Raw genomic sequence first — 108,883 nt, 5'->3', positions numbered from 1 at the left:
TGCTGGCTCTGGCGACGGCGCCGCTCACGGCCGGCTGGCCGCCGATACCGGCCGAGACGGGCGCGCGGCTGGCCGCCTGCGGGCTGGCCGCCTTCATGGCGGGGTTCCTGGTCGTCGCGGGCAAGGTGGCCGACCTCCGGGGAACCTCCGCGGTCCACGGGCAGTAACCATTCCGACGACCCCCGGGAGGACGAGACATGAACCGCACGATCGCGATCATCGCCGTGCTGCTGTGCACCGCCTGCGGCGCGGCGACGGCGCAGAAGGCCGATCCTCCGTCGCCGCTCCTGAGCCCGGACCAGCTCAAGGACGGCCGCACCTGGACGGTGGCGGGCACCTCGCACGGGACCTGGCGCGACCTGGACGCGGATCTGGTGCCCTGCGGGAACCGCGACATCGCGCCGGTGGCGGCCCCGGTCCAGTGGCGGTCCTTCACCGCGGCGGACGGGGCCATGGTGACGCAGGTCGTGGTGGAGGACGTGGACGCCATGGACGCGTTCAAGCGCTTCTACGCGGAATGCGGCGCGGTCGGCAGTGTCGACTCGATGGCCGGCCCCAAGAACGTCGCGCGCCACGACGGCGAGTTGGAGGTGGCGGCGATGTCGAAGGACAGGTTCGTCGTCCTCGGCGGCGTCCTCGGCGGCACCGTCTCCGACGAGCAGCTCCGGTCGTTCGCGGAGACCGCGCGCCTCCATCTGGACGGCCTGTCGTCGTAGCAGACGCGGGTTCAGGACACGGTGGCGCCGACGGCCTCGAAGACCAGGACGGTGGAACTGTCCGGGGTGTCGACCTGGAAGGCGTAACAGCCGGGCGCCTTCAACCGGACGTAGCTGGGACGGTCGCGCCAGTCCCCGGCCACCGGGTCGGGCGGGATGACGATCTCGTTCTTGAGCGGCTCTCCCTGCGTGCCGTCGAACGCGACGGGACTGTCGCCGTCCAGCCGCCGTCCCTTGATGACGACGGGGTCGCGCAGGCCGGGCGCGGCGAACCAGAGCACCTTCGCGCCGCCCCAGCCGCTGTCCGCGAACAGCGTGCCGGGCTCGGCCGCCGTGTACTCCAGCACGGGCCCCATGACCGGCCGGGCCGGGCCCTCCCCGAGCGTGTCGCCGCCGCGCGCTGTCGGCCGCGTCACGGCACGGGTGACCGGGCAGTCACCCCCCGGGGCGACGGAGGGCAGGGCCGCCGGCGTAGGGGCCTGGCCGGAGGCACAGCCGGCGAGGGCCGAGGTGGCCACCATGGCGGCCACCACGGCGGCCACCACGGCCTTCATCGGCGCCGGCTTGCTCATGCCATCAGCACCCGGACGAACGCCACGGACACAGCGGCGAGCGACAGCACCCGCGCCGCCTGGAAGATCACACTTCGTCCCCGGATCGCGAAGTCGCTGATCTCCGCCGCGTTACGGCCGATCGGCGCCACCAGGTACGGGACCGCCCGCGCGCTCACGAACGCCAGGACCGTCACGAGAGCGAGGAACACGTCCCCGAGCACCATCGGAATGGCCAGGGCGACATGAAACACCCCGTACGGGGCGTCGGTCAGGAACCCGAAGCCGAGAGCCCTTCCCCACCGCGTCACCGCGTCGGCGTTGTTCATGTTGACGAACTCGGTCGGGACCAGCCACCGGAAAGACATCCTCCGGTGGAAGCCGCCCACCCATTCGCTGAACGTGAAGGCGCCGAGAACGACGGCCAATGCCACATTCCGCGTGCCGTGATCCAGCGGCAGCAGCCACGACAGGGCGGAAAGAGAAACGACCACGACGGCTAGCATTCCGGAACCGATGGCCAATCCGCCGACGAATCGGGGAATGGTGTTACGTGGCGACGCGTACAGCGTGCCGGCCGCGTTCATTCCTCAAGCGGTGGCGAAGGAGAGAATTCCGGCGACACCGGCGAGAAGAATCGTGAAATACGTCATGGGCGCCTTTCCGCGGACCGGGCCTGATCAGTAGTGGGTCGTCGACTTGCAGCCGCAGACATAAGTGCCGTTACAGGCGATGGGGCCGTAGATGTTGGAGATGCAGTCCCGGCACCTGTGCCGGTTCGGGCTGGTGCCGGTGTACCACCAGCCGGTGCTGTACGGGCAGACGTTGCAGCCGCGGTCGTAGCTGGGCGTACAGGTGACCTTGCCGCTGGGGCAGGAGGAGCTCGCGCCGCACCCCGAGCAGTACCGGCCGTACGGCGGGTAGCAGGTGCCGTGGGCGAAGGCGGGGCGCGCGTTCACCCCCATGACGATGCTGGCCACGGCCGCCGCCACGGCTCCCGACTTGCCGAGGAACTTGCGCCGGCCGATCCGTCTGGTGGCCTTCCCGGCCCCCAGCTGGAACTTCTCGTCACGCGACGTTTTCACTTACCGTCTCCTTGTCGAAGTCGACCCCCTGGACCGGGGCGAGCATGTCGATGAGTCGTCCGCGGCTGTTGAGCAGCCCCTTCGAGACGATGAGCCCGCGCTGGTCGACGACGAACGCGAAGGGGCTGACCTCGACGTCGAACGTCGTGGCCAGGTCCTCCGTCGCCACGACGACGGGCCCCTTGATCCCGCGCTCGCCCGCGTAGCTGACGACGTCCGCGAGGTCCGAGCCGAACAGGAAGTTGACGACTCGCAGGTCGTAGTGGTCTTCGAGGTATCGGATGTCCGGGTAGATCTCCGCGCACTCGTGGCAGGTGGTGGACCCGAAGAAGACGAGCTGGGCTCGCCGTTGGTCGTGGACGTTCACCGTGGCGCCGGTACGCGCGTCGATCAGGTCGAGTGCCGGCAGCTTCCTGCCGATGGAGATGCCGCTGTCGTCGGCGCCTCTGGCGCTGCCCATGACCATCAGCCCGAGCTGCCGGAACAGCACCGCGGTGAGGATCAGGTTCACGGCGGTCACGATCAGGCAGACCGCGACGATCACTATGCCCAGGGTCGACATGTCTCGCTGGTTCCTCTCACGCGTCGCCGTCGGCGGGTCTCAGGTCGGGAAAGCCCTGGAACCATGGCCGATAGCGGTCGGCCCGCAGCCGGTACGTCCGCAGGACGGGCCGGTAGACGGGCATGATCACCATTGTGTGGAAGAGCACGATCGCCACCGCGCCGAAGACGAAGACCCGCGCCGCCAGGCCGGGGGAGGCCGCGGCGGTGTAGGCCACGCCGCCCGCGTACGCGGCGAGAGCCAGGTTGGCGAAACCGAGGGGGAATCCGAGCCGCCCCGACCGGGACCGGCCCCAGCATCCGCAGTCGGCCCGGCCGCGCCGTGCCCGCAGCCACAGGACGGCGAGGCCCATCACCGCGTACAGACCGGAGATCGCGTACAGGGCGGCGGGCGTGCCCGACAGGACGAAGGCGAGGCAGGCCAGCGCCTGTACGACGGTCAGCGTGTGGTCGACGGGCGCGGACAGGATGCCGCGGGGGCGTTCACCCCACACCCAGTCCCAGCTCTTGGCGAGGGTGGAGGCGACCAGCGGGGCGCACGCCAGCACGGCGAGCAGATAAGAGGTCATCGGGCCCCGCGTCAGAGGACGACGAGGGTCGTGGTGACCTGCGTGGTGAGCAGTTCGTCGGCCGCCGGTTGCGCCGCGACGACCTCGGCGACCCGGCGGAGCGTGGTGAGATCGTCGATGTGGCCGACGACCGGCGCCTCGGGCTGGATGCCGGCGACGTCGGTGAGGAAGACGGCGAGCTGCGGGTCGGCCGGCAACTCCCCGTCGGGTCCGGTGCACAGGACCACGTCGCCGGCCCGGTAGGAGGCCCCGGGGCTCGCGTAGCGGTCCACCTCGGGGGGCGCCGCCGAGTTCTGCGCGCGGGTGACGGTCTTGGTCTTCTGCGGCGTCTCTGCGTGCCAGGTCTTGAGCACGTCCGCCAGGGCCGGCGCGGCGACCTGTATCTGGAGGAGTAATTCGGGGGCGTATCTGGTGACGACGGTGGTCACGGGCTCCGCGGTGTCCGCGTTCAGCCGGGTGGTCAATTCCGTGAGCTTTCGCGCACGGCGGACCCGGAGGGTTCCGATCGGTTGGCCTTGTTGCACTGTGTTCATACGACTCCGCTCGGCTTTTCGCTAATCGGATATGCCATGGTGCGGCACAGGAATTAATCGATAGGTGAAGTCGAGGGCCCCACGGGCTCGGCGAGCCGAGGTACTGATCAACAGTTAAACATAGGAGGCGTCGCCGAACAATGGATCTTCTGTGAGTTGTGCCGCCCTCGCGGTCAGGAGGCTCGCGTCGCGCTCTGACACGACCCTTCACCCCTCTACCGAACAGAGATCAACTCGGCTACGCTCACCTCAGCCCGGCGACCCGGCCTGACGAGCGCCAGCACAGACGCACACCGGCACGTCGCCCACCGCCCCCACTGTGGATGAACCCGAAAGGTTTCTTTGTCATGACTGTTTCCCGTGTCTTGGTCCGTGCCGCCATGGTGACCGCGCTCGGCGCGGTCTTCGCGGCCCCGGCCCTGCCTGCCAGCGCGGCCAGCCCTGAGAGCGTCTGCGGGTCCGGCTACCGGATCATCGACCGGATGACGGATTCGCCCTGGGGCACGTACTACCTGCTCTACAACGGCAGCAACGGTCACAACTGCGTCGTCGCGATGAAGGACAGGGGAGCGGGCAGCTCGACGTTCACCGAGGCGCGCATCCAGGTGGCGGGGTCGTCCACCATCCACCGTGACAGCGGCCAGTACAAGAGCTACGCCGGGCCGGTGCGGGTGTACGCCAACAACAAGTGTGTGCAGTGGGGTGGCAGGTTCTCCGACTACACCGGCCAGACCTTCCAGACGCTGAGCGGCTGGGAGCACTGCAGCTGAGTCCGGATCCCGCCGAGGGGTCTCACTCTCCCGGCCCGCGCGGAGCCGTGGGCCGGGCCGGGTGGACCGTCGGCAGCCCGGCCTCCACCCAGGCGTCGAAGCCGCCGATGACATCGGTGGCGTTGTACAACCCGAGCTCCCGCAGCGCCGCCGCGGCCAGCGAGGATGAATACCCCTCGGCGCAGATCACGATCCACTCGATGTGGGGGGAGTCCGCCTCGGGGATGCGGGACCCGCAGGTGGGATCGAGCCGCCACTCCAGGTGATTGCGTTCGACCACGACGGCTCCGGCGATCTCGCCCGCGGCCCTGCGCTGATGCTCGGGCCGGGTGTCGACGATCCTCGCGCCACGGCCCGCGGCGGCCCACGCCTCCACGGGCCGCAGGCGCGGGAGTCCCGTGCGAGCCTTGGCCAGCAGCCGGTCGACCTCAGCCGCGCGCGCGGAACACTCGCCGGTCATTGTCGACACGCTGGGTGATTCCCCGGACATCGAGACACTCCAAGACAGGCAGGGCGACGCGCCGGCTGGTGGCCAGGGCGACCCGCGCGTCGCTGACGGTGAAAGGTGAGGGAAGTCCTGCGAGCGCGCCGGCGGCCTTGTCCAGCGCGTCGGGCAGGAGCACGACGTTCTTGCCGATCGACATCACCGCGCCCGTACGGAGCGCGGCCGCGAGCGCCTTGCCCGTGAGGCCGAGTTCGTCCAGGCGTTCGGCGGTGGGCGCGTCGAAGGGGCGTTCGGCGAGGTCGGCGGCCAGCTCCGAGACCGCCCTGGCGATGGCGGGAGGCAGCGATCGGCCGGCGGGCAGGATCCGCCCGCCCTCGATCACCAGCGGCGGTGCGACCAGTGCCTCGGCCAGCCGCCGATCGGGCAGCCCGAGCAGTTGGGCAGCGGCGTCCACGGTGATCCCCGGATCGAGCGGGGGCCGTCGTGAGACGTGGCCGGCCAGACGGCGCGACAGCGACGACCAGTATCCGGGGTCGGCGTACCAGTCGCCCGTCACCGGCGCCGTGCCGGGAGGGCAGCCCATCGCCCTGAGCTCGCTTCCCGTCAGCAGGCCGTGCCAGCGCAGCAGGGCCGCGGAGTCCGGCAGGGACACCTCGTCGAGCGCCGCCGCCCTGGCCGCCGCGGCACCCCGGCGCCGTAACGGGGCGGGACGGACGTCCAGCACGCGCAGCCCGGCGACGATCTCCCGCCTGCCGGGGTCGCGGAGCAGGCCCCGGTCTCCCGTCCTGAGGGGCAGGGGGCGGCTGAGGGTGACCCTGGCGGTGTCCGCGCCCAGCGGGCGGATCCTGACGGGAACGGCCGCCGATCCCAGGTGGAGAATCGCCGTCCCCCCGGGAGGACTCGCGGCGGGACTCAGCCGTACGTCGATGACGTGGGCCGGCATCCAGGCTTTCGGCGTCACCAGCGCCATGCCGCGAGACAGGTCGTCGCGCTCGGCGCCCCGGAGGTTGACGGCGACGCGGGCGGTCGCGGAGACCTGGTCCGCCTTCTCGCCGAGTGTCTGGAGCCCCCGGATCCTGACCCGGTTACCGTCCGCCTCCAGTTCGTCGCCGACGCGGAGCGTCCCTCCGGTCAGCGTTCCCGTGACGACGGTCCCGGCCCCCGTGATGGTGAACACCCGGTCGATCCACAACCGGACGGCAGCTTCGGCGTCCGGTTCGGCAAGCGTGGCGGCGAGCCGGGCCAGGGCGGCCTCCAGTTCGTCGAGCCCCTGCCGGGTCCGGCCGCTGGCGACCACGACGTCGATCCCCGCCAGGCCGGTCTCCCGGAGGTGGCCGTGCACCTGCTTCAGGGCGGGCTCGGGGTCCGCGAGGTCGGCCCGGGTGACGACCGCGAGGCCGTGCCGTACGCCCAGGGCGTCGAGCGCGGCCAGGTGCTCGGCCGACTGGGCCTGCCAGCCCTGGTCGGCGGCCACGACGATCATCGCCGCCGGGCACGGCCCCACGCCGGCCAGCATGTTGGTGACGAACCGCTCGTGCCCGGGGACGTCGACGAACGCGATCCGCTCACCCGACCCCAGCGTCGTCCAGGCGAACCCGAGGTCGATCGTCATGCCGCGGCGGCGCTCCTCGGCCCAGCGGTCGGGCTCCATGCCGGTCAGCGCCCGGACCAGCGTCGACTTGCCGTGGTCCACGTGACCGGCGGTCGCGATCACGTGCACACGCGCTCCACGGCGGCCGTCGGCCCGGGTCTGCGTCGATCCACTCGCAAACGATTCCCCGATTCGGCTGATCAGCGGAGGCGGACGGGAATCGAACCCGCCGCGCCGAGATGCTCGGCGCCACTGGTTTTGAAGACCAGGAGGGTCACCAGACTCCCAAACGCCTCCGAAAGAGATCATAGACCTGTGAACGGCACCGAATAGCCGCGATACGGCGCCGGCAGCGCCGTCACCGGCGGGGCTCAAGCCCGTTCAGCGGCGGACGACCACGGTGTGCCCGGTGTGCGCGACGAGCTCACCGATCACCGGGGCGCCGGGGATCTCCCCGGCGACGAGCAGGCCCCCGGAGGTCTGAGCGTCGGCGAGGAGCAGCAAGGTCTCCTCCGGGACGTCGCCGCGGTCGAGGTGGGGAGCCACCCAGTCGAGATTGCGCCGGGAGCCCCCCGGGACGAACCCTTCCTGTACGGCCCGCGCCGCGCCGTCCAGCATCGGAACGGCCGAGGCGTTGATCACGGCGGTGACACCGGAGGCGCGGGCGAGTTTGTGCAGGTGGCCCAGCAGGCCGAAACCGGTGACGTCGGTGGCGCACCGTATCCCGGCGGCCAGGGCTTCGCGTGAGGCGTCCGCGTTGAGCCGCGTCATGGTCTCCACGGCATGCGGGAACATCTCACCGGTGCTCTTGTGCCGATTGTTGAGCACTCCCAGGCCGAGCGGCTTGGTCAGGGACAGCGGCAGGCCGGGGCGGCCGGTGTCGTTCCGGAGCAGCCGGCCGGGGTCGGCGATGCCGGTGACGGCCAGCCCGTACTTGGGTTCGGCGTCGATGACGCTGTGCCCGCCGGCCAGATGACATCCGGCCCGCGAGGCCACCTCCGCGCCGCCCCGCAGCACCTCGGAGGCCAGCTCGTACGGCAAGCGGTCGGGAGGCCAGCACAGCAGGTTGAGCGCGACCACAGGACGCCCGCCCATGGCGTAGACGTCGGAGAGGGCGTTGGCCGCGGCGATCCGGCCCCAGTCGTAGGGGTCGTCGACCACCGGGGTGAAGAAGTCGGCCGTGCTGATGATCACGGTTCCGTCCTGTGTGCGGACCACGGCGGCGTCGTCGCCGGATTCCAGCCCCACCAGGAGCTCAGCTTCGGAAGTTCGCGGGAAAGGCATCTCCGACCCGCCCAGGAGCAGTTCCAGGTCTTCCGCGGGGATCTTGCAGGCGCAGCCGCCGCCCTGGGCATACTGTGTGAGCCTTTTCATGATCATACTTTAGGGCGGCGAAGGGCCTGTCATGGTCGATCCCCCTTCCCCGCCGGGGCTCCGCGACGGCCGGTGACCCTCTATGCCGCCGAAGGCCCATGATCATATGATGCGTGATCAGCCCCGGACGAGACCTGGAGAACCCTTGCTCCTCACGCTGATCGGACGTCCTTAGCGTGGCAGACCATCGTCGGACCATCCCGCGCACGGACACGTTGCTCGCCGACCCCCGGCTGGCCGAGGCGCGGCGGCGGCTCGGCCACGCGCAGGTCAAGGCCGCGATCGTCGCGGCGCAGCGGCGTGCCAGAGAGGGAGACCTCCCACCGAAGGAAGTGCTGACCGCCGTGCTGGCGGCGCTGCCCGCCTCCGCTTCCGGCCTCCGCCCGGTGATCAACGCCACCGGCGTGCTGCTCCACACCAATCTGGGCCGCGCTCCGCTCTCGGCCGCCGCCCGCCAGGCAGTGGAGCTGGCCGCCGGGGTCACCGACGTCGAGCTCGACCTCGACACGGGTGGCCGTGGCCGCCGGGGACGTACCGCGCTGGCCGCGCTGGCCGCCGCGGTGCCCTCCGCCGAGGCGGTTCACGTGGTGAACAACAACGCCGCCGCGCTCGCGCTGGCGGCCACCGCGCTGGCGGCGGGAGGCGAGATCGTGATCAGCCGCGGCGAGCTCATCGAGATCGGTGACGGTTTCCGGCTGCCCGACCTGCTCGTCTCCACGGGGGCGCGGCTGCGGGAGGTCGGCATGACCAATCGCACCGCCATCGCCGACTACGCCGACGCGATCGGGCCGCGGACAGGCATGGTGTTGAAGGTGCACCCTTCCAACTACCGGATCGAGGGGTTCACGGATGACGTCTCGGTGGCGCGTTTGTCGGCGCTGTGCCGTGAGCGTGACGTCCCTCTCGTCGGCGATGCCGGGTCGGGACTGCTGAGTCCCGAGCCGCTGCTGCCCCGCGAGCCCGACGTCACGAGCTGGTTGAACGACGGTGCGGACCTCGTCACCACCAGCGGGGACAAACTACTCGGCGGCCCTCAATGCGGACTGCTGTTCGGCCGCGCCGACCTCGTGGACCGGCTGCGTCGCCATCCCCTCGCACGTGCGCTTCGGGTGGACAAGGTCACGTTGGCGGCTCTGGAGGCCACCGTCGCCGGCCCGCGCACCCCGACCTGGGAGAGCCTGCACGCCGATCAGGAGACGCTGAGGTCCCGCGCCGAGAGCCTGGCGGCGCGGATGCGTGACAAGGGGATCGACGCCGAGGCCGTCGGCAGCCGGAGCGTGGTCGGCGGCGGCGGGGCGCCCGGGGTGTCCCTGCCGAGCGCCGCCGTGGCGCTGGACAGGCGGATGGCCGCCGCGCTACGCCGGGCGGAGCCGCCCGTCCTCGCCCGCGTGGAGAACGACCGATGCCTGCTCGACCTGCGTTCGGTGCCGGCCGAGCACGACGACACGCTGCTGGCCGGTGTCCTCGCCGTACAGACGCGGGAGTGAGCGGCCGCCGCGCTGCGCCCGGCAGGCGGATGAGGTCAGCCGCCGACCACCTCGGCGGCCGCGGCTACGAGATCGTCGGCGACGGAGCAGACAGGATCGGCGCCCCAGGACTGCTCCGTGGCCCGCCCGTCGCCGGTGCGAACCAGGATCGGCCGAACGCCGGCGGCCTGCGCGGCCGCGATGTCCGATGACCGGTCGCCGATCAGACAGCTCCTGGACAGGTCGAGGTTCAGCTCGGCCGCCGCGCGTCTGATCATGGCCGGGCTGGGCTTCGGCGCGTCACCCAGGTTGTACCGATCGGAGATCGCGTGCTCCCCGGCCAGCGGACTGCTGTAGATCGCATCCACGCTGACGCCCTCGTCGGCCAGCAGCTCGGACATGCGATCGTGCACCTCGTCCAGGGTTCCCGGCTCCGCGTAGCCGAGGCCGACGCAGGATTGGTTCGTCACGACCACCAGGGCGTAACCGTGATCACGCAGGAGCCGGAGCGCGGGTGCCGCGGCCGGCAGCAGTTGCATCGCCTCCGGACCGTGCCGGTAGGTCGGAAGCGTGTTGATGCAACCGTCCCGATCCAGGAACACCGCCTTGCGGGCGGGGGCGTCACCTGCGAGATCGACCTGTGTGTGCCGGACCGCCTCGCCCCGACCGCCGTCGAGCGCGATGTCGAAGATCCGGTACGGGTGGGGGTGCTCGACGAGTGCCGGCGTGACACTGAAGGTGGTGGGCCCGATCGTGGTCGGCCCGGCCCCCGGGTGGTAGTGCCCGGACAGGGACAGCACGACCCGGCCGGAGTCGCTGGTCCGCCGCTGGAGCTCTTCACCTTCCGCGTAGGTGTGCGGGTAGTCCTCGTCCAGCCGTGGCGTGATGACGAAGTGCTGGAGATGGACCTGCGGACGTGTGCCCGGGTCGAGTAACGACGAGTCGAACCGCTCCCGTTCGGTCAGCGTGCGACGAGGCACATTGCCGGTCGACTCGCGATCCCAGAAGCTGACGAGGCGTAGCCCGCCGACGTCACGGACGAAGGGGCCGGCTCCCAGTTCCTCGGCGTGGACGCGATAGCTGTCGTGGTTGCCGGGAACGGCGATCCACTCGAGGCCGCAATCGTCCAGCATCCGTCGCACGAGGCGATAGTCCGCTCGTACCCGTTGCCAGACCAGCGCGTCCCGGGCGGCGTCACGCTCGGGATCGAACAGGTATCCCGGCACGTCCACCACGTCACCGGTGATCACGATCAGCTCGGCGCCACGACGGCGGGCGTCGTCGAGCGCGGCTGCCAGCAGCTCGGGAGCCGTACGACTCCGCCGGACCGGCAGCGTGGGATGTCCAGGGATATGGCTTCGGAGATGTATGTCGGTGATGTGGGCGATGCGCATCGAGGCTGCTTCTCCTGTCGTGCCGGCGCGTGACTCGAACAGCCTGCGTCTGTCGCGACGCGGCTGGTGCTGTGAGGTCTTGTCTGTCCGGCGGGATCAGCCGGCCGGCTGGGCCGTTGACTTCCGGATCTTGAGCTCGACCGGGAGCTCTCGATGGGGTCGCTCGATCTCGTCCCCGTTCAGGGCGCCGATCAGCATCGTCGCCGCCTGCCGTCCGATCTCGAACCGATCGACCGCGACTGTCGTCAGCGCCGGGCCGAGCAGGTGCGACGTCGGCAGATCGTCATGACCGACGACGCTGAGGTCGTGCGGGATCCGGAGCCCGGCTTCGATCGCGGCATCGTAGACGTAGTGCGCCAGCAGGTCGCTGTCGGTGAAGACGGCGGTCGGACGATCATCTCTGGCGAGTGCGCGCACCACTCGCTCGACCGTTTCGTCGGCGGTGCTGCCGGAGATGACCCGAGACGGAAGCCCCGCGGTCCTCATCATCCGACGGAACAGGGACACCCGTTCCGATGCCGACGACAGTCCCGGATTGGTGAGCAGACCGATCCGGCGATGCCCGAGTCCGAGAAGATGGTCAACGGCCGACCGGACCGCCTGGGACGCGTTGCCGCTGATGCTCATCACCGCCGACGACCTGGCGCTGCGTGCCGAGTTGACCAGCACCATGGGACGGTCGGATTCGCCCTGCCAGGTCGCCAGCACGGCCTCGCCGTCGATCGGCGCGATCGCCAGCCCGTCGAGCTGCCGGTTCGTCATGGCCCTGATCATGCTGATCTCGCGTGACCGGTCGAGGTCCGAGGTGCCGACCAGGACCTGATAGCCGCGCTCCTCGGCCGCACCGCTGAAGCCGTCGATCAGGCGCAGATAGCCGGGGTTGCTCAGGTTGCGGCTGATCAGTCCGAGCATGTTGGAGCGCTCGACCCGGAGCGCGCGCGCGGCGAAGTTCGGCCGGTAGCCCTGCTCCTCGGCGACCGCTCGCACGCGCTCCCGAAGCTCGTCACTCACCCCGGGGCGCCCGTTGAGGGCCATGCTGACCGCGGTCGGGCTGATGCCGATGATCGCCGCCAGCCCCTTGAGGGTCGGACCGCTGGACATCCTGGGCATCAGGCGCCCCGGCTCGCCATCGGCTCGCCCTCGTCGGCGTTGGAGTCTCCCGCGTTGGGTCCCAGCACGGCTTCTATTGTGCCACTGCGCTCGATGATCGGCAGCGTCGGCGAGCTGAGCGAGTTGCCGCTGACGACCGTCGCCGCGATCTTCCCGCCGATCGCGGCGTCCAGGTGGACCGCAGGCCCGCTGGTGCAGCTCACCACGTTGCCGGTGATCGCGACGCCGGTCACCCGCCGGTCACCGCCGGTCCTGATCCGGATCCCGGCGGCGGTACCGGTGAAGGCGTTCGCGGTGATCGAAACGGTGCTGGTGTTGGTCAGGTTGACCGCCCAGCACGACAGGTCGGTGGCGGTGTTGTTCGCGATCACGACCGAACTGTGCTGGAGACCCGGATGCCCCGTGTGACAGCCGACGAAGGTCGGATAGCCGGAGCAGAAGTTGTCGATCACACGGACGTGACTGCTGTGGGTGTCGTCCTCGGCGCCCCAGGCCGTCAGCCCCGGGGCGGCCAGATCGAGGCTCACCGCCTCCGTCTGGTAGGCGTGCGGCCGGCGAGCGATGCCGGTGACGAAGCGACAGCCGGAGATCGTCACGTTGCAGGTCGAGTTCGTCTCGATGGCGTGCCACTCGGGCATGTTCCGGATCTCCAGATCGCGAACCTGGACGTCCCTCGCGTGGTTGAACACCATGCCGAAGGACGGCAGGGGATTGTCGAAGCCGTTCACATCCCAGATGCCGCCCTCGACCACGATGTTCCCGGGCCCGTCATGAGCGCCGACGGTCCGGCCGGAGCCGTACGGGCCGTTGGTCAGCATCGTCTCGATCGGTCCGGTCCGCACGAGGCGCGTCGCGGGTGTGAGCGTCAGACGAGTGCCGGCGTGCACCCGCAACGGCGCCTCGCGGAGCTGCCACTCCCCGGGGCCGACGATCACCCGCCCACCTGCGGACCTGGCCATCTCGTCCAGTGCCTGCTGCAACACGCGCTCGTCCTGCGCCCCGCTCCGCCGAACGACCTCGACCACGGCTCGATCTGTCACGTACGCCTCCGTCTTGCCGAAACTGTTATTTACGGCTCGTCCGGCCGGTGTTAACGTGCCAACTGTAACGTTGAAGTACGTGGTGGTCGAGACAGAGGATGATGCCGTGACGTCCATTCAGGGGAGGGACAGGATGGACCGTGCGGCCGTCGTCGCTCATCCCGGCGCGACGCCCCCGATCCGTCCGAACCCGCGGTCGTCCCCGCCCTCCGGACGGATGCGACGACTTGCGCGGGCCCTGCGACGGCACAAGGTGATCTACCTGCTGCTGTTGCCGGGAATGCTCTACTTCCTGGCCTTTCACTACCTTCCGTTGGCCGGCGTCTCGATCGCCTTCATGGACTACTCGCCGTTCCTGGGGCTGAGCGGCTCGACGTGGTCCGGGCTGGACAACTTCGCCAAGCTGTTCGGCGATCCGGAGTTCGTCAGCACCGTCCGCAACACCCTGATCATTTCGTTCCTGCAGATCGCGTTCGCCTTCCCCGCGCCGATCGTGCTGGCGCTGCTGCTCAACTCGCTGCTCAGCGAGCGGATCAAGCGCATGGTGCAGACCGTCGTGTACCTGCCGCACTTCCTGTCCTGGGTGATCGTGATCGCCGTCTGGCAACAGGTTCTGGGCGGTGCGGGCGCCTTGGCCGATCTGTTCCAGCAACTGGGGCTCGGCAGCGTCAACGTGATGGCGAACGCCGACACGTTCAAGATCCTGCTGACCTCACAGGTGATCTGGAAGGACGTGGGGTGGGGGACGATCATCTTCTTCGCCGCCATCGCCTCGATCCCCCCTCAGTTGTACGAGTCGGCCGCCGTGGACGGGGCGGGATCCCTGCGCCGCACCTGGCACATCACCCTTCCGGGGATCCTGCCGGTGATGGTGCTGCTGCTCATCCTCAAACTGGGCGACGTTCTGTCCGTCGGGTTCGAGCAGATCCTGTTGCAACAGCCCTCCGTCGGAGCCGAAGCGGCGCAGGTGCTGGACACGTTCGTCTACTACCGCGGGGTGCTCGGCGGCGACTGGGGCATCGGCGCGGCCGCCGGCCTGCTCAAAGGCGCCATCGGCACCCTGATGATCGTCGCCGCGAATCGGATCGCGCGGCGCGCCGGCAGCGAAGGACTGTTCTGATGACGTCATCCACTCGGCCGGCCTGGGTCGAACCGCCGAACCGTTTCGTGACGACGATCAAGGGGATCCTGATCGGCCTGATCCTGCTGGTCATGATCTACCCGTTGGCCTACGTGATCCTGAACTCGTTCGCCGGCCCGGACGCCACGACGACGGCCGGCCTGATCCCGAGCGAGTGGAGCTTCTCGTCCTACAGCACGATCTTCGAGGGTGGGATCGTACTGCGGTCGCTGATCGTCTCCACTCTGATCACGCTGGTCGGCACGGCGCTGTCGCTGGCCGTCACCGCGACCCTCGCCTACGGGCTCACCAAGACCCGGCAGGTCCCGGGGGTCCGGGCGGCCCTCTACCTGGTCCTGCTGACGATGATCTTCAGCGCCGGCATCATCCCGAACTACCTGGTGGTGAAGGCGTTCGGACTGCTCGACTCCTACTGGGCGCTGATCATCCCCGTGCTGGCGTCGGCCTTCAACGTCGTGGTCATGCGCAACTTCTTCATGCAGTTGCCGCGGGAGCTCTTCGAGGCCGCGCGGATGGACGGCGCGGGGGAGTTGAGCATCTTCATCAAGATCGTGCTGCCGCTGTCCAAGGCGGTGCTGGCCGTGATCGGCCTGTTCTACGCCGTGTCCTACTGGAACTCGTTCTTCAACGCGATGCTCTACCTCAACGACTCCTCGAAGTGGCCGATTCAGCTCGTGCTGAACTCGTACGTCCTCCAGGGGGCGTCGATGAGCTCGATGAACAACACCGAGATGTACAACCTGCCCTCCAGCCAGTCCGTGCAGATGGCGGTTGTCGTGATGGCCACGGTCCCGATCCTGATCGTCTACCCGTTCCTGCAGAAGTACTTCACCAAGGGTGTGCTGACCGGCGCCGTCAAGGGCTGACCACCCGCAGCGCTGCTGTCACCTGCCGCCAGTTCGTGCCCCTGACCGACTTGTTGGGAGTTCAGCATGTCCGCACAGTTCAAGTTCCCGCGCGCCGGAGGTGGCGTCCCCATGATGAGCCGGCGGGCCGCGCTCGGCCTCGGGCTGGGCGCCGTCGCCGGGGCCGCCCTGACCGGCTGCGCGTCCGGTGGCGCCGCACCGTCCGGCGCGAAGAAGGCAGCGGTGCCGCCACCGAAGTACGTCGCGCCGCCGGTCTATCCGGGGGCCATCGTCCCGGACGTGCCCGGTGTCCCGACGGCCTATCCGTCGATGCCGGAGAAGCTGACCAGGACCGTCGCCGAGATACCCGGCCGAGGCGGCACCGTCCGGCATTTCCACCTGACCTGGGGGCCGCCGGCGACCCCGCTCGACGGCAACCGGTGGTGGCAGGGGCTCAACGAACGTCTCGGCGTCGACTTCAAGGTGACGGAGGCGTCGGCCGGCAACTACGACGCGAAGTTCGCCACCATGCTGGCCGGCGGCGACCTGCCCGAGGTGGTCCAGCTCGCGGGCGGCCGGTACGGCGAGATCTTCTCCGCGGGCTGCCTGAAAGCCATCAAACAGGGCGCGTTCGCCGACCTGAGCGAGATCCTGTCCGGCGACAAGGTGCTGGAGTACGCCAACCTGGCCAACGTCCGTACCGAGCAGTGGCGGGCCTGCACCATCAACGGCGGGTTGTGGGGCGTCCCGATCGACGTACCCGTTGAGCTGCTCGAGTTCCGGTATCGAAAGGACTGGGCGGAGAAGCTCGGCTTCCCCAAGCCGCCTGCCGACGCCGACGAGACGGCTGAGCTCCTGGTCGCGATGACGAAGGGGGCGCCGGAGGGGGCCAAGAAGACCTGGGGACTGACGGCGTTTCCGGGGATGGCCCTTGACCTGGCCTACGGCATGTTCGGCGTGCCCAACAACTGGGCGTACGAAGGCGGCACGCTCACCCATGCCTTCGAGACCCCGCAGTTCGAGGCGGCGATCGCCTGGCTGGTCAAGCTGTGGAAGAACGGCGGGATGCATCCCGACGCGCTGGCGCTGGGCAGCCAGACCGACCGTTACCGGGCCTTCGTCGTACAAGGCCAGGTCGGCATGGCGGTGGACTCGGCGGCGAACTTCTACCGTCCGAACTCCCAGTTCGGCAAGGTGGTCGCCAAGCTGGACGGCGCCTTCGCCGCGTTCGTCCCGCCCGGTCACGACGGGGCGGCCAAGGCGGTCTTCCGCAGGACGGCCGGGGCCTTCGGCATCAACGCGATCTCGGCCAAGGCCGCCCAGGACAAGGATCGGCTGGCCGAGATCCTGCGGCTGTTCAACTGGCGGCGCGGCCCCGTGGGCAGTGAGGAGTGGTACTACCAGGGCTGGGGAGCCGACGGCGACTACTTCACCCGTGGGGCCGACGGGGAGCCGGTCCCGGTCGAGGGCACCAACCTCGACGCGGACAAGGGAGCCATCGCCTACGGGCTGACACCGCAGAGCTGGATCTTCCCGGCCGCCGAGGACTGCGTGGAGATCAACTCCCAGATGGTCCGCCAGTCCGTCGCCAGCCCGGTCGAAGGGCTTCAGTCGGAGACCCAGAGCGCGCGCGGCGCCCAGCTCGATCAGCTCTTCACCACCTACATCAACCAGATCGTGGTCGGCTCCAGGCCGCTGAGCGACATCGAGAAGTACCGCCAGGCCTGGCGCGGCCAGGGAGGCGACCAGATCCGCAGGGAGTTCCAGGAGCAGCTGAAGCGGAGCTGACCACCGCCATTTCTCAACCTCAGAAGGGGAACGACATGCCAGTGAGTCGACGGGCCGCGCTCGCGGCCGGTGTACTGGGCGGAGCCACGGTGTTGACGACCGGCGGCGCCTCGGCGGCGCAGGCCGCACCGAGCGGGCGCGACCCGAACCCGGCGGTAGCGGGCGAGTCCGACAGCGTGCGCAAGCTGCGCCGGCTGCTCAACCTCGCCGCCCGCGGCGACCGGAGCCTGGAACGCGACGCCGGTGGGCGTTGTGTCGTGATCGCCCCGGCGGGCGTCCACGTGCTGAAACGGCCCCTGGTGATCGGCGGGAACACCACGCTGCGGGCGGACGGCGCCACCTTCACCTCCGACGTGGCGGTCAAGCCGCAGACGTACCACAAGGACAAGAACCAGCACTCCCCGGAGCCTACCTACCCGGATTCGTTCGTCAGCGTCGGGGTGGTGAACTCCCGCGAGGCAACGTTACTGATCAACGACGTGCCCGACGACTGCACCGGCCACCAGGCGGCCGGCAACATCCGGCTGGAGGGCGGCATCTGGGACCCGACGGCGCACTTCGTACGGAACGCGGCCGGTGATGATCGCGCCCGGGCGACGGCCGCGCCGCCGATGAACGCGATCACCTTCGAACACACCCACCACGTCGAGCTGTCCGGAGTCACCGTACGCAACGTCAAATGGTGGCACGGGGTCGAGCTGAACGCCGTCCGCACGGCGACCGTCAGCGAATGCCGGTTCGAAGGCTGGGTCGAGGCGCCGACGGCCGGGCTGTGGCACGGCGAGGCGATCCAGCTCGACCTGGCCTTCGCCGGCATCACCTGGGGCGGGGTCGCCGACAACACCCCGACCACCGACATCCGGATCATCGACAACTACTGCGGACCGTCGCGGGACCATCCGGGCTGGGGCAAGCTCACCGGCTCGCACACCGGCGCTGCCGGCGCGGTGCACAGCGATGTGTGGATCGAACGCAACCTGATCGAGCACGCGAAGTGGGACGCGATCGGCCCGATGAACACCTCCCGGGTCGTCATCCGCGAGAACACGATCAGGGCGTGCTGGGGCGGCGTCTACGTGAAGTCGATCAACCCGAATCCGAACGAGACGGTCGACATCATGGGCAACGACGTCACGCTGGTCGACGGGTCGACCCGTCCCGCGATCGGGGTGAATGCCACCAACGCCCAGCTCCCGGTCAGCGATGTCGCGGTCTACGCGAACACAGTCCGGGGTGGCGGGTTCGGCTACAGCTCGAACGTCACCTTCAGACGGGAGCCACAACGGTAACGCCGAGGCGGGCCTGCTCGCCTATCCGGGCGAGCAGGAGAGCCGCCGCACCGTTCCGGCCCGCCATGGCCTCCAGGGTTCCCGCTCGTCCTTGAACCGCCGATGGCTGGTTAACGTCCGTGGTCGATCGATCATCTCTTTACAGCCAGGCCTGCTCCAGCCGGCGGACCGGGAGCGCGCCGGCGACCGCGTCGAGATCGGGGTCGTCGTCCTCTGCCGCGTACTCACGCCAGCTCTCGTCCAGCATCAGCTCGCCGCCGGGCAGGCGCTGGAACAGGATGACCTCGCCGTTGAAGGCGAAGAAGCCGGGCACGTCAGGGTGCGTGGTCAGGAACGCCAGAGACGTGGCGATCATGTCCGGGAAGTCGCGCCGGGCGCCGCCACCCTTGAGCTGGAACGTCACTCCTACGGTCAGCCGCTCGCCCACCAGGCTCTCGTTGATGTCGTAGAACACGTCGTCTTCGGCACTGTCCTGGATGTCGCGCTCGTCGAGGTCGTCCTCCCAGAAGATCAGTCCCGTCCGCCGCGTCCCGAGCGCCGCGGTGACGAATTCCATGGGCGCGGTGACTCCGACACTGGCCGGGAGATGGAGCGTGTAGATGGTCGACACCAGCGGGCCTCTCACTGCGGCGAATCAGGACGCGGTCACCCCCATCCTGCCCTCAGCAGGGTCACTGGATGAAGCGGAAGGACTTGAAGACGAAGGTGATGTTGCTGCCCGGCGGCACCGGGTTGGCGAGCAGCGCGCAGCTGAGGTCCGTGTAGAGGACCGCGGTGGCGTCGGTCAGGTTGTTGGCGCTGGTGCCCACGGTGGAGACCAGGTGACAGGGGCCGAGGGTGGGGTTGTGGATCTGCTGGCTGCCGCCGATCAGGTCGGTGTAGTAGAACGTGCCCGACGCGTTCGAAGCCGCGAGGGCCGGGGCCGCCATGGTCGAGGCCGCGCCGGTCACGGCCAGGGCGAGGGACAGCGCGGCCAGAGGACGGGAGAGGTTTCTCATGAGTGTGCGCCTTTCCGATCGGAATGCACATGCACGCACCGCTAGGGATGACGGGGGGCGATCCTCCATGAAGCGGGGAATTCGCCGCCCACCTGGCCACTGTTTGTTATCGTGCTGCTACTTGTAGTGAAAACTCCTCATGTTGCGCTGAACGCCCAGGAGTACCCGGCGGCACCCGCACGGCCGGGACGCCGGTCGGCTTGCAGGGCCGCCGTACTGTGGAGGGGTGACCATCGTGCCTGCTCATCAGAGGTCCGCGGCTCTGGCGCCCTTCGTGGCGACACTGAGCGCGTACGAGCTCGGCCCGGGTCCGGTCGGCGTTCATCGCGGGCTGCCCTCGTCCACGGTGTCGATCACGATCCCGGAGGCGGACTCGATGGAGATCGCGTGGCTCGGGCGGCCCGGCGCGCCGAAACGGTTCCGGGCCGTCGTCGCCGGGCTTCACCTGGACGCGGCCGAGTTGAGGCAGGAGGGCGGCACGCGCGGCGTGTGGTTGACGCTCAGCCCGCTGGGTGCCGGCGCGCTGCTGGGGGTCCCGGCGTCGGCGCTGTCCGGGCAGGTCGCCGATCTCGCCGACGTGGCCCCGGCGATGGCGGACCTGCCGGAGCGGCTGGCGGCCTGCCGGTCCTGGCCGCAACGGCGAGCTCTCGTCGAAGACGCCCTGGTCGCCGGCCGGGCCCGGCACGAGAAGAACATCGGAGGCCAGGAACTGCGGGCCACGCTGGCGGCACTGTCCCGGGCCGATCGGGTGCAGGAGGCGGCTCGGCTTCTCGGCTGCTCCCGGCGTCACCTGAGCGGTACGGTCCGCACCGCGTTGGGGGTGACGCCGAAGGAGTACCAGCGGCTCCTTCGGTTCGAGGCCGCCCGCGGCGGGCTCGTGGCCGCCGCCCGCGCGGGGACGGGCAGTCTGGCGGCAGTGGCCGCGGCGTCGGGATTCGCCGACCAGGCGCACCTCACCCGGGAATGGCGGGCCATGGCCGGGTGTACGCCTACCGAGTGGCTACGTGCCGAAGGACCGGCTGCTTGGGGGCGATCAGCCGGCGACAGGCCACCGGCGTCCGGCTGACGGCGCAAGCGTTCCCATATCTTCAAGACCCCTGCCGCCGTCGGGCCGGACGATGGGGCCATGACGCCTGAAATTCATCTTCGCCCCCGTCTCATCGTGCCCGACCCGGACCGTGCGTCGGCGTTCTACCAGGTCGCCCTCGGCGCCGAGAGGGTGTTCAGCGCGCCCCGGAACGACGATGGCCGGCCCAGCGTCGTCGATCTTCGCGTCGGCGGATCGGCCTTCCGGGTCTCGCCGGCCGTCTCCTCGTGGGGGTGGCTGTCACCCGATGATCTCGGCGGATCCGCGGTCCTCCTGGAGGTCGAGGTGGACGATCCGGACGCGGTCGGCGAACGCATGATCGCGCACGGCGCTGAGGTGGTCGTGCCGATCGAGAACCGGCCCTACGGCAAGCGCTCGGGCCGCATCCGTGACCCGTTCGGCCACCTGTGGATCCTCACGGGCGAGTTGCGCTGAGCCGGCTGAACAGCCGTTGACCGATGCCCCGAGGGTCCCGGTGCACTACAGCGGCGCCGGGGCCACGCAATAGCCCGACGCGGTCGCCTCATAGATCCACGCCGAACCGTCGGGCGCGGTGTAGAGGTGCCTGGTGGTGACGGACACGCCCGAGCAGACCTCGCCCGCCGCGGCGGCCTGCTGGTTCAGCGCGGTGCGGGCGTTGCCTTCGGCGGCCGTCTTCCCCGCCTGCGGGCTGGGACCCCATCCCGAGGAGGTGGCCGAACGGTAGGTGGCGGCGAGCGCGGGGGGAGCGGACAGCGCCGCGCCGGCGGTCAGCGCCAGCGCGAGGACGAGGGCAAGGCGCAAGACCCGGGCAGGATGACGAACGCTGAGTGCCATGGTGTCCCTCTCGCGGGAGGCCGGAGGTTCGAGATCGTCACCATACGACCGGGCGGACCGGAGCGCCCAGCGCCGGGGGTACGGTCAGGCATCCGCGCACGTCAAGGCTGAAACTTTCAGGTGCGGGCGGTCGCACCTGAACAGGCCGGCCCGATGAGCTCAGCGGTGGCCGGGGCCCATCCCCGTGAAGAGGGCGTCGAGTATCCGGTCGACATACTCGTGGGTCAGTGGTTCCTGAGTGATCAGGAGCTGGAAGTACAGCGGGCCGGACAAGATCGACATGGCCAGGTCGAGGTCGAAGTCAGGCGAGAGCTGGCCCTGGTCGCGGGCCGCCTCCAGGCGGGCGACGGTCCTGGCCGTCTGCGGGGCGATGAAGCGCTCGTTGAGTGCGGTGGCGACCTGGGGGGCGTGCTGGGCCTCGCCGATCAGGGCCTGGAACAACGGGCCGAACGGTGGCCGGGTGAGCAGGTCGACGGCCGCGTAGATCTGTACGCGCAGATCGGCGACGATGTCGCCGGTGTCGGGATAGCCCAGGCCGGGCTCGTTCAGCGACAGGAGCGAGTCGAGCAGCAGGGCTCCCTTGGATGACCATCGCCGGTAGACGGTGTGCTTGCCCGCGCCGGCGCGGGCCGCGACGGCTTCGATGCTGAGTTTGGCGTAGCCGATCTCCTGGCCCAGCTCCAGCGTGGCCCGCATGATGGCCTCGGTCCGGTCGGCGCCGCGACGGTGAGGTGTGTCGGTCATGCCGTCACCTTATCGGTACGGCACGTGCCGTACTTGACAGTGAAGCTGGTCATCGGCAAGTTCCGCGCGTTGGGCGAGGGCGTGCGGTTCATCATGAACGGCGCCAACCACCCGCTGACCGGTACCTTCGCCCCCGACCTCGCCGGCCGCCCGGACCTCCGCCAGGTCGCCCGGGACTGGCGGCATCGCGTCGACGTCCACACCGCTGCTCCAGCAGCCCGAGACGGCCGTGGAACCCCGCGTTCTCCAGGTTGATCAGGACGCGGGGCTGTCGCCGGCAGTGGCTACGGCGTCGTCCTCAGGGCCGGCGCGTTGAACGGGCCGCCGGTCATGAGGTCGGCGATGGCGGACGGGTGGGTGAGGTGGGGGTGGTGTCCGGTGCCGGGGATGGTCGTGACGGTGGCCGGGCCAGGGTCGGCGATCAGCGGGTCCAGTTGCCCGGCGACGAGGTGGAGGGGGACCGGGACCGAGGCGGCCTCGCTGAGCAGGGCTCGGAGGGCGGCGCGTTCGGCAGGGCGGTTGGCGGCCCGGAGCCACGTGGCCGTGCGGTGGGCGACGCGGGGGCGGCGCAGCTGGGCGGCGGCGCTCTCGACGGCGTCGCGGGCCGCGTTCGGGCACAGGTGGCTGTCCGGGCCGAGAAGTGAGGTCGCGAGACGTTCGGCGGAAACCTTCGCGAGCAGGGGCGCGGCGAGCCGTGGCGTGCGGAGCAGCCGTGGCGCCGGCTTCTGGAGGAAGTAGGGAGAGATCAGCAGCAGGCCCGCGACGCGGCCGGGGTGGGCGGCGGCGTAGCGGAGCGCCGGTGCGGCGGCCGCTGAATGGGCGACGATGACGGGCCGGGTGCGTACGGGGGCGAGCAACTGGGTGAGCCAGTCCAGAGGAGTGCCGTCGGAGGGGGTCGAGCGGCCGAGCCCCGGCAGGTCGGCGACGAGGGCGGGCGCGTTCAGTTCGCTGAGCAGGGGCTGCCAGGACTCGCCGTCGAGGGGGATGCCGTGCAGGAGGACGAAATCGGGCGAAGTGCGGTCGCCGGCGAGGTAGGTCCGGGACCCTCCGATGCCGTGGAAGCCGCCGGGGAACGTGGCCGGGGCTGCCCCGAACCGGTCCGCCACCAGGCGGTCGGCCCAGCGGCGTAGCGCGGTCTGTACGGGAGGCGGGCGGAGGCCGGCGGTTTCGGCGACCCTTTCGGCCGAGGCCGTGTCGTAGCGGTCCTCGGTCAGGAAGGTGAGCGTTTCGGGGTTGGCCCCGGTGAGCGCGGTGGGGAGGCGGCGGATCAGGCTCACGGGTACGTGGGTTCTCGGTGCGCGGACGCCGAGGTGGCCGGCGAGCAGCCGGAGCAGGTCGGGCAGGTCCGGAGTGTTCCGGTCGAGGACCCAGTGCAGGCCGCCGGGTTCGGGGTCGTGCTCGGGGAGCGAGGCCATGAACTTCGCGAAGTGATCCACGCTCACCACGGGCACGAAGGTGCGGGCGGTCCCGGGCAGGACGGGCAGTCCGCCCTGCCACAGATCGCGGACCAGTTCGGCCAGGCCGATGTACTGACCTGCCTCTCCCGTGGCCGAGTGGCCGATCACGCTGCTCGGGTTGACCACGGTCAGCGGGGTTCCCAGTTGCGCGGCGACGACCCGCAGGGCCGCGTCCCCCTCGATCTTCGATCCTTCGTAGGCTCCCTTGTCGCGGTAGAGCTCCACCAGCTCGGCCTCCGGCAGGGGATGGCGCGGGTGCGGTTCGAGCCCCGCCCGGTAGCCCGTCACGTGCACGAGCCTGCGCAGGGCGGGCCGGGTGGCGGCCCAGCGCAGCACGTTGAGTGCGCCCTCGACGTTGACCGCTCTGGCCTCCTCACGCCGGAGGCCGAACCGGTAGAGGGCCGCGGTGTTGAACACATCGCGTACGCCTGCGAGTCGCTCGTCGTCCGCGGGGCTCAGCCCGACGCCGCGCCCGCTCGTGAGGTCACCGCCCAGGACCGTGAGTTGCTCGGCCGGTGTCCCGTGCTCCCGGAGCCAGGCGCGTAGTTCGTGGTCGCGGGTGGGGTCGCGGACCACTGCCGCGACGTCGCGGCCCTGTTCGAGCAGGTGCAGCAGGGTCCATCTGCCGAGGAAGCCGGTTGCGCCGAAGATCAGGGTGTCCGGTGCGCCGGTCGCGTTCTGCCGCATCACACGTTCCTATCTAGACCGATCTATATATTTTGGTGCTCGCCAAGCTAAAATAGACCGGTCTGCATATTCTGTCCAGAGGGCCGGTGTACGCCCTATCGGGGAGGCTGGTCCCAGATGCCTTCTGTGCTCGGCGGCACGCCTCCGTCATTGCCGCAGAGACAGGCGGTGCGCGTCGCCTGAGCGGTCTCAGGATCGACGACCAGCGCCGGCCGTCGCGCGTGAGTCCTTCGCCGAGCGCCCGGACCGTCTTCCCGCAGGGCGGGCTCCGGGCTGGTCAGGCCAGACCGGCGTCGTGGGCGAGGATGGCGATCTGGGTGCGGTTGTCCATGTCGAGCTTGGTGAGAATGCTGGAGACGTGCGCTTTCACGGTCGTGATGCCCATGGCCAGGTCCGCGGCGATGTCGGCGTTCGTCCGGCCGCGCGCGATCGCCAGGGCGACCTCGTGCTCGCGAGGGGTGAGGGCGGCCAGCGCGGCACGGGCCCGCTCGTAGGCGCCGGCCTGCGCGACGGTGCGCTCCATCAGCCGCCGGGTGATGCGCGGGGACAGGATCGGATCGCCCGCGGCGACCCGGGTGACCGCCTCCACGATCTGCGGCGGCGGGGTGTCCTTCAGCAGGAACCCGGCGGCTCCCGCGCGGAGGGCGTGCAGGACGTTCTCGTCGGTGTCGAACGTGGTCAGCACGATCACCTCGGGCGGGCGGGCACGGGCGCGCAGCCGGCGGGTGGCGGTGATGCCGTCGACACGTGGCATCCGCAGGTCCATCAGGACGACGTCAGGGGCGTGGGCGTCGGTGGCCGTGATCGCCTCCTGGCCGTCGGCCGCCTCACCGACGACCGTGATGCCGGCAGCGCCGTCCAGCATCATGGACAGCCCTGCGCGGACGAGGGCATCGTCGTCGACCAGTAACACGCGGATCACGCGGGCCATGGTAGCCGGGCCCGGAGCCGGAACTCTCCTTCGGCACCGTGGTGGTCCAGTTGCCCGCCGGCCAGCCGTACCCGCTCGGTGAGCCCGACCAGGCCGAGGCCGCTGCCGGGCGTGAGTGGGGCGGTGCCCGCCGGGGCCAGCGGGTTGCGGATGTCGATCAGCAGGGGCGTGCCGGGAGCGCCGCGCAGCAGCACGTCCACGGGCCGGCCGGGGGCGTGTTTGCGGGCGTTGGTGAGCCCCTCCTGGACGACGCGATAGGCGGTCCGGGACGCGGCCTGCGGCAAGGCGCCGTCGTCGGTGACCTCGTCGCGGAGCCGTACCTCCTGGCCGGCCTCCCGTGCGTCGGCGATCAGGCCGGGCAGGTCGGCCAGCGCCGGCCGGGGCTCCAGCTCGTCCAACTGGTCGTCGTCCTGCTCGCGCAGCAGGCCGATCACCTGGCGGAGCTCCTCCAGCGCCTGGTGGACCCCGGTGCGGACCACCCCGGCGGCCCGGGTGAGCTGCTCGGGGGAGGAGTCCGGGCGGTATTCCAGCGCTCCGGCGTGGGTGGCCACCAGGGACAGGCGGTGGGCCAGCACGTCGTGCATCTCCATGGCGAGCCGGCGGCGTTCGGCCATGCGGGCCTCTGCGACCCGCCTGCCCTGCTCGGCCTCGGCGCGGTTGGCACGTTCGTGCAGGGAGATGAGCAGGGCGCGGCGCGAGCGGGCCAGCGCGCCCCAGCCGAGCAGTGCGCCGTAGGAGGCGCAGATCAGCAGCAACCACCATTGCTGGGAGATGCCGGAATTCGGCCGCCACAGCCCCTGGACCACGTGCGCCGCGACGCCCGCGGCCGCCACCGCCGCCGCGACGGGGAAGCGCCTGCGCTGGGCCACCTGCAGCGCCCCCATCGTCGCCGCCGGAGTGGCCGCGGGGGAGAGGGTGGCCAGGAGGGTGGCGGCCAGCGCTCCCGGCGCCGGCCACCACAGCTGGGCGATCGCCGCCACCAGGCTCACCGCCGCGACGACGACGTCCAGGCCCCACATGGGCCCGTCGGCCAGGCTCCACAGCGTCAGGGCGCTCAGGCCGCCCGCCCCGAGGACCACCATGGCCACCGCGATCGGATACGGGGCTCGGGTCTTGTTCACCGGGTCAGGGTAATCGCCGGTTCGCGGGCGCCATCACCTACCAAAGGAGGACCCGTACCCCACCGGGGGAGAACGCGGAGCGACCGCGCGCCCGATGTGGCGGCTGGGGGGACCGGGCCAAGCTGAGCGGCATGAACACCTCAGCCGAACGAATCCTCACCGTCGCCGGCGCCTCCGCGGCCGCCCTGGCCGTCTGGGCCGTGGCCGTGCCGGTCGCCGGAACCACTCTGACCGTCCGCATGGGCGCCGGCACGCAGCCGATCGAACCGGGATCGGTCCTGGTGGTCAGCCTGCTGGTCGGGCTGGCGGGCTGGGCGCTGCTGGCCGTCCTGGAGCGGTTCGCGTCCCGGCCCGGCCGGATCTGGACGGTCGTCGCCCTGACCGTACTCGTCCTGTCCCTGCTCGGGCCGCTCGGCAGCGCCGTCGGAATCGCCACGACGCTGGTGCTGGTCCTGATGCACCTGGTCGTCGGCGCCGTGCTCGTCCCGGGGCTGGCGCGGCGATGAACCCCCCTGTCCTCGCCAGAGCGATCGAGGCCACCCGCCGCTACGGTGACGTGCTCGCGCTCGACCGCGTCTCGCTCGACATCGGGGCGGGCGAGCTGGTCGGGCTGCTCGGCCCGAACGGCGCCGGCAAGTCCACCCTGATGAACCTCCTGGTCGGGCTGCGCCGGCCGACGTCGGGCACGGTGGAGCTGTTCGGCGGCTCGCCTTCCGACCCTGCCGTACGGCGGGGCATCGGCGTGACCCCCCAGGAGACCGGGCTGCCGGAGTCGCTGCGCGTCGGCGAGATCGTCGACTTCGTCTCCGCGCACTTCCCCGAGCGCTACGGTACGGCGGAGCTGCTGGCCAGGGTCGGCCTCGGCGACCTGGTCAGGCGGCAGGTCGGGGGACTGTCCGGCGGGCAGCGGCGGCGGCTGGCCGTGGCGCTGGCCTTCGCGGGCCGGCCGAGGCTGGTGTTCCTCGACGAGCCCACCACCGGCCTGGACGTGGAGGCCAGGCGAACTCTGTGGGAGGGGATCAGGAGCTTCCACGCCGACGGCGGCACGGTGGTGCTGACCAGCCACTACCTGGAGGAGATCGAGGCGCTGGCGCAGCGGGTGGTGGTGATCGGCCGGGGCCGGGTGCTGGCTGACGGCACGGTACGGGAGGTGCGCGACGTGGTGGGCGTGCGCCGGGTCTCCTTCGCGGCGCCGGCCGTACCCGACCTGCCCGGGATCCTGCGGAGCTCGGTCGAGGACGGCCGGGTGCACCTGCTCACCACCGACTCCGACCTGCTGGTCACCGAGCTGGTACGCGCCGGGACGGCCTTCGCCGACCTGGAGGTGCGGCCGACCTCGCTGGAAGAGGCCTTCATCACCATCACCTCCGAGGAGGAGGCTCGTGTTTGATCTCATTCTCGTCCACACCCGCTACCAGTTCCTGGAGCAGTTGCGCGTCCCGATCGCGCTGGTGGCGAGCGCGTTCTTCCCCGCGGCGGCGATGCTGGCGCTCGTGGTGCCCTTCGCCGGATCCGATCCGGCGAGCGCCACGTCGGCGACGGCCGGGATGATGCTGTTCGGCGCCATGTCGGCGGCGCTGATCGGGCTGAGCATCAACGTGGCACAGGACCGTGAGCAGCCCTGGGACCCCTACCTGCGCACGCTGCCCGCCGGCCCGCTGCCGCGCTTCGCCGGCCGCATCCTGACCACGATGGCCGGCATGCTGCTGTCGGTGGTGCCGGTCCTGCTCATCTCGGCCTTCCTCACCGCCGCCGCCATCTCCCCGCTCCGCCTGGCGCTGGGCATCGGCGCGCTGCTGGTGGGCTCGGTGCCGTTCATGCTGCTGGGGCTGTTCATCGGGTACGCGGCGTCGCCCAAGGCGGCGATCGCGGTGTCGCAGGTGGCGTACTTCCCGATCGCCGCGCTGGGCGGGCTGCTGGTGCCGCTGGAGGTCATGCCGGGTTTCGTGCAGTCGCTGGCGCCGTTCGTGCCGAGCCGGGGCGCGATCGAGCTCATGTGGGCCGCGGTGGCGGGCCGCACCCCGTCCCCCGTCTCCCTGGCCGCCTTCGCCGGCTGGATCGTCCTCGCCGCGGCCGCCGCGGCCTGGGCCTACCGCCGCGACGAGGGCCGCCGCTTCTCCTGATCCTCTTGCCGCACGGCCGCCAGCCTGCCCGGAGTTGAAACTTTCACGAGCGCGCGGGTGAAAGGCCAGACCACCCGCCGGCCGCGGGGATCGACAAAACTTCAACTCTTGAATTTGCAACCATTCGAATGACAATGATCGGACAAGGTGTCGAGCGCCTTCGCATCTATGATCGGGAGGTTCGATGAAATCTGTCCGACGTGCTGTCAGGCTGCTGCTGGGCGTCGCCGCCGGCCTGGCGCTGACGCTGTCCGCCTTACCGGCCTCGGCGGCCACGACCGGGGCGACGTGGGAGCTGCGCGACTACGGGCAGCGCATGTGCGCGCCCGGCGGCCATCCCAGTACGTACTTCGTCGGTCCTGTCTTCGGGAAGTGGGAGAACAAGATCACGCTCGGGATTCGGAACCTGCCTGCCGGCTCGTACAGCGACGGCGGCGCGATCTGGCCCGGGGAGAATCACGGCAACGCCATTCTCGGGTTCGTCCACATATCCATCGCACCGGCCCCGCCGGCCGTGTACGTCGCCGAACTGTGGGCCTCGGACGGGACCGTGGAACAGACCGTCCCCATCCGCATCAACATGCGGGAGGATTGCTGGTCACAGGGGAACCCGGATATCTGGCCCTGACGGTCGCCTCCCTCCCCACGCGGGGCACCGGGGCGAACCTCGTTCCCCCTTTCACCAGCAGCGACCGTCCAGGAAGGCGCCGGAGTAGGTGCCGCTCACATCGATGATCACCGGACCTGTGGTCGTGGTCCCGTCTGCCCGGTCGTCACCCAGGCCGTGACGGAGAAGTCGCCGAGCTCTCCGTCAGGGTCTTCGATCTCGGCTTGGCGGTAGTGGCCGAGCACCTCGTGGACGGGCCGGTCGGTGGAGAGCGGGAAACGAATCGTGTACCAGCAGTCGCCGGAGTCACCGCCATACGTTTCGGCCTGCGGCTCGAACAGCCCGAACTGTGCTCCGTCCGGCAGTGGATACTCCCGGATGCGCTCCGCCATGCGCGCCAGCCGATAGTCGTCGATCCAGGTAGGAGACATGACGATCGCTCCTAGCAGGACCAACGGCGCCAGCGCCCAGAGCAGGCAGCCGATCCGGCGAGCTCTTGGTGAACGTCCGGACTCGTCCGACGAGGCGGTTCCGGGCACATGCTGGGGGGGCGGCATGGATGACATGTTTGCGTACCTCCGCCGGCCACGGACGGCTCGATCACCTCGGCATGCTCAACGTGCCGAGCCACAGCCGTCGTCGGCCGGGCGGACGCGTGTTCCGGCTGCGCATCCCCGGCCGGAGGATCTGCAGGGCGGGCATGCCGTGGCCCGCGTATCACTAGGCGGAAATGATGTGGGTCCAGTCGGGGTTGACTCGGCCGTCTTTGAGGCCGGTGAAGGTGCCTTGGTCGTCGATTTTGGCGGTGGAGATTCCTCCGTCGTTGGATCGGTAGAAGAGGAGGTTGTTGTTGGTGGGGATGATGTGGGTCCAGTTGGGGTTGACTCGGCCGTCTTTGAGGCCGGTGAAGGTGCCTTGGTCGTCGATTTTGGCGGTGGAGATTCCTCCGTCGTTGGATCGGTAGAAGAGGAGGTTGTTGTTGGTGGGGATGATGTGGGTCCAGTTGGGGTTGACTCGGCCGTCTTTGAGGCCGGTGAAGGTGCCTTGGTCGTCGATTTTGGCGGTGGAGATTCCTCCGTCGTTGGATCGGTAGAAGAGGAGGTTGTTGTTGGTGGGGATGATGTGGGTCCAGTTGGGGTTGACTCGGCCGTCCTTGAGGCCGGTGAAGGTGCCCTGGTCGTCGACCCTGGCCGTTGAGATTCCCCCGTCACCGGAACGGTAGAACAATAGTTCTCTGGACATAGTCGTTACCTCTCAGTATTCGTTGGTCAAGTCGCGCGAGGGCCGCGCCAGGGCGGCCGCGAAATCTACGGCACGTCAGCCACTCCCCGATTCGTCCCCTATGGAGGACGATCGAATCCGCGCGCCGAAAAGCTTGCCAGAGCGTTTGATGAATCTACGAGCCGTCAAGGAAAGCTCCATTGTTGCTCCAACGGAATTGATGAACAGGCGCACCCGGTGAGAGAACCCCCGAGTCGGCCGGGTGGCGAAGAGCGCGTCGAGACGCAGGCCCTCTCACTGGTGCGAGTCAACGCTGTGCGCAAGGCCCTGTTCTGCCGCCCAGGCGTCCAGGCGCCGAATGGCGGCATGCGACGAAGTTCCCTCGGGTGCGCTGAGCAGCAAGACGTCCTGTTCGTTGTCATCGACATTCGCAAGCACGTACCAGTCCACACTGAACTGCCCGGCTATCGGATGATTGAGGCGGCTCCGCCCCCAGGTGCGGGTAGTGATCAGATGCTGATTCCACCATGTTCGGAAGTCGCCATCGCAGGCCGTGAGCTCGTTGATCAACTCTCGTATTCTGGCGTGCCTGGGGGCTGCGCCGATGGCCAGCCGGAACCGGGACACGGCCTCCTGCGCGCGTACTTTCCAGTCCACCAGTAGCGACCTTATATGCGGATCAAGGAAGACCATCCGGACATAATTACGCTGCTGCGGTTTCATCGCGGCAAGGTCTCCCAGCAGTGCCGCAGCCAGGCGATTCCAGGCCAGGATGTCCAGATATGGGGTTGTGACCAACGCTGGGGTATCGGCGAGCCTGGTCAACAACCGGGCGACCTGCGGCCTGATGTGCTGGTCCAGGTCCGCGCCTCCGTTGTCTTCGCCCACCTCGACGTTGGCGAGTCGGGCGAGGTAGCGCTGCTGATCCCCATTCAGTTGGAGCGCCTGCCCGAGGGAGTTCACCACAGTGCGTGAGGCGGTGCGCACGCGCCCTTGCTCCAGGCGGCGGTAGTAGTCGGTGCTGATCCTGGCCAGTACTGCTACCTCTTCGCAGCGCAAGCCTGGTACGCGTCGAGCTTGTCCGGTTTCGGGCAGTCCGGCCTCGGCCGCGCTGAGCGAGGACCGCCGGGCAACGAGAAAGTCTCCTAGCGGACCGCGACCACTGCCGTCCTTCTTGTGATGCACAACGCGATTGTCGCATCCTTGCTCGGCTTTCCTTCGGAGGGTCGTCTATGAATGTCTTTCCTAGGATGCCTTTTCATACGAAAGACGTGTCCTTGCGGTTCCGAGCCGATATGCGACAAGGTGGAGCCCGAGGGGGGAAGCTGCTGGGGTGGCGCCGGAGCGCATGCCGGGGTACCGGCTCAAAAGGAAATGCTGCATCTCGACATGCGCGCCGACAACACACTCAAGTAATCGAGTTCCGCGTTCATCTCGCCGCGGGACTTTCTGAAGCCGGGGCATGACATATGTTCTGGCGGTTCACTCAGGGGGAAATATGAGTAGCGCAACGATCGCGGCCGGCGCGCCGTCTGCTGCCGCCGCTGGTCACGGAGGCAAGCCGGGGCAGCCCGGTGAAGGCCAGATGGTGCCCGCAGAACTGATCAGCACACTGGTCGGGCTCGGTGTCACCTTCGGCCCTTCGATCGCTGAGGGACTTCTCGATCTGTTCCAGAAGCAGCAGGGTGGTCAGCAGGCTCGGCCTCAGTCGGTTCGGCCGATGTCGGCGGGTGCTCCGGGTCAGGGTCAGGGTCAGCAGGGTCAGATGATTCCGGCCAACCTGGTGGGGTCGCTGATCAACCTGGGTGTCGAGTACGGTCCCGGTCTGGTCGAGGACTTCTTCGATCTGTTCCAGAAGCAGCAGGGTGGTCAGCAGGCTCGGCCTCAGTCGGTTCGGCCGATGTCGGCGGGTGCTCCGGGTCAGGGTCAGGGTCAGCAGGGTCAGATGATTCCGGCCAACCTGGTGGGGTCGCTGATCAACCTGGGTGTCGAGTACGGTCCCGGTCTGGTCGAGGACTTCTTCGACCTGTTCCAGAAGCAGCAGGGTGGCCGGCAGGTCAACGGGCGCTACTGAATCAGGCCGCTGAAGCGAAAATGGTGCGAATAGCCATGCAAACACCCACATCCCGGAGTGCGTCCGGCAGGTCAGATGCTGACCCGGTGCTGTCCCAAGAATCACCTCAGGACCGGAGTCGCGCTCTTCTCGAGAACCTCAACGATTGGTTGCAGGTTACCGCTCCCCGGGAGCCGCAGATCAGCCGCATCATCCCGGTGGTGTGCGAGGCTCTGCAGCTCTACCGTGCCGGCCAATACCAGGCATCGATGGACCAGTCGCAAAAGGCGATGGACATACTGGAACGCGTCGGCTATCCGGTTCCCGCGCCACGATGAGCGAAGCCACAGACGCGTCCGGATCGGGTCAGGATCCGTCCGGACGCGTTCCGCACCTCATCGGCGGCAAGGATCCCGCCCTTGGCGCTCAGCTTGCCGAGGTCCTTTCCGCTGATCCGGAAGTAGAGGTCGTACGCGAACTGGGGAGCCGAAATGCGCCGAGCCTGTTCGTCGTGGAGACGTCCCCCGTGCACGCGGAAGAGCTGCGCGAGCTCCTGGGACCACAGGTCACCATCGAGCGGGATCTGCCATTGAACCCGCTCGAGCGTGGCCCCGACATCAGACATCCTCAGGAAGGCACATCGCCGTGAGCGACAACAAAGGAAAGTCCGACAAAGAGAAACCGAAATCCCCGGCCCGCGGGCGGGCGAAGCCGTCCTCACAGCCTCACCAGGTAGAGGTGGCGGCTCGCCCTCAGCGGTACATGGTCGCCGCTCTGCCGCCGACGCAGCTGATGGCGATGGGCGTCAGCATGCCTCCTCTCAGCCCCGCCACCGTACTGGGCATGCTCGAGAACGACCCGCGTGTGGAAGTACGGCGCCGCCTGGTGTCATCGCGGGTAACGCCCTTCAGCTCGGCCGGCGCGCTCGTACCGGAGATTCTGGTCGCTGATATGGACATCGAGCACGCCAAGGTCCTGCGCCGATCCCTCCCGCAGGTGCGCATCGAACGGGACCGGCCGCTCACCTACGCCAGGGCGACGCCGGTGCCGAAACAACCTGCCACCGCCGGATTCGTGCAGCCGCTGAGCCAGCAATCCGCCTTCGGCTTTCTCGTCCAGGATGCCGACGCGGAGCCGTTCCCGGGCGTGACCATCACGGTCACGGGAAGCCGGGGCTACGCCCAGGGAATCACCGGACGCGACGGACGAGCTACGGTGACGCTGATCGGGGAAGCCCCGGAAATGGTCCAGTCGGTGTTGTTCGACCCGCCCTCCGGCCACTGGAACCTGAAGCTGGACCTGCCTGCCCTCGAGCTCGGCCGCGACAACGTGGCCAGGCTGAGGAAGCTGTCCGACGTCTTTCCCGATTTCCCGGAGCAGCAGATTTTCGGGTGGGGTCAGCGGGCGATGTCGCTGGATCGAGTAGCCCCGACCATGCGCGGGAAGGGCGTCAAGATCGCCATCATCGACTCGGGCGCCGACACCAGCCATCCCGACCTTCGCGGCCAGATAACCCAGGGCGTTGATCTCGTCGACGCCGCCGACAACGGCTGGACCGTCGACACGGTACGGCACGGCTCGCACTGCGGCGGGGTCATCACGGGAGCCGACAATGGCGTGGGCATCCTCGGCTTCGCCACCGAAGCCGAGGTACACGCCTGCAAGATATTTCCGGGCGGCTGGTTCAGCGACCTCATCGTGGCGCTCGACTACTGCATCGCCCAGCAGATCGATGTCGTCAACCTCAGCCTGGGCACCCTGGAGCCGGGCGCCTTCGTCGAGGACAAGATCAACGAAGCACGCGAGGCAGGTGTGGCGTGCATCGTGGCCGCCGGCAACACCGGAGGCCCGGTCAACTTCCCCGGCACCTTGCCGACGGTCCTGACCGTGGCAGCCGTCGGCAGGCTCGACACCTACCATCCTGAGAGCTCTCATGGCGGAGAGGCTCTGGGGCCGGCGACCCAGGATGGCTTCTTCGCCGCGAAATTCAGTTGCCATGGTCCTGAGATCGATGTGTGCGCGCCGGGCGTGGCGATTCTCTCGTCTGTGCCGGACGGCGGCTACGCGGCCTGGGACGGAACCTCGATGGCGGCTCCTCACGTCGCCGGCCTGGCCGCTCTTGTGCTCGCCCACCGCCAGGAGTTCCTCGACGAGTTCCGAGGCCGCGACGCGCGCCGGGTGGACCGGCTGTTCGAGATTCTCAGAGCGAGTTGCACGAAACTCGACCTCGGCGACCCGCATCGGACCGGTGCCGGGATACCGGATGCCCTGCGCGCTCTGGGGCCTGTCGTCACCGGCCTGACACCGCCGGTCGACGTCCGTGTGCTCCTGGAACAACTCATCGCCGCCTTCGGCTCGACCGGGCAGGCCATGGCCCCGCCCGTGTCACCGCAGTCAGGAGAACTCGCCGCCTTCACGCCTTCGAGAACTCTCCCGTCGCGCGCCGCCGCGAACGGCGTGGGCGTGCGTAGCGCGTTGACGCGTCTGAACGAAGAGATGTACGCCGCGGGACTCGCCGGTCGCGCCCCCGACCCGCTCGATTAGCCCTGCGACGAGGAGGAATCCGCGGCGAATTCTCGCGCTCTTGCTCTCACGCGATGCTTTCGGGAGGGGACTCTGCATCGGCCATGGAGGTGCCGGGTGGAAAAGGAATGCCGATCCGGTCGGAACCTCGATTGAATTTCATTTTGCCGGACCCCGCTTGACGATCTCCAATGGCAGGACGCTTAATCAAGAGAAAGGACATTTCGGTCTCCACAATTCATCGAGTCTCTCGTTCGGCTCGTGAAGACAGGGAGCGTGATGCGGACATGTCGAATCTCCGTCAGTGCCATCGCGGCGCGATGGTGATACTGTCAGGCATTCTCTCGGTAGCGGGCATTCCGCCGAGCGCGGCGTCCGCCGAGTATGCGGCTCATACGTCTTCCCCGCTCAGGCCGGCCGACTGCTACGTCAATGTGGGCAGTCCTCCCTACGGGGCGGGAGGACAGAACACCGGGGGTTACCCCCCGCGGTACCGGTACGGCGACAGCCCGTATCTGGGAGTCCTCTACGACTCATGCGCCGGCACCATCAAGGTGTACTACGGAGGATATACCTCGACCCATTACAACATCGGCGGGTACGGAAAGCAGCGCGATGTGCCCGGTGGCGCGAGGCGGGTGACCACCTTCCGCGTCTCAGGCTCCGATCCGCGAGCCTACGGAATCACGGTCCAAGCCTGCAATCGAGGCAGCTGGGGAGGCCGGTCCAAGTGCACCCGCCTGTCGCCCGTCGTCTGGATCCAGGTCAACGCGGAAGTCGTGAGGTGAGTGAACACACCCAAGGCGCGTACCGCCGAACTCCTTGAAGAGGAGGGGTAACGATGGAGATCAGGAAAAAGGCATGTGCGGCGCTCACGGCCACCGCGATCGCCACTCTGACCGCCGGCGGCGTCGTGACCGAGACGAAATCGGCCGCCCCGCTGTCGTGGCACTCAGGATGGTTCGTCAAGGAGATGTGCTACAAGGACGCCCGCTCGTTCGCCACCAGCGCTCTGAACCAGCACGGCTACCGCACGGCATACACGCCGCCGAATGCCGTTCTCGGCAGCAACGGCACCACCATGGTGGAGGTGTCGTACGCTCCGGCGCAGACAAGCTACAACCCCGGGAGCTTCTCCAGGATTCATTTCACGGTGACGGCGATATCGAATTCCTCCAGCTCCGCGGAGCACGCTCGGAATCGGGTTCGCGAACGCATCGTCAACAAACGCTACTTCGACCATTGCTGATGAGTCGAAGCCGGGCTCCGGAACCTCGCGGCCATCGAGAAGATGAGGAAGAAGCCGGTGACCGGGCGGGCTCGCCGCCGTTGCGAAGGCGCGAGCCCACCCGGGCGGACCATCCGCTTGCTGTCAGGTGAGCTGGATGTAGTCCAGTTCGGCGTAACCGGTGCCGCCCGCGAAGAACGGCGAGCCCTTGGCCAGGCGAATCACGTTGTACCCGGCGCGCAGGCTGACGGTCGTGCTGACCGTGGCGCCGAACTGGCCCCAGGCGGCCGTCGGCGGGTAGCTGACCGTGCTCCAGGCGCCGCCGTTGTAGGCCAGGCCCTGGGTCGCGGTCGCGCCGGTGGCGTTGGCGTAGCCGATCGTCATCGTGTACGCGCGGGCCGCGGGAACGTTGACCACGAAGTCGACATAGCTGTCGGTGCGCGGGGTGCCGGAGTTGTCGATGCGGCCGACGTATCCGCCGCCGGACGCGCTCGTGCTGCTCAGCCGCTGGGCGCGGAAGACCGAGGCGTTCTCGGCCTCGTAACGCTGCTGGTAGGCGGGCACGCCGGAGGCGGGTTCCACGACGAGCTGGTAGGCGCTGGTCGCCACCATGTCCGGCACGGAGACGCTGAGCCGGCCGTCGCTGATCGTGCGGGTGCCGGCGGAGACGGTGGTGGGGGCGGTCACGGCGGTGAAGCGGCCCCTGGAGGGGGTGGACAGGAGCGTGACGCGGACGCTGGAGCCGAGCGCGCCGAGGCCGGTCAGGTTCACCGTGTTGGTGCCGGCCTCGTCACCGAACACGACGTTGACGATCTTGCGGGTGGGGTCGTAGGAGGCGAAGCCGTCCAGGCCGCTCTGGCCTCCCGGCGTGGTGCTGACCATGTTGCCGGCCATGTCGCCGTACCACTTGTACAGCCACCAGGTGCCCGTCGGCTGGTTGTTGTTCACGACCAGGCCGTTCATGGTGCCGTACTCGTACCAGAAGGCCCGGTGGGCCGACTCGACGCCGCCGCGCTCCAGCTTGGCGACGTAGCCGGCGATCCGGCCGGGCACGTCCACCTCGGCGGGGGCGGCGTACTCGTTGATGGAGATGCGGCGCGGGCTGATGCCCAGCGACGCCTCCAGGTTGCGGTAGTCGGCGATGTCGCCGGCGATCCTGGCCGGGTTCTCCAGCTCGTGCCAGCAGATGATGTCGGGCAGGGTGCCGGTGTCCCGGGCGCGGATGAGGAACGACTGCATCCAGGAGCGGTTGTAGACGGCCGTGCTCGGGCCGACGATCGGGGTCTGCGCGTCGAGCGCGCGGACGGCCCGGTAGGTACGCACCCAGCCGTCGTTGAAGCCGCCCGCGGCGGCGGTGTTCCAGGTCCAGTCGGGCTCGTTCCACAGCTCCCAGCCGATGACGTTGGTCACGGTGGTGGCGTTGAGCCGGGCGCGGACCATGGTGTCCACCTTGGCCAGCCAGTCGTTCCAGCTCACCCACCGGTAGGGGAAGTCGGGGTAGATGTCCGGCATCCGGATGTACTGGCCCGCCCCGACGCGGGTGGCCTGCGGGGCGATCAGAAGGGAGTCGCCGCCCGGGGGCTGGCCGTTGGGCTTCTGGCCGACGCCGGGGGCGGGCTGCGTCAGCGAGTTCACCTTGAGGGGCAGCAGCGTGGAGTCGGCGGGGCGGGAGTTCTCCGCCAGGCCGTACAGCCCGCCGGAGGCGGCGTGGGTGACGGGGCGGATCGGCTGGCCGACGTTGACGGTGAGCGTGGCGCCGGCGGCTGCGGTGGCGGCGGGCGAGGCGGCCGTTGTGGAGGCAGTGGCGGTTGTGAGCGCTAACAGGAGCGCTCGGACGCGTGGACGCATGTCACTCTCCTTCTGGGTGGGGGGTGGAGACGGGCAGCCAGACGCGCATGCCCGTCGGGCCCCGCTGAGCCCAGGAGCGGTAGGGCCGCAGCGGGAGATTGAGCCATCCGGCGTCGCCCTCAGGGGCCGCCCGATGGGGCAGATAGGGCCAGGCTCCCCGCGGGTGGGCGGGGAGCAGGGCGCGGACGAGGGTCGTGTCGTCACCGTCCTTGAGCCCGGCGCGGGTGTCGATCACGAGGGCGTCGAGCGCGGCGGGATCGGGCAGGTCGCGGGACTCGGCGCAGAGGACCTCGGGCCCGCGTTCGACGGCGACGCAGCCGCGTACCGCGTCGATGCGTGGGTCGGGCCAGGTGAAGCGGGGCGCCACCGGCAGGTCGAGCGTAATGATCTCCCCCGCGCGGAAGGCCCGCCGGATCTCGGCCACACCTGGGGTGACCTCGCGGGTGCGGCCTTCGTCGGTCAGGGTGGCCCCGGCGGCCCAGGCGGGGACGCGCAGGGTCAGCGTCCAGGGCGCCGCGGCGTCGGAGGCGATCCGCACGCGGACGGTCCCGGTCCGCGGGTAGCCGGTCTCGACCTCCACGGCCGCCTGCCGGCCGCCGTCCGGGAGCTCGGCGCTGATCGCGCAGGGGACGTACTGGTGGAGCTGGAGGCCGTCGTCGTCGCCGGTGGCGAGGTAGCCGTGCAGGGAGGCCAGGGTGCGGGCGACGTTGGTGGGGCAGCAGGAGACGTCGAACCAGGCGGCCCGGGTGCCGCCTTCGGCGCGCGGGCTCACCTCGTCCGGGTCGGCGGACGTGCCGGGCGTGCGCTGGTGGAGGGGGTTGGCGTAGAAGAAGGCCCGGCCGTCGGGGCTCGGCGAGGCGGCGATGACGTTGTAGAGCGTGCGCTCGATCAGGTCGGCGTAGCGCGCGTTCCCGGTGGCCAGCAGGAGCCGCCAGGACACCATGATCGAGGCGACGCCGGCGCAGGTCTCGCAGTAGGCCCGGTCCGGCGGCAGCTCCCAGTCCTCGCCGAAGCCCTCGTCCTGGTGCCGCGAGCCCATGCCGCCGGTGATGTACGTGCGGCGCGCGACCGAGCGCTCCCACTGCCGTTCCACCGCGTGCAGCAACTCGTCGTCACTGCGCTCGACCGCCACGTCCACGGCGGCAGCGGTGAGGTAGAGGGCCCGGACGGCGTGGCCGCGCCACACCTGCGCCTGCCTGATGGGGATGTCGTCCTGGAAGTAGGCGCGGCCGAGCGGGATGTCACGAAGCGTCCCGTGACCGCGCCGGTCGAGGAACAGGCGGGCCTGCTCGACATAGCGGTCCTCGCCCAGGGCGCGGCCCAGCTCGGCCAGGCCGACCTCGATCTCCGGATGGCCGCAGATCCCGGCCCGGCCGTCGGCGCCGAAGGTGCGGCAGACGTGGTCGGCGGCCCGGCGCGCGACGCGTACCAGGTCGTCCTCGCCGTGCGTGCGCAGCCGGGCGACGGCGGCCTGGAGCAGGTGGCCGGTGTTGTAGAGCTCGTGCCCGTTCTCCAGATCGCTGTAGCGGGACGGCTGGTCGCCGTGCCCGAAACAGGTGTTCAGATAGCCGTCCGGGTCCTGGGCGCGGGCGACGCGGGCCGTGAGCCGCTTGATCGCGGCCTCGGCCTCCGGGGCGCCGGTCCGCGCGGCCTCCCAGGCAAGGGCTTCCAGCAGCTTGTAGACCTCGGAGTCGGAGAACGGCCAGCCGGGCCGGTCGGGGCCGGTGCTCCCGGCCGCCACCCGGTCGAAGTTGGCCAGCCAGCCGAGGCGCTCCATCCACGCTTCGCAGTGGGCGAGCGTGGCCGTCGCGTTCACGGCCTGCCGCTCGTGCCAGAAGCCGCCGGTGAGGGACACCCGGGCGAGCCCGAGCGGGCGCACCCGGCCGCGGGTGGGCAGCACAGGGCTGCTCATAGGGCGAAACCTTTCTGTCAGTCCTTCACGGCGCCCGCGGTGACCCCGGCGGCGATGTAGCGCTGCGCGAGGATCAGCAGGAAGGCCGCGGGGATGGACGCGATCACGGCGGTCGCCATGATCGAGTTCCATTGCGTGGTGTTGTTGCCGATGTAGCGGAAGATGCTGAGCGTGATGGGGATGACGTCGCTGTTGCGGTTGAGCGTCGAGGCGAAGATGAAGTCCGACCAGGCCCACAGGAACGTGAACAGCGACACGGTGATCGCCGAGTTGCGGCTCAGCGGCAGGATGATCGAGCGGAACGTCCGCCACGTGCTCGCCCCGTCGATCTGCGCCGCCGACAGCAGCTCACCCGGGATGCCCGCCATGAACGCCCGGAACAGCAGCACCCCGAACGGCACGGCGAGCGTCGAGTCGGCCACGATGAGCCCGGGGACGGTGTTGAGCAGGCCGAGCCTGATGTAGATCGCGTAGAAGCCCATGGCCATGACGACCGCGGGGATCATCTGCGCGACCAGCAGCAGGAAGTCGATCGCCCGGCCGCCGCGCGGGCGGAGCTTGGCCAGCGCGTAGCCGGCGGGCAGGGAGACCGCCAGCGTGAGCACGACCGTGCCGAGCCCGATGAACAGGCTGGTGGCCAGGGCCGGCAGTTGCTGGCCGAAGGCCGCGGCGTACCCCTCGAACGTGGGGTTCCAGGGGAACCAGTGAGGCGGGTCGGCCCGCATGTCGCTCGTCCGGGTGAGCGAGACGTTGACCATCCAGTAGACCGGGAAGAGCATCACGGCCACCAGGACGACGCCGAGCGCGGTCTTCCACCGGGTCCTCATGACCGCTCCTCCCCGCGTTGCAGGCGTACGTGCACGAGCCCGGCGGCGAAGGCGATGAGGATGAGCAGGTTGCCGACCGCCGCCGCGGGAGAGAAGTCGGGCTGCCCGGTGCCGAACGCCTCCCGGTAGGACCAGATCGCCAGGGTCGTCGAGGCGTCGGCCGGGCCGCCCCTGGTCATGATCCAGATGATGTCGACGACCTTGAGCGTGTAGATCAGGCCGAGCAGCAGCGTGATCGCCGACACCGGGCGCAGCAGCGGGAACGTGATGCGCCAGAACTGCTGCCAGGCGGTCGCGCCGTCCAGCCCGGCGGCCTCGTACAGGGGTGCCGGGATGTTCTGCAGCCCCGCGTACAGGATGACCAGGTTGAACGGGATGCCGAGCCAGATGTTGGCGATCGTGACCGCCAGCAGCGAGGTGTCCGGCGAGGTCAGCCAATTGATCTGGCCGATCCCGAACGCCTGCAGGGCCGCGTTGACGATCCCGTTCTCGCTGTTGAGCATCCACGACCACGTCGAGGCGGACACGATCAGCGGCAGCAGCCACGGCACCAGGAACATCGCGCGCAGCACCGCCGACAGCCGGAAGCTCCGGTGGAAGAAGACCGCCAGGGCCAGGCCGAGCGCGTACTGCACGGCGATGGAGCCGAGCGTGAACAGTGCCGTGTTGCCCAGCGCGCGCAGGAACGCGTCGTCGGAAAGGATCTTGGCGTAGCTCTCCAGGCCGGTGAACTCCGGGTTGCCCTGGATGAAGGCGCGGGGCGTGTAGTCGTGGAGACTGAGCTCGATGTTGCGGTAGAGCGGATAGGCGTAGAACAGCAGCAGGTAGACGATCAGCGGCGCGAGGAAGGCCGGTGTCGTCCACCGGAGGGGCCGCCGCGCCGCCCGGTGCGCGGGGGGCGAGAGCACCCCGGCCGTGCGAGTTGCACCCATGGAGTTTCCGATCAGTCGCCGGTGGCCTGCTCGACCTGCGCCTGGGCGTCCTTGAGCGCGTCGGCCGGGCTCGCCGCGCCACTCAGCGCCTTCTGCACGCCGGTCCACAGGGCCTCGGAGATCTTGGGGTAGTCAGTCCCGAGGTTGTCACTGGTACGGCCCTTGGCCGACTGCACCGCCGTCACCCACGGCTTCAGGCTCGGCTCCTTGGCCAGGATCGCCTGCTGGCCGTCGGCGGTGGAGGGGATGTAGTACGCGAAGGTCGTGCCGGTCTCGACCAGTCCCTCCGGCGTGGTCATGCACTCCAGGATCTTCTTGGTGACGGCGTACCGCTGGGTGTCCTTCTGCACCGGGACGGTGATGAACTCGCCGCCCGTGGGCGTGGGCGCGGTCCCGCCGTCCTTGCCGGGGATCTGCACGATGCCCGTCGGGAAGTCCGCCTCGGCGGCACTGTTGATCTGCCAGGTGCCGTTCTCGGCGAAGGCGAACTCGCCGGTCAGGAACTCCTCCCAGGTGGTGTTCTGGGAGTTGCTGATGACCGAGTTGGGCGCGAGCCCGTCCTTGAGCCAGGAGCTCCACAGTTGGAGGGCCTCGACGGCCTGCGGCGAGTCGAGCTGGGTGAGCTGCGCTCCGGCGCCCCAGAACCAGGGCAGGAACTGGAACGAGCCCTCCTCGGTGCCGATCGCGGCGAACGTGATCGGCTTCTTGCCCGCGGCCTTGACCTTCTTCAGGGCCGCGTCCAGCGACGCCCAGTCCTTGATCGTCGCGGGATCCACGCCCGCGTCGTCGAGGATCTTCTTGTTGTAGTAGAGGGCGAGCGTGTTGGCGCCGATGGGGATGCCGTACGTATTGCCGTCCAGCTCGCCGGCGGCGACGAGGTTCTTGTCGAACCGGTTCACCTCAAGGCCGAAGTCGGCCATCGCGGTCAGCATGCCGGCGTCCGCCAGGGTCGAGACGGCCGGGTTGTCGAGGAGGATGACGTCGGGCGCGTTGCCCTCCTGGCCGGCCAGCAGGGCCTGGTTGGTCAGCGCGGTGGTGTCGTAGGCGGTGCGCTCGATGGTGACGCCGGCCTCCTGCCCGCAGGCGCCCACCCGCTTGGCCCACGCGGAGCTCGAATCATGCTGCGGGTACGGGTCCCACCAGGTGTAGGCGCCGCCCTCGGTCCCGGCGGCGCTCGTGCCGCCCTGCGGCGGCGTGGAGGCACAGGCGGCCAGCGCCAGAGCGGCGGCACCGAGCAGGGTGGCCTTCGCGGACGGGTGTTTCATCCGATTCTCCATTGTTAGCGCTCACATTGATTGCTGTGGAACGGGCAGGGCTGTCTTCCCCGGGGTCAGCGGGGGAGCGGGGGTGCGGTACTGCCGGGCGAGGCCAGTTCGGGAGAGATGAAGCGCACGACGAACGGCTCCTCGTGCGCCGCCTGGGACTCCACGCGGCGCACGAGGTGGCGCACCGCCATGGCGCCCAGGCGGTCGGGCGCGCTCTCGATGTGGGAGTAGGGCAGGGAGAACGTCGCGGCGAACTCGGCGGAATAGCGCCCGATGACCGACAGGTCCTCGGGCACCCGCAGCCCCCGCGCATGGGTCACGGAGGGCAGCGCGGCCGCGGCCGCCTCATTGTTGATCAGCAGGCCGGTGGCTTCGGGATGGATGTCGAGCAGGTGGTTGAGCAGGCGTCCCACGGCCGGCTGCCGGGACTCGCCGTAGACGGCGTGCAGGACGACGCCGCGCTGGCGGGCGCGTTCGAGCGCGGCGTCGCGCAGGCGCCACACGTACGCGCCGCCCCGCTCCACCACGTGCTCGGGCTGCGAGACGAGGATGAGCTCACGGTGGCCGAGCCGGTGCAGGTGGTCGACCATGAGCCGGCCGGCCTCCTCGAAGTCGAGGTCGAACACGTCCAGCCCCGAACAGTCGCCGGGCAGGCCCACCAGCGCGCCCGGCTGCGGCGCGGCCCGCAGGATGGGCAGGCGGGCGTCGTCGTGCGCGATGTTCATCAGCACCACGCCGTCCACCATCCGCGAGTCGGTGACGCGGCGCAGCGCCCGCACCCCGTCGGCCTCCGTGACCAGCAGCGTGTCGTAGCCCAGGTCGCGGGCGGTGTTCGTGACCCCCAGGATGTACTGCATCATCGCGGGCGCGAACTCGTCCTCGTGGAACTGGGCGAGCAGGCCGAGGACCTTGGTCTGGGCGGTGGCCAGCGCGCGGGCGCCCGCGTTCGGCGTGTACGCCAGGGCCTCGGCCGCCGCCAGCACCCGCTGCCGGACCTCCTCCGAGATGCGGCGCTTGCCGGACAGCGCGTACGACGCCGTGCTGCGGCTGACCCCGGCCTCCCGGGCCACGTCCCCGATCGTCGCCACTCCCACCTCCAAAGTTTCGAACCGGTTCGACAGATGTGCCGGGATCGCTCCATGGCAGGCCAAGATCGGCAGGTGTCCGGCTGTGCGCGATGCACTTGGTCTCGGCGTCGGTGGCGAACCGGTTCAACGATGTCCTAGACGATCGCTCCTCCGGGAGGAACCCGTCAAGGCCGACGGTTACGGGCGATATCGAATCGTGACCTGCGGCCGTACGCCTGCTGCGCCGGCGGCAGCCGGTGCGCCGTCAGGAGGCGGTCTTCACCAGCCGGCGCAGCGTCTCGCCCAGCTCGGTCGCGCACGTGACCCGCCTGTCGCCACCGGGCCGGAGGATGCCGCGCCCCTCGGCGTCGTACAGGGCGGCGAGCTCCTCGGCGAACTCGGGCGGGACTCCGGCCCGCGCCATCAGACCGGCCCATTCCGGCCGCGGGACGGTGACCACCTCCAGCGGCCTGCCGAGCACGTTCCCCAGCTCCTCGGCCACCTGCCGCTCGGTGTAGTGATGGCCGTCCAGGCCGATGACCTCCTCGACCGGGGACGGCGCCGACAGCGCCTCGGCGACCACCGCGCCGACGTCGCGCGTCGCGACCATCGGGGTGGGCACGTCGGCCGAGTCGGCGAAGACCGGATAGACGCCGAGCTCGCGGGCGGCGCCGAGCACGGTCTCGACCTTCTCCTGGAAGTGCGGCGGCCGGATCGCGGTCAGGGTCACGCCCGTCTTCCGCAGCCGGTTCTCCAGGTGGTGGAGCCAGCGGATCGGGCCCGTGCCCTCGGCCAGCTCCGCCCCGATCGACGAGAGCATGACCACGTGCGGGACCCCGCTGCCGAGCACCGCTCCGGCGATCGAGTCGGCCAGCCGCCGGTGGCCGGCGTCGGCGTCGGCCAGTGCCGGGTCGGTCGGCAGCATGACGAACGCCGCGCGGCAGCCGCGGAACGCCTCCGCGAGCGCCGCCCTGTCGCCGAAGTCCGCGACGGCGATCTCGGCGCCGGCCCGCGACCAGGCTGCGCCCTTGGCCTCGTCGCGGACCACGGCCCGCACCGCTGCTCCCCTGGCCAGAAGTTCCCGGGCCGCCGCGCCGCCGACGTGGCCTGTCACTCCGGTTATCGCGTACATCAGATTCCTTCCCGGTGATCCGTCGAGGTGAGTCACCACTCAGTAAAAGCGCCCGCGGAAAGACGATCCATATTCCGTCCGCTCGTTGGCATTTCTGTTCGTCTACTCTGGTGGCGTGGACCCGCTCGCCGATCTCCTCGACGGTGTCCGTGCCCGCAGCGCGGCGTTCTGCCAGGCCGTCCTCGAACCACCGTGGTCGCTCCGGATCGCCGACGAGTCCACGCTCGCCCTGGCCACCGCCATGCGCGGGCACGCCTGGATCGTGCCCGACGTGGGAGAGCCGGTGCTGATGCGCACCGGTGACGTGACCATCATCAAAGGGCCGGAGCCGTACACGATCGGCGACGACCCGGCGACCCCGCCGGAGATCATCGTCAGGCCGGGCAACCGCCTGACCACGATGGACGGCCTCGACGTCACCGACCAGCTACGGCTCGGGCCGCGTACGAGCGGATACAGTTCCAGCGGGTCGGCGATCGTGGCCAGCGGCACGTACAACGTCGTCGGGGAGGTGAGCGAGCGGCTCCTGAACGCGCTGCCGGAGATCGTGCTCGTGCCCCGGTCGAGCGTACGGTCCCCGATCATGGAACTGCTGGCGCAGGAGGTCGACGGCGAAGGGCCCGGACAGCAGGTCGTCCTCGACAGGCTTCTGGACCTGGCGCTGATCGCGACGCTGCGCGCCTGGTTCTCGCGCCCCGACGCCCACGCGCCCGGCTGGTACCGGGCGCAGAGCGATCCGCTGATCGGCCCGGCGCTGGGGCTGATCCACGGCGACCCGGCCCACCCCTGGACGGTGGCTCTGCTGGCGAGCAGGGTGGGCGCCTCACGGGCGGCGTTCGCCCGCCGGTTCGCCACGCTCGTGGGGGAGCCGCCCATGACCTACCTCACCGGCTGGCGCATGGCGCTCGCCGCCGATCTGCTGCGCTCCTCCGACGCCACGATCGACGTGGTCGCCCAGCGCGTCGGCTACGCCAATCCCTTCTCGCTGAGCGTGGCCTTCAAGCGCGCCCACGGAGTGTCGCCGAGCCGTCATCGCTCGGGCGTGTGAACCCGCGCTCAGGTCACGATCGTCACCGGCAGCGGGTTCCGACGAGCCGGCCGTCCCGCGCGGGGCCACGACGAGGAGCAAGGGACGCCTCACGCGCGGGCGGACAAGCCGGACACGAAGATCGGGGCAAGCCGGATCAAGGACTTGCGGAGGGCGGCTTCGTCGAGGCTCGGCTCCCGGAAGCCCAGGGCGTCGCGGCTGCCGCCGCCGATGTTCTCGCCCCAGTAGTCGAACTCGAGGAGGTGGTCTCCGGTCAGGACATGAGCTTGGTCGCCGACGACGAACGCCCGGTCCCCGATGCCGGTGAGGCGCCGGAAAGACGCGTGGTGGTCGTACTTCTCGGACCTGTCGCCGAACCAGGTCTCATGGTTCTGACGGCCGGACTCTCCGAGGTCGATGACGTGGACGCGTAGGTCGCCGCAGCGGGGGACGAAGACCTCCGGGGTGATCTTTCCGCCGCCGCAGTAGCCGCCTCCCGGTACCTCGGGCGCCCGCCGGTCCTCGTCCCGGATCGTCCAGGTGCAGAGGGTTTCGTCAGCGTCGCCGCTGCTGCTCATCTCCGTGACGGACGGGTAGAAGGCCGAGGCCACGTCCGCGATCGAGAGGGCGCCGCACACCCCGCTGTCGACGGGGGCGACGGTGCCGGGGTCCCTGGCCATTTCCGCGCTGAAGACCCGTGCGACCTGGTCCGCGCCGCGGCGGAGTTCGGCTTCGGCGGGCAGTTCGCCGTCCTCCTCCGTGCCGCGATATTCGATCTTGACCAGCCAGGGCCCCTGCCGGAGGATGATCTGGACCTTGCGGGAGCCGGGCCGCTTGGGCTTGCGGGCCTTGGTCGACGTCTGGCTGAACGCCGCGTCGCCGTGATCGGCCGCCACGGGAAGGGCGTAGGAGCGGAGGTCGTCGTCCGGTCTTTCGGACAGTTCCACGGCGAACGCTCTGAGCTCGGCGAACTCCTGCTTCGCGTGGTCGGTCGCGGTCCGGGTGGCACTTCCGTAGGCCTCGACCCATACCTTCAGTGAACGTGGGGCGCCGTCGTACCACTGGCACCTCCCCTCCGCGGCGGTGGCGGTGGCGACATTGTTGCCCCACGTCGCCCCGTGGCCGAGCTTGGCGCCGAGGGCCAGGGACACCCGGAGCGGCTCGGGCAGGGCCGCGCAGATCTGGGGCCCGGTGACGGACCGTAACCGCTCGGGCGCGGGCGTCGGGCTGACCGCCGGAGGAGTGACGGTGCAGGCGGCCAGCGTGGCCATGAGGAGGAGGATGAGGGGGATTCGCATCACGGCTACTTGCGTACGTTCTTCAACCGGCATGTGGGTGGTCCTGACTCTACGGTTAGCTGAACGCCCGTTCTGTCAGGCGAACATCCGACAGATCTTCTGTACCTACTAGTATGTAAACTGACGGCATGGACACGAGGGAGCGGCTCATCGAGAGCGCCCGCGAGCTGCTGTGGGAGCGCGGCTACGTGGGCACCAGCCCGAAGGCCATCCAGGAGCGGTCCGGAGCGGGCCAGGGCAGCATGTACCACCACTTCCGCGGCAAGCCCGACCTCGCGCTCGCCGCGATCGGCCGTAGCGCCGGGGAGTTGCGGGACCGGGCGGAGGCCGCGTTCACCGCTCCCGGCACCGCTACGGAACGAATCGCCGCCTACCTGCGGCGGGAGCGGGAGGCGCTGAAGGGCTGCCCGGTCGGCCGCCTCACCCAGGATCCGGACGTGATGGCGGACCCTCGGCTGCGCGCGCCGATCGAGGAGACGTTCGCCTGGCTCACCGGCCGGATGGCCGGCCTGCTGGCGGAAGACCGCGCGCACGCCGGGCTGGATCCCGTCGCCACGGCCACCGCGCTGGTCGCGATGCTGCAGGGCGCCTACGTGCTGGCCCGCGCCGCCGGCTCGGCCGAGGTGTACGCCCGCGCCGTCGACGGCGCCCTCGGCCTGCTCGCCGCCCGTTCGTCCCACCCCGAGGAGAACCACTGACATGCCCTTCATCCGCATCGACGCGCTGACGGCCGACGGCGACCGGCTCGGCGCGCTCGGCCGCGCCGTCCACGACGCCCTCGTCGAGACGATCGGCATCCCGCCCGACGACCTCTTCCAGGTCCTGACCGGCCACGACGGCAGCGCGAGCACACTGCGCTACGGCGGCTTCCCCGGCATCCGCCGCGACGACGACATCGTGTATGTCGCGATCACGATGCGCTCCGGGCGTACACCCGAGCGGAAGCAGGCGCTCTACCGGCGGATCGCCGAACTGGCCCACGAGTACGCGGGGACGGAGCCGCGCAACGTGTTCATCACCTTGACCGAGAACGAGCCGATCGACTGGTCGTTCGGCGACGGGGTGGCGCAGTACGCCGCTCCCTCCGGCCCACCGGCGCCGCGCTGACATCGAGACCGTCACCACCTACCTGGACGGTTTCCGCAACAACGATCACCAGCAGATCCTGTCCTGCCTGACTGACGACGTCGCCATCGGCGGCCCGCCCGAACTCGTCGACCCTCCCCGCCTGGAGGTCGTGCGCATGGTCGAGCAGGGCGATGTCGTCATGGCGGAGCTCACCGGGACGGTGAGACGAGCCGCGGGCGGCGAGATGCGCATGTCCGTGGCCGAGGTGTTCGTCACGCGCGACAGCAAGATCGCCGAGCGTCGTACCTGGGTCGTCGGCCCGGAACGGACATCAGGGGAGGCGGGAGGGGTGGCCGCGGGCGAGGTCCCGGCCGGCGTGTCGATGCGCCCTACGGCAAGAGCTTGGTGAGAAGGGTGCGAAGTTCTTGGGCGCCGTCCGGGCCGAGGATGTCGTCGAGGTCGAGTTCTATGCTCTCCAGCGCTTCACGCACCGCGGGGATGCGAGAGCGGCCGAGGTCGGTGAGCTGCAGGGCGTAGCGGCGCCGGTCGTCCGGGTCCTGGCCTCGGGAGACGATGCCGGCCTTCACCAGTTCCTCGATGAGTGATGCGGTGGCCGGTTCGGTCAGGTGCAGGTATCGGGCCAGTTGCTCTTGCGGGCAGGGGGCGAGCCGGTCCAGGGCGGGCAGCAAGGCGAAGTGGCGGGTGCGCAGGCCGTACGCCGCGAGCCGATGATCCCCGAGACGGCGCAACCGGTAGTGGGCCTGGGCGATCAGGTGCTCGATGCTGTGGATGGCGGATGGCCCGTCGTCGGCGACGAGCTTGGTCAGCAGCGCGGTGAGGCGCAGTCGTTCGGGCTCGGTGAGCGCGCCGGTGAGCCGGGCGTCGCGGTCGGCGACGGCGTGGCGCATGCCGTCCAGTGCGTTGCGGCCCGCTTCGGTCAGCGAGAGCACATGGGTGCGGCGGTTGGCCGGATTGCGGGTGCGGACGACATGGCCCGCCTCCTGGAGGCGATCGAGCAGCCTGACCATGATCGTGCGGTTGATGCCGAGCCGATGGGCGAGGTCCTGCTGGGAGGGGGCGTCCTCGTCGGCGAGGATGTCGAGCACCACGAACTCGCGCGACTGTGGCCCGTCCTGCACGGCCTGAGCGGTGACGGTGGTGAACACGCGGCGCATCAGGTGGCCGGTGGTCGCGTGCAGCGGCCCGGATTCGTCGTCGACGACGGCGTCTCTTGCCTGGTCGGACACAAGCCTCACCTCCGGGCGTGATGCTAGCAGGCGAATCGTTCTGCAGATGATGGTTGTGAAGAAATTAGTTGGGACGTTGACAGTTGGAGAGTGTCGATTTAGAGTCCAGGCGCCGACTCGTCGAAGGGTTACGATCATGCACACTGTCGCCGTCATGGATTCCCATCTCGCCTACACAGAGACCGGGCAGGGGGAGTCAACCGTGGTGTTCCTGCACGGCAGCCCCACCTCGTCCCACATCTGGCGCAACGTCATCCCGCATGTCGCCGATCGCGCCAGGATCCTGGCCCCGGACCTGATCGGGATGGGCGCCTCCGGAAAGCCCGACATCGGTTACCGCTTCGCCGACCATGCCCGCTACCTGGACGCGTGGTTCGAAGCGATGGGGCTGGAGGAGGCCGTCCTGGTCGGCCACGACTGGGGCGGCGCGCTGGCCCTGGACCGTGCCGCTCGCCACCCCGGCCAAGTGCGCGGCGTCGCCCTCCTGGAGACGTTCCTGCGGCCGCAGACGTGGGCGGAGCTGCCGCGGGACGTGGCCGAGCATTCCCGGGCGTTGCGCACCCCTGGGCTCGGCGAGCGGCTGCTGCTGGAGGAGAACGCCGCCATCGAGTACGCCCTGCCCCACCCCTTCGCCGTCAAGACGGGCCTCAGCCCGGAGGACCACGACGTCTACCGCGCGCCCTACACCGACCCGGCGTCGCGCCGCCCCCTCCTGCAGTGGCCGCGCGAGATTCCCTACGACCGCGAACCGGCCGATGTGGCCGAGCGCATGGACGCCTACGGCGAATGGCTCGCCACCAGCCCCCAGGTACCGAAACTGCTCCTCACGGTCGAGGACGGCGTCGGTATCGCCTCGCCGGAGATCGTGGACTGGGCCCGCCGGAACATCGCCGCCCTCGAAGTCGAAGGGATCGGACCTGCCGGCCACCAGGCCCCCGAGGACCAGCCGCACGCCATCGGCCGAGCCGTCGCCGGCTGGCTGAACCGCCACCACCTCCTCTCGCAGACGTCGCCCTCCCGGACGTGACCCTCACCCCGCATCCGACGCCGCCGATCGTCACCGTGGTGGATCGACGGGGTGCTGGAAGTGGTTCAGCAGCGTGAAGTGATCTCGGGCGTCCTGCGGGATCGGGCCGAGCTCCACAGGGTCCGAAGGCGACTCCAGGCTGACGCGGTAGAGCTTGGCGGCGTCGGTGCCGTCGTTCGCGCTGGAGGCGATGATCAGCGAGCGGCGGTCCCGGGAGAGGGCCGTCGAGATGATCGACGACTCGGTCGCCGGGGCGATCTCGGCCTTCACCTTCACCTCGGTGTGCTGCGCGTACTCGATGTCGTCCCGGGCGAGCCCGGGGTCGACCTCCGCGACGTAGAAGTCGTTGCCCCCGCCCGCGCAGAGCAGGTCCGTGGTGCCGAGCCAGGCCGTGGGGCGGCACCCGCGTAGCCGGCCGTCGTCGCGTACGGCGATCTCCATGCCGAACGGCTTGCGCATCGGCTCATCGCCGTGTCCCTCGATCGTGGCGTCCACGAGGTCGAGCTCGGCGCCCTGCACCGACGTCAGTCCCTTGACCACGGTCGTGGAGTCGGCCGCGAACTTCCCGGATGGGTGGACGGTGCCGGGGCACACGACGGCGATCGACCGGACGACGCGGTAGTAGACCTCGTCGCTTCGGTGCTTGATGCAGGCCAGGCTGAGCCGGCGCGGGGCCGGCCTGCCGTCCGGGCCCGCCGAGAAGTACCGCAGCCCGCGCCGGAACCAGAACGAGCCATCGGGCGCGAATCCGGGGCTGTTGTCCGAGAACGTCTGCGTGACGTATCCCGTCCTGCCCGACTTCTCGGTGAGGTCGGTGAACGCCCCGGTGCCCAGGTCGAGCCAGCCGACGTGCGTCGTCTCGCCCTCGGACGTCCCGTTCACCTGGACGGCGACCCGGCGGCCGTCGGGCGACACGGGGCTGACGCCGGGATCGCCCGTCTCGCCGCACGGGCTGCGGACGACCGCCTCCTCCCCGCCCGCCTCGGTGGCGACCTCGGTCAGGAGGGGTTCGAGCGTGGCTTCGGAGAAGCTCGCGGTACGGGTTCGGAAGGCGTCGTCGTACGCCGTGACCCGCCAGTGCCCGTCGGTCCACGAGCAGGCCACCGGTCCTTCGGCGGCAAGGAGGGCGGGCAGGCTCTTCGCCGCCTCGGCCAGGGCCGCCTTCCTGGGATCCGGGGTGACGGGGGTGCTCGGGGCCGGTGGCGGGGACGCGGTGGCGGGACCGAGTGGCGCCGAACAAGCGGTGCCGGCCAGGAGGATCGCGACGGCCGCCGCCGTCCGGCCGCCTCTGGGCGTGCCCATCCAGATCTCCATTCAGTGATGATCCATAAAAGAGTGAATACTATTAACCATGTGCCGCCCATTCACCGCAAGTGGCAGCAGCGGCCGGGAACCGCGAAGATGGGCCTGTGACAGCGTTGACGCGACGGGAGCGACTGCGGGCCGAGCTCGAACGCGACGCCAAGGCCGCCGCGCGGCGGATCGCGGCGGAGGAGGGCGTCGAGGGCCTGACCGTGGCCGCCGTGGCCCGCGCCGTCGGGGTGACGCCTCCCGCCCTCTACCGCTACTTCAACGGCCGGGCCGGGCTCGTGCGCGCCGTCTACGACGACGTCACGGCGGAGTTCATGGACAACGTCGCCCGGGCCCTGCACCGCCAGGACCCCGACGACATCAGCGCCCAGCTGCACGCCGCCACCCGGGCGGTGCTCGACTGGTCACTGGCCAACAAGGTGGAGTTCGACCTGCTCATGGGCGCCGCCTACCCCAAGATCGCCGAATCGGAGGAAGGCATCCCGAAGGTCATCGCGCGCGAGCTGGGGGGCTTCTTCGGGGTGCCCTTCGCGCGGCTGTGGCGCGAAGGGCGGCTGACCATCGACGCCGACGAGGACATCGATCCCGCGCTGGCGGGACAACTACGGACCTATCGGACGCACGTGGGCCTGGACTTCCCGATCGGCGTGGTCCTGCTCATGGTCATCTGCTGGCGGCAGATCTACGGGCTGCTCTGCATGGCCGTGTACGGGCATCACCAGTTCGCCTTCGACGACCCGGTGCCGCTGTTCGAGCACATGATGGACCACCTGCTCGGCATCCTCGGGCTGGAGCGGAGCCCCGGCCTCCGGATGCCCTGATCTAGCTGTCCTGTCCCGTGAGGATCTTGTCCCAGTCCACCGTCTTGGCCCACTCGGCGTAGCTGTGCCACCGTACGGCGGGGTATCTGGCATGCAGGGCCTCGATGTCGAGGAAGTCGGTGTTGTTCTCGAAGTTCTCGAACATCGTGGCCACCTCCTCACCCGCCCACTGGCGTACCAGGTCGAGCGGCATCTGCTGGTAGGGGATCTCCCGGCCGAGCACCTCGCTCAGAATGCGGGCCGCCTCCTGCCCGGTGACGCGATCGGAGGCGAGGTCGATCCGCTCGCCCACGAACTCGCCGGGGTTCTCGACGGCATGTACGGCCATACCGGCGATGTCCAGGACGCTCACCTGGTCGAGCGGCTTGCCGGGTGTCAGCGGGTTGGCGAGCACGCCGTCACCGAGCCGGCTGAAGCCGAGGTTGAGCACGTTCTCCATGAAGTACACCGGGCCGAGCACGGTCGCGCGCACCGGCAGCTCGCGCACCTGGGCCTCGATGAGCTGCTTGCTGTCGGCATGGTCGATGTCGGTGGCCACCTGCCGGTCGCCGCCCCGCACGGAGGAGTACACCAGGTGGACGTCGAGGCGGGCGGCGGTGTCGACGAGCAGGCGTCCCTGCGCGACCTCCGCGTCCTTGCCACCCTCGCCGAACGGCACCGACAGGCCGAAGACCGCGTCGGCGCCGGCGCAGGCCTTCTGGAGCGCGCCGGGATCGGCGAGGTCGCCGACGGCGAGTCGTGCTCCCCGGCCCGACAGGGCCTTCGCGGCCGGCGACTCCGCCGAGCGGACGTACGCCACCACCTCGTGACCGCGTTCCAGGAGCAGGTCCGCGACCGCGCCTCCCTGCTTGCCGGTGGCCCCTACGACGACGACTTTGGTCATGACAACCTCTCCATGGTCGGGATGAGATGTGATCGTGAGCGATTCTGTGACCTCGACCACAGTTGAGGTCAAGCGCCGGGCGGCAGCGGCACGGTAGCCGGCGAAATCCGGGGCATGAGCGCGACCAGGCAACCGCCCCCGATCCCGCGAACCGGGCGGGTCGGGAAAGATCATGGGAGGGATGACTGTGGATCCGAACGAGGTCACCGAGGTGCTGAACCGGCCGCTCAGCCGGGAACTGCTGGCCCGCGACATGACCCGCCTGGCCTACGTCGCCAAGGACGGCACACCGCGCAACGTGCCGATCATCTTCGCCTGGAACGGCTCGGAGATCGTCATGTGCACTCCGAAGAACGCTCCGAAACTCCGGGCGCTGAGCGAGAACCCGATGGTCGCCCTGACGATCGACACCGAGGTGCACCCGCCGAAGATCCTGCTCATCCGGGGCCGGGCCGAGCTGGACTTCGTCGACGGCATCCCGGACGAGTACCTCCAGACCACCACGACCTACGAGATGACGCCCGAGCAGCGCGTCGAGTGGGAGGCGGAGGTGCGTTCGCTCTACCACGACGGCATGGTCCGGATCGTGGTGACCCCGACGTGGGCGAAGCTGATCGACTTCGAGACGACCCTGCCGAGCCCGGTCGAGGAGCTGCTCCGGCAGCGGGAGGAGCGCCGGCGCGGCTGAGCCGCACGCGCGGTGTGCCGGCGGCCGGGGATCTCGCGGGCCTGTACGGCGGCGACACCGACGGCCGCACCCCCGACGATGGCCTCGAGCACGACCAGCTCGTCCAGGCTGCGGGGATCAGGCCAGCCGGGGGCGACGGCTACGACACGGAGATTTCCGGGCCACTGAAATCATCCGCTGTCTGCGGGACACGTGTGGGGCGTAGGACCCACCCGGTCCCGTGGAGAGAGGACGTGAGTTCGTGCGACCACCTGACGACAGGCGTCGCCGTTTCGAGGAGCTGTACCGGGCCAATCATGATCCGGTGCTCGGGTACGTGGTACGGCGGACGGCCAACGGCCATGACGCGGCGGATGTCTTCGCCGAGACCTTCCTGACCGTATGGCGGCGGCTGGACGACGTGCCGGTGGGTGAGAAGGCACGCCCATGGCTGTTCGGGGTCGCGCGGCGGGTGCTCGCGAACCACCATCGCGGCGCACGGCGGCACACGGCGCTGACCGCCCGGCTGGCCTCCGAGCTGAGGGCGATCCAGCGGCCGGGGGAGGAGGCGGCCGGCGCGGACATCCTGACCAGGGCGTTCGCGGAACTGCCCGACGACTACCGGGAGGTGCTGTCGCTGGCCGACTGGGAGGGCCTGTCCGCCGCCGAGATCTCGGTCGTGCTCGGGTGCTCGGTCAACGCCGTACGGATCCGCCTGCACCGGGCCGGGCGCCGCCTGGCCCGCGCCCTTTCGGAAGACCACCCGCCACGACCTGCGGCCCGCGCCCGCGTACAGGAAGGAGACCCCGCATGACCAGGATCACCGTAGGCCGCCTCAATCCCGTCACCGACGACGAGATCGCCAGGCTGGTGAGCACGCAGTCGAGGGACGAACTGGCGGAGCACATCACCGGGACCGTCCCAGAGCCCGAGCCCCGGTCCCGGCGGCGGCGGCGCCTGATCGTCGGCATTCCGCTCGTGGGGGCGGTGACGGCCGCCGCGGTGGTCGCGTTCTCGTCCGGCTGGGCGGGGCCGCAGCCCGCCGAAGCGGCGGCACTCTCCTTCCAGCGCGAGGGCGGCTACCTCGTCGTCCGGGTGCAGGACCCGGAGGCCGATCCCGAGCGTTACCGGGAGGAGTTCCGGCAGCGAGGGCTGAACATCAACCTCAAACTGGCCCCCACCAGCCCGGACAAGGCAGGCCAGGTCCTGTTCATGGAGGACGGCGACGATCCGGCCGGCCGGATCGAAGCCGTCGAGGGCTCGTGCGGGGAGCACGCGTGCTCGGTGGCCGTCAAGGTGCCGGAGAACTACCGTTCCTACGCCAGCATCGTCTTCGGCCGTGCGGCAGAGCAGGGGGAGATGTACGCCACGGGGCCGGGCGACGAGCCGGGCGAGGGCATCGGCCTGCCCGGCATCGACGATTACACCGTGACGGAGGCGGTCGCGATCCTGCGCGCACGTGGCGTGGCCGTCGAGTACCGCTACCAATACCGGGGTTCGGACCAGCCGTACCCGCACGGCATCCCCGCCGACAAGGTCGATCCCGACTGGTACGTCCACGAAGGTCTGGTCGGCTCGGAGAACCAGGCCATCCTGTTCGTGGGCCCGGAGCCCAACGACTGAGAATCGTGAACCCTTCCGGCTTCTCGCCCGACTGTGCTGGGTGACAGGAGGACGAGATGACCGATGAGCTGCTGGTGGTGCGTGCTCAGCTGGGTGAGCGCGCGGCGCTGGCCGAGTTGCTGGCCCGGTGGCGGACGCCGGTGTGGACCTATGTGCGCCGCATGCTGGATGCCGACCGGGCCGACGACGTGACACAGGAGATCTGGCTGTCCGTGGTCCGCGGCCTGCCCAGGCTGAAGGACCCGGGCAGGTTCGCGCCGTGGCTGTTCACGATCGCCCGGCGGTCGGTCACCGATCGGCTGCGGGGCGAGTACGCCCAGGCCGGGGAGAGGTCCGGAGTCGGCGAGGTGGTCGTCGAAGACCCGGCCGAGGCGATGGTGGATCGCGCCGTTCTGGTGAGCGTGCTGTCGGCTCTGCCGGTGCCGGAACGGGAGATCCTCGTCCTGTTCTACCTGGAGGACCTGCCGGTGGAGGTGTGCGCGGACATCTGCCGGGTCCCGGCCGGGACGGTCAAGTCCCGGCTCAACCGCGCCCGTCGGCTGCTGCGTGAGCACCTGGAGGAGAAGGGATACAGACCATGACCGAAGAGCCGCGCCTGACGGCGCAGGACATGATCGAACAGCTGGAGCCGGCGCTGTCGCGGAGAACGCGGATCCGGGCGGTGACGGCGCTGCCGGCCGGCGTGGCCGGGGCGGTGTTCGTGGGCACGTTGTGGTCGTCGGAGCCCGGCCCGCTGCCCGGCCGCACTCATCTGGCGTTCGCGTTGTTCACCGTGTTCTGCCTGGCCTGGGCCGTCTACGGCGGGTGGCTGCTGGCGCGCCGGGTCGCGCTGTTCGCCACCGATCAGGTGATCGCCGCCTGGATCGGCCTGGCCGCCTCGCTGGCCACCACGACGGTCGTCACCGTCGTGGCCGTGCAGCGAGGCACCGGCTGGGGGCTCGCCCTGGCGGCCGGGAGCCTGTTCGTCGCGGTGGCCCTGGTGCTGACGGTGCGCGCTCATGCCCGGCGGGCGGCGCTGCTGCGCCGCATGCGCGAGCTGACCGGCGGGGAGGAGCGGTGAACGCGCTGGAGACCAGCGGGCCGGGCAAGCGCTACCAGTAGCGCTGGGCGTCGCGCTCGGCCGCATCGCGGTGCCCGCCGGGGCCAGGGCCGCGCTGGTCGGGCCACACGGGGCAGGCACGTCCACGCCGCTGAACCTGGTGTCGGGACTGCTGAGGCCCACCACGGTCGTCGTCACGGCGCCGCTCCTCGGTGGAGTCAGCGAGGGCCGCCGACGCCGGCCTGCAGGAGTTTGGCGAGGATCGCGCTCAGCTGGCCGCGCTCGTCGGAGGTGAGGACCTTGAAGGTGTCGTCGAGGAAGGCCGGGATCAGGGCCTGGGCCCGGGCGAGCCGCCGGCGGCCCGAGTCGGTGATGGTGACGGCGTAGGAGCGCCGGTCGCGGGGGTTGCGTTCCCTGCGGACGTGGCCCGCCTGTTCCAGGTCGTCGCAGACGCCGACCATGACGCTGCGGTCGATCCGGAGCTCTTCGCTGAGCGTCTGCTGGGAGCAGGGGCCGACGGCGTCGAGCATCTGGAGCACGAGGTGCTGCCCGACCCCGAGCCCTTCCTCGGTGGCATGCGCGTCGGCGGCGCGGGCCACGGCGGCCGACGCCCGGCACAGCGCGATGTCGAGCCGCTCGGCGGCGAGCCGGGGAAAGTACGCCGTCCCGCGGTCCGTCGTTCTGGTCGTTGTCGCCATCGCTCTCCCTCGTGCGTCCAGCCGACAGCCTATCGCACATCCATCTACGAACAGACTGTTTGACAGCAGATGATTTGCAGGCATACGGTCCAAACCGTCTGTCCACCAATTGTTTGCACGCAGATGGAGAGTGATCGTGACCCGACCCGACGGCCGCCGGCAGGTGGCCCTGGTGGTGTTGTGCGCCGCGGTTTTCCTGGACTCGATGGACCTGTCGCTGATGGGGGTGGCCCTGCCCGCCATCGGGCGCGATCTGGCGCTGCCGGAGAGCACCCTGCAGTGGCTGATGTCCGGCTACGCGGTCGCCTACGGCGGTTTCCTGCTGCTCGGCGGCCGCATCGCCGACCTGTTCGGCCGCCGCCGGGTGTTCCTGCTGTCGCTGGCGGTGTTCGCGGCGGCGAGCCTGGCCGGCGGGCTGCTGTCAGAGGGATGGCCGCTGGTGGCCACCCGGGTGATCAAGGGAGTGGCGGCCGCGCTCACCGCCCCGGCGGCGCTGTCGCTCATCACCACCACCTTCATCGAGGGGCCGCAGCGCAACCGGGCGCTGGGGATCTATTCGCTGGCCGGGGCGACCGGCTACACCGCCGGGCTGATCGCCTCCGGCCTGCTGACCGAGATCAGCTGGCGGCTGGTGTTCTTCCTGCCGGTCCCGATCGCCCTGCTGGTGCTGGCCGCGGCGCCGCTCGTGCTGCCAAGCGGCATTCGGCCGCCCGGGGCGCGCGAGGGGTTCGACGTCGCCGGCGCGGCCGCGGTCACCGGCGGCGTGCTGCTGCTGGTGTTCGCGCTGACCGAGAGGAGCCGGCCGGCCGGTGCCGTGGCCGTGCTGCTGCTGGGGGCCTTCGTCGTCATCGAGCGCCGGCGACGCGCGCCGCTCGTCCCGCTGGAGGTGTTCAGGTCCGGCACCGTGGGCGCTGCCAATCTCGCGGCCCTGGCCTGGGCGGGTGCGACGATCGGCTGGCAGTTCGTCGCGGTGCTGTATCTGCAGCAGGTGCTCGGCTACGGCGCGCTGGCCACCGGGCTCGGGATCGTCCCGATGGGCCTGGCCATCGTCATCGCCGCCAACCTGGCGGGTCATCTGATCAGCCGATGGGGTCTGGGGCGGGTGGCCGCGGCCGGGATGCTGGTCCAGGGCGCGGGCATCCTGTTGTTCCTGCGGGCCGGGGCCACCGGCGACTACGTCACGGTGCTGCTGCCCGCGCTGGTCGTGCATGGCATCGGCAACGGGCTGTCCTTCCCTAGCCTCAACATCGCCGCCGTCGCCGGCCTGCCCGACGAGCGGCAGGGGCTCGCCTCGGGCCTGGTCACCTCCGCCGTCCAGATCGGCGCCGGAATCGGCGTGGCGGTGCTGGCGGCGGCGATGACGCTCGGCGGCTCCGCGCTGGCCGGATACCGGATCGCCTTCCTGACGGCGGGCGGCTTCTCCCTGCTCGGCGCCCTCGTCGCCGCCCTCGGCCTGCGCCCCCACCGCGCCGCACCCGTTCCCGCCCCGACCGCCTGAAGGAGACACGCATCATGACGCTGGACCTCACCCCGGACGAACTGCTGAGCACGACCCGCGCCGTACGCAAACGCCTGGACCTCACCCGTCCGGTGCCGCGCGAGCTGATCGAGGAGTGCGTGGACCTGGCCGTGCAGGCGCCGACCGGGCGCAACCGGCAGCGCTGGCACTTCATGGTCGTGACCGAGGCCGAGCGGCGCCGGGCCGTGGCCGACATCTTCCTGCGCGCCCTGCCCCTGGCCACCGGGCAACCGCTGACCCGGCACGACGTCCGGCGGATGAACCACCATTCCGCCTCCACCGAGCGGGTCTTCGACGGCCTGCGCCACCTGGCAGACAACATCCACCGGGTGCCCGCGTTCGTCATCCCGGGTGTGGAGGGGCGCACCGACCGCGCCCCGGTGGCCGTGCAGGCGGGAGCGTGGGGATCGATCCTCCCGGCCGTGTGGAGTTTCATGCTGGCCGCCCGCGCTCGCGGCCTGGGCACGGTGTGGACCACCGCCCAGGGGCCGCTCGAACACGAGCTGGCCCAGGTGCTCGGCGTGCCGTACGAGGAGGTCATGCTGGCGGCGTTCGTCCCGCTGGCCTTCACCCTCGGCACCGGCTTCAGGCCCGCGCCCCGCATCCCACGCGAGGAGGTCCTGCACTGGGAGCGATGGTGAGCCCCGTGCCGGGCGTTGGGCCACGCGGCGGGCCGGCCGCGCCGCTCCGAGCAGGACGGGGGCTGACGCCCGGATCGGCCTGCGGTCTCATACGCTGCAGACATGGTCCCCGCTCTGCTTCTCGCGTTACTGCTGGCCTTGCTGGCTCTCTTCCAGCTGGGCCTGGTGTTCGGCGCCCCGCTCGGGCGCTTCGCGTGGGGAGGCGAGCATCGCGTGCTGCCTCCCAAGCTCCGGGTGGGGAGCGCCGTCTCGATCGCGATCTACGCGCTCATCGCGCTGATCGTCCTGGATCGCGCGGGACAGGTGGACGTGTTCCCCGGCTCGTTCTCGACGGTGGCGACGTGGGTGGTGTTCGGCTACTTCGTGCTCGGCGTCGGCATGAACGCGATCTCGCGGAGCAAGCCGGAGCGCTACACGATGGCGCCGGTGTCAGCCGTGCTGGCGGTGCTGGCCCTGCTCGTCGGGCTGGGCTGACGGGGACCGGGACGAGGCGCGCGGCGCGCGGCGCTCACCGGCCGGCGCCTTGCAAGAACTGTTCGGCTGCGGTGTCGACGAGTTCGTCGAGCAGTTCCGGTTTGACGAGGTTGCCGTTGATGATCGAGGCGATGCCCTGGAGCGTCGCGAACAGGACGATCCCGATCCGCTCCGGGTCGCCCGCCTGGAGCGCCCCCTGCTCCTGCCCCTGCGTGATCAGCTCGCTCATCAGGCCGAACGGCGCTTCGGCCGCCTTGACGATCCGCGTCGCACCGGGCCGATGCTTGCTGGTGTACATCAGTTCGAGGAGCGCGGCGTTCTCGGTGGCGAAGCGGGTGTAGGCCATCATGGCGGCCCGTACGCGCGAGGGGAAACCTTCGCCCGCGCCCGCCAGCGCGGCGCGCAGCGCTGTGTCCAGCCGGGCGAACCCCGCCTCGGCGAGCGCGTCGAGCAGGGCCTGACGGTCTGCGAAGTGCCGGCGCGGCGCGGCGTGGCTGACGCCGGCCTCCCGGGCCAGATCGCGCAGCGACAACTGGTCCGCGCCACGCTCCCGCAGGCCGCGCTCGGCCGCGTCGAGCAGTGTGGCCCGGAGGTTTCCGTGATGGTAGGGCCGCTCATCGGTCGCGTCTGGCATGGCCCCACGGTATCAGATCATGTTTTCGTTGACTACTTTGTTGGCGTCGTCTACTTTGTAGTCCATGACAACATTTTCTGTCTCGGACCTCCCTCCCATGGCTGGTCGCACGGTCGTGGTCACCGGCGCGAGCAGCGGGATCGGCCGCGCGGCCGCCCGCGTTCTCGCGGCCATGGACGCGCGTGTCGTGCTCGCCGTGCGCAACCTCGGCAAAGGGCGCGAGGCGGCTGCCGCGATGACCGGCCGCGTCGAGGTCCGGCGGCTCGACCTCGCCGACCTCTCCTCGGTCCGGGCATTCGCCGAAGATCTGCCCGAGCCCGTCGACGTGCTCATCAACAACGCGGGCGTCATGATCCCGCCGCTCACGCGCACGGCCGACGGCTTCGAGCTGCAGTTCGGCACCAACCATCTGGGGCACTTCGCGCTCACGAACCTGCTCCTGCCCCGGATCCGGGAGCGGGTCGTGACCGTCTCGTCCAGCGCCCACAAGCTGGGCTCGATCGACTTCGGCGACCTCAACTGGGAGCGCAAGCCGTACCGGCCGATGCCCGCATACGCGCAGTCCAAGCTCGCCAACCTGCTGTTCACCTCAGAGCTCCAGCGCCGGCTCGCCCACGCCGGCTCACCTGTGATCGCCACCGCCGCGCACCCCGGCATCGCGGCCACGAACCTGCTGTGGTCCGACGGACAGTCCGGCATGCTGCACCGCGTCCAGCAGGCGGTGGTCAGCCTCGTGGCGCAGAGCGACGACGACGGCGCGCTGCCGACGCTGTACGCGGCGGTGGCGGGCATTCCGGGCGACAGCTACGCGGGCCCGAGCGGCTTGCTGGAGGGGCGCGGCGCGCCGAAGCTGGTCGGCCGCTCGGCGAGGGCGCGGGACGCCGAGGCGGCACGCCGCCTGTGGGAGGCCTCCGAAGAGCTGACGGGAGTCGCCTTCCCCCGGCAATCTCTCCAGAGCGCCTGATCCGCCGGAGAGGGGTGGCGGCGCGATCGCGCATCGACCGAACGGCTGATTTCCGCGTCAGCCGCATCCGCGCCCGATCGTGGCCGCGCGGTCGATTCGCCTGCTGAGCAGGTAAAAGATGCTTGAGGCATGGCAGTCATCGAAGTCAGCAACCTCACCAAGAAGTACGCGGACCTGACGGTTCTCGACGGAGTGTCGTTCTCGGTGGAGGACGGCGAGATCTTCGGCATCCTGGGCCCCAACGGCACCGGCAAGACCACGACCGTGGAGTGCGTGGAAGGGCTGCGGCGGCCGGACGCCGGGTCGATCCGGGTGCTCGGGCTCGACCCGGTCAAGGACGGCCGGGCGCTGCGCGAGCAGATCGGGGTGCAGCTCCAGCACACGCAGCTGCCGGAGAATCTGAAGGTCTGGGAGGCGCTCGACCTGTACGCCTCCTTCTACGCCGAGCCGCGTGACTGGCGTGAGCTGCTGGAGGAGTGGGGGCTGGCCGACAAGCGGAACGCCCGCTTCGGCAAGCTGTCCGGCGGTCAGAAGCAGCGGTTGTTCATCGCGCTGGCGCTGGTCGGCAACCCCCGGGTGGCGTTTCTCGACGAGCTGACCACGGGGCTCGACCCGCAGGCCCGCCGGACGACCTGGGAGCTGATCAAGCGGGTCCGGGCGAGCGGCGTGACCGTGGTGCTGGTGAGCCACTTCATGGACGAGGTGGAGGAGCTGTGCGACCGGGTCGCCGTCTTCGACCGGGGCTCCGTCGTCGCGATCGACACCCCGGCGGGGCTGATCGAGGGGATCGACGCCGAGCACCAGATGCGGTTCACGGTGATGACGGAGAACGTCGCCGACCTGGCCGGTCTGTTCGACGGCGTGCCCGGCGTCTCCGGCGTGAGCAGGACGGGCAACCGGGTGGTGGTCTCGGGCCGGGGTGACTTCGCCACCGCCGTCACCGCCCGGCTGGCCCGGCACCACGTCCTCGTCAGCGACCTGCGCATCGACAAGCGCACGCTCGACGACGCCTTCCTCGCACTCACCGGCCGCTCGTTCACCCCTGACAACTGACGGAGAACCCCTGATGACCGCTCTCGCCAAACTCACGTCCGTCGAACTGAAGCTGCTGGTCAGGGAGCCGGGGGCGATGTTCGCGCTCCTCATCCCGCTGTTCATCCTGGTGGTCTTCGGAAGCTCGATCGAGCCGGGGGACACCGTGCTCCTGCCGATGTCGCTGGCCATCGCCGTCGGACTGGTGGGGCTCTATCTGATGCCCACCACCCTGGCGACCTATCGCGAACGCGGCATCCTGCGCAGGCTGTCCACCACTCCGGTACGGCCGGGCAGCATGCTGGTGGTGCAGTTGATCCTGCAGCTCGTCCTCGTGGTGGTGGCCTGCGGGCTGCTCCTGACGGTCGCGGGCACCGTCCTGGGCGCCCGTCTGCCCGGCGCGGCGCTGCCGGTCGTGGTGACGTTCCTGCTCGGCACGGCGGCGATGTTCGCGGTCGGCCTGCTCATCGCGGCCCTGGCCCCCAACGGGCGGGCCGCCAACGGGATCGGCGTCCTGCTGTACTTCCCGATGGCCTTCCTCGCCGGGCTGATGCAGCCCGCGGACCAGATGCCCGTTATCTTGGCGTCCATCGGCCGATACACCCCTCTCGGAGCGTTCAGGCAGGCGCTGCAGGACGTCTGGGCGGGCGGCTCGCCCAGCCTCCTCCTGTGGGGGGTCCTGGCCGCGTACGCGGTGATCCTCAGTGCGGCCGCCGCCAGGCTTTTCCGATGGGAGTAGAAAGTGACCTCGGTGAACGGGCGTCTGGACATCTGGGAGAGGCGTCTGGCGCGTCAGATGGCCGCCGCGCCGTACGTCCTGCTGGCCCTCTCGGCCGGGCTCGTCTGGGTCACCGGGGAGCGGGCGTGGAGCCACCGATTCAGCACGCTCGGCCTGGTCCTGCTGGCCGCGGCCTGGATCTGGGTGATGTCGCGCGGCGACAGGAAAGGTCTCTACGTCGCCGGGCTGGTCGTCCTCATCGCGGTGCTCAGTACGCGGGGGATGTGGTTCGCGAGTTTCTTCGGCTTCACCGGGTTCCTCCATTCGTCGCAGTATCTGCGGGGCAAGGCGAGACTCGCCGGGGTGACCGCCACGGCGGCGATCAGCGTCATGGCCTACAACGGCGAGCCGCCCGAGCTCACCCCCTCCGGGATTCTGGCCTTCCTGTTCTTCACGGCCGCCATCGTGCTGGCGGTCAGCCTTTTCAGCTTCGTCGGTGAGATCACGGCCGAGCGCAGCGCCGAGCGCAGCCGGATGGTGATCCAGCTTGAGGAGACGATGCGGGAGAACGAGGGCCTGCACGCCCAGCTGCTCCTCCAGGCGCGGGAGGCGGGCGTGCACGACGAACGCCAGCGCATGGCGGCCGAGATCCACGACACCCTCGCCCAGGGACTGACCGGCATCATCACCCAGCTCCAGGCGGCGGAGCAGGCCGAAGACTGGCGGCGCAACGTGGGCAACGCCGTACGGCTGGCCCGCGAGAGCCTCGCCGAGGCCCGGCGCTCCGTGCACGCGGTCGGCCCCGGCCAGCTGGAAGCCGCGCCCCTGCCCGAGGCGCTGGAGGCCGTGGTCACCCAATGGGCCGAGCTCAACGCGACCCGTGCTGACTTCACCACAACTGGTACGGTCCGTCCCATGCATCCCGAGGTCGAGGAGACGTTGCTGCGCACAGCCCAGGAAGCCCTGGCCAACGCCGCCAAGCACGCCGGTGCCGGCCGGGTCGGGCTGACCCTGTCGTACATGGACGACGTGGTCACCCTGGACGTGTGTGACGACGGCGCCGGATTCGACCCCGAACGCGTCACCGGCGGCGGCGGCTTCGGCCTGACGTCGATGCGCAAGCGCGTGAGCCGCCTGGCGGGCACCCTGGAGATCGAGTCGGAGCCCGGAGGCGGCACCGCGATCTCCGCGAGCGTGCCCGCCATCGCGCGGGAGAGCGCACATGGCTGAGACGCCCATCCGGCTGCTCATAGCCGACGACCACCCCATCGTCCGCGACGGCATCCGCGGCATGTTCGCCGGCGACCCGGCCTTCGAGGTGCTCGGCGAGGCCGGCGACGGGGCGCAGGCCGTCGACCTCGCGCGCGTGCTGAACCCCGACGTGATCCTCATGGACCTGCGCATGCCCGTGATGGACGGCGTCACCGCCATCAAGGAGCTCGCCAGGCTGGGCCTGCCCGCCCGCGTCCTCGTCCTCACCACGTACGACACCGACAAGGACGTCCTGCCCGCCATCGAGGCGGGCGCCACCGGCTACCTCCTGAAGGACACCGGGCGCGAAGATCTCGTACGGTCGGTCCGTACGGCGGCGCGGGGCGAAGCCGTGCTCTCCCCGTCGGTCGCCACCCGCCTTCTCGGCCAGGTACGCGCTCCCGCCGATCCGCTGAGCGCGCGCGAGCTGGAGGTGCTCCGCCTCATCGCGCGGGGCGCCACCAACCGCGAGGCGGCCCGCAGCCTGTTCATCAGCGAGGCCACGGTCAAGAGCCACGTGCTGCACATCTACGCCAAACTCGGCGTGAACGACCGGGCGGCGGCCGTCGCCGTGGCCTTCCGGCGCGGCCTGCTCACTGTGGAGAGCGACTGATCAGAACCAGCCGCCTGACAGGGCCGCCCTCCTGGCCCGTTGACTTTGTCGCAATGTTTGTCGCACTATGTTGCCACAAAGCTTGCGACAAAGGAGGCGCCGTGACCCATGAACCGCTGCCGGACGCCGGCCCGCCGGCACGTGCGGCAGATCTGCGCATGGCGGGCGCGTGGCTGGCCCGGCACGACCTCGCCGAGGCCCGCCCGACCGCGCTGCTGGCCGGCCGCCTGGCGGTCCGCAGACGCGCCCGCCTGGCCGCTCATGTCATCCTGGCCGTGCTGATCCTGGCCAGCGCGCTCGCCCATCCCGCCGTCGGCGGCCTCCCGCCGCATCGCTCGCTGCCGGCCCTGACCGCGCTGGTCGCCGGGCTGCTGCTGGCACAGGCGCTGCTCGACCGGTGGGTGCGGCGCGTCGACCAGCGGGTGGGCGCGACGCTGTCGCGCAGGGCCGCCCACCTGACCCCGCCCGGCTGGCGGGCCGTGCTCGGCCGGCCGTACGCCGTCTTCCTGCTCGCCACGTTCGCCGGTGCGATGGTGCTGGCCGGCAGCGCCCTGGCCGTCCCCGACCCCACCGTGCGGCAACTGGCCGTCGTCCTGATGATCGGCCTGCTCGGCGTGGCGGCCATCGTCGTCATGCAACTGCGCCACCTGCTCAGGCACCCGGTCGTGGCGGAAGACGAGGAGTCGCTGACCGCCGACGTCATCATGCGCGTCGAGGACGCCCGCGAGCTCACCACCCCGAGCGTGCAATGGTCGCTGCCCGTGGTGCTGCTGTTCGGCACCGCCCCCGCCTGGTGGAGCGCCGCCTCGATCGCCTACCTGATCGTCGGCCTGCTCGCGTGCATCGCGCTCCAGGCCAGGACACCGTCGAGCGCGACGGTGGCCCGGCAGGCCATGAGCGTCCGATGATCGTCATCGACGCGGCCTCGCCGGTGCCGCCGTTCGAACAGCTACGCGCCCAGCTCGCCCGGCAGATCCAGGACCGCACGCTGGCCGTGGGCGCCCGGCTGCCGACCATCCGCCACCTCGCGGCCGACCTCGGCCTGGCCGTCAACACGGTCGGCCGGGCCTACCGCGAGCTGGAGGAGGCGGGGCTGATCGAGACGCGCGGCCGGGCGGGCTCGTTCGTTTCGGCCGCCGGCGAGGAAGGCCGGGAACGGGCCCGCCGGGCCGCCGCCGACTACGCGGCCGTCGTCGCCGGCGCCGGCATCGACACGGGCGAGGCGCTCCGCATCGTCCAGGCGGCACTGACGTCCGGCACGGCGGCCCCGGCCCCGTCCTGACCCTCGGACGACCTTCGGGATCGCCGGTGTCCTTCACTCCTCCGATACGCGCAACGCCCAGACCTGCAAGCGATGGTCTGGGCGTTGCGCCAGTCAAATGTGCGGCCTGTTCGGTCTTGAAAGCTTCACACCGGGAAGGGCGGCCTGCGCCGGGCTGGGGGCGAGAACGAGCGCGCTCGCCGCGACAGCGAGTGTCGCAATGACTTTCGCTCCACTCTCGAATTTCATCAGGATCGGCGACGGCCACGGTCCCTCGGCGGCCGCGAACACTGGCGGACTGTGATCGTGTGGACACCCTCTGTGAAGTACTTCAATACCACCGGTCCCTGTGACCCGCGGCGTCACTACATGCTGCCCCCCACGCCCTCAGGGCTGAGGGGGACATCGCGGCGCTGGCGTTCTCCTGCGAACGCGCCAAGGTGGCCCACGACTACGGCGCCGCCGAGTCGATGCTGCTGGATTCGATCCGTGAGGCCGCCGATCGGCCGGGCTGGCCGGACGAACTGCTGAGGGTCTGATACAGCTCCCGTTACAGGGCCCTCACGCCGCGCACCCTACCGATTGGTCATTCCGGCCCAGCTCAAAAGCCCCGGGACCTGGGGCTTTATAGCAGGCTGATCTCCCGTCTGACATGATCTTGGGCCGGAGAAGGGAGGCTGGGATGGTCACGACGAACGCCGGTCTACGGCGATTACTGGCGGACTCGGGGGAGGCTCGCGGGTGGGTGTCACCCCGGACGGACCTCGTCACGGCACTGCTCGGCGTGTGGTTCGGCATCGGGCTGATGATCGACGCGTGGGCGCACACCAACCTGTCGGCCGAACTGGAGACGTTCTTCACCCCCTGGCACGCGGTGTTCTACTCGGGGTTCGCGGCGGTCTCGGCCTGGCTCATCTGGCAGGTGCTGCGCAACGTCCGCACCGGGCGGCAGGGGCTGGCCGCGGTGCCCATGGGCTATCTGGCCGGGCTGGTGGCGATCCCCGCGTTCGCGGCCTTCGGGTTCGCCGACATGGTGTGGCACACGGTGCTCGGCATCGAGACGTCCATCGACATCCTGTTCAGCCCCTCGCACCTCGGCCTCATCGTGACGATGCTGCTCATCATCACCACGCCGCTCCGCTCGGCCTGGAAGGCGCCCGACGTGGGGGCCCGGCCGTCGCTCGGGCGGCTGCTGCCCGCGCTGGTCGGGCTGGCGTTCGCGACCACGCTGGTGTCGCTGTTCCTGTCGTACGGCGACGCGATGCAGTGGGGAGCGGGGAGCATCGTGGAGGTGTTCTCCAGCCTGGACGGATCCGACAGGCTGGCCACGGCCATGGTCATGACGAACGTGATCATCCTCGCCCCGGTGCTGTTGCTGGTGCGCCGGTGGGAGCTGCCGTTCGGTAGCGTGACGCTCATGTACACGATCGGCGTCCTGATGCCGGGGGCGCAGACGGCCTTCCGCAACATGCCGATCCTGCTGACGTTCGTGGCGGCGGGGCTGGTCAGCGACCTGCTGATCCGCTGGCTGCGTCCCTCGGGGAAGCGGCGGGGCGCCTACTGGGCCTTCGCCGGGCTGTCGGCGTTCGTCACCTGGTCGCTGTACATCGGGGTGGCGTCGGCGGCGGCCGGCGCGCTGCCCGCCGTGCCCGAGCTGTGGACCGGCGCGCCGATCGTCGCCGGGCTGGTCGGCCTGGCGCTCGGGGCGCTCTTCCTGCCCAACGCCTCCGACGACGGATGATCCGGGCGCTCCTCCTCGCCGCCGTCCTGGTGGTGATGTTCGCCGCTCCGGCCGCCGCGCACAATGTCACGGCCGGAGCGGATCTGCGGATCGCGCAGACGATCGCGGGCGCCGAGGTCACCCTGGTGATCAAGGGCACGTCGCGGGTGCCCGGGCCGTTGCGGATCGGCGTCGTCGCCTTCGAACGCGCCGCGGGCCTGCCCGTGAGCCTGGAGGTCCGCTCGCTGACCGGCGGCCGCACGGTCAAGGGCGTCGCGCGGGCCGCCGCCGATCCCGAATACGCCGAGCTCAGGGTGGAGGAGACCGGCCCGCACCAGCTCACGCTGCGGGCCGGCGACGAGGTCGCCGTGGTGCCCTTCCGCGTCCTGGTGGATCGCGGCTCGGCGGGCGATTTCCTGATCTATGGCGGATTGTTCGCGGCGGGGCTGTTGCTGGTGGGTGGCCTGCTCACCGGCGCGGTCTCCCGGCGCGGCCCGGCCATGATGCTGGCCGCCGGCGCCGCGGCGGGGGTCACGGTCGCGGCCATGGTCGTCGTCTTCGAGCCGATGCTGCCGCCCGGCCCGCCCGACGGCGCCGCGCCCACGGCGCAGACCCAGCCCGCCGGCGGGCGGCCGTTCGCGCAGGCGCGGATGGAGACGGCCCCGGCCGGCCCGGCGCCCGGACAGGAGTTCACGCTGCGCGTCGACCTCACCGACGGCTCCACCGGAAGGCCGGTGGACGATCTGGTCTCCCACCACGAGGCGCTCGCCCACGTGGTCGTCACCAGTGAGGACGGCCGCTACTTCCGCCACGTGCACCCGCTGCGCACCGCCGCCGGCCGCCTGGAGGTCAGGCTGCGCGCCGACCGTCCGGGCCGCTACCTGGTCTACGCCGAGCTGGAACGCGAGGACTCCGGCGGCCAGCTCCTCACCGGCGAGTTCGCCGTCGACGGCGACCCGGCCGGCGCCGCGACCGCCGACCTTCCCGCCGCCGTCCCCGAGCTGCGGCCGGCCGTCCCCGTCGCGGGCCGCCCGGCGACGATCGAGCTCCCCGCCGACGGCGCGGTGCGGCCGTGGCTCGGCATGGCCGGCCACCTGATCGTACGGAGCCAGGACGGGTCGTTCCTCGGCCACGTCCACGAGATGGGGACGAACGGGACCCGGCTGCGCTTCACCTTCAGCTTCCCCCGCCCGGGACGGTATCTGGCCTGGGCCCAGCACGCCACGGACGGCCGCATCGTGACCATGCCCTTCACCGTCGACGTGGCGGAGCCGGCCGGATGAAACGCCTGATTGCGCTCGCCGCGCTGCTGGTGGCCGCGGCCGCGCTCTTCGTCGCCGGCCGGACCTCGGGCGCCGAGCCGCTGACCCTGACCATCGCCGGCTCCCGCTACACCGTGACCGTCCTGATCGACCCGCCCAGGACCGGCGCCATCGTCGTGGACACGCGGGTGACCTCGGGTGACGCGGACGGCATGGCGTTGTCGGCGGTGATGCCCGACATGGGGCACGCCATGCCCGAGCTCGCGGCGGCGGAGCGCGAGCCGGGCCGGTTCGTGGCCGAGGGCGAGCTGTTCACCATGTCGGGCGTGTGGGACGTGTCGATCCGCCTGACCGGCCCGGCGGGGGAGGAGACGCTCACCGCCAAGGCCCTGATCAGCGGCTGACGTACAGCTCCTTGATCGTCACGTCGGCCTTCGTCGCGTCCTCCCGGCCGGATGCCGCCCTTGGCGTCCGCGACGTGGACCAGCATGCCGATGGCTGCGTCTGTCAGTCATAGTCGGTGGCGCCGGTTACGCTGCGGTGGATGACGACGGTGGGGGTGGAGAGACACGTGACGGTCAACGGGGTGACGAGCGCCGCGGTGGCGGTCCCGGCGGGCGAGGCGGTCGGCCGGGTGCTCGGCACGCAGTCGGCCTCGCCGCTGTCGTTCTGGATCGGGCTGGCGCCGGGCAAGGTCGTCCAGCTCGACGACGTGGTGGTGACCAGGCGCGAGGTGCCGGGATACGGGCCGGTGCTGATGGCGGGTGTGGTCGCCACCGTCGAGGCCCGCCACGAGGGCGCCGCCTACGACTCCGACGTGTTCCTCATCGCCGACGGCGCGCTGCCCGCCGCCGTGGTCGAGGTGGCCGAGGTGCGCGTCACCCGCGTCGAGCCGGAGGTGTTCGTGCCGCCGCTGCCCGGCGCGCAGGTCTACCTCGCCGGCGCCGGCGACCGCGACCAGGCGCTCTACTTCGACGTGATGGACCGGCGCATCCCCATCGGCACCGGCCGCGACGGGCAGCCGCTGTACGTCAACTTCGACTTCCTCGACGGCACCCGGGGCGCGCACGTGTCGATCTCCGGCGTGTCGGGCGTGGCGACCAAGACCTCGTTCGCCACCTTCCTGCTCTACTCGATCTTCAACTCGGGCGTGCTGGGCGGCGAGGCGGCCAACACCAAGGCGCTGATCTTCTCGGTCAAGGGTGAGGACCTGCTCTTCCTCGACCACGACAACAGCCGGCTCGACGAGTCCGCCAGGAGCGTCTACGGGCGGCTCGGGCTGCCCGCCACGCCGTTCTCCAGCGTGCACGTCTTCGCCCCGCCCCGGCCCAACGACCCCAACGGCGTCCCGCACGTCTCCGCCCGCACCCAGGGGGTCAGCTCGTTCTTCTGGACGCTGGTGGAGTTCTGCCAGGAGGAGCTGCTGCGGTTCGTCTTCGCCGACGCCGACGACGAGCGCGCCGGCTACTCGCTGCTGGTCGGCCAGGTCGCCGCCCGGCTGCAGGCGTGGGCCGAGCCGGTCGGCGACGGCGGCGCGGTCCGCATCCGAGGCACCGCCTGCCGCACCTTCTCCGACCTGGTCGAGCTGCTGTCCGACCAGCTCCAGGACGAGGCCTCGCGGCACGAGTGGACCGGCGCGCAGACCCCGCTCGGCACCGTCAACGCCTTCCTGCGCCGGCTCCGCAGCGCCGTGCGGCCCCTGTCGCCGATCGTCCGCGGCGACCTGCCGTTCTTCCGCGCCCACACCATCCGCACCTCCGACGCCCAGGTCTCCATCGTCGACCTGCACAACCTGCCGGAGCGGGCGCAGCGGTTCGTGGTCGGCGTGGTGCTGCGCGGCGAGTTCCACCGCAAGGAGTCGGCCGGCACCGCCAAGCCGCTGCTGTTCGTGGTGCTCGACGAGCTCAACAAGTACGCCCCGCGCGAGGGCGACTCGCCCATCAAGGAGATCCTGCTCGACGTCGCCGAGCGGGGCCGCAGCCTCGGCGTCATCCTCATCGGCGCCCAGCAGACCGCCTCCGAGGTCGAGCGCCGCATCGTCGCCAACAGCGCCGTGCGCGTCGCCGGCCGCCTCGACTCCGCCGAGGCCGCCAGGTCCGAGTACGGCTGGCTGCCCCCGGCCGTGCGCGAGCGGGCCACGATCGCCAAGCCCGGCACCATGTTCGTGGCGCAGCCGGAGATCCCGGTGCCGCTGGCCGTCGCGTTCCCGTTCCCCGCGTGGGCCACCCGGCCGTCCGAGGCGGTGGCGCAGGCCAAGGCGTCGGCGGATCCGTTCCAGGGGCTGCCGGGCGCGGAAGACGACATCCCGCCGTTCTGAGGAGGAGGTGACCACGTGAAGATCCTGCACACCGCCGACTGGCACGTGGGCAAGGTGCTCAAGGGCCGCTCGCGCGCCGACGAGCACCGCCGGGTGCTGCGCGAGCTGGTCGCCACCGCGCGGGCCGAGGACGTCGACGCCGTCATCGTGGCAGGCGACCTGTTCGACACCTCCGCGCCCACCCCCGAGGCGCAGTCACTGGTGCTGCCCGCCCTCATGGCGCTGCGCGAGGACGGCCGCGACGTGGTGGTGCTGGCCGGCAACCACGACAGCGCGCCGCTGTTCGAGGTCTACCGGCCGGTGCTCGGCGCGCTCGGCCTGCACGTCGTGGGCGCCTTCCGCCGCCCCGACGCGGGCGGCACGCTCGCCTTCACCGCGCGCTCCGGCGAGCCGGTCCGCCTGGCCGTGCTGCCGTTCCTGTCGCACCGCTACGTGGTGCGCGCCGCCGAGGTGCTGACCGGCACCGCCGCCGAGCACAACCGCGACTACGCGGCCCGCATCGGCGAGCTGATCGGCGCGCTCACCGCCGGCTTCGCGGGCGACACCGTCAACCTGATCACCACCCACGGCACACTGCCCGGCGGCCGGTTCGGCGGCGGCGAGCGCGAGGCCCAGTCGATCTTCTCCTACTACTTCGAGCCGACCGCCTTCCCGCCCGCCACCCAGTACGCCGCCCTCGGCCACCTGCACCGCCGCCAGCAGATCCCCGGCCCCTGCCCGATCTGGTACAGCGGCTCGCCCATCGCCGTCGACTTCGGCGAGGAGGGCAACGAGCCTGGCGCGCTGCTGGTCGACGTCGCCCCCGGCCGCCCGGCCGTGGTGCGCGAGGTCACGTTCGCCGGCGCGCGCCGCCTGCGCACCGTACGCGGCACGCTGGAGCAGCTGGAGACCGTCGAGGCGGGCGACGACTGGCTCAAGGTGGTCGTCGAGGAGAAACCCCGCGTCGGCCTCGCCGACCAGGTGCGCGAGCTGCTGCCCGGCACCGTCGACGTGGTGATCGACGAACGGTTCCGGCCCGTGCAGGCGGTCCGCCGGCCGGGCTCCGCCGGCCGCACCCCGCGTGAGCTGTTCCGCGCCTACCTGGCCGACTCCGGCCGCGACGACGACCGCGTCGCCACCCTGTTCGACCGGCTGCATGACGAGGTGACCGGCTGATGCGACCCCTGCTGCTGCACGTGGAGGGCTTCGGCAGCTTCCGCTCGGCGACGGAGATCTCCTTCGCCGACACCGAATACTTCGCCCTGATCGGCCCCACCGGCGCGGGCAAGAGCACGATCATCGACGCGCTCTGCTTCGCCCTGTACGGGACGGTCCCGCGCTGGGGCAAGGAGAACGTGATCGCGCACGCGCTCGCCCCCTCCGCCGCCGCGGGCAAGGTCGGGCTGGTCTTCGACAGCGGCGGCCGGCGCTACGGCGTGGTGCGCGCGCTGGTCCGCGACAGCAAGGGCACCGTGCGCACCAAGGAGGCGCGCCTCGACGAGCTGACGCCCGGCGCGGCCGGCTTCGACGAGGTCGCCAGGCCCGTCGCCGAAGGCGAGAACGTCACCATCGAGGTCCAGCGGGTGACCGGGCTGGAATACCGGTTCTTCACCCAGTGCGTGGTGCTGCCGCAGGGCCGCTTCGCCGAGTTCCTGCACGCAGCCCCGCGCGAACGCCAGGACCTGCTCGTGCAGCTGCTCGACGCCGACGTCTACGACCGGATCAGGCAGCGCGCGGCGGCCGAGGAGGAGCAGGCCAGGCAGGCCGCCACCTTCGCCCGCAACCAGCTCGCCAAGCTGTCCGGCGCCACCGAGGAGGCCGAGCGCGAGGCGGACGAGCGCGTCCTGGCGCTGCGCGCGCTGGCCGAGGGCATCGGCGCCGACCTGGAGCTGCTGCGCGCCCGTGACGCCGAGCACCGGCGCACCCAGGAGGCGCTGGCGGCGCTGACCGGCCGCATCACCGCGCTGCGCTCGCTCACCATGCCGCCCGAGGTGCCCACCCTCGCCGCCACCGCCCGCGAGGCCGCCGACGCGGTGACCGCGCTGGAGGCGGAGGCCGCCACGCTCGCCGCCGACGAGCACGCCGCCGAGACGGCGCTCGCCGAGCTGGGCGACCGGGCCGCGTTCGTCGCCGCGCTGGCCGCGCTCGACGCCCGGGACCGGGCCGAGCAGGCCGCGGCCGCCGCCCGCGCCACCGCCGCCGAGACGGCCGCCCGCGTCCCCGCGCTCGCCGCCCGCCTCACCGAGGCCCGCGACCGGCTCACGGCCGCCGAGGCCGAGCGTGACCGGCTCCGCGACGCGCACGCCGGCGCCGACCTCGCCGCCCGCCTGGCGGCCGGCGACCCCTGCCCGGTGTGCCTGCGCCCCGTCGCCGGCCCGCCCGGCCACGGCGCCCTCTCCGACCTCGGTACGGCCGAGCGCGCGGTGTCGATCGCCCGGGGCGAGGCCGACCAGGCGCGGGCCGAGCACGGCAAGGCCGAGACGTCCGCCGCGATGCTCGCCGACCAGGCCGCCCGCCTCGACGCGGACCTGACCCGCCACCGCGCCGCCTGCACCACCGCCCTCAGCTCCTTGCCGCCGTTCGGCGCGGGGACGGGCGCCGTCGACGGCGCCGTGGCGCGTGGGGCGATCGAGGCGCGGCTGGCCGACATGGCGAAGGCCGAGAAGGTGGCCGCCGAGGCCCGGACCGCGGCTCGCGGCTGCCGCACCCGGCTGGAGCAGGCGCGGGCCCGCGCGGTGCGGGCCGCGCGGCAGGGGGAGGACGCCTGGCGCGCCCTGGAGGCCGCCCGGGACCGGCTGCTCACCCTCGGCGGGCACGCCGAGGGGCCGCCGCCCGTCGACCGGGCCGACCTGCACCACGCCTGGAGCGACCTGATCGAGTGGCGCAACCAGGCGGGCATCGCCACCCGCGCCGTCGTCGACGAGACCGAGCGGGCCCTCGCCGAGCTGGTGGCCCGGCGCGACGCGGAACGCACCGGCCTCCTCGGCCGACTCACCGGCCACGGCGTCCCCATCCCCGGGGCCGGTGGGGGCGATACCGGCGGGCCCGACCAGATCGCCGCCGCCGTGGCGGCGGCCGTGACGCGTTCGGAGGCGGCGCTGGAGCGGATCCGCGACGATCGCGCCAAGGTCACCGAGCTGACCGCCGAGGTGGCCGAACGTGACCAGGCCGCCCAGGTCGCGCACGAGCTGGACCTGCGGCTGCGCGCCAACGCGTTCGAGCGCTGGCTGTGCGCCGAGGCGCTGGCCCTGCTCGTCGCCACCGCCTCCGACACGCTGCGTGAGCTGTCCGACGGGCAGTACGAGCTCGTCCTCGGCAGCCGCAGCGAGATCGAGGTCATCGACCACGCCGAGGCCGGGATGCGGCGCAGCGCCCGCACCCTGTCGGGCGGCGAGACGTTCCAGGCCGCCCTGGCCCTGGCGCTGGCGCTGTCGGGGACCGTCGCCCGGGGACTGGAGTCGATCTTCCTGGACGAGGGCTTCGGCACCCTGGACCCGGCCACCCTCGACACGGTGGCCACCACGCTCGAACGCCTCGCCTCAGGCCAGGAACGCATGGTCGGAGTCGTCACGCACGTCCCGGCGCTGGCCGAACGCGTCCCCGTACGGTTCGAGGTCAGCCGCGACACCGAGGGCTCCCACGTGCGCCGGGTGGGCCCGTGACCGGCTTCACCGTCGACCCGTGGGACCCGGGCTACGCCGCCGCGCTGGCCGCCGAGGCGCTGTCCGAGCTGGGCGCCACCAGCGCCGAGCTGATCCTGGACGTCGAACGCCCGGCCGCCGACTGGAAGCCGGTCCGGCCGGGCCCCGGCGTGGACCCCCCTGAAACGCTGCTGGTCGCCGACGGCGTGCGCCGCATCGACGCGCGCGTCTGGGTGGCCGACGCCGACTCGCCCATGCCGCTGCCCGGCATCGCCGCCTCCTTCGCGGCGGGCATCGTCCGCTGCGGGCCGGGCGGCGCCGATCTGGCGGAGATCGAGGTCGCCCGTTCGCTGATCAGCGCGTCACCGTACGCGCCGGAGGTCAAGACCACGCACGCCACCTACCGGCCGGGCCGGGCCGCCGACTCCAGCATGGAGGAGCTGTCCCTGGCGCTCCAGCGGCAGGTCACCCAGCTGGAGGTGGACCTGGCCGTCAGGCACCGCGCCACGACGGGCGACCTGCTGCTGGTGGACGGCCCGCTGCGCGGCCGCACCCACCTGCCGAACACGGTCGGCTACATCAAGACCCACCACACCGCCTACCTGCCGCCGCCGCAGTCGGCGGTCGTCTCGGCGCTCGCGCCGGGGGAGCGCACGCCGGTGTTCCTCATGGGCACGAGCTGGCGGCGGCACGCCTGGTACGTCCGGCTGCCCGTACGGTCGTCGACCCCGTGGGCGGGCATCGCGCGCTGCGAGGCGAGCGCCGAGCTGGAGCCCGCCCAGGTGGTCCGGCTGGCGGACGAGCTGACGCTGGCGCTGCCCCCGCTGGCGGGCGTCGACTACAAGGATCCACGCGCCCCGCAGAACCTCGTCCCGATCGGCGGCCTGGAGAAGCTGCTCCGCCACCACCTGGGCGACCCGCGCCTGCTGTACCGGGCGCTGCGGACGGCGTCGCAGGGGTGACCGGGTTCGAGGCCCTGGCCACCGGCATCCCCGCGAAAGAGCTCGGGCTCACGGCGCCCAACGTGCGCGAGTCGGGAGCGAAGGGGGCGGTTGAGCAGCAGGGCGGCAGAGGCCGGCCCACGAACTGTCGGAGGACTTGAGCCGCGACGGAACCTCACGGCACGCGGGCGATGCCCGCCAGGACGCCGCCCTTGGCCAGGCCGGGCCAGTCGCCGGGGTCGTCGTCGCGCCACCGCTGGGCCGGCACCACGCCCGGGTCGAGCAGGTCGAGGCCGTCGAAGTAGGCGCGGACGGTCTCGCGGTCGCGCCAGGCGAGGGCGCCCGACGTGCTGCGCCGGTAGACGCCGCGCACCTCGTCCGCCCGGTCCGCCTCGCCCTGGCCAGGCTCGATGTAGGCGTGCGAGATCATCAGGTGGCTGCCGGGGACCAGCGGGCCGCGCAGGGCCCGCACGATCCGCTCGGCCTCGGCGTCGTCCTGCACGAAGTGGAGCACCGCCGCGACCACCACGGCGACCGGCCGGGAGAAGTCCAGATGGCCGGCCGCCTCCTTCAGGACGTAGCCGGGCTCGCGCAGGTCGCCGGCCACGATCACGGTGCCCGGGTTGTCGGCCAGCAACGCCCGCGCGTGGGACAGCACGATGGGGTCGTTGTCCACATAGACCACTTTGGCTTCGGGCGTCACCCGCTGCACCACCTGGTGGACGTTGTCCTGGGTCGGCAGTCCGGTACCGATGTCGAGGAACTGCCGCACGCCCGCCTCGGCCAGATGCCGCACGCCCCGGATCAGGAAGCCGCGGTTGGCCCGGGCGACCTCGCGGATGTCCGATCCCGATTCGCGGGCCAGCCTGACAATCCGCTCGGCGGCCTCGCGATCGGCGGGGAAATTGTCCTTGCCGCCCAGGTAATAGTCGTACATCCTGGCCACGCTCGGCACGTTCGGGTTGATTTGCTGAGCAAAGTCATCCGCTGACATGTCCTCGCCTCTTCGCTTGGCCTATGCGAATCGTACGAGTTTCTGGGGATTTATGGATCTTTATGGCAATAGTCGGCGATCGACATATCGGGCGAGGCCCAGGGCCACCGTTTCCACGGGCTGCTCGGCCCGCCGGACCGGGATGCCCATGGCGGTGCTCAGCCGTCTGCCGAGCCCGCGCAGCAGCGAGCCGCCGCCCGCGAGCGTGGCGCCGCGTTCGCCGAGGTCCGCCGCCAGTTCCGCCGGGCAGTGCGCCACGGCGCGTACGGCGGCCCGGACGATCGCGTCGACCGGCTGCCTGGTCGCCTCGTAGAGCTCGTGCACCGCGATCGGGACCACGCGCTCGCGCCCGGTCTCCGGGTCCCGGCCGTGTACGAGGACCTGCCGGTCCAGCGGTTTCCACGCGGTGCCCGCGTGGCGCTTGACCGCCTCGGCCTCGCGCCCGCCGATCAGCAGCCCGTGCTCGCGCTCGATCAGGCGGGCGATGGCCCGGTTCATGTCGTCGCCGCCCACGCCGGTGGACGTGGCCGCCACCACCTCGCCGCCGGCCAGGACGGCGATCCTGGTCAGGCCGGGGCCGATGTCGACGACCATGGTGCCCGCGGGCTCGTCCAGCGTCACCCCCGCCCCGAGCGCCACAGCCAGCGCGTGCGGCACGAGCACCACCCCGCGCGCGTCCGCCTCGTACGCCAGGTCGCTCAGCGTCCGCGCGACGACCGGTGAGCAGCCGTCGGGGAGCGCCATGACCAGGCGCGGCCTGGTGAACCGGTGGACCCTGCGCACGAAGTGCCGGACGAGCAGCCGGGCCAGCTCCAGGTCGCCCGGCATGCCCGCGCGCACCGGCCAGCAGGTGCCGCCGCCTTCCAGGGCCTGGGTGCCGAACCTGACGGCCCGGCCCGTCTCCGGATCGCGGGCGACGGCCGAGGGCTCGTTGAGCACGATGCCCCGGCCACGCGCATGAATCTGCGTGCTGGCCGTACCGAGGTCGACCGCGAGATCCCGGCCGAGCGGGCGCTCCATGTCCGGAATCTGCCCGTGATCAGGTCAAGGCAACACCAAGAACCTAATGTGGCAGTGAGTGGCCCACGAGCGCCTGGAGGGTGACGCCGCCGAGCAGCGTGCCGTCCTCGACCACGGCCACCAGCGGGCTGTGCGTGCGGGCCATGAGCGAGGCCAGCTCCAGCAGCGTGGCGTCGCCGTCGGCGATGGGCAGCTCACGCGGCTGCTCGGGCAGGCTCTGGCGGACCGTGCGGTCGCCGAGCTCGCGCATGAACAGGTCGGCGTGCTGCTCGTCGACGACCCTGGCCAGGGCCGGGTCGTCCAGGCAGTAGCGGGGGACGGCCAGCCGCAGCACCTGCGTGCCCGGCAGGATCGTGCACGGCCGGCCCTCGCCGTCGACCACGATGAGTCCGGGCAGGCCGTGCTCGGCGAGCAGCCGGGCGGCCTCGGCCGTACGGGTGTCGAGCGTCACGGTGGGGAAGTCGCTGACGAGATCACGTGCGCGCACAGCCTCACCCTAACCTCCGGCCCGGCGTCCCGGTTTCGCGCTGTGTGGGCCGTCGTGCGAAGCTGTGTACGTCCCTCAACACCAGGAGGTCCTCCATGGCGGAAACACCGGAGCCGGAAGTCAGCGAGACTCCCGAGGACGAGATGAAGCGCAAGTTCCGCGAGGCGCTGGAGCGCAAGCGCAACCAGCACGCGGACACGGGCGCTGGTGGCAGGGGCGCCGACGCCGCCAAGATTCACGGGGCACACGGGCCGGCTGCCAGCAAGCGATCTTTCAGGCGCAAGAGCGGCGGCTGAGATCCGGGCGTTTCAGGGGGGTACGGCAATGCCGTGCCCCCCTTTTCTTGACCCTCTTAGGTAGATCTTCGCCCGATTCATGGGCTTAGCTTTGCGTTTGTCCGGTTTGGCATATACATTGGGTGGCGTTACCAGGCGGTGACCTGGCCCTTCATCAGGAAGAGGCGGCCGCCTGGCGCCGAATCCCTCACGGGAACCGGGGACCCAACTTCTGGGGTGAATCCGGCCCTCGCGGCCGGTAGGGCATCTCCACGCCCGAACCCGTCAGCTAACCCGGTAGGCGAGATGGAGAGGACACTCTACCTGTGAAGTACCGCTGCGTCGTACCCCCAGCCAGCGCCCACTGAGCGGCAATCCCCGAAACTTCTCGCGCTCCGCGTAGCGACCGTTTGGCGTTCTGCCCGGCTACGCCCTTCTGAGTGAGCGCTATTCCCCATTGCCTAACAGAGGACTTTACTTTTTCATGTCTGCTCGTATTCGCATGCGTTCCTTCGCCGTGCTCACCGCCACCGCCGCCGGCGCCCTGGCCTTCGGGGCCGGCGCCGCTCACGCCGACGTCGACGAGGGCCAGAAGGCGCTGCTGAAGGGCTCGACCACGGCCTCCTACTTCTGGGACGACTCCTCCGGCCGCGCCGGTGACACCGGTCTGCCCGCCAGTGGCAAGCCCATGCAGAAGGGCCTGGCCGCCAGCCCGAGCTGGCCGCTGATGACCGAGGGTTACGTCGTCTACAAGGGCAAGAAGATGCCCTTCTTCGTGGGTGACCGCGGCCCCGGCAACCCGTCCAACAACGGCGTCATGCTCGACCTGGACGCCAAGACGTTCGCCGAGCTGACCGGAGGGAAGTTCAACTCCGGCACGCTGATGGTCGACGGCAACGGCGGCAAGGGCCACATCGACATCCAGTACGTCATCACCAAGTGGGGCGACGGCGTGGGCAAGAAGAACCACCCCGTGGCCTTCTCGACCGGTGCCTGGTCCCGCGTGGACCGCAACCCGGCCAAGCCGCCGACCATCCTGGCGGAGAAGAAGACCGAGAAGAAGCCCGAGGTCGAGGCTCCCGGCAGTGGCGGCGCCGCCGCGCCCGCCGCCGTCGCGGCGAGCGAGCGTCCCGCGGGCGGCGGCACCAAGCCGGCCGCCGCGGCTTCCGGCGAGGAGTCGAGCGGCGTCGGCGGCGCCGTGCTGGCCGGCGGCCTCGCCCTGGCCGGCGGCGGCGTGGTGCTCGGCCGCGACCGCCTGCGCAAGCTCCTGGGCCGCTGATCCCGGCTGAGGCGGGCTGAGCCCGCCGGGCCTGCTTTACGTGGCGGGAATTAGAAGGTAATTCTAGTATCCGTGACCACCCTTGCCTCGGCGAACGGCATCGACCTCGCCTACGAGAGCTTCGGCTCACCCGACGGGCGCCCGCTCCTGCTCATCATGGGGCTGGGCGCCCAGCTCATTCACTGGGACGACGACCTCTGCACGGCCCTGGCCGACCAGGGGCATCACGTCGTCAGGTTCGACAACCGGGACGCGGGCCTGTCCACGCACTTCCACGAGGCCGGCGTGCCCGACTTCCGCGGGACCGCGCCGTACCTGCTGAACGACATGGCCGACGACGCCGCCGGGCTCATGGACGCGCTCGGCTGGCCCGCCGCGCACGTGATGGGCGCGTCGATGGGCGGCATGATCGCCCAGACGCTGGCGATCCGCCACCCGGAACGGGTGCTCACCCTGACCTCGATCATGTCCACCACCGGCCCCGCGGTCGCGCCGCCGAGCGAGGCCGCGGGCGCGGTGCTGTTCGGCGCGCCGCCGGCCGACCGGGAGGCGGTCCTGGAACAGGCGCTCAAGACCTGGTCCGTGATCGGCTCGCCCGGCTTCGAGATGGACCGCGAGCGCGTCCAGCGGCTGGCCGGCCTGGCCTTCGACCGCTGCTTCGACCCGCCGGGCACCGCCCGTCAGCTCGCCGCCATCATGGCTTCCGGCGACCGCGCCGAAGGGCTGGCGGGCGTCAAGGTGCCCACGCTGGTCGTGCACGGCGAGGACGACCCGCTCGTGCCCGTCGAGGGCGGCCGCGCCACGGCGGCGGCCGTCCCCGGGGCGGAACTGCTGACGTTCCCCGGCATGGGGCACGACCTTCCCCGCCCGCTGTGGCCCGAGATCGTCGCCGCCGTGACGCGGCTCACCACGTCCCGGTCCTGACGGTGGCTCCTGCCCGCCGGCCGTCGCCGTCCCGTCAGTTCACCTCCGGCGGCTCGTCCGGCAGGAGCGCCTTCTCGTCCGGCTTGAACACCAGCACCTTGTCCACGTACGACTTGGCCGCCGCCGCCAGCCCGACGTCGCCCCCGGCCGACTCCGACAGGTACCACCGGTGGTCCAGGATCTCGTGGAAGAGCTGGGCGGTCTCCAGCTTGCCGCGCAGGTCGGCGGGGATGGCCGCGAGCGTGGGCTGGAACACCTCGGCCAGCCACCGGTGCGCGACGATGGCCTCGTCCTCGTGGCGCAGCCCCTTGGCCACCCGGAACCCGTCGAGGTCGTTGAGCAGCCGCCGCGCCTGGTTCTCCTCGGCGTCCAGGCCGGTCAGCCGGAGCAGCCGCCGCTGGTGGTGGCCGGCGTCGACGACCTTGGGCCGGACGATGAGCCGCCCGGTGCCGACCTTGCGCCGCACCATCATCTCGGCCACGTCGAAGCCGAGCAGGTTGAGCCGCCGGATGCGCTGCTCGACCCGGTGCCAGTCGACCTCCTCGATGATCTCGTCCTGGGTGATCTCCGCCCACAGCCGGTGGTAGCGGTTGACCACGTCCTCGGCGGTCTGCATCGGGTCGATCGAGGGGTGCAGCAGCCCGCCGGCCTCCAGGTCGAGCATCTCGCCGAAGATGTTCGTGTGCGCGGCGTCGATGTCGCCGAGCCGCTGCCCCTCGCTGATCATCGGGTGCATCTCGCCGGTCTCCGCGTCGACCAGGTAGGCGGCGAACGCCCCCGCGTCCCGGCGGAACAGCGTGTTCGACAGCGAGCAGTCGCCCCAGAAGAACCCGTTGAGGTGCAGCCGCACCAGCAGCACCGCGAGCGCGTCCAGCAGCCGGGTGAGCGTGTCGGGCCGCAGCGTGCCCGACATGACGGCCCGGTAGGGGAGCGAGAACTGCAGGTGCCGGGTGATCAGCGCGGCGTCGAGCCCTTCGTCCCGGCCGGTGACGTAGGCGACCGGCTCCACGGCGGGGGCGTCCAGCCTGGCCAGGTCCCACAGGAGCTGGTACTCCCGCCTGGCGTAACGCTCGCTGATCTCCTTGATCGCGTACACCTTGCCGGAGAGCCTGGCGAAGCGGACCACGTGCCGCGAGATGCCGCGCGGAAGATCGACGAGATGGTGCTGGGGCCACTGTTCGAGGGGGAGCTCCCAGGGGAGCCTGATCAGGTCGGGATCGCCTAGCGCGCCGGTGATCTGAAGGGGCATTTGCACAGGATATTGTGCGTCGGTGGACGACTTTCTCAAGTGGTACTTTTCCGGACGTCCGGTCGTCGCCAGCACACTCGGGGCAGACGGCTACGACCACACGCTCGGCGACTTCACCGCCGAATCCTTCACCGCCCGCGAACGCGAGGAGGTGCTCTGGCTGGAGCGCCTGTCCGCCCGCGAGGCGGCCACGCCGGACGACGCCATCGACCGCGACCTGGTCCTGTCCCACCTGAGAGGCTCCATCGCGCTGGCGAACTGGGCCGAGTGGCGCCGCGACCCCGCCGCCTACCTCGGGCCCGTCTTCACCGCCTTCTTCACGCCGTTCCAGCAGCGGCTCAAGCCGGAGCCCGAGCTGGTGGCCGCCGCCATCTCCCGGCTGGCCGAGGTGCCCGGCGTGCTCGCCGCCTGCCGCGCCAACCTCGACCCCGTCCTGGCCGCGCCCCTCCTGGTCGAGCGCGGCCTCAAGCAGGCGCGCACCGGCCGCGCCTTCCTCACCGAGACCGTCCCCGGCATGGTGTCGGACCCGGCGCTGGCCGCCCGGCTGGCCGACGCCGCCGCCCCGGCCGCCGACGCCTTCGACGAGCTCGTCACCTTCCTCGACGGCTTCTCCTGCGGCGGCACCTGGCGGATGGGCGAGCACCTCTACAGCACGCTTCTGCGCGAGCGCGAGCTGCTCGGGTACGGCGCCGCCGAGCTGCACGAGAAGGGCAGGGCCGCCTGGGACTCCCTGGACGCGCGGATGCGCGAGGTGTCGGTGCGCGTCAACGGCTCCCAGGACTGGCGGGCCGCCATGGAGACGCTGATGGACGACCACCCGGCGACCCTGGCGGAGATGCGCACCGAGTACGAGGCCGAGACGCTGCGCGCCCGCGACTTCGTCCGTGACCGCGACCTGGTCACCTTCCCCGACGGGGAGGAGTGCCTGGTCCTGCCGTCGGCCGTCTACAGCCGGCCCGTCCTGTCGGTGGCCCACTACCTGGCGCCGCCGCCGCTCACCAGCTCACGCACCGGCGTCTTCTTCGTCCCGTACACGCCGGACGGGTTCACCCCCGAGCAGGTACGGCAGCGCCTGCGGACCAACTGCCGGGCCCAGATGCCGTCGATCGCCGTGCACGAGGCGTACCCCGGGCATCACTGGCACCTGTCGCACATGGCGGCCAATCCGCGTGCGGTGCGCAAGGTGTTCAGGACCCCGTACTTCAGCGAGGGCTGGGCGCTCTACGTCGAGAAGCTGCTGCACGAGCAGGGCTACTTCGACACGCCCGCCACCGAGCTGGCCCACCTCGACTGCCGGATCTTCCGCGCCGCGCGCATCGTGGTCGACACCGCGCTGCACTGCGACGACATGACGATCGAGCAGGCCGAGACGTTCATGTCCACCAAGGCGTCGCTGTCGCCAGGCACCGCCCAGGGCGAGGTCAACCGCTACTGCGCCTGGCCCACGCAGGCGCCGTCGTACCTGACGGGGGCCATCGAGATCGACCGCATCCGGGAGTCGTACCGGGGGTCGCCGAAGTCCTTCCACGACCGGATCGCCGGCTCCGGCGGGCTCCCGCTCGGGCTGGCGGAGATCGCGGTCAACGGCGCGGGAACTCCGGCGGGTTGAGCGCGCGCTCGACCACGGCGGCGAGCTGCTCCTCGGAGAGGATCGCGGGGCTGCCCACGCCGAGGCCGCGCACGTACACCTCGCACAGCCACTCCAGCAGGCGGGTCGCCTCGAACGCCTGCTCCAGCGTCGCGCCGATGGTCACCCCGCCGTGGTTGGCCATCAGCGCGGCCCGCTTGCCCGCCAGCGCCTCCCGGACGTTGCCGGCCAGCTCCGGGGTACCGTAGGTGGCGTACTCGGCGACCTTGACCGTGCCGCCGAGCAGCAGCGCGTTGTAGTGGACCGGCGGCAGCTCGGTCATCGTCGTGGCCACCACGGTGCCGAACACCGAGTGCGTGTGGACGACGGCCCGCGCGTCGGTCGTCCGGTAGATCGCCAGGTGCATGGGCGTCTCGGAGGACGGCTGGAGCTCGCCCTCAAGCAGGAAGCCCTCGACGTCGACGACCGGGCACATCTGCGGGGTCAGCCGGTCGAGCGCCGCTCCCGACGGCGTGACCGCCACGCGGTCGCCGTCGCGCACGCTCAGGTTGCCCGACGTGCCGATGACCAGGCCGAGCTCGACGGCCTTGCGGCCGTAGGCGCACAGCTCCTCGCGGAAATTCATGCCCGGCAACATAGTCGGTCGTCCGAATTACGGCTAGAGCCGGTCGACGAACTGCAGGATCAGCCGCTCCAGATCCACCCGGCGCAGCCGCTCAGGGTAGAGCAGCAGGTGCAGGCTGAGGCCGTCGACCAGGGCCAGCAACTGCTCGGTCACGTCGTCCAGGCCGGCGTCGGTGGTCAGCTCGCCGGCCAGTTTGGCCTGGGCGAGCAGCGCGCGCACGGCGGTGCGCAACTCGGCCGCCTCGGCCCGCTGCACCTCGGCCAGGAGCTCGGAGGTCAGGCTGCGGCTCCAGAAGCTCACCTCCAGGCGCGTCTCCTGGGTGCGCTCGGCGTCCAGCGGCAGGTTGTCGAGCAGCAGCTCACGCAGCGCGGCCAGGCCCGACACGCCCTCGACCTTGCGCGTCAGGCGCTCGCGGATGCGCTGGTGCGACTGGCGCAGCGCCGAGAGCAGGATCTCGTCCTTGTCGGTGAAGTAGTGCGCCAGGACGCCGTTGGAGTAGCCCGCCTCCTTGGCGATCGCCCGGGTGGTGGCGGCGTCGATGCCGTCTCTGACGATCACCCGGCGGGCGGCCGACAGGACCTCGCGGCGGCGCTCCTCGTGGTCGACGATCTTCGGCATGGGCGCCTTCCTCTCTTCCGTCCCCAGCATATTGACTTTTTATTCGGACGTCTGTCTATTTAGACCATGACCGTCGTCACGGTCGGCGTGCACATCGTCGACATCCTCGCCAGGCCCGTCGAGCGCATCCCCGACGGGCAGGACACCGTCCTGGTCGACCAGATCAGGCTGACCGCGGCGGGCGCCGCCGCCGGGACCGCCGTCGACCTGGTCAAGCTGGGCAACGAGGTCGTCTCCATGGGCGCCGCCGGCGACGACGAGCTCGGCGACTTCCTGGTCGCGACCATGACCAGGCGCGGCGTGGACGTCACCCGGCTGGTGCGCCGCGCCGGCGAGCAGACGGCCGCCTCCATCCTGCCGATCAGGCCCGACGGCGGCCGGCCCAGCTTCCACGTCCCGGGCGCCAACCTCGGTGTCACGCCCGCCGACCTCGACGCCGAGGTGCTGCGCGGCGCCCGCGCGATCCACCTCGGCGGCGTGGACGTCACGTTCGGCCTGGGCGACCCGGCGTTCTTCGCGCTGCTCGACGAGGTCCGCGCCGCCGGCACGCTCGTCACGATGGACCTGCTGTCGGAGATGCCCGACCTGCTGGGCATGGCGCGGGCGTTCCTGCCGCACGTCGACTACGTGCTGCCCAACGACACCCAGGCGCTGCTCATGACCGGCGAGCAGGACGTCCGGGCCGCCGCGGCCGAGCTGCTCGCCGACGGGCCGCGCGGCGTCCTGGTGACCCTCGGGGCGCTGGGCAGCCTCGTCGTCACGCACGAGGGCGACGAGCTCGTCCCGGCCCTCGACACGCCCGTGGCCGACACCACGGGCTGCGGCGACGCCTACTGCGCCGGCTTCATCACCGGCCTCCTGCACGGGCAGGACGTGACGACGGCGGCCCGCTGGGGCACCGCCGCGGCCGGGTGCGTCGCGACCGGCCTCGGCTCCGACGCCGGCCTGAAGGACCTCGACTCCACCCTGGCCCTCCTCACCTGAAAGAAGCTCTCATGACAGACGCCGAACTCCGGCAGCGGGCGCTGAAGGTCGTACCCGGAGGCATGTACGGGCACCTCAACGCGGCCATCTTCGCCCCCGGCTACCCGCAGTTCTTCGAGCGCGGCGAGGGCTGCCGGCAGTGGGACGCCGACGGGCGCGAGTACATCGACTTCATGTGCAGCTGGGGCCCCGTCGTGCTGGGGCACCGGCACCCGCGCGTGGAGGAGGCCGCGGCGCGCCAGCTCGCACTCGGCGACTGCCTCAACGGGCCCGGGCCGATCATGGTGGAGCTGGCCGAGCTGCTGGTCGACACCGTGCCGAGCGCCGACTGGGCGATGTTCTCCAAGAACGGCACCGACGCCACGACCCAGGCGCTCATGGTCGCCAGGGCCGCCACCGGCCGCACCAAGGTGCTCATGGCGCACGGCGCCTACCACGGCGCCGACCCGTGGTGCACGCCGTCCACCGCGGGCACGACCCCGAACGAGCGGGCCGACCTGGTCGAGTTCGCCTACAACTCGCTGGAGTCGCTGGAGGCGGCCGCGGCCACCGTCGAGGGCGACGTGGCGGCGATCATCGTGACGCCGTTCAAGCACGACTCGTTCGAGGACCAGGAGCTGGTGGAGCCCGCCTTCGCGCGCGGCGCCCGGGCGCTGGCCGACCGGCTCGGGGCCGCGCTGGTGATCGACGACGTGCGCGCCGGCTTCCGCGTCGACCTGCGCGGGTCGTGGGAGCCGTACGGGGTCCGCCCCGATCTGACGGCCTGGTCCAAGGCCATGGCCAACGGCTACCCGATCGCCGCCGTCACCGGGACCGATGCGTTGCGCGGGCCCGCGCAGTCGCTGTACACGACGGGCTCGTTCTGGTTCTCGGCCGTGGCCATGGCGGCGGCCAAGGCCACCATCGAGACGCTGCGCGACACCGGCGGGATCGCCACCATGGAACGGGCCGGGACGCAGCTGCGCGAGGGGCTGTACGCCCAGGCCGAGGCGCACGGGTTCACCGTGAACCAGACGGGGCCGGTGACGATCCCGTGGCTGAGCTTCGACGGCGACGCCGACCTGTCCACGGCCCTGTACTGGAGCGACGCCTGCCTGCGCCACGGGGTCTACATCCACCCGTGGCACAACTGGTTCATGTCGGCCGCCCACACCGCGGACGACGTGGCCCGCGCCCTGGAAGGCACGGACCTGGCGTTCGCCGAGACCCGCGCCCACCTGGGCTGACCGGGGCTAGCCGGTCCGGCGGGCCGACTCCGAGGCGGCCCAGGTGAACACGCCCTTGGCCATCAGCGACGCCTCCCGGGCCGCGCGGGCCGAGAAGACCTCGGCCCGCACCCGGTGCACGCCCGCGTCGTCCGGGGCCGCCGAAGCGGCCATCTCGGCCAGGTGGCCGGCCAGGCGGTCGTCGCCGTCCGAGAGGGCCTTCAGGGCGGCGTCCGCGAGCGCCTGAGGGCCGCCGGACAGCTCCGCCACGGCCTTCGCCAGGACGGCGTCGGGGGCGGGTTTGAGGTGGGCCGGGTTGCCGTCGTACCAGCCGCCGTAGAGCCGCCACAGGTTGCGCACCACGAACTCCGGCTCGTCGTACCGGGCCCGCAGATACGGCCGGTCCGCCAGGTGGGCCGCGGGCCGTACGGTGTGGACGATCTCGTCCAGCCGGGCGCCCGCGTTGAGCAGGTCGAGCGTCTGGGTGACGAGCGACTCCAGCCACTCGGCGGTCTCCAGCAGCGCCTGCCGGATCCGGTTGCGGCCGAAGATCGGCGCGCCGTGGCTGGGCAGCATGATCTCGGCGTCCAGCGCGGCCATCCGGCGCAGCGCGTGCACCCATTCGCGCGGGTAGCGCTGCACCTTCTGCGGGTTGCCGCAGTTGGGCGTCACCCAGATGAACAGGTCGCCGGGCAGCAGCAGCTTGTGCTCGGGCACGTACGCGACCGTGGCGTCGTCGGTCTCGCCCTTGGCGTGGAACAGCTCGAAGGTCAGCCCGCCGAGCCGTACGGTGAGGGCGTCACGGTAGGTGACGTCGGGGTGGCGGTAGCTGGTGGGCCAGCGGAGGTTGTCGGCCTGGAACTGCCGCTGATTGATGACCGAATTGTAACCGTTTGTCAGCAAATATCGTTGGAAGCGGTCCACCACCGCCTCGTGGGCGTACACGGTCGCCCTGCGGCCCGACTCCTCGAAAGGCCCGGTTCCGAAGACGTGGTCGATGTGCCCGTGCGAGTAGAAGGCGGCGTCGAGCGGCGCCCGGCTCCATGCCCGCACGTCCTCGTGCAGTTTGCCCGCCGAGAACGGGCTGCTGGTGTCGAACAGCGCCAGCGAGCCCTCGGTCTCGAAGGTGATCACGTTGCCGAAGCCGGACCACCATCCCAGGCCGTCGCCTATGCCGACGACCCCCCGGCCCGTCATTCCCGTGTCCACGATGCTGTCGTCGGCCTCGCCGTTCCACACGCGGTCCGCGTACTCCTCAATCATGCGGACCACTCTGCTTCTAGAATTCGGTTCTAGGCAAGGGATCACGGCAAGGTCACGTCTCGATTGCACCCTCTTGACGCGTATCCTCAGGCGTTCGTACGTTCGGGCGCACGTTTAGGAAACTTTCCTAATTCGGTCCCTTCTCTTCAGGAGCCCCCCATGACCCACCCGGGAGAGATCACGCGGCGTCAGCTTCTGCGCCGGATCGGCCTCACCGCGTTCGTCGCAGGTCCCGGCGCGGGACTGCTGAGCGCCTGCGCGACGGCCGGCGGGGGCGGAACGCCGTCTTCGGCGGCCCCCGCCACGACGCTGGCGGCCTCGGCCGACCCGAAGAACCCCTTCGGCGTCGACCCGAACAAGCCGCTCGAGGTAACGATTTTCAGCGGCGGCTACACCGACGCGTACGCCAAGGACATCCATGAGCCGATGTACAAGAAGGCGTTCCCCGGCGCGAGCATCAAGCACAACGCCACCCAGCAGATCGGCATCCAGCTCCGCCCGCGCTTCGTCAGCGGCGACGCGCCGGACGTGGTCAACAACTCCGGCCCCGAGTCGATGGACCTGGTGGCGCTGGCCGGGCAGGGGCACCTGGCCGACCTGTCGGTGCTGTTCGACGCGCCCTCCTACGACGACCCGGGCAAGAAGGTCCGCGACACGGTCACCCCGGCCGTGATCACCAACGCCAAGATCGACGGCAAGGACCTCGTGCTCAACTACACGGTGTCGCACCGGGCCCTGTGGTACAACGCCCGGCTCTTCGAGCAGAAGGGCTGGACCGTGCCGAAGACCTGGGCCGAGTTCACCGCGCTGGGCGAACTGGCCAAGAAGGAGGGCATCCTCCTGTTCGCCTACCCGGGGCAGGTCGGCCCGTACTACCAGACCTGGAACGTGCTCTACACGGCCGCCAAGATCGGCGGCAACCAGGTCATCATCGACATCGACAATCTGGTCGACAACGCCTGGCTCGCAGACCCGGTGAAGAAGGCGGTCGCCGCCTGGGTGGACGTCCAGACGAAATATGGCGACAAGGCGTACTTCGGTCTTGATCACACGCAGACCCAGGTCAAGCAGCTCCAGAACAAGCTGCTCTTCTACCCGACCGGCTCGTGGATCGAGAACGAGATGGTCAAGGACATCCCGGACGACTTCGAGTACGCCATCGCCCCCATCCCCGACGTGACCCCCACCGACGCCATGCCGTACGGGGCCATCCAGGTCGGCGTGGGCGAGAACTTCGTCGTCGGCGCCAAGGGCAAGAACCCCCAGGGCGGCCTCGAATACCTGCGCATCATGCTGTCGAAGGAAGGCGCCAAGGGCTTCACCGAGAAGACCCAGAACCTCACCGTCGTCAACGGCGCGGCCGAGGGCGTCGACCTGCCCGCCGCGCTCCGGAGCGCCGCCAAGGCCCAGGACGCCGCCGGTCAGAACATCATCACCGACGCCCGGTTCGAAGGCTGGTACAAGGAGCTCTTCGACTACGCCACCGAGCAGATCAACGTGGTCATGGCCGGGCGCAGCACCCCCGAGGAGTTCTGCGCCAACGTCCAGAAGAAGGCCGACGAGATCAAGAAGGACTCGAAGGTCTCCAAGCAGACGCGGAGCGAATAGTCGATGGAGCGGCTGCGCAAGTACGGATTCATCGCCGGGTTCCTCGCCGTCCCGGTCATCCTCTACTCGGTCTTCGTGATCAGCCCGTACATCCAGGCGTTCCAGATCTCGCTGACCGACTGGGACGGTTACGCGGCGAACCTGAACTACGTCGGACTGGAGAACTTCGCCAAGCTCTTCGACGACGACGCGTTCTGGCAGGCCCTGCGCAACCACGGGATCCTGCTGCTGGTGCTGCCGCTCGCCACCATCGTCATCGCGCTGTTCTTCTCCTTCCTCATCAACCTGGGCGGGGGATCGAACGGCGCGGGCATGCGCGGCATCTGGGGGTCGAAGTTCTACCGTGTGGTGTTCTTCTTCCCCCAGGTGCTGGCCGTGGCGGTGGTCGGGGTGCTGTTCAAGGCCATCTACCGGCCCGACGAGTACGGGGTCGTCAACGGGGCGCTGATCAAGCTGGGCCTCGACCCGGTGGGCTGGCTCGTCGAGCCGGGCCTGGCCCTCTGGGCGGTCATCGCGGTGATGATCTGGCAGGCCGTCGGCTTCTACGTGGTGCTGTTCTCGGCGGGGATGGCGGCCATCCCCAAGGACTACTTCGAGGCGGCCGCGCTCGACGGGGCTGGACGGTTCCGGCTGTTCTTCTCCATCACGCTGCCCCTGCTGCGCGACACCGTCCAGGTCGGCTGGGTCTATCTGGGCATCGCCGCCTTCGACGGCTTCGCCCTGATCCAGGTGCTGGCGGGCGACAAGGGCGAGCCCGACGGCACCACGCACGTGCTGCCCGTGCAGATCTGGAAGACCGCCTTCAACTACAGCGAGTACGGGTACGCGTCGGCGATGGGCGTGGCGCTGTTCTTCCTCACCGTCACCTTCGCGGTGCTGACCCTGCGCACCACCCGGCGCGAAAGGATCGAGTACTGATGGCCACGCGTCGTCGCCCGTCCAGGCCCCGGCCCAGCCTGCTCAGCGGGCTGTCCCACGTCGCGCTGATCATCTGGGCGCTGCTGATCATCCTGCCCCTGCTGTGGACGTTCCTGGCCTCCTTCAAGAACAACGCCGAGATCTTCGGCGACGCGCTGCAACTGCCGGGCGCGCTGCGGTTCGACTCGTGGGCGCGGGCCTGGGACAAGGCCCACGTCGGGCGCTACCTGCTCAACACGGTGATCGTGGTCTTCTTCAGCACGCTGGGCACGATGGTGTCCGGGTCGATGGCGGCCTACGTGCTGGCGCGCTACCGATTCCCCGGCAACCGGCTGATCTACTACTTCTTCGTGGCGGGCATGGCGTTCCCGGTGTTCCTGGCGCTGGGGCCGCTGTTCTTCGTGGTGCAGCAGGTGGGGCTGCTCTACACGCACGCGGGGCTGGTGCTGGTCTACATCGCGTACTCGCTGCCGTTCACGGTCTTCTTCCTGGCCGCGTTCTTCCGATCGCTGCCGGAATCGGTGGCCGAGGCGGCCCGCATCGACGGCGCCTCCCACACCCGCACGTTCTTCCAGATCATGGTGCCGATGGCCAAACCCGGCCTGGTCAGCATCACCATCTTCAACGTGCTCGGCCAGTGGAACCAGTATCTGCTGCCGCTCGTGCTGGTCGCCCGCGACGAGGAGGACTGGGTCATCACCCAAGGCATCGCCAGCATCTCCACGCTGGCCGGCGCCGACGCCGACTGGCCCAGCCTGTTCGCCGCGCTGAGCATGACGATCCTGCCGGTGCTCGTCGTCTACGTCATCTTCCAGCGCCAGATCCAGTCCGGTCTCGGCGCGGGAGCGTTGAAGTAGCGTGGCCTCGTGGACATCGAGCAGAAGCTGCGCGAGCTGCCCCGGTGGCGGCGCGAAGGCGACGAGATCCGGCGCACGGTCAGCGCCCCCGACTTTCCCACGGCCATCCGGATCGTCGACGAGATCGCGGTCCGGGCGGAGGAGCACAACCACCACCCCGACATCGACATCCGGTGGCGCGACCTGCACCTGGCGCTGACCACGCACGATCAGGGCGGCCTCACCGACCTCGACTTCACCCTGGCCGCCCTGATCGACGACATCGCCGCGAAACACGGTGCGTAGCCGAGTGGCTACTGGTTAGAGTGGTGCCCTCGCCGAGCCCGGGCCGTACGGGCTCCTGGACCGGGGGATTCCCATGCGCGTGCCCGCACTCCTGCTCGCCCTGCTCGCGGCCGGTTGCGCCGGCTCCCCGGCGCAGCTGGCCCACGCCCCCGACCCCGGCGACGTGCGCCTCACCGGCGGCGGCGAGTTCACCGACGGCGACACGACCGCCATCGCCTACGACCGCAAGCTCGTCCCGCCCGGCGCCCAGGCCAGCGTCACCGCCGAGTCCGACGCCGGGCAGACCCTCACCTCGCTCGTGGTCGAAGGGCTCCTGCCGACCCGCCCCTACGGTGCCCACCTGCACACCAAGCCGTGCGGCGGCACCGGTGAGGCCGCCGGCCCCCACTACCAGCACGAGCCCGGCCAGGCCAGCGTCCGCAACGAGGTGTGGCTCGACTTCACCACCGACGCCTCCGGCGCCGGCCGCGCCACGGCCCGCAACGCCTGGCGGCTCGAGCCGGGCGCCCTGCCCGGCTCCCTGGTGATCCACGCCCGCCACACCACCAGCTCCGGCCCCGACGCCGGCGCGGCCGGCGACCGGCTGGCCTGCCTGACGCTCAAGTGAGCCGTCACTTCCTGGAGCGCTTCACCACGACCGTGAGCAGGGCGATGACGGCCACGCCGAGCGGCAGCGCGCCGAGCACCAGCGCCTGTCTCCACACGCCGCGCGCCCCGGTCGGCAGCACCCGGTCGCCCGCCGGCGTCAGCGCGGCCGGGAACACCTCGCCCACCTCCACGTCCGGCACCGTGCCGACGACGATCGGCCCGCTGAACCGGTCGTCGAACTCGAAGGACGCCCGGCAGTCGAAGCGTCCGTGACCGAGAGCGTCGCACGACACGACCGTCGCGGTGCCGGGCGTCCCGGCGTGGCCGAGCGCCACCTTCAGCTCCGGCAGGGCGACCAGGACGACCGTGGCCGCCAGCCAGACCAGCAGGGCCCCCGGGATCAGCAGCCCCAGCATCCGCCCGGCGACCGTCCGGGTCGTGATTTGTTCCGTATATGCCACGCCGGACACTCTGGCGTCCGGCGCTTGGAAGCCACCTGCGAACGGCTGACCGGAGCGCGGCGGGTCAGGCGGGTCAGGCGTGGCCGGCGGGGATGGTGCCGAGGCGGCCCGCCTGGAAGTCCTCGAAGGCCTGGACGAGCTCGGCGCGGGTGTTCATGACGAACGGACCGTAGTGGGCGACCGGCTCGCCGATGGGGGCGCCGCCCAGGACGATGACCTCCAGCGTGTCCTTGGCGGCCAGTGTGATGCTCTCGCCGTCGGTGGTGAGGCCGGGCCGGTCGCCGAAGCCGTTGAAGACCGCGAGCTGCCCGGCGTGCAGGGGCCGCCGGTCGGCTCCTGCCGTGCCGCGTCCCGACAGGACGTAGGCCAGCGCGTTGAAGTCCTTGCGCCACGGCAGCGTGAGGCGGCCGCCGGGGCTGATGGTGGCGTGCAGCAGCGTGATCGGGGTCTGCGTGCTGCCCGGCCCGGCGTGACCGGCCAGGTCGCCCGCGATCAGGCGCACCAGCGAGCTCCCGTCGTGACTGCTGAGCAGCACGACGGAGGAGCTGCCGATGTCCTGATACTTCGGCGCGGTCATCTTCTTGGCGCCGGGCAGGTTGACCCAGAGCTGGATGCCGTGGAACAGCCCGCCCTGCCGCACGAGCCACTCCGGCGGCGCCTCCTTGTGCAGGATCCCGGACCCGGCGGTCATCCACTGCGTGTCGCCGTCGGTGATCGTGCCGCCGCCGCCGTTGGAGTCGAGATGCTCGATCACGCCGTCGATCATGTACGTGACCGTCTCGAAGCCGCGGTGCGGGTGCCAGGGCGTGCCCTTGGGCTCCCCGGCCGCGTAGTCGACCTCGCCCATCTGGTCCATCATGACGAACGGGTCCAGGTAGGCGGGCTTGATCGCGGCCAGCGCCCGGCGCACCGGGAACCCCTCGCCCTCGAAGCCGCTGGGCGCCGTCTCGACGGCCAGCACCTTGCGCTGCGGCGTACCGGCCGCGGGCTCCGGCAGGCGGGGGAGGGTGAGGAGGTTGTCAACGGTCACGGCGGGCATCTCGGGCTCCTTATGGCCGGGGATTCTGCTCCGGTCAACCCAGTTTATTTTTCAACTATTCCACCGCGAGCCCGAACGCCCCCCGGGCGAGCGCCAGGAACTCCTGGCCCGTCCTGCCGTCGTCGAACGGCGCGTCCGGGTTGACGCCCATGAGCGTCACGACGTACGTCCTGCCGCCGGAGGTGCGCGCCCGGAAGCTCAGGTCGAACACCCCCGGCTCGGAGCCGCCCTTGAACCACGCCGGCGACCAGCGGTCCTCCGGCAGCCCGATCCCGGCGTCGTTGGCGGACATGATGCCGGCGATCCGCCCGTCGTCCAGCTTCGCCAGCCCGGCGTAGGCGCGGCAGACGTCCATCGGGGAGGCGAACCACTCGATCGTGCCGAGCTCGCGCGGCTCCTGCCAGCCCGTGATGCCGGAGAGCGGCTCCTTGGCCACGACGTCCGCCAGATAGGCGCGCCTGCCCCGGGTGTCCTCGGCCAGGTAGCGCTCGGCCAGCTCCGGATAGCGCGCGCCCTTGAGCACGAACAGCTCCCTGGTGGTCAGCAGCGGCTCGTTGCGCCGCTCGTGCCCCTTGGTCCAGGCCCGCATCGTGCGCTCGACCGCCCGCCGGCCCGCCCGGTGCACGAGCAGGTCGGTGGCGGTGTTGTCGCTGATGGAGATCATCAGCTCGGCGGCCTCCAGCACCGTCACCTTGCTGCCGTCGGGCCGATCCTGCAGCCGGCCGCTCGGCAGGCTCTTCAGCTCGGGCGTGATCGTCAGCTCGGTGTCCCAGCCGTAGGCGCCCCGCTTGATCTGCGCGGCCACCGTACCGAGCACGAACAGCTTGAACATCGACCCGAGCGGGCGGCGCACGTCCGCCGCGACGCCCCGCACCGGGCGGCAGGACCGGCCGGTGACCTCGGCGGCGACGAACCCGGCCCGCGGCGCGGCCGCGCGCAGCCGCCGCTCCAGCTCGTCCCAGCTCGCGGGCGCCGGCCGTGGCTCGGGCGGCTCGGTGATCCGCAGCCCGTTGATCAGGCCCGCGCCGTCCACGCCGACCGTCAGCAGGTACCGTCGCCCGCCGGTCTCCACCGAGGCCACGAGCGCGGCGGCGTGCTGGACGCTCACGGCGAGCACCCGCATGTCGCGGTAGGCGGCCAGCACCTGGTTGATCTGCCCGGCGGGGACCGCGGCCAGGAACTCGGGGCTGAAGTGCCCGGCCAGCTCGCTCTCGCCGATCGGCGCCCGGCCGGAGGCGTCCAGCACCCAGCGCAGCGCGTCGCCCAGCGGCGTGTCCGGGATCTCGACGCCTGCCCCGGTTGCGGCGGTGACGCCGCCGGGCGCCCGCGCGGCGGCGGCAGGGGCGGTCGTGGTCAGCCCCGCGCAGGCGGCCAGCAGGAGGGCGCAGGCGGCTGCCAGGGGACGTACCGGCTTCTTCATGAAGGGTCCTTCCGCTCGACGGACCTCCAGCAAAGCCCGGCCGGATCGCCCGGCCCACCGTGCGGGCCACCGTTCCGGCGGGTGGGGTTGGCCGCAGGAAGTGTGCGGTCAACCTCATAGACGTGGTTCCGACGCGTTTGTGACGATGGCCGGTGATGCGTACGAATCTGCTGGCAGCTCTGCTGGCCGCGATCGCGACCGCGGGGCTGGTGGCGGGGACCGTCACGGCGGGTGGCCCGGTGCTCTCGCAGGCGGCGTTCATCGCCGTCGGGCTGATCCTGCCGGTGCTGGGCCGGCTGCTCGCCGCCCGCCGCCCGGACCTGCCCTACGGCTGGCTGCTGCTGGCCGCCGCCGTCTGCTTCGGCGTCGGCGTCTGCGGCGCCGGCCTGACGAGGGTCGCGCCCGGGCTCGCCGCCGCGGCCCTGGTCGCGATGGTCGCCTTCTACGGGCTGAGCTGGGTGTACATCCCCCTGCTGTTCCCGGAGGGGCGGCTGCCGTCCCGGCGCTGGCGGCCCGTCGCCTGGCTCGCCGGCATCGCCATCACCCTGCACGCGACGGGCAACCTGCTGGTGCCCTTCCTGCCCGGCCGGCCCTTCGAGGTGAACGGCCCGGTCCAGTGGGCCGGCGTCTTCGCCTCCGCCGCCGGTCAGTTCACGGTCTGGGTCCTCGGCTACGCGGTCCTCGGCGGGCTGGTGCTGCGCCTGCGGCGCAGCGAGCCGCCGGAGCGGGCCCAGTACGGCTGGATGGTGGCGGGAGCCACGGCCAACCAGGCGGGGATCGTGCTGGGCTACCTCTTCCTCGCCGGGCAGCAGGGCCAGGCCGTGGGCGTGATCGGGATGGTGGCCGTGCTGGGGGCGCTGCCCGGCGCGATCGTGGTCGCGGTCGCGCGGCACCGCCTGCTCGACATCCGGATCGGCCTGCGCGGCTCGCGCCTGCTGCTGGTGTTCGACGTACGGCCGACCGTGGGGGAGGTGCTGTCCAGCCTCGCCCCGAAGCTGGAGGACAGCCCCGAGCCCGTCGAACAGCTCGGCAGGCTCGCCACCGCCGTCCGCACCGGCCTGGAGACCCGCTGGGCGGCCGTCACGCTCGCCGACGGCAGGCGGGTGGTGTCCGGGGCGGAGGACGGCCCCGCGGCGCTCACCCTGCCGGTACGAGGCGGGCAGGGGAGCCTCGAATGCGGGCCGCGCGTCTCCGGCCGCCTGTCCAGGGAGGACCGGCGCTTCCTGGAGGCCCTGGCCGTGCCCGCCGGGCTGGCCATCCAGAGCGCCGGGCTGGCCACCCGCCTGGTCAACGCGCAGGAGGCCGAGCGGCGGCGCATCGAGCGCAACATCCACGACGGCGTCCAGCAGCAGCTCGTCGCCCTCATCGCCGGGATCGAGCTGGCCCGGGCCACCGGCGGCGGCGCCGGGACGCTCGGCCACCTGCGCGAGCAGGCCCGCCAGACCCTCGCCGACCTGCGGGAGCTCGCGGCGGGCATCCATCCGTCGGCGCTCGGCCAGGGCGGCCTGGTCAACGCCGTCGAGGAGCGCTGCGCCCGGCTGCCCGTGCCCGTCCAGGTGTTCGCCGGCCGGGAGCTGCGGGCCGAGCGCTTCCCCGACGAGATCGAGGGCGCGATGTACTTCACCGTGAGCGAGGCCGTGGCCAACGCCCTCAAGCACGCGGCGGCGGCCAGGATCGAGGTGCGGCTGGCCAGGGACGTGGGGAGGCTCGGCGTGACGGTGTCCGACGACGGCAGGGGGTTCGAGGTGCGGCCGGGAGTCCTCGGCACGCTGACCGACCGGCTCACCGCGCTGGGCGGCGGCCTGCGGGTCGAGAGCGAGCGCGGGAAGGGGACACGGGTGGACGCCTGGGTGCCGGTCGATGGGTGACACGATCAGGGCGGTGCTGGCCGACGACCACTACCTGGTGCGCGAGGGCACCCGGCAGCTGCTGGAGACCTCCGGCGAGGTCACGGTCGTCACCACGGTAGGCGACGCCGACCAGCTGCTCGACGCCGTGCGCAGGCTGCGGCCGGACGTGGTCGTCACCGACATCCGGATGCCCGGCGGGGCCTGGCGGCAGGGCTTCGAGGGCATCGACGCCGCCCACCACGTACGCGCCGGGCATCCGGGCGTCGGCATCGTGGTGCTTTCGCAGTATTCCGACGCGCTGTTCGCGCTGGAGCTGTTCAAGCACGGCACCGAGGGGCTCGCCTACCTGCTGAAGGACCGGGTCGGCGACCTCGACGAGCTGCTCGGCGCGATCAGGGCGGTCGCCGCCGGCGGCTCGGTCATCGACCCGAAGGTCGTCGAGGGCCTGATGGCCAGGCACGACGTGCGCGGCGAACCGGAGTCGCTCACCCCGCGCGAACGCGACGTGCTGCGCGAGATGGCCCACGGCAGGTCCAACGGCGCCATCGCCAGGGCGCTGCACCTGTCGGTGTCGTCGGTGGAGAAGAACGTCAACGCCATCTTCACCAAGCTCGGCCTGGAGAACAGCGGCGACGTGCACCGCAGGGTGGCGGCGGTGCTGGCCTACCTGCGCCCCTGACCGGACCCCGCCGGGTCAGCCCGCCTTGGCGGCCGGTACGGGGCCGGCGGCAGCGGCCGTCTCCCGGGGGCGGTGCCTGCGGGCGACCATCGCGGCCCCGGTGCCGCCGGCGACGAACAGCGCGGCCAGGGCCAGCCAGCCCACGGTTCCGTGCTCGACGGCGGTGGAGGTCACGAGCACCGGTGAGACCATGGCGGCGATCGCGTAGCCGGTCTGGCTGAGGCCCTGGTAGGCGCCTGCGCTGCGCTGGTCGGCCAGTTCGAAGGCCATGCCCCAGCCGCCCGCCTCGCCCAGGATCTCGCCGAGGGTGTGGGCGAGCGCGGCCATGATGAGCAGGGCACAGGCGATGACCGCGTTCCCGTACCCGGCCAGCGCGTACAGCCCGCACGCGAGCGCGATCAGCCACGACGCGCGCCGGACGGCGATCCCGGCGCGGCGCACGTCGTGGACGCCACGCGAGACGCGCACCTGGAGCACGGCCACCACCACGGTGTTGAGGACGAGCAGCACCGACACGAGGGCGGTGGGGGCGCCGGTGGAGGCGACCCAGAGGGGGACGCCGACGGTCATCAGGCCGAACTGCAGCGCCACCACGGCGTTGCACGCCACGCTCGCCACGTACGTGCGGTCCTTGAGCGGCGACGGCCCCTTGGCGGCGCCGTCCGCCGCCGGGCCGGCCGGGGCGGTCATCCGGCCCGGCAGCTCCGGCACCTGGCGTCCGAGGCGCGCCAGCGGCACGGCGGCCGTCAGCAGCAGGACGCCGCAGGCGACGATCGCTGCCTGGTAGGCCACGGCGGTCCCGGCCAGGAGCGCCGCGGCGGCGGCCAGCGTGCCCAGGCCGATGAAGACGTTCGTGACCACGCGCATCCGCGCCCGGACCTCGACCCGTTCCGGGCCGGTGTACCACCGTGCCAGCATCGCCTGCTTCGACGTGCCGCTCGCCGAGCGCATGGCCACGGTCAGGCAGGCGATCAGGGTGAACATGACGGCGTCCGAGGTGAGCGTGTAGGCGAGCATCGCCACGCCGTTGAGCGCGGTCGCCGCCGTCTGGACGCGGTGCGCGCCGAGCCGGTCCGCGAGCCGCCCCGACGCGTACGAGGACAGCACCCCGGCGCCGCCCGCGATGCCCAGCCCGAGGCCCACCGTCGTGGCGCCGAGCCCGATGACCAGCGTGAAGTACAGCGTGCTGACGGTGTAGAAGACGCCGCTGGAGAGCGCGTACGCCATCGTGCTGAGCGTCAGGGAGCGCCCGACGCGGTCTTCGGGGAAGAAGGTTCGGATCACGTCCCTTTTCTCCCGCATCAGGGCCGGTCAACCTATTGATGTAGCGTATGGCTACATGGTCATGGGGCGGATCGAGTACGAGCTCGCCGGCATGGACGTCGCCGACGTGCGCTTCGCCGTCTCGCCCGTCAACGAGCTCACGCTGTCGCTGCGCACCTTCCGCGACCCCGGCCGCTACCCCGTGCACCTGCCCTGGCTGCGGCGCACCGAGCGGGTCCGGGCCGAGCTCGACGTCCCCCTGCTGCGCGCCCTCACCAACGAGGCGATGTGGTCGCCCGACTACCTGACGCCCCGGCCGTACGCGCCCCTCACCCGGATCGACGACGAACTCGCCGCCGTCGCCGCGGTGCCCCTGGAGCGCATGCTCGACGACCTGCGCGCCATCCACCCGCGCGGGCTCCCGGCGCCGCTGAGCGGCGATCCGGCGGCCGTACGCGCCCGCATCACCGAGGCGTTGCGGGCCTACTGGCGCACCTGTTTCGCGCCGTGGTGGCCGAGGATGCGGACGGTGCTGCAGGCCGACGTGATCTTCCGCGGGCAGGTCATGTCCGCGCACGGCCTGGCGACGATGTTCGCCGACCTCAGCGAGCGGGTCTCGCTCGACGAGGGCGTCGTGCGCGTCCGCCTGATGACCAGCACCGGCTACCGGCGCTCCACCGGCGGGGACGGGCTCACCCTGATGCCGACGCTCTTCAGCAGGGGTGTGACCGCCCCGATCTCGCCGGAGGAGCCTCCCCTGATCATGTACGGCACCCGCGGCGCCGGAACGCTCTGGCAGACCGAGGCCCGCCGATCCCCGGCGGCGCTCACCGAACTGATCGGCGCGACGCGCGCGGGCCTGCTCTCGGCGCTCGCCACGCCGGCGTCGTCGACCGAACTGGCCGGCCGCCTCGACGTCACCACCTCGGCCGTCAACCAGCACCTTCGAGCGCTGCGCGACGCGGGCCTGCTGACCAGCGCCCGCCACGGCCGCTCTGTCCTGTATCTGCGCTCGGAGCTCGGTGACGCCCTCATCGCGGGCGGTGGCCCCGCGGCGGACCCCGAGGCTTAGCCGAACACCGCCGGGGGCGGCACCGGGGCGAGCACCGCGTCCCCGTCCCTGATCGGGGCGGCCCCCGCGATGAAGTTGACCAGGGCCTCGCCGTGCACGCACCGGGCCTGGGTGAGGCCGCCGGCGGCCCGGCGGGTGAGCAGGTCGAGGGGCAGCTCGGTACGGGAGGCCGCGACGATGAGGTTGCCGAAGCGGCGCCCGCGCATGACGCCCGGCTCGGCCAGCAGCGCCACGTGCCGGAACGTGCCGGTGACGGTGGCCAGCAGCCGCCTGGCGAACGACAGCCCCTTGCCGTCGGCCAGGTTGACCAGCAGCGTGCCCGCCGGGCGCAGCACCCGGGCGATGTCGCCCAGGTATTCCTCGGTGGCCAGCTCGACCGGCATCGTGGCGCCGCTGAAGGCGTCCAGGACCAGCAGGTCGGCCGTGTCGTCCCAGATCTTGGCGGTGCCCTCGCGGCCGCCGGCCACGATGACCTTCAGGCGCGGCACCGAGCGCAGGCCGAGCTGCTCGCGCACCAGGTTGACCAGCAGGCCGTCGGGCTCGATGACGATGTGCCGGGAGCCGGGGCGGGTGGCCGTGACGTAGCGGGCGATCGTGCACGCACCGCCGCCCACGTGCACGGAGCTCAGCGGCCCTTCCGGGAGGAGGTCGATGACATCCGCCATGAGGCGTACGTACTCGAATTCCAGAAAAGTCGGGTCTTGTAGGTCAACATACGACTGAGGTACGCCATCCTTGGACAGCATCCAGCCGTCCTGCCTGTCCAGGTCCCGGAGTAGTTCGACCTCGCCGAACGTCACCGAATACTGGCCGGGAGTCGGCTCCCGCTGCTGTCCACGTGCCACGTTGGTCCCTCCTGGGAGAACCGTATGCGACGCAGAAGGTTGATTGTGCTCGTTGGTGCGGTTTTCGTGGTCATGGCAGCCGTGGCCTTCGCGGTCGCGGCGGCCGGCGGGGTCAAGGGCAGCGCGGGCGCGACGGCGGAGGCGTACTTCAAGGCGTGGCGCGAGGGCGACGTCGGCGCGATGAGCCGCCTGGTCGACCGGCCGCCGGAGGACTTCCGCGCCCGCCACCGGGCGATGGACGGCGAGCTCGGCGTCGAGGACCTCGAGTTACGGCCCGCGCCGGTCAGGAGCACCGGCGAGGACAGCGCCGAGGTGCCCTTCAGCGGTGTGCGCACCCTCGACGAGCTCGGCGCGTGGCCGTTCGACGGGGTGCTGCGGCTGGCCGTGCGCGAGCGGGAGTGGAAGGTGGTGTGGGCCCCGGAGACGCTGCACCCGCTGCTCAAGGACGGCGGCACGATCGAGCTGACCGAGTTCGAGGGACCGGCGGCCGAGCTGGTCACCAGCGAGGGCGAGCCGATCCCGCGCGACAGCTACGCCGAGTCCTACCTGGCCAGGCTTCGGCCCGAGTACGCGGACGTCAACCTGGGGCTGGCCCTGGTGGCCAAGGGCCCGGGCCGGGCCGAGCAGCGGCTGCTGACCGCCGAGCCGAAGAAGAACGTCGTGCGCCTCACGCTCTCGCGCCGCGTCCAGGCGGCGGCCGCGCGGGCGCTGGACGGCGTGGAGAACTCCTCGATCATCGTGCTGCGGCCCGGGACCGGGGAGGTGCTGGCGGTGGCCGACCGGCTCAAGGACGCCTACAGCGCCTTCCACGACATGTTCCCGCCCGGCTCCACGTTCAAGACGATCGTCGCCGCCGCCCTGCTGAAGTCCGGGCTCGAACCGGGCTCCCAGGTACCGTGCCCGGCCACGTACGCGATTCCCGGCCACCGGGGCTTCGACAACGACGGCGGGACGGACCGGGGCATGATCTCCTTCGCCGACGCGCTGGCCCACTCCTGCAACACCACCTTCGTGCAGCAGGCCACGACCAGGATCGGCGCCGAGGAGCTGCGTGAGACGGCGCTGGAGTGGGGGTTCGGGCGCGGCATGCCGACCGGCGCGCAGGGCGTCTGCGGCTCGATCGAGGACCCGGAGACCCCCGACGACGCCGGCGCGAACATCATCGGCCAGGGCAAGGTGCAGGCGTCGCCGCTGTGCATGGCCGCGGTCGCCGCCGCCGTGCAGGACGGCACCCTGCGCTCGCCCCGGCTGCTCGCCGAGGAGGAGGTGCGCCAGATCGACGGCCGGCCGCATCCGCCGGTGCCGCTGGACTCGAAGGTCGTGGCCGGGCTGCGGGTGATGATGCGCGCCGTCGTGGACCACGGCACGGCCGGTGACGCCGGGCTGCCCGACGGCGTGGCGGGCAAGACCGGGACGGCCGAGGTGCGGGGCCAGCGGCCGCACGGCTGGTTCATCGGCTTCGACGACGAGCTGGCCTTCTGCGTCTTCGTCAGGAACGGCGGCTCGGGCAGGTCGGCGGCGGTGCCGATCGCGGTCCGCTTTCTCAACGGACTCTAACCTACGGTACCGTAGGTTATATGACGACGATCACCGTAAAGCCCAGGTTGCGCGGTTGGTTGCACGCCGGAGCCGTGCCCGTGACCCTCCTGGCCGGCTTCACGCTGGTGGCGCTCGGCCCCACGCTCCAGGCTCGCCTCGCCGCCGCCGTCTACGCGATCACCTCGGGCCTGCTCTTCGGCATCTCGGCCACGTATCACCGCAGCACGCTCGGCCCCCGGCTGGCCGAGGTGCTGCGGCGCTGCGACCACGCCAACATCTATCTGATCATCGCGGGCACCTACACGCCCTTCGCGCTGCTGGCGCTCGACGGGGCCGCCCGCGTGGCGGTGCTGAGCGTGATCTGGGGCGGGGCGCTGGCCGGGGTGCTGTTCAGGGTGCTGTGGATGGGCGCGCCGCGCTGGCTCTACACCGTGCTCTACCTGGCGCTCGGCTGGACCGCGATCTTCGTGATGCCGCAGCTCCTGGAGGGCGCCGGGGTGGCCGCCGTGGTGTTGGTCGCCGTCGGCGGCGTCTTCTACAGCGCCGGCGCCGTCGTGTACGGGCTCCGGCGCCCCGACCCGTCGCCGCGCTGGTTCGGCTACCACGAGGTCTTCCACGCCTTCACCCTGGCGGCCTACCTGGTGCAGTACATCGCCGTGTCGATCGTCGTCTACTCCCAGTGATTTGACCGCTCCGGGGGATATGCGGGAGGCGATTCCGGACAGCAGTGCGGAATGGAGAGACTCGCAAGCACCTGGTGGCTGGTGCTCATCCGCGGCATCGCGGCCATCCTCTTCGGCATCCTCGCGCTGATCTGGCCGGGCATCACGCTGCTGGTGCTGGTGGTCTTCTTCGGCGCGTACGCGATCGTCGACGGGATCTTCTCGGTCTTCTCGGCCTTCCGGCACGGGGCCCGGTCACGGGCTTGGCCGATCTTCATCGGCGTCGTCAGCGTCCTGGCGGGCATCGTGGCCCTCGTCTGGCCAGGGATCACCTCGCTGGCCCTGCTGTACGTGGTCGCGTTCTGGGCGATCTTCCACGGGGTCGCCGAGATCGTGGACGGCGTCCAGCTCCGCAAGGTGATCGACAACGAGTGGATGCTCATCCTCGGCGGCGTCCTGTCGGTGATCTTCGGCATCCTGCTGCTCGTCTGGCCGGGCGCGGGCATGCTCACGCTCGCCTGGCTGATCGGGATCTTCGCGATCGTGTACGGCATCGCGATGGTGGCGCTGGCGTTCCGCGTGAAGAACCTCGTACCAAAGGCCCATAACCCGTAAATTTTACGTATATATCGGCATCAAGGCGGGAAATGTACTGCATGTCCGGCTCAATGTGGAGGAGACATGGACGTACACGCCCGCCTCGCCCGCCACCTACTCGTCGACGGTTACCGGCTCGTCCTGGACCTGGAGCTCAGCCAGGGCTCCTGGCTGGTCGACGCCCGTGACGGCCGCCGCTACCTGGACTTCTACACCTTCTTCGCGTCCGCGCCGCTCGGCGTGAACCCACCCTTCGATCCGGACTTCACCCGCCTGCTGGGCCAGGTCGCGCGCAACAAACCCGCCAATCCCGACATGTACACCGAGCACCTGGCGGACTTCGTCGACACCTTCACCCGTGTGCTCGGCGACCCGGAGCTGCCCCACCTGTTCTTCGTGGAGGGCGGCGCGCTGGCCGTCGAGAACGCGCTGAAGGCGGCCTTCGACTACAAGAGCCGCCGCAACGAGGCCGCCGGCCGCTCACCCGCCCTGGGCGCCCGCGTCCTGCACCTCACCAAGGCCTTCCACGGCCGCAGCGGCTACACGCTGAGCCTGACCAACACCGACCCGGTCAAGACCGAGCGCTTCCCGGTCTTCGACTGGCCGCGCGTGGACGTGCCCGCCATCCACTTCGGCGACGTCGAGGCGGCCGAGGAGCGCGCCCTCGCCCAGGCCCGCGCCGCCTTCGAGCGGCACCCGCACGACATCGCCTGCTTCATCGCCGAGCCCATCCAGGGCGAGGGCGGCGACAACCACATGCGGGCCGAGTTCCTGCAGGCCATGCAGCGGCTCTGCCACGAGCACGACGCGCTGTTCATCCTGGACGAGGTCCAGACCGGCGGTGGCACGACCGGCACCCCGTGGGCCTACCAGCAGCTCGGCCTGGAGCCCGACATCGTGGCCTTCGCCAAGAAGGTGCAGGTGGGCGGGATCATGGCGGGCCGGCGGGTGAACGAGGTCGACGGCAACGTGTTCCGGCGCAGCGGCCGGATCAACTCCACCTGGGGTGGCGGGCTGGTCGACATGGTGCGCAGCCGCGGCCTGCTGGAGATCATCGAACGCGACGGGCTCATCCCGCGCGCGGCCACCCTCGGCTCGCTCATCCTCGAACGCCTCACCAAGCTGGAGGCCGAGCATCCCGAGACCGTCGCGAACGTGCGCGGCCGGGGCCTGATGGCCGCCTTCGACCTGCCCGGCGCGGCGGCGCGCGACGCGATGGTCACCGCGCTGCGCGAGGACGCGGGCGTGCTGGTGCTGCCGTGCGGCACCCGTTCGGTGCGGCTGCGTCCGGCCCTGAACATCTCCGAGCAGGACCTGGAGCACGGGCTCGGCGCGCTGGCCACGACTCTGGAGCGGTCAGTCACTCACGCGACAGCCACAGGCCGATCGCGGTGACGCGCGAGTCGACGCCGAGCTTGGCGTAGATGCGGTTGACGTGGTTCTTGACCGTCTTCTCGCTGAGGAACAGCCGTTGTGCGATCTGGCCGTTGGACTCGCCCTTCGCGATCAGGTCCATGACTTCGGCTTCGCGTTTGCTCAATGACGTGAACACGCTCTCGAACGCTGCGTCGTCGACTCTCATCCGGCCTCCGGGGCGCGCAGACGGTCAGGTCGCCGAGGGCCCCCGAGCTTCCGGCGTTGGCGGTAGACAGCGAGCATAACTCGCAAAGTCATGATTTGGGGACAATGCCGGAAGAAAACGGCAACGGCCGGTCCTGGCGGACCGGCCGTTCGCGTCAGGGTGAGTGAAGGGACTTGAACCCTCGACATCCAGGACCACAACCTGGCGCTCTGCCAACTGAGCTACACCCACCATGCGCCGCCCGTGAGAACGGCACAGCAAAAGTGTAGCGGTGTTCGGGAGTCTTCACGCCACCCATTAACCGCTGACACGCTCGGCGAGCGTCCGCGCCGTCGCCGAATCGGGCCCCGGCTGACCCACGAACACGGCGGCGCGGTAGTAGCGCAGCTCCCGGATGCTCTCGGTGATGTCGGCCAGCGCCCGGTGGCCGCCCTGCTTCTCGGGCGCGGCGAAGTAGACGCGCGGATACCACCGGCGGACCAGCTCCTTGATCGACGACACGTCGATCATCCGATAGTGCAGGTAGGCGTCGACCGTCGGCATGTCGCGCGACAGGAACGTGCGGTCGGTCCCGATCGAGTTGCCGCACAGCGGAGCCTTCTTCGGCTCGGGGATGTGGCGGCGCATGTAGTCGAGCACCATCGACTCGGCCTCGGCCAGCGTCACCCCGCCGGCCAGCTCCGGCAGCAGCCCCGAGGCCGTGTGCATCTCCCTGACCACCTGCGACATCTGCTCCAGCGACTCCGGCGGCGGCTTGATGACCACGTCGACGCCTTCGTCGAGCTGGTTGAGCTCACTGTCGGTGACGATGCACGCCACCTCCACGAGCGCGTCGCGCCCGAGATCGAGCCCGGTCATCTCGCAGTCGATCCAGACCAGCAAGTCACTCATACGTTCTCCTCGCCGCAGCGGCCCGGAGTGACCCGCCCCGCTTGCCTACCCCACCAGCCTAGTGCCACCGGTCACGCGGGCTTGATAGAGCTCAGCACGTCACTGAGCACGTCGGTGCCGAGGTTGTCCGGGACCGAGATGTGGATCAGCGCCGGACGTTCGTCCGCGCCCCGGTCCATGAGCACGACCGCGCCGCTCTCCTTCTTCCACTTGTAGCCCTTCTCCTCCGACACCTTGGTGAAGTCGAGGTCGAACTGCAGCAGCCAGGCGTCGTGGTCGCCGATCTTCATGGCCTTGTCCGCGACGATCTTGGATTCGTGGGGGAGGTCGTAGAAGCGGCCGAGGTCCGCCAGGAACAGCTTGGCCGTGGCGCCGAGACCGGCGACGCCGGCGTACGGGTAGCGCTGGTGCAGCACACCCGTGTTCACGTTGCCGACCCAGTCGCCCTGGCCGTCGAACTTCTCGTGCGAGATCTTGTGCACGGCGCTCGTCCATCGCTGTTCGGCCGGGTTGGAGCCGTTGATGGAGCTTGACTTGGGAACCGTCCACCCCTCGGGCACCTTGTACGAGACGCCCGCGGTGGTGTCGGTCACCGTGCCGTCCTGCGGCTGCGGCAGCTCGGCCGGGGCCGTCGGCTGGTCCGTGGGCGGATCGCTGGGCGGGCCGGTGGGCGGATCGCTGGGCAGCGGCTCCTCCGTCTCCGGCAGCGTCTGCGACGGCGTGTCGGTGGGCGCGGCCACCGGCGAGGAGCTGTTGGCCAGATAGATGCCGGCCACCGCGATCAACGCGATCACCACCAGCGCCGCCAGGCCGCCGAACACCCACGGCAGCGGGTTGCCCTGCTTGGGCGGCGGGCCGTAGCCGGGACCGGGCAGCGGCGTGCCGCCCCACTGACCGGGCGTCTGCTGCTGCGCCGGCTGGCTCTGCGGCTGGCTCTGCGGCTGGGCCTGCGGCTGGCCCTGGGAGAACTGCGGCTGCTGGCCGTAGGCGAGGGTGGGGTTCGCCGGGGCCGACGACCAGCCGGGCCGGCTCTGGGGCTGCTGCGGGCCGGAGGCGGGCTGCTGCTGGGAGCCCTGCTCCAGGGGGTGGGTGGCGTCGGTCCACTGGTTGCCGTCCCACCACCGCAGTTGCGGGGATCCGTAGGGGTCCGGGTACCAGCCCGCGGGGGTCTGCTGGGTCATGCCCGTCAGAGTAGTAAGAACGGCTTTGAGATGCATTGTTGCGGCGTCAGCACTTGGTTCAGCACCTGGTTCAGCACCTGGTTCAGCACTTGTAGGTGAAGCTCGCCTTGCCGCTGCGGGCCGGGCCCGGCGACAGCACCCGCAGCGTCGCGGTCGCCTTCACCGTGCTCTCGCCCTGCAGCTCCCAGCGCAGGGTCAGCGGGTACGTCGTCGTGTCGGCGCGGGTGCGCAGGGTGCCCTGCTGGGTCTTCTTCTCCAGGTTCTGGTGCCACTCGTAGCGGATCTCGCCCGGGGCGCCGTTGGTGGTGATCGTGCCGGTGACGGTCACGACGCTGTCGCAGCCCTGGGTCTTCTTCGGCACGCTCACCGCCACCTTCGACACGGCCAGTTCCGGGCCGCCGCCGCCCAGCTTGAGCCAGGCGAGGATCGCGCCCGCCAGCACGGCCGCCAGCACCAGCGCCGACAGCACCGTCCGCTGCCGTCGCCGCCCCCTGGCCCGGCGCCCCGCGCCC

General features: G+C 70.8%; 117 protein-coding genes, 2 tRNA genes and 1 riboswitch (1 of these 120 cut by a window edge). Of the genes, 66 read left to right on the top strand and 53 right to left on the bottom strand.

Annotated elements, in window-relative coordinates:
- Window positions 1-167 carry the final stretch of a MauE/DoxX family redox-associated membrane protein gene (locus ADY59_RS00585; protein ID WP_049556346.1) on the top strand. The gene continues 367 nt to the left of window position 1, outside the view, so the window shows 167 of its 534 coding nt (coding positions 368-534); its start codon lies beyond the left edge, outside the window; it ends in the stop codon at window positions 165-167.
- 30 nt (window positions 168-197) lie between these two features.
- The gene (locus tag ADY59_RS00580) at window positions 198-716 is read left to right on the top strand and encodes a hypothetical protein (protein WP_049556344.1); all 519 of its coding nucleotides are present in this window, start codon (window positions 198-200) and stop codon (window positions 714-716) included.
- Window positions 717-727: 11 nt separating this feature from the next.
- On the opposite strand, the gene ADY59_RS00575 is transcribed toward ADY59_RS00580, so the two are convergent.
- The 6 genes from ADY59_RS00575 to ADY59_RS00550 form a co-directional block, all read right to left on the bottom strand.
- The gene (locus tag ADY59_RS00575; RefSeq protein ID WP_156325209.1) at window positions 728-1,288 is read right to left on the bottom strand and encodes a hypothetical protein; all 561 of its coding nucleotides are present in this window, start codon (window positions 1,286-1,288) and stop codon (window positions 728-730) included.
- Window positions 1,285-1,854, bottom strand: a complete 570-nt coding sequence (locus ADY59_RS00570) for a hypothetical protein (protein ID WP_156325208.1) — start codon at window positions 1,852-1,854, stop codon at window positions 1,285-1,287. Before ADY59_RS00570 ends, ADY59_RS00575 begins: the two co-directional genes overlap by 4 nt.
- 93 nt (window positions 1,855-1,947) lie before the next feature.
- Window positions 1,948-2,352 carry a hypothetical protein gene (locus ADY59_RS47365; protein WP_053174326.1) on the bottom strand — a complete coding sequence of 135 codons (405 nt, stop codon included), beginning with the start codon at window positions 2,350-2,352 and terminating at the stop codon, window positions 1,948-1,950.
- Window positions 2,336-2,914 (bottom strand): TlpA family protein disulfide reductase, encoded by a 579-nt coding sequence (locus tag ADY59_RS00560; RefSeq protein WP_049556339.1) that lies wholly within the window; start codon window positions 2,912-2,914, stop codon window positions 2,336-2,338. Before ADY59_RS00560 ends, ADY59_RS47365 begins: the two co-directional genes overlap by 17 nt.
- A gap of 16 nt (window positions 2,915-2,930) precedes the next feature.
- Window positions 2,931-3,482 (bottom strand): hypothetical protein, encoded by a 552-nt coding sequence (locus ADY59_RS00555; protein WP_049556337.1) that lies wholly within the window; start codon window positions 3,480-3,482, stop codon window positions 2,931-2,933.
- Window positions 3,483-3,493: 11 nt separating this feature from the next.
- Window positions 3,494-3,946: a hypothetical protein gene (locus ADY59_RS00550; protein WP_049556335.1), complete on the bottom strand. Its 453-nt coding sequence runs from the start codon at window positions 3,944-3,946 to the stop codon at window positions 3,494-3,496.
- A 416-nt stretch (window positions 3,947-4,362) separates the two neighbouring features.
- On the opposite strand from ADY59_RS00550, the gene ADY59_RS00545 reads away from it, so the two are divergent.
- Complete coding sequence (locus ADY59_RS00545; RefSeq protein WP_156325207.1) at window positions 4,363-4,785, top strand: hypothetical protein; 423 nt, start codon at window positions 4,363-4,365, stop codon at window positions 4,783-4,785.
- 22 nt (window positions 4,786-4,807) lie between these two features.
- On the opposite strand, the gene ADY59_RS00540 is transcribed toward ADY59_RS00545, so the two are convergent.
- The 4 genes from ADY59_RS00540 to selD form a co-directional block, all read right to left on the bottom strand.
- A complete protein-coding gene (locus ADY59_RS00540) occupies window positions 4,808-5,245 on the bottom strand; it encodes a rhodanese-like domain-containing protein (RefSeq protein WP_049556331.1) in 438 nt (145 codons plus the stop codon).
- The gene (selB, locus tag ADY59_RS00535) at window positions 5,214-6,950 is read right to left on the bottom strand and encodes a selenocysteine-specific translation elongation factor (protein WP_049556329.1); all 1,737 of its coding nucleotides are present in this window, start codon (window positions 6,948-6,950) and stop codon (window positions 5,214-5,216) included. The genes ADY59_RS00540 and selB overlap by 32 nt, the downstream gene beginning before the upstream one ends.
- Window positions 6,951-7,024: 74 nt before the next feature.
- Window positions 7,025-7,118: transfer RNA gene (locus ADY59_RS00530), tRNA-Sec, on the bottom strand.
- Between the two features lie 84 nt (window positions 7,119-7,202).
- Entirely contained in the window at window positions 7,203-8,195 is a 993-nt protein-coding gene (selD, locus tag ADY59_RS00525; RefSeq protein WP_231618470.1) for a selenide, water dikinase SelD, read from the bottom strand.
- A 176-nt stretch (window positions 8,196-8,371) separates the two neighbouring features.
- On the opposite strand from selD, the gene selA reads away from it, so the two are divergent.
- Window positions 8,372-9,682 (top strand): L-seryl-tRNA(Sec) selenium transferase, encoded by a 1,311-nt coding sequence (selA, locus tag ADY59_RS00520; protein WP_049556324.1) that lies wholly within the window; start codon window positions 8,372-8,374, stop codon window positions 9,680-9,682.
- 35 nt (window positions 9,683-9,717) lie between these two features.
- Here the strand turns inward: selA and ADY59_RS48180 are convergent, their stop codons facing one another.
- The 3 genes from ADY59_RS48180 to ADY59_RS00505 form a co-directional block, all read right to left on the bottom strand.
- Window positions 9,718-11,055 carry an HAD-IIIA family hydrolase gene (locus tag ADY59_RS48180; RefSeq protein WP_082309738.1) on the bottom strand — a complete coding sequence of 446 codons (1,338 nt, stop codon included), beginning with the start codon at window positions 11,053-11,055 and terminating at the stop codon, window positions 9,718-9,720.
- Window positions 11,056-11,151: 96 nt separating this feature from the next.
- Entirely contained in the window at window positions 11,152-12,156 is a 1,005-nt protein-coding gene (locus tag ADY59_RS00510) for a LacI family DNA-binding transcriptional regulator (protein WP_197093359.1), read from the bottom strand.
- Between the two features lie 8 nt (window positions 12,157-12,164).
- A complete protein-coding gene (locus ADY59_RS00505) occupies window positions 12,165-13,205 on the bottom strand; it encodes a right-handed parallel beta-helix repeat-containing protein (RefSeq protein WP_197093358.1) in 1,041 nt (346 codons plus the stop codon).
- A 79-nt stretch (window positions 13,206-13,284) separates the two neighbouring features.
- Here ADY59_RS00505 and ADY59_RS00500 point away from each other — a divergent pair, with 79 nt between their 5' ends.
- From ADY59_RS00500 to ADY59_RS00485, 4 genes are all read left to right on the top strand, one after another.
- Window positions 13,285-14,325 carry an ABC transporter permease gene (locus ADY59_RS00500; RefSeq protein ID WP_231618487.1) on the top strand — a complete coding sequence of 347 codons (1,041 nt, stop codon included), beginning with the start codon at window positions 13,285-13,287 and terminating at the stop codon, window positions 14,323-14,325.
- The gene (locus tag ADY59_RS00495) at window positions 14,325-15,212 is read left to right on the top strand and encodes a carbohydrate ABC transporter permease (RefSeq protein ID WP_049556318.1); all 888 of its coding nucleotides are present in this window, start codon (window positions 14,325-14,327) and stop codon (window positions 15,210-15,212) included. Before ADY59_RS00500 ends, ADY59_RS00495 begins: the two co-directional genes overlap by 1 nt.
- 66 nt (window positions 15,213-15,278) lie before the next feature.
- Window positions 15,279-16,979, top strand: a complete 1,701-nt coding sequence (locus ADY59_RS00490) for an extracellular solute-binding protein (protein WP_049556316.1) — start codon at window positions 15,279-15,281, stop codon at window positions 16,977-16,979.
- Window positions 16,980-17,014: 35 nt separating this feature from the next.
- Window positions 17,015-18,268, top strand: coding sequence for a right-handed parallel beta-helix repeat-containing protein (locus tag ADY59_RS00485; RefSeq protein ID WP_082309735.1), 1,254 nt, complete (start codon window positions 17,015-17,017; stop codon window positions 18,266-18,268).
- Between the two features lie 139 nt (window positions 18,269-18,407).
- On the opposite strand, the gene ADY59_RS00480 is transcribed toward ADY59_RS00485, so the two are convergent.
- Window positions 18,408-18,824 carry a hypothetical protein gene (locus ADY59_RS00480; RefSeq protein WP_156325206.1) on the bottom strand — a complete coding sequence of 139 codons (417 nt, stop codon included), beginning with the start codon at window positions 18,822-18,824 and terminating at the stop codon, window positions 18,408-18,410.
- Between the two features lie 115 nt (window positions 18,825-18,939).
- A complete protein-coding gene (locus tag ADY59_RS00475; protein ID WP_049556311.1) occupies window positions 18,940-19,266 on the bottom strand; it encodes a hypothetical protein in 327 nt (108 codons plus the stop codon).
- 274 nt (window positions 19,267-19,540) lie between these two features.
- Between ADY59_RS00475 and ADY59_RS00470 the strand changes: the two genes are divergently transcribed.
- Together ADY59_RS00470 and ADY59_RS00465 are read left to right on the top strand one after the other, a co-directional pair.
- Window positions 19,541-20,332 (top strand): helix-turn-helix domain-containing protein, encoded by a 792-nt coding sequence (locus ADY59_RS00470; RefSeq protein WP_231618469.1) that lies wholly within the window; start codon window positions 19,541-19,543, stop codon window positions 20,330-20,332.
- 60 nt (window positions 20,333-20,392) lie between these two features.
- Window positions 20,393-20,788, top strand: coding sequence for a VOC family protein (locus ADY59_RS00465; protein WP_049556308.1), 396 nt, complete (start codon window positions 20,393-20,395; stop codon window positions 20,786-20,788).
- Between the two features lie 45 nt (window positions 20,789-20,833).
- Here the strand turns inward: ADY59_RS00465 and ADY59_RS00460 are convergent, their stop codons facing one another.
- Complete coding sequence (locus ADY59_RS00460; RefSeq protein WP_049556306.1) at window positions 20,834-21,136, bottom strand: hypothetical protein; 303 nt, start codon at window positions 21,134-21,136, stop codon at window positions 20,834-20,836.
- Window positions 21,137-21,328: 192 nt separating this feature from the next.
- Complete coding sequence (locus ADY59_RS00455) at window positions 21,329-21,913, bottom strand: TetR/AcrR family transcriptional regulator (RefSeq protein ID WP_049556304.1); 585 nt, start codon at window positions 21,911-21,913, stop codon at window positions 21,329-21,331.
- Window positions 21,914-21,952: 39 nt separating this feature from the next.
- Between ADY59_RS00455 and ADY59_RS52260 the strand changes: the two genes are divergently transcribed.
- Entirely contained in the window at window positions 21,953-22,168 is a 216-nt protein-coding gene (locus ADY59_RS52260) for a hypothetical protein (RefSeq protein ID WP_231618468.1), read from the top strand.
- A 29-nt stretch (window positions 22,169-22,197) separates the two neighbouring features.
- On the opposite strand, the gene ADY59_RS00450 is transcribed toward ADY59_RS52260, so the two are convergent.
- The 3 genes from ADY59_RS00450 to ADY59_RS00440 all read right to left on the bottom strand — a co-directional run bounded on the left by ADY59_RS00450 (window position 22,198) and on the right by ADY59_RS00440 (window position 26,109).
- A complete protein-coding gene (locus ADY59_RS00450) occupies window positions 22,198-24,057 on the bottom strand; it encodes an alpha/beta fold hydrolase (RefSeq protein ID WP_053174322.1) in 1,860 nt (619 codons plus the stop codon).
- Window positions 24,058-24,334: 277 nt separating this feature from the next.
- Window positions 24,335-24,988, bottom strand: coding sequence for a response regulator (locus ADY59_RS00445; protein ID WP_049556302.1), 654 nt, complete (start codon window positions 24,986-24,988; stop codon window positions 24,335-24,337).
- Entirely contained in the window at window positions 24,976-26,109 is a 1,134-nt protein-coding gene (locus ADY59_RS00440; protein WP_231618467.1) for a sensor histidine kinase, read from the bottom strand. The genes ADY59_RS00445 and ADY59_RS00440 overlap by 13 nt, the downstream gene beginning before the upstream one ends.
- A 131-nt stretch (window positions 26,110-26,240) precedes the next feature.
- Between ADY59_RS00440 and ADY59_RS00435 the strand changes: the two genes are divergently transcribed.
- From ADY59_RS00435 to ADY59_RS00420, 4 genes are all read left to right on the top strand, one after another.
- Window positions 26,241-26,615 (top strand): DUF6069 family protein, encoded by a 375-nt coding sequence (locus ADY59_RS00435; RefSeq protein WP_049556300.1) that lies wholly within the window; start codon window positions 26,241-26,243, stop codon window positions 26,613-26,615.
- Window positions 26,612-27,499, top strand: a complete 888-nt coding sequence (locus ADY59_RS00430) for an ABC transporter ATP-binding protein (protein ID WP_049556298.1) — start codon at window positions 26,612-26,614, stop codon at window positions 27,497-27,499. The genes ADY59_RS00435 and ADY59_RS00430 overlap by 4 nt, the downstream gene beginning before the upstream one ends.
- Window positions 27,492-28,232, top strand: a complete 741-nt coding sequence (locus tag ADY59_RS00425) for an ABC transporter permease (protein ID WP_049556296.1) — start codon at window positions 27,492-27,494, stop codon at window positions 28,230-28,232. The genes ADY59_RS00430 and ADY59_RS00425 overlap by 8 nt, the downstream gene beginning before the upstream one ends.
- 184 nt (window positions 28,233-28,416) lie before the next feature.
- Window positions 28,417-28,860 (top strand): DUF5980 family protein, encoded by a 444-nt coding sequence (locus ADY59_RS00420; RefSeq protein WP_049556294.1) that lies wholly within the window; start codon window positions 28,417-28,419, stop codon window positions 28,858-28,860.
- Window positions 28,861-28,967: 107 nt separating this feature from the next.
- Here the strand turns inward: ADY59_RS00420 and ADY59_RS00415 are convergent, their stop codons facing one another.
- The 3 genes from ADY59_RS00415 to ADY59_RS00405 form a co-directional block, all read right to left on the bottom strand.
- Complete coding sequence (locus tag ADY59_RS00415; protein ID WP_049556292.1) at window positions 28,968-29,270, bottom strand: hypothetical protein; 303 nt, start codon at window positions 29,268-29,270, stop codon at window positions 28,968-28,970.
- A gap of 289 nt (window positions 29,271-29,559) precedes the next feature.
- Window positions 29,560-30,081, bottom strand: coding sequence for a hypothetical protein (locus ADY59_RS00410; RefSeq protein WP_156325205.1), 522 nt, complete (start codon window positions 30,079-30,081; stop codon window positions 29,560-29,562).
- Between the two features lie 273 nt (window positions 30,082-30,354).
- Complete coding sequence (locus ADY59_RS00405; protein WP_063780511.1) at window positions 30,355-31,245, bottom strand: helix-turn-helix transcriptional regulator; 891 nt, start codon at window positions 31,243-31,245, stop codon at window positions 30,355-30,357.
- Window positions 31,246-31,558: 313 nt separating this feature from the next.
- On the opposite strand from ADY59_RS00405, the gene ADY59_RS00400 reads away from it, so the two are divergent.
- The 5 genes from ADY59_RS00400 to ADY59_RS00385 all read left to right on the top strand — a co-directional run bounded on the left by ADY59_RS00400 (window position 31,559) and on the right by ADY59_RS00385 (window position 35,885).
- Window positions 31,559-32,134, top strand: coding sequence for a hypothetical protein (locus ADY59_RS00400; protein ID WP_156325204.1), 576 nt, complete (start codon window positions 31,559-31,561; stop codon window positions 32,132-32,134).
- A gap of 86 nt (window positions 32,135-32,220) precedes the next feature.
- Complete coding sequence (locus tag ADY59_RS49465; protein ID WP_156325203.1) at window positions 32,221-32,451, top strand: hypothetical protein; 231 nt, start codon at window positions 32,221-32,223, stop codon at window positions 32,449-32,451.
- On the top strand, window positions 32,448-32,762 hold the full coding sequence (locus ADY59_RS49460) for a hypothetical protein (RefSeq protein ID WP_156325202.1): 315 nt from the start codon (window positions 32,448-32,450) through the stop codon (window positions 32,760-32,762). Before ADY59_RS49465 ends, ADY59_RS49460 begins: the two co-directional genes overlap by 4 nt.
- Window positions 32,763-32,956: 194 nt before the next feature.
- Window positions 32,957-34,657 carry a S8 family serine peptidase gene (locus tag ADY59_RS00390; RefSeq protein WP_197093357.1) on the top strand — a complete coding sequence of 567 codons (1,701 nt, stop codon included), beginning with the start codon at window positions 32,957-32,959 and terminating at the stop codon, window positions 34,655-34,657.
- Between the two features lie 820 nt (window positions 34,658-35,477).
- On the top strand, window positions 35,478-35,885 hold the full coding sequence (locus ADY59_RS00385; protein ID WP_049556283.1) for a hypothetical protein: 408 nt from the start codon (window positions 35,478-35,480) through the stop codon (window positions 35,883-35,885).
- 123 nt (window positions 35,886-36,008) lie between these two features.
- On the opposite strand, the gene ADY59_RS00380 is transcribed toward ADY59_RS00385, so the two are convergent.
- From ADY59_RS00380 to ADY59_RS00350, 7 genes are all read right to left on the bottom strand, one after another.
- Window positions 36,009-37,712: a CBM35 domain-containing protein gene (locus ADY59_RS00380; RefSeq protein WP_053174319.1), complete on the bottom strand. Its 1,704-nt coding sequence runs from the start codon at window positions 37,710-37,712 to the stop codon at window positions 36,009-36,011.
- Between the two features lies 1 nt (window position 37,713).
- Window positions 37,714-39,624, bottom strand: a complete 1,911-nt coding sequence (locus tag ADY59_RS00375) for a glycoside hydrolase family 127 protein (protein WP_049556282.1) — start codon at window positions 39,622-39,624, stop codon at window positions 37,714-37,716.
- Between the two features lie 17 nt (window positions 39,625-39,641).
- The gene (locus ADY59_RS00370) at window positions 39,642-40,451 is read right to left on the bottom strand and encodes a carbohydrate ABC transporter permease (RefSeq protein ID WP_049556281.1); all 810 of its coding nucleotides are present in this window, start codon (window positions 40,449-40,451) and stop codon (window positions 39,642-39,644) included.
- Entirely contained in the window at window positions 40,448-41,383 is a 936-nt protein-coding gene (locus tag ADY59_RS00365; RefSeq protein WP_049556279.1) for a carbohydrate ABC transporter permease, read from the bottom strand. The genes ADY59_RS00370 and ADY59_RS00365 overlap by 4 nt, the downstream gene beginning before the upstream one ends.
- 11 nt (window positions 41,384-41,394) lie before the next feature.
- The gene (locus ADY59_RS00360; RefSeq protein ID WP_156325200.1) at window positions 41,395-42,648 is read right to left on the bottom strand and encodes a sugar ABC transporter substrate-binding protein; all 1,254 of its coding nucleotides are present in this window, start codon (window positions 42,646-42,648) and stop codon (window positions 41,395-41,397) included.
- Between the two features lie 65 nt (window positions 42,649-42,713).
- A complete protein-coding gene (locus ADY59_RS00355) occupies window positions 42,714-43,736 on the bottom strand; it encodes a LacI family DNA-binding transcriptional regulator (RefSeq protein WP_049556275.1) in 1,023 nt (340 codons plus the stop codon).
- A gap of 244 nt (window positions 43,737-43,980) precedes the next feature.
- Window positions 43,981-44,847, bottom strand: a complete 867-nt coding sequence (locus ADY59_RS00350) for an NmrA family NAD(P)-binding protein (RefSeq protein ID WP_049556273.1) — start codon at window positions 44,845-44,847, stop codon at window positions 43,981-43,983.
- Between the two features lie 115 nt (window positions 44,848-44,962).
- On the opposite strand from ADY59_RS00350, the gene ADY59_RS00345 reads away from it, so the two are divergent.
- Window positions 44,963-45,895, top strand: a complete 933-nt coding sequence (locus ADY59_RS00345) for an AraC family transcriptional regulator (RefSeq protein WP_049556271.1) — start codon at window positions 44,963-44,965, stop codon at window positions 45,893-45,895.
- Window positions 45,896-45,984: 89 nt separating this feature from the next.
- On the opposite strand, the gene ADY59_RS00340 is transcribed toward ADY59_RS00345, so the two are convergent.
- Window positions 45,985-47,172 (bottom strand): hypothetical protein, encoded by a 1,188-nt coding sequence (locus ADY59_RS00340; protein ID WP_156325199.1) that lies wholly within the window; start codon window positions 47,170-47,172, stop codon window positions 45,985-45,987.
- Between the two features lie 128 nt (window positions 47,173-47,300).
- Here ADY59_RS00340 and ADY59_RS00335 point away from each other — a divergent pair, with 128 nt between their 5' ends.
- From ADY59_RS00335 to ADY59_RS50955, 3 genes are all read left to right on the top strand, one after another.
- Window positions 47,301-47,870 carry a TetR/AcrR family transcriptional regulator gene (locus ADY59_RS00335; RefSeq protein ID WP_049556266.1) on the top strand — a complete coding sequence of 190 codons (570 nt, stop codon included), beginning with the start codon at window positions 47,301-47,303 and terminating at the stop codon, window positions 47,868-47,870.
- 1 nt (window position 47,871) lies between these two features.
- A complete protein-coding gene (locus ADY59_RS00330; protein ID WP_049556264.1) occupies window positions 47,872-48,279 on the top strand; it encodes a tautomerase family protein in 408 nt (135 codons plus the stop codon).
- Window positions 48,280-48,415: 136 nt separating this feature from the next.
- The gene (locus tag ADY59_RS50955; protein WP_063780510.1) at window positions 48,416-48,649 is read left to right on the top strand and encodes a hypothetical protein; all 234 of its coding nucleotides are present in this window, start codon (window positions 48,416-48,418) and stop codon (window positions 48,647-48,649) included.
- Here the strand turns inward: ADY59_RS50955 and ADY59_RS00320 are convergent.
- Complete coding sequence (locus ADY59_RS00320) at window positions 48,630-49,487, bottom strand: MarR family winged helix-turn-helix transcriptional regulator (protein ID WP_231618465.1); 858 nt, start codon at window positions 49,485-49,487, stop codon at window positions 48,630-48,632. The genes ADY59_RS50955 and ADY59_RS00320 overlap by 20 nt on opposite strands.
- A 136-nt stretch (window positions 49,488-49,623) precedes the next feature.
- On the opposite strand from ADY59_RS00320, the gene ADY59_RS00315 reads away from it, so the two are divergent.
- A complete protein-coding gene (locus ADY59_RS00315) occupies window positions 49,624-50,514 on the top strand; it encodes a haloalkane dehalogenase (RefSeq protein ID WP_049556257.1) in 891 nt (296 codons plus the stop codon).
- 30 nt (window positions 50,515-50,544) lie between these two features.
- Here ADY59_RS00315 and ADY59_RS00310 read toward each other — a convergent pair whose 3' ends face one another.
- Window positions 50,545-51,816 (bottom strand): hypothetical protein, encoded by a 1,272-nt coding sequence (locus ADY59_RS00310; RefSeq protein ID WP_231618463.1) that lies wholly within the window; start codon window positions 51,814-51,816, stop codon window positions 50,545-50,547.
- A gap of 107 nt (window positions 51,817-51,923) precedes the next feature.
- On the opposite strand from ADY59_RS00310, the gene ADY59_RS00305 reads away from it, so the two are divergent.
- On the top strand, window positions 51,924-52,646 hold the full coding sequence (locus ADY59_RS00305; RefSeq protein ID WP_049556253.1) for a TetR/AcrR family transcriptional regulator: 723 nt from the start codon (window positions 51,924-51,926) through the stop codon (window positions 52,644-52,646).
- Window position 52,647: 1 nt separating this feature from the next.
- On the opposite strand, the gene ADY59_RS00300 is transcribed toward ADY59_RS00305, so the two are convergent.
- Window positions 52,648-53,529 carry an NmrA/HSCARG family protein gene (locus tag ADY59_RS00300; RefSeq protein WP_049556251.1) on the bottom strand — a complete coding sequence of 294 codons (882 nt, stop codon included), beginning with the start codon at window positions 53,527-53,529 and terminating at the stop codon, window positions 52,648-52,650.
- Between the two features lie 181 nt (window positions 53,530-53,710).
- On the opposite strand from ADY59_RS00300, the gene ADY59_RS00295 reads away from it, so the two are divergent.
- The 5 genes from ADY59_RS00295 to ADY59_RS00275 all read left to right on the top strand — a co-directional run bounded on the left by ADY59_RS00295 (window position 53,711) and on the right by ADY59_RS00275 (window position 56,879).
- Window positions 53,711-54,217: a pyridoxamine 5'-phosphate oxidase family protein gene (locus ADY59_RS00295; protein WP_231618462.1), complete on the top strand. Its 507-nt coding sequence runs from the start codon at window positions 53,711-53,713 to the stop codon at window positions 54,215-54,217.
- Window positions 54,218-54,458: 241 nt separating this feature from the next.
- The gene (locus tag ADY59_RS00290; protein ID WP_049556247.1) at window positions 54,459-55,010 is read left to right on the top strand and encodes an RNA polymerase sigma factor; all 552 of its coding nucleotides are present in this window, start codon (window positions 54,459-54,461) and stop codon (window positions 55,008-55,010) included.
- Window positions 55,007-55,819 (top strand): hypothetical protein, encoded by an 813-nt coding sequence (locus ADY59_RS49455; protein WP_049556245.1) that lies wholly within the window; start codon window positions 55,007-55,009, stop codon window positions 55,817-55,819. The genes ADY59_RS00290 and ADY59_RS49455 overlap by 4 nt, the downstream gene beginning before the upstream one ends.
- Before the next feature lie 56 nt (window positions 55,820-55,875).
- A complete protein-coding gene (locus tag ADY59_RS00280) occupies window positions 55,876-56,400 on the top strand; it encodes an RNA polymerase sigma factor (RefSeq protein ID WP_049556244.1) in 525 nt (174 codons plus the stop codon).
- Window positions 56,397-56,879, top strand: a complete 483-nt coding sequence (locus tag ADY59_RS00275; protein WP_049556242.1) for a hypothetical protein — start codon at window positions 56,397-56,399, stop codon at window positions 56,877-56,879. The genes ADY59_RS00280 and ADY59_RS00275 overlap by 4 nt, the downstream gene beginning before the upstream one ends.
- A 197-nt stretch (window positions 56,880-57,076) precedes the next feature.
- On the opposite strand, the gene ADY59_RS00270 is transcribed toward ADY59_RS00275, so the two are convergent.
- A complete protein-coding gene (locus ADY59_RS00270) occupies window positions 57,077-57,556 on the bottom strand; it encodes a MarR family winged helix-turn-helix transcriptional regulator (RefSeq protein ID WP_049556241.1) in 480 nt (159 codons plus the stop codon).
- A 136-nt stretch (window positions 57,557-57,692) separates the two neighbouring features.
- Here ADY59_RS00270 and ADY59_RS00265 point away from each other — a divergent pair, with 136 nt between their 5' ends.
- From ADY59_RS00265 to ADY59_RS00255, 3 genes are all read left to right on the top strand, one after another.
- The gene (locus ADY59_RS00265) at window positions 57,693-59,054 is read left to right on the top strand and encodes an MFS transporter (protein ID WP_156325198.1); all 1,362 of its coding nucleotides are present in this window, start codon (window positions 57,693-57,695) and stop codon (window positions 59,052-59,054) included.
- A 14-nt stretch (window positions 59,055-59,068) separates the two neighbouring features.
- Complete coding sequence (locus ADY59_RS00260) at window positions 59,069-59,716, top strand: nitroreductase family protein (protein ID WP_049556239.1); 648 nt, start codon at window positions 59,069-59,071, stop codon at window positions 59,714-59,716.
- A gap of 102 nt (window positions 59,717-59,818) precedes the next feature.
- Window positions 59,819-60,190: a hypothetical protein gene (locus ADY59_RS00255; RefSeq protein WP_049556237.1), complete on the top strand. Its 372-nt coding sequence runs from the start codon at window positions 59,819-59,821 to the stop codon at window positions 60,188-60,190.
- Between the two features lie 34 nt (window positions 60,191-60,224).
- On the opposite strand, the gene ADY59_RS00250 is transcribed toward ADY59_RS00255, so the two are convergent.
- Window positions 60,225-60,824 carry a TetR/AcrR family transcriptional regulator gene (locus tag ADY59_RS00250; RefSeq protein ID WP_049556235.1) on the bottom strand — a complete coding sequence of 200 codons (600 nt, stop codon included), beginning with the start codon at window positions 60,822-60,824 and terminating at the stop codon, window positions 60,225-60,227.
- Window positions 60,825-60,888: 64 nt separating this feature from the next.
- Between ADY59_RS00250 and ADY59_RS00245 the strand changes: the two genes are divergently transcribed.
- The 14 genes from ADY59_RS00245 (at window position 60,889) to ADY59_RS00180 (ending at window position 76,544) form a co-directional block, all read left to right on the top strand.
- Window positions 60,889-61,788 (top strand): oxidoreductase, encoded by a 900-nt coding sequence (locus ADY59_RS00245; RefSeq protein ID WP_049556233.1) that lies wholly within the window; start codon window positions 60,889-60,891, stop codon window positions 61,786-61,788.
- 129 nt (window positions 61,789-61,917) lie between these two features.
- Complete coding sequence (locus ADY59_RS00240) at window positions 61,918-62,841, top strand: ABC transporter ATP-binding protein (protein ID WP_049556231.1); 924 nt, start codon at window positions 61,918-61,920, stop codon at window positions 62,839-62,841.
- A gap of 13 nt (window positions 62,842-62,854) precedes the next feature.
- Window positions 62,855-63,559, top strand: coding sequence for an ABC transporter permease (locus ADY59_RS00235; protein WP_049556229.1), 705 nt, complete (start codon window positions 62,855-62,857; stop codon window positions 63,557-63,559).
- 12 nt (window positions 63,560-63,571) lie between these two features.
- On the top strand, window positions 63,572-64,768 hold the full coding sequence (locus ADY59_RS00230) for a sensor histidine kinase (protein ID WP_156325197.1): 1,197 nt from the start codon (window positions 63,572-63,574) through the stop codon (window positions 64,766-64,768).
- A complete protein-coding gene (locus ADY59_RS00225; RefSeq protein ID WP_049556227.1) occupies window positions 64,761-65,402 on the top strand; it encodes a response regulator in 642 nt (213 codons plus the stop codon). Before ADY59_RS00230 ends, ADY59_RS00225 begins: the two co-directional genes overlap by 8 nt.
- Window positions 65,403-65,503: 101 nt before the next feature.
- Window positions 65,504-66,310, top strand: coding sequence for a hypothetical protein (locus ADY59_RS00220; RefSeq protein ID WP_049556226.1), 807 nt, complete (start codon window positions 65,504-65,506; stop codon window positions 66,308-66,310).
- On the top strand, window positions 66,307-66,684 hold the full coding sequence (locus tag ADY59_RS00215) for a GntR family transcriptional regulator (RefSeq protein ID WP_049556224.1): 378 nt from the start codon (window positions 66,307-66,309) through the stop codon (window positions 66,682-66,684). Before ADY59_RS00220 ends, ADY59_RS00215 begins: the two co-directional genes overlap by 4 nt.
- A gap of 724 nt (window positions 66,685-67,408) precedes the next feature.
- Window positions 67,409-68,404 (top strand): hypothetical protein, encoded by a 996-nt coding sequence (locus ADY59_RS00210; protein ID WP_156325196.1) that lies wholly within the window; start codon window positions 67,409-67,411, stop codon window positions 68,402-68,404.
- Window positions 68,401-69,666, top strand: coding sequence for a hypothetical protein (locus ADY59_RS00205; RefSeq protein WP_049556221.1), 1,266 nt, complete (start codon window positions 68,401-68,403; stop codon window positions 69,664-69,666). Before ADY59_RS00210 ends, ADY59_RS00205 begins: the two co-directional genes overlap by 4 nt.
- A complete protein-coding gene (locus tag ADY59_RS00200) occupies window positions 69,663-70,049 on the top strand; it encodes a hypothetical protein (RefSeq protein WP_049556219.1) in 387 nt (128 codons plus the stop codon). Before ADY59_RS00205 ends, ADY59_RS00200 begins: the two co-directional genes overlap by 4 nt.
- A gap of 140 nt (window positions 70,050-70,189) precedes the next feature.
- Window positions 70,190-71,962, top strand: coding sequence for an ATP-binding protein (locus ADY59_RS00195; protein WP_231618460.1), 1,773 nt, complete (start codon window positions 70,190-70,192; stop codon window positions 71,960-71,962).
- A gap of 15 nt (window positions 71,963-71,977) precedes the next feature.
- Window positions 71,978-73,117 (top strand): exonuclease SbcCD subunit D, encoded by a 1,140-nt coding sequence (locus tag ADY59_RS00190; RefSeq protein WP_049556218.1) that lies wholly within the window; start codon window positions 71,978-71,980, stop codon window positions 73,115-73,117.
- Window positions 73,117-75,603 (top strand): AAA family ATPase, encoded by a 2,487-nt coding sequence (locus tag ADY59_RS00185; RefSeq protein ID WP_049556216.1) that lies wholly within the window; start codon window positions 73,117-73,119, stop codon window positions 75,601-75,603. Before ADY59_RS00190 ends, ADY59_RS00185 begins: the two co-directional genes overlap by 1 nt.
- Window positions 75,600-76,544, top strand: a complete 945-nt coding sequence (locus ADY59_RS00180; protein ID WP_049556214.1) for a hypothetical protein — start codon at window positions 75,600-75,602, stop codon at window positions 76,542-76,544. The genes ADY59_RS00185 and ADY59_RS00180 overlap by 4 nt, the downstream gene beginning before the upstream one ends.
- A 154-nt stretch (window positions 76,545-76,698) precedes the next feature.
- On the opposite strand, the gene ADY59_RS00175 is transcribed toward ADY59_RS00180, so the two are convergent.
- Genes ADY59_RS00175 through ADY59_RS00165 form a run of 3 tightly spaced genes read right to left on the bottom strand, consistent with a single transcriptional unit; the run spans window position 76,699 to window position 79,024 of the window.
- Window positions 76,699-77,517 (bottom strand): SAM-dependent methyltransferase, encoded by an 819-nt coding sequence (locus tag ADY59_RS00175; protein WP_049556211.1) that lies wholly within the window; start codon window positions 77,515-77,517, stop codon window positions 76,699-76,701.
- A 60-nt stretch (window positions 77,518-77,577) separates the two neighbouring features.
- Window positions 77,578-78,537 carry a rod shape-determining protein gene (locus ADY59_RS00170; RefSeq protein ID WP_049556209.1) on the bottom strand — a complete coding sequence of 320 codons (960 nt, stop codon included), beginning with the start codon at window positions 78,535-78,537 and terminating at the stop codon, window positions 77,578-77,580.
- A 43-nt stretch (window positions 78,538-78,580) separates the two neighbouring features.
- The gene (locus ADY59_RS00165; RefSeq protein ID WP_049556207.1) at window positions 78,581-79,024 is read right to left on the bottom strand and encodes a CBS domain-containing protein; all 444 of its coding nucleotides are present in this window, start codon (window positions 79,022-79,024) and stop codon (window positions 78,581-78,583) included.
- A 95-nt stretch (window positions 79,025-79,119) separates the two neighbouring features.
- Here ADY59_RS00165 and ADY59_RS00160 point away from each other — a divergent pair, with 95 nt between their 5' ends.
- The 3 genes from ADY59_RS00160 (at window position 79,120) to ADY59_RS00150 (ending at window position 81,502) form a co-directional block, all read left to right on the top strand.
- Window positions 79,120-79,320, top strand: coding sequence for a DUF5302 domain-containing protein (locus ADY59_RS00160; protein ID WP_049556206.1), 201 nt, complete (start codon window positions 79,120-79,122; stop codon window positions 79,318-79,320).
- Window positions 79,321-79,486: 166 nt separating this feature from the next.
- A riboswitch (cyclic di-AMP (ydaO/yuaA leader) is annotated at window positions 79,487-79,618 on the top strand.
- A 165-nt stretch (window positions 79,619-79,783) separates the two neighbouring features.
- Window positions 79,784-80,578, top strand: a complete 795-nt coding sequence (locus ADY59_RS52255) for a hypothetical protein (protein WP_231618459.1) — start codon at window positions 79,784-79,786, stop codon at window positions 80,576-80,578.
- A 72-nt stretch (window positions 80,579-80,650) separates the two neighbouring features.
- Window positions 80,651-81,502 carry an alpha/beta fold hydrolase gene (locus ADY59_RS00150; RefSeq protein ID WP_049556205.1) on the top strand — a complete coding sequence of 284 codons (852 nt, stop codon included), beginning with the start codon at window positions 80,651-80,653 and terminating at the stop codon, window positions 81,500-81,502.
- A 34-nt stretch (window positions 81,503-81,536) separates the two neighbouring features.
- On the opposite strand, the gene ADY59_RS00145 is transcribed toward ADY59_RS00150, so the two are convergent.
- On the bottom strand, window positions 81,537-82,751 hold the full coding sequence (locus tag ADY59_RS00145) for a DUF4032 domain-containing protein (protein ID WP_049556203.1): 1,215 nt from the start codon (window positions 82,749-82,751) through the stop codon (window positions 81,537-81,539).
- Window positions 82,752-82,773: 22 nt separating this feature from the next.
- Here ADY59_RS00145 and ADY59_RS00140 point away from each other — a divergent pair, with 22 nt between their 5' ends.
- The gene (locus ADY59_RS00140) at window positions 82,774-84,360 is read left to right on the top strand and encodes a DUF885 domain-containing protein (protein WP_049556202.1); all 1,587 of its coding nucleotides are present in this window, start codon (window positions 82,774-82,776) and stop codon (window positions 84,358-84,360) included.
- Here ADY59_RS00140 and ADY59_RS00135 read toward each other — a convergent pair.
- On the bottom strand, window positions 84,332-84,964 hold the full coding sequence (locus ADY59_RS00135; RefSeq protein WP_049556200.1) for a class II aldolase/adducin family protein: 633 nt from the start codon (window positions 84,962-84,964) through the stop codon (window positions 84,332-84,334). The two genes, ADY59_RS00140 and ADY59_RS00135, sit on opposite strands and share 29 nt — an antisense overlap.
- A gap of 33 nt (window positions 84,965-84,997) precedes the next feature.
- Window positions 84,998-85,582 carry a TetR/AcrR family transcriptional regulator gene (locus ADY59_RS00130; protein ID WP_049556199.1) on the bottom strand — a complete coding sequence of 195 codons (585 nt, stop codon included), beginning with the start codon at window positions 85,580-85,582 and terminating at the stop codon, window positions 84,998-85,000.
- Between the two features lie 66 nt (window positions 85,583-85,648).
- Between ADY59_RS00130 and ADY59_RS00125 the strand changes: the two genes are divergently transcribed.
- A complete protein-coding gene (locus ADY59_RS00125) occupies window positions 85,649-86,566 on the top strand; it encodes a carbohydrate kinase family protein (RefSeq protein WP_049556198.1) in 918 nt (305 codons plus the stop codon).
- An 11-nt stretch (window positions 86,567-86,577) separates the two neighbouring features.
- A complete protein-coding gene (locus tag ADY59_RS00120) occupies window positions 86,578-87,792 on the top strand; it encodes an aminotransferase class III-fold pyridoxal phosphate-dependent enzyme (protein ID WP_049556197.1) in 1,215 nt (404 codons plus the stop codon).
- 6 nt (window positions 87,793-87,798) lie between these two features.
- Here ADY59_RS00120 and ADY59_RS00115 read toward each other — a convergent pair whose 3' ends face one another.
- Entirely contained in the window at window positions 87,799-89,034 is a 1,236-nt protein-coding gene (locus ADY59_RS00115) for an alkyl sulfatase dimerization domain-containing protein (RefSeq protein ID WP_049556606.1), read from the bottom strand.
- A 159-nt stretch (window positions 89,035-89,193) separates the two neighbouring features.
- On the opposite strand from ADY59_RS00115, the gene ngcE reads away from it, so the two are divergent.
- The 5 genes from ngcE (at window position 89,194) to ADY59_RS00090 (ending at window position 93,309) form a co-directional block, all read left to right on the top strand.
- Window positions 89,194-90,642, top strand: coding sequence for an N-acetylglucosamine/diacetylchitobiose ABC transporter substrate-binding protein (gene ngcE, locus ADY59_RS00110; protein WP_049556196.1), 1,449 nt, complete (start codon window positions 89,194-89,196; stop codon window positions 90,640-90,642).
- Window positions 90,643-90,645: 3 nt separating this feature from the next.
- Window positions 90,646-91,560 carry a carbohydrate ABC transporter permease gene (locus tag ADY59_RS00105; protein ID WP_049556195.1) on the top strand — a complete coding sequence of 305 codons (915 nt, stop codon included), beginning with the start codon at window positions 90,646-90,648 and terminating at the stop codon, window positions 91,558-91,560.
- Window positions 91,560-92,417: a carbohydrate ABC transporter permease gene (locus tag ADY59_RS00100; RefSeq protein WP_049556194.1), complete on the top strand. Its 858-nt coding sequence runs from the start codon at window positions 91,560-91,562 to the stop codon at window positions 92,415-92,417. The genes ADY59_RS00105 and ADY59_RS00100 overlap by 1 nt, the downstream gene beginning before the upstream one ends.
- Before the next feature lie 9 nt (window positions 92,418-92,426).
- The gene (locus ADY59_RS00095; RefSeq protein WP_049556193.1) at window positions 92,427-92,702 is read left to right on the top strand and encodes a 4a-hydroxytetrahydrobiopterin dehydratase; all 276 of its coding nucleotides are present in this window, start codon (window positions 92,427-92,429) and stop codon (window positions 92,700-92,702) included.
- A gap of 73 nt (window positions 92,703-92,775) precedes the next feature.
- Window positions 92,776-93,309, top strand: a complete 534-nt coding sequence (locus tag ADY59_RS00090; RefSeq protein WP_053174306.1) for a superoxide dismutase family protein — start codon at window positions 92,776-92,778, stop codon at window positions 93,307-93,309.
- A gap of 4 nt (window positions 93,310-93,313) precedes the next feature.
- Here ADY59_RS00090 and ADY59_RS00085 read toward each other — a convergent pair whose 3' ends face one another.
- The 3 genes from ADY59_RS00085 to ADY59_RS00075 form a co-directional block, all read right to left on the bottom strand.
- Window positions 93,314-93,751, bottom strand: coding sequence for a hypothetical protein (locus ADY59_RS00085; RefSeq protein ID WP_156325195.1), 438 nt, complete (start codon window positions 93,749-93,751; stop codon window positions 93,314-93,316).
- Between the two features lie 73 nt (window positions 93,752-93,824).
- Window positions 93,825-94,790, bottom strand: coding sequence for a pirin family protein (locus ADY59_RS00080; RefSeq protein ID WP_049556191.1), 966 nt, complete (start codon window positions 94,788-94,790; stop codon window positions 93,825-93,827).
- Window positions 94,791-94,845: 55 nt separating this feature from the next.
- On the bottom strand, window positions 94,846-96,210 hold the full coding sequence (locus ADY59_RS00075) for a serine hydrolase (RefSeq protein ID WP_049556189.1): 1,365 nt from the start codon (window positions 96,208-96,210) through the stop codon (window positions 94,846-94,848).
- A gap of 155 nt (window positions 96,211-96,365) precedes the next feature.
- Here ADY59_RS00075 and ADY59_RS00070 point away from each other — a divergent pair, with 155 nt between their 5' ends.
- The gene (locus ADY59_RS00070) at window positions 96,366-98,078 is read left to right on the top strand and encodes a sensor histidine kinase (protein WP_049556187.1); all 1,713 of its coding nucleotides are present in this window, start codon (window positions 96,366-96,368) and stop codon (window positions 98,076-98,078) included.
- Window positions 98,071-98,739: a response regulator transcription factor gene (locus ADY59_RS00065; protein ID WP_049556185.1), complete on the top strand. Its 669-nt coding sequence runs from the start codon at window positions 98,071-98,073 to the stop codon at window positions 98,737-98,739. Before ADY59_RS00070 ends, ADY59_RS00065 begins: the two co-directional genes overlap by 8 nt.
- A 15-nt stretch (window positions 98,740-98,754) precedes the next feature.
- On the opposite strand, the gene ADY59_RS00060 is transcribed toward ADY59_RS00065, so the two are convergent.
- Complete coding sequence (locus ADY59_RS00060; protein ID WP_049556184.1) at window positions 98,755-100,023, bottom strand: MFS transporter; 1,269 nt, start codon at window positions 100,021-100,023, stop codon at window positions 98,755-98,757.
- 55 nt (window positions 100,024-100,078) lie between these two features.
- Here ADY59_RS00060 and ADY59_RS00055 point away from each other — a divergent pair, with 55 nt between their 5' ends.
- Window positions 100,079-101,074, top strand: a complete 996-nt coding sequence (locus ADY59_RS00055) for an ArsR/SmtB family transcription factor (RefSeq protein WP_197093355.1) — start codon at window positions 100,079-100,081, stop codon at window positions 101,072-101,074.
- Here ADY59_RS00055 and ADY59_RS00050 read toward each other — a convergent pair.
- Window positions 101,071-101,919 (bottom strand): spermidine synthase, encoded by an 849-nt coding sequence (locus ADY59_RS00050; RefSeq protein ID WP_231618458.1) that lies wholly within the window; start codon window positions 101,917-101,919, stop codon window positions 101,071-101,073. The genes ADY59_RS00055 and ADY59_RS00050 overlap by 4 nt on opposite strands.
- Window positions 101,920-101,991: 72 nt before the next feature.
- On the opposite strand from ADY59_RS00050, the gene ADY59_RS00045 reads away from it, so the two are divergent.
- The 4 genes from ADY59_RS00045 (at window position 101,992) to lat (ending at window position 106,112) form a co-directional block, all read left to right on the top strand.
- Window positions 101,992-103,476, top strand: coding sequence for a penicillin-binding transpeptidase domain-containing protein (locus ADY59_RS00045; RefSeq protein WP_231618486.1), 1,485 nt, complete (start codon window positions 101,992-101,994; stop codon window positions 103,474-103,476).
- A 20-nt stretch (window positions 103,477-103,496) separates the two neighbouring features.
- Window positions 103,497-104,141: a PAQR family membrane homeostasis protein TrhA gene (trhA, locus tag ADY59_RS00040; protein WP_049556181.1), complete on the top strand. Its 645-nt coding sequence runs from the start codon at window positions 103,497-103,499 to the stop codon at window positions 104,139-104,141.
- A 51-nt stretch (window positions 104,142-104,192) separates the two neighbouring features.
- Window positions 104,193-104,735, top strand: a complete 543-nt coding sequence (locus tag ADY59_RS00035) for an HdeD family acid-resistance protein (RefSeq protein WP_049556180.1) — start codon at window positions 104,193-104,195, stop codon at window positions 104,733-104,735.
- A gap of 66 nt (window positions 104,736-104,801) precedes the next feature.
- Window positions 104,802-106,112, top strand: coding sequence for an L-lysine 6-transaminase (lat, locus tag ADY59_RS00030; protein ID WP_049556179.1), 1,311 nt, complete (start codon window positions 104,802-104,804; stop codon window positions 106,110-106,112).
- On the opposite strand, the gene ADY59_RS00025 is transcribed toward lat, so the two are convergent.
- From ADY59_RS00025 to ADY59_RS50950, 5 genes are all read right to left on the bottom strand, one after another.
- Window positions 106,078-106,299 carry a helix-turn-helix domain-containing protein gene (locus ADY59_RS00025; RefSeq protein WP_049556178.1) on the bottom strand — a complete coding sequence of 74 codons (222 nt, stop codon included), beginning with the start codon at window positions 106,297-106,299 and terminating at the stop codon, window positions 106,078-106,080. The two genes, lat and ADY59_RS00025, sit on opposite strands and share 35 nt — an antisense overlap.
- A gap of 158 nt (window positions 106,300-106,457) precedes the next feature.
- Window positions 106,458-106,530, bottom strand: a tRNA-His gene (locus tag ADY59_RS00020).
- A gap of 66 nt (window positions 106,531-106,596) precedes the next feature.
- The gene (orn, locus tag ADY59_RS00015; RefSeq protein WP_049556177.1) at window positions 106,597-107,190 is read right to left on the bottom strand and encodes an oligoribonuclease; all 594 of its coding nucleotides are present in this window, start codon (window positions 107,188-107,190) and stop codon (window positions 106,597-106,599) included.
- 71 nt (window positions 107,191-107,261) lie between these two features.
- Window positions 107,262-108,371 (bottom strand): DUF2510 domain-containing protein, encoded by a 1,110-nt coding sequence (locus ADY59_RS00010; RefSeq protein WP_049556176.1) that lies wholly within the window; start codon window positions 108,369-108,371, stop codon window positions 107,262-107,264.
- A gap of 82 nt (window positions 108,372-108,453) precedes the next feature.
- Window positions 108,454-108,883: hypothetical protein (locus ADY59_RS50950; protein WP_049556174.1), on the bottom strand; the 430-nt coding region annotated here is incomplete at its 5' end.

This window comes from Nonomuraea sp. SBT364 (assembly GCF_001083785.1).
Lineage (GTDB): Bacteria > Actinomycetota > Actinomycetes > Streptosporangiales > Streptosporangiaceae > Nonomuraea.
Note: the sequence above shows the minus strand (reverse complement) of the source record. Positions and strands in the feature narration are given on the sequence as shown.

Bases quoted from the DNA above. Each gene is read 5' to 3' on its own strand.
- ADY59_RS00580 (WP_049556344.1), top strand. From the start codon at position 198: ATGAACCGCACGATCGCGATCATCGCCGTGCTGCTGTGCACCGCCTGC.
- ADY59_RS00575 (WP_156325209.1), bottom strand. From the start codon at position 1,288: ATGAGCAAGCCGGCGCCGATGAAGGCCGTGGTGGCCGCCGTGGTGGCC.
- ADY59_RS00570 (WP_156325208.1), bottom strand. From the start codon at position 1,854: ATGAACGCGGCCGGCACGCTGTACGCGTCGCCACGTAACACCATTCCC.
- ADY59_RS00560 (WP_049556339.1), bottom strand. From the start codon at position 2,914: ATGTCGACCCTGGGCATAGTGATCGTCGCGGTCTGCCTGATCGTGACC.
- ADY59_RS00555 (WP_049556337.1), bottom strand. From the start codon at position 3,482: ATGACCTCTTATCTGCTCGCCGTGCTGGCGTGCGCCCCGCTGGTCGCC.
- ADY59_RS00545 (WP_156325207.1), top strand. From the start codon at position 4,363: ATGACTGTTTCCCGTGTCTTGGTCCGTGCCGCCATGGTGACCGCGCTC.
- ADY59_RS00540 (WP_049556331.1), bottom strand. From the start codon at position 5,245: ATGACCGGCGAGTGTTCCGCGCGCGCGGCTGAGGTCGACCGGCTGCTG.
- selD (WP_231618470.1), bottom strand. From the start codon at position 8,195: ATGAAAAGGCTCACACAGTATGCCCAGGGCGGCGGCTGCGCCTGCAAG.
- ADY59_RS48180 (WP_082309738.1), bottom strand. From the start codon at position 11,055: ATGCGCATCGCCCACATCACCGACATACATCTCCGAAGCCATATCCCT.
- ADY59_RS00510 (WP_197093359.1), bottom strand. From the start codon at position 12,156: ATGTCCAGCGGTCCGACCCTCAAGGGGCTGGCGGCGATCATCGGCATC.
- ADY59_RS00495 (WP_049556318.1), top strand. From the start codon at position 14,325: ATGACGTCATCCACTCGGCCGGCCTGGGTCGAACCGCCGAACCGTTTC.
- ADY59_RS00490 (WP_049556316.1), top strand. From the start codon at position 15,279: ATGTCCGCACAGTTCAAGTTCCCGCGCGCCGGAGGTGGCGTCCCCATG.
- ADY59_RS00485 (WP_082309735.1), top strand. From the start codon at position 17,015: ATGCCAGTGAGTCGACGGGCCGCGCTCGCGGCCGGTGTACTGGGCGGA.
- ADY59_RS00480 (WP_156325206.1), bottom strand. From the start codon at position 18,824: ATGGAATTCGTCACCGCGGCGCTCGGGACGCGGCGGACGGGACTGATC.
- ADY59_RS00475 (WP_049556311.1), bottom strand. From the start codon at position 19,266: ATGAGAAACCTCTCCCGTCCTCTGGCCGCGCTGTCCCTCGCCCTGGCC.
- ADY59_RS00465 (WP_049556308.1), top strand. From the start codon at position 20,393: ATGACGCCTGAAATTCATCTTCGCCCCCGTCTCATCGTGCCCGACCCG.
- ADY59_RS00455 (WP_049556304.1), bottom strand. From the start codon at position 21,913: ATGACCGACACACCTCACCGTCGCGGCGCCGACCGGACCGAGGCCATC.
- ADY59_RS00450 (WP_053174322.1), bottom strand. From the start codon at position 24,057: ATGCGGCAGAACGCGACCGGCGCACCGGACACCCTGATCTTCGGCGCA.
- ADY59_RS00445 (WP_049556302.1), bottom strand. From the start codon at position 24,988: ATGGCCCGCGTGATCCGCGTGTTACTGGTCGACGACGATGCCCTCGTC.
- ADY59_RS00435 (WP_049556300.1), top strand. From the start codon at position 26,241: ATGAACACCTCAGCCGAACGAATCCTCACCGTCGCCGGCGCCTCCGCG.
- ADY59_RS00430 (WP_049556298.1), top strand. From the start codon at position 26,612: ATGAACCCCCCTGTCCTCGCCAGAGCGATCGAGGCCACCCGCCGCTAC.
- ADY59_RS00420 (WP_049556294.1), top strand. From the start codon at position 28,417: ATGAAATCTGTCCGACGTGCTGTCAGGCTGCTGCTGGGCGTCGCCGCC.
- ADY59_RS00415 (WP_049556292.1), bottom strand. From the start codon at position 29,270: ATGTCTCCTACCTGGATCGACGACTATCGGCTGGCGCGCATGGCGGAG.
- ADY59_RS00410 (WP_156325205.1), bottom strand. From the start codon at position 30,081: ATGTCCAGAGAACTATTGTTCTACCGTTCCGGTGACGGGGGAATCTCA.
- ADY59_RS00400 (WP_156325204.1), top strand. From the start codon at position 31,559: ATGAGTAGCGCAACGATCGCGGCCGGCGCGCCGTCTGCTGCCGCCGCT.
- ADY59_RS49460 (WP_156325202.1), top strand. From the start codon at position 32,448: ATGAGCGAAGCCACAGACGCGTCCGGATCGGGTCAGGATCCGTCCGGA.
- ADY59_RS00390 (WP_197093357.1), top strand. From the start codon at position 32,957: ATGCTCGAGAACGACCCGCGTGTGGAAGTACGGCGCCGCCTGGTGTCA.
- ADY59_RS00385 (WP_049556283.1), top strand. From the start codon at position 35,478: ATGGAGATCAGGAAAAAGGCATGTGCGGCGCTCACGGCCACCGCGATC.
- ADY59_RS00380 (WP_053174319.1), bottom strand. From the start codon at position 37,712: ATGCGTCCACGCGTCCGAGCGCTCCTGTTAGCGCTCACAACCGCCACT.
- ADY59_RS00375 (WP_049556282.1), bottom strand. From the start codon at position 39,624: ATGAGCAGCCCTGTGCTGCCCACCCGCGGCCGGGTGCGCCCGCTCGGG.
- ADY59_RS00370 (WP_049556281.1), bottom strand. From the start codon at position 40,451: ATGAGGACCCGGTGGAAGACCGCGCTCGGCGTCGTCCTGGTGGCCGTG.
- ADY59_RS00365 (WP_049556279.1), bottom strand. From the start codon at position 41,383: ATGGGTGCAACTCGCACGGCCGGGGTGCTCTCGCCCCCCGCGCACCGG.
- ADY59_RS00360 (WP_156325200.1), bottom strand. From the start codon at position 42,648: ATGAAACACCCGTCCGCGAAGGCCACCCTGCTCGGTGCCGCCGCTCTG.
- ADY59_RS00350 (WP_049556273.1), bottom strand. From the start codon at position 44,847: ATGTACGCGATAACCGGAGTGACAGGCCACGTCGGCGGCGCGGCGGCC.
- ADY59_RS00340 (WP_156325199.1), bottom strand. From the start codon at position 47,172: ATGCGAATCCCCCTCATCCTCCTCCTCATGGCCACGCTGGCCGCCTGC.
- ADY59_RS00335 (WP_049556266.1), top strand. From the start codon at position 47,301: ATGGACACGAGGGAGCGGCTCATCGAGAGCGCCCGCGAGCTGCTGTGG.
- ADY59_RS00330 (WP_049556264.1), top strand. From the start codon at position 47,872: ATGCCCTTCATCCGCATCGACGCGCTGACGGCCGACGGCGACCGGCTC.
- ADY59_RS50955 (WP_063780510.1), top strand. From the start codon at position 48,416: ATGGTCGAGCAGGGCGATGTCGTCATGGCGGAGCTCACCGGGACGGTG.
- ADY59_RS00315 (WP_049556257.1), top strand. From the start codon at position 49,624: ATGCACACTGTCGCCGTCATGGATTCCCATCTCGCCTACACAGAGACC.
- ADY59_RS00310 (WP_231618463.1), bottom strand. From the start codon at position 51,816: ATGGGCACGCCCAGAGGCGGCCGGACGGCGGCGGCCGTCGCGATCCTC.
- ADY59_RS00300 (WP_049556251.1), bottom strand. From the start codon at position 53,529: ATGACCAAAGTCGTCGTCGTAGGGGCCACCGGCAAGCAGGGAGGCGCG.
- ADY59_RS00295 (WP_231618462.1), top strand. From the start codon at position 53,711: ATGACTGTGGATCCGAACGAGGTCACCGAGGTGCTGAACCGGCCGCTC.
- ADY59_RS49455 (WP_049556245.1), top strand. From the start codon at position 55,007: ATGACCAGGATCACCGTAGGCCGCCTCAATCCCGTCACCGACGACGAG.
- ADY59_RS00280 (WP_049556244.1), top strand. From the start codon at position 55,876: ATGACCGATGAGCTGCTGGTGGTGCGTGCTCAGCTGGGTGAGCGCGCG.
- ADY59_RS00275 (WP_049556242.1), top strand. From the start codon at position 56,397: ATGACCGAAGAGCCGCGCCTGACGGCGCAGGACATGATCGAACAGCTG.
- ADY59_RS00270 (WP_049556241.1), bottom strand. From the start codon at position 57,556: ATGGCGACAACGACCAGAACGACGGACCGCGGGACGGCGTACTTTCCC.
- ADY59_RS00260 (WP_049556239.1), top strand. From the start codon at position 59,069: ATGACGCTGGACCTCACCCCGGACGAACTGCTGAGCACGACCCGCGCC.
- ADY59_RS00255 (WP_049556237.1), top strand. From the start codon at position 59,819: ATGGTCCCCGCTCTGCTTCTCGCGTTACTGCTGGCCTTGCTGGCTCTC.
- ADY59_RS00250 (WP_049556235.1), bottom strand. From the start codon at position 60,824: ATGCCAGACGCGACCGATGAGCGGCCCTACCATCACGGAAACCTCCGG.
- ADY59_RS00245 (WP_049556233.1), top strand. From the start codon at position 60,889: ATGACAACATTTTCTGTCTCGGACCTCCCTCCCATGGCTGGTCGCACG.
- ADY59_RS00240 (WP_049556231.1), top strand. From the start codon at position 61,918: ATGGCAGTCATCGAAGTCAGCAACCTCACCAAGAAGTACGCGGACCTG.
- ADY59_RS00235 (WP_049556229.1), top strand. From the start codon at position 62,855: ATGACCGCTCTCGCCAAACTCACGTCCGTCGAACTGAAGCTGCTGGTC.
- ADY59_RS00225 (WP_049556227.1), top strand. From the start codon at position 64,761: ATGGCTGAGACGCCCATCCGGCTGCTCATAGCCGACGACCACCCCATC.
- ADY59_RS00215 (WP_049556224.1), top strand. From the start codon at position 66,307: ATGATCGTCATCGACGCGGCCTCGCCGGTGCCGCCGTTCGAACAGCTA.
- ADY59_RS00205 (WP_049556221.1), top strand. From the start codon at position 68,401: ATGATCCGGGCGCTCCTCCTCGCCGCCGTCCTGGTGGTGATGTTCGCC.
- ADY59_RS00200 (WP_049556219.1), top strand. From the start codon at position 69,663: ATGAAACGCCTGATTGCGCTCGCCGCGCTGCTGGTGGCCGCGGCCGCG.
- ADY59_RS00195 (WP_231618460.1), top strand. From the start codon at position 70,190: ATGACGACGGTGGGGGTGGAGAGACACGTGACGGTCAACGGGGTGACG.
- ADY59_RS00185 (WP_049556216.1), top strand. From the start codon at position 73,117: ATGCGACCCCTGCTGCTGCACGTGGAGGGCTTCGGCAGCTTCCGCTCG.
- ADY59_RS00175 (WP_049556211.1), bottom strand. From the start codon at position 77,517: ATGTCAGCGGATGACTTTGCTCAGCAAATCAACCCGAACGTGCCGAGC.
- ADY59_RS00170 (WP_049556209.1), bottom strand. From the start codon at position 78,537: ATGGAGCGCCCGCTCGGCCGGGATCTCGCGGTCGACCTCGGTACGGCC.
- ADY59_RS00160 (WP_049556206.1), top strand. From the start codon at position 79,120: ATGGCGGAAACACCGGAGCCGGAAGTCAGCGAGACTCCCGAGGACGAG.
- ADY59_RS52255 (WP_231618459.1), top strand. From the start codon at position 79,784: ATGTCTGCTCGTATTCGCATGCGTTCCTTCGCCGTGCTCACCGCCACC.
- ADY59_RS00145 (WP_049556203.1), bottom strand. From the start codon at position 82,751: ATGCCCCTTCAGATCACCGGCGCGCTAGGCGATCCCGACCTGATCAGG.
- ADY59_RS00135 (WP_049556200.1), bottom strand. From the start codon at position 84,964: ATGAATTTCCGCGAGGAGCTGTGCGCCTACGGCCGCAAGGCCGTCGAG.
- ADY59_RS00130 (WP_049556199.1), bottom strand. From the start codon at position 85,582: ATGCCGAAGATCGTCGACCACGAGGAGCGCCGCCGCGAGGTCCTGTCG.
- ADY59_RS00125 (WP_049556198.1), top strand. From the start codon at position 85,649: ATGACCGTCGTCACGGTCGGCGTGCACATCGTCGACATCCTCGCCAGG.
- ADY59_RS00120 (WP_049556197.1), top strand. From the start codon at position 86,578: ATGACAGACGCCGAACTCCGGCAGCGGGCGCTGAAGGTCGTACCCGGA.
- ADY59_RS00115 (WP_049556606.1), bottom strand. From the start codon at position 89,034: ATGATTGAGGAGTACGCGGACCGCGTGTGGAACGGCGAGGCCGACGAC.
- ngcE (WP_049556196.1), top strand. From the start codon at position 89,194: ATGACCCACCCGGGAGAGATCACGCGGCGTCAGCTTCTGCGCCGGATC.
- ADY59_RS00105 (WP_049556195.1), top strand. From the start codon at position 90,646: ATGGAGCGGCTGCGCAAGTACGGATTCATCGCCGGGTTCCTCGCCGTC.
- ADY59_RS00100 (WP_049556194.1), top strand. From the start codon at position 91,560: ATGGCCACGCGTCGTCGCCCGTCCAGGCCCCGGCCCAGCCTGCTCAGC.
- ADY59_RS00090 (WP_053174306.1), top strand. From the start codon at position 92,776: ATGCGCGTGCCCGCACTCCTGCTCGCCCTGCTCGCGGCCGGTTGCGCC.
- ADY59_RS00080 (WP_049556191.1), bottom strand. From the start codon at position 94,790: ATGCCCGCCGTGACCGTTGACAACCTCCTCACCCTCCCCCGCCTGCCG.
- ADY59_RS00075 (WP_049556189.1), bottom strand. From the start codon at position 96,210: ATGAAGAAGCCGGTACGTCCCCTGGCAGCCGCCTGCGCCCTCCTGCTG.
- ADY59_RS00070 (WP_049556187.1), top strand. From the start codon at position 96,366: ATGCGTACGAATCTGCTGGCAGCTCTGCTGGCCGCGATCGCGACCGCG.
- ADY59_RS00065 (WP_049556185.1), top strand. From the start codon at position 98,071: ATGGGTGACACGATCAGGGCGGTGCTGGCCGACGACCACTACCTGGTG.
- ADY59_RS00055 (WP_197093355.1), top strand. From the start codon at position 100,079: ATGGTCATGGGGCGGATCGAGTACGAGCTCGCCGGCATGGACGTCGCC.
- ADY59_RS00045 (WP_231618486.1), top strand. From the start codon at position 101,992: ATGGCAGCCGTGGCCTTCGCGGTCGCGGCGGCCGGCGGGGTCAAGGGC.
- trhA (WP_049556181.1), top strand. From the start codon at position 103,497: ATGACGACGATCACCGTAAAGCCCAGGTTGCGCGGTTGGTTGCACGCC.
- ADY59_RS00035 (WP_049556180.1), top strand. From the start codon at position 104,193: ATGGAGAGACTCGCAAGCACCTGGTGGCTGGTGCTCATCCGCGGCATC.
- lat (WP_049556179.1), top strand. From the start codon at position 104,802: ATGGACGTACACGCCCGCCTCGCCCGCCACCTACTCGTCGACGGTTAC.
- ADY59_RS00025 (WP_049556178.1), bottom strand. From the start codon at position 106,299: ATGAGAGTCGACGACGCAGCGTTCGAGAGCGTGTTCACGTCATTGAGC.
- orn (WP_049556177.1), bottom strand. From the start codon at position 107,190: ATGAGTGACTTGCTGGTCTGGATCGACTGCGAGATGACCGGGCTCGAT.
- ADY59_RS00010 (WP_049556176.1), bottom strand. From the start codon at position 108,371: ATGACCCAGCAGACCCCCGCGGGCTGGTACCCGGACCCCTACGGATCC.